Origin of the sequence: Paenibacillus silvae (genome assembly GCF_014639235.1) — a bacterium.
Taxonomy (GTDB): domain Bacteria; phylum Bacillota; class Bacilli; order Paenibacillales; family Paenibacillaceae; genus Paenibacillus; species Paenibacillus silvae.
Genome location: NZ_BMFU01000006.1, coordinates 57,672 through 173,014, shown reverse-complemented (window position 1 = coordinate 173,014; position 115,343 = coordinate 57,672). Strand labels below are relative to the sequence as shown.

Genomic DNA, 115,343 nt, shown 5'->3' with positions numbered 1-115,343 from the left:
TCCAGGCAAAATCAATATCCCGTTTGACCGCTGTGAAAAAGTCCGCGTCGCCCATATTAATATTTTTGACTTTGGATACGTCAGCACCTTCGCCCTCCATAATGGATTGCATCACAGCCTCCTCAACCGGCGAGCCCCAACCGCCATACGTTTTGCCTTCAAAATCCTTCGGCGATTTAATCTTGCGGTCTACAGGAGCGGCAAACCCAGATGTATTATGCTGAATCACGGCTGCAATGGATACGAGAGGTACGTCCTGTGTGCGCGCCTGAGTGACACTCTCCTGGTAACTGACACCAAACGGTACTTCGTTAGAAGCGACCATTGTATCTGCACCGCCAGCTCCTGGCTGCACAATCTCGACATTCAGACCTGCTGCTTTATAGAATCCCTGATCTACGGCTGCATATAGACCCGTATGGTTTGTATTTGGAGTCCAGTCGAGCACAACCTTGACATCTTTCAGTGCCGCGCTGCTGCCTTCACTTTTGCTGTCTGTGCTGGTGCCGCCGTTCTGATCGGCTGGTGCGGCCTCTTTACCACCACATGCTGCAACGGTAACCAATAGTACACACATGAATAACATTCCCAACATTTTACGCCAGTTCATTCGTTTCTCTCTCCTTCGTTCTGTCCGGCCGGGTGGCACGGGGTACTCCTTGGCTTCATATCCAATCCCTTTGCATAAATCGGCTGATTTATACCTCGCGGGTTATCCAGATGACGACATTTTTCTGTTTCTGCTTGTCAAAAGAAAACAAAAAAAGCGCCCCGTAATCCGGGACGCGTGCAGGTGTGAGAGAAGGGCGTTCAGCCTATAGCTGTGCCTCTTGCAATATACTCCGATTCCTACGCTGGCATGATCCAGATCAGGTCTAAGGGTTAGTATCTTGATGGGATACACTCTCAGCCGGCCAATTCCGACTCCCCTGGGAAACTATGAAGTTACGGGCATTACTAGGTGTAATTATAGGCCAGTGACGAGTATGTGTCTAGGGTGTGTCTTGAAAACTGCTGGAGATGCATCTTTTACCGCCTTTTCAACCCCTGCTGCGTCAATTTCCCTTGATGTGTCCCGGCACGCCTGAGGAAAACGTTCAGTTTGGAAGGGGAATTCAGCGAAGTGGGCTTCCTTCCGTGTTCCAGATATACTCTATTCGCCAAACGTTCACATAATGTTCACTTATGAGAGGGGAGTGCAATTGTCTATAATGATCCAAGTTACAGAAAGGATGAGTGTAATGCCAGTAAGCAAGAAAGAACAAGTTATTTTTGGAATTATGATGTGTACAGGAATGGTTCTCGTGATGATGACCTTTAATCTGTGGCACACGGGAATGTTAGACCAGATGTCTATGATGCAGATCCTGCTTCAATTCGTGATCTGCTTTATTATCGCATTTTTGGTGGAATCCTTCATTGTTGGTCCTGCTGCGAAAAAAATTGCCTTTTCCCTGCCATTTGCCAAGTCAGGTAAAGTAAAAGGCATCATTACCATGTCATTGTTTATGGTCATCGGTATGGTTCTGATCATGTCTCTGTATGGAATTGTGACTGCCTATATTGCCGATCAATTAAATGGTGTATCTGTATTTGGGGCGTATTTGCATACCATAGCACGTAACTTTAGTCTGGCTCTGCCACTGCAGCTGCTTGTTTTAGGACCGCTTGTGCGATATTTGTTCAGCAGATTGTTCAAGGGAGGGAAAACAGCTGTATCTGCTTGAATCCATCGTTGAATAGAGTGGTTATCTCTCAGGAGAAGAGTGGATTATCAGTATTTCCTGGGCAATTTATATTGACCCGTTTCGTTTGAAAATCAGATTAATTTTTGTTATTAGGCGAATGACTCAGGAAGTTCTGATATAAGCAATCCAATAAAATAGGCCAATCAAAATTACAGCAATAACGATTGTGGTCAGGATGCCACCAGTCCATGTACTGCGTTTAGCTTGTTGGACGAGTTCATCTGCTCTTTGTTTGGCAGCCTCGGCCTCTGATGAATTCAGGTTGTTTGGATTCATGTTCATCGAGAAACAGCTCCATTCTATAACATATACTCTATTGTATAGAGGAATATTTTGAATTCAGACCTATTACCGTTGATTTCCTCCTGAAGGCAAACAATTGTTGGATGGAAAATTAGTCATTTAATTACTTTATATGATTATAGCTGTATCTGATTTAACAATGCAAAGCTGCGTAAGAGGAGCCTGTGTTAACAGGGATCAACGAGCATAAGAACTCATTTTTCTGGTTTTCACTAAAATCGGGCTTGAGAAGTTGCAATTTTAATCTGTCTTCGTATATACTGGTAAACACAATTACAGATCGGATCATGCCGTTGAAGAGAATCCAACTCGGAGGCGTTTTCGCCAGGGAGCGAATTGAAACTTTCCCAAGTTAACCGGAACCGCCCGTTATCGCGGACCAAGAGGCTGAATCAGAACAATTTGAATGATTCGGCAAGTTGGGTGGCACCGCGAGCAGAGCGCTCCTCGTCCCAAGGGATGAGGGCGCTCTTTGTATTTTTTTAGCCAAAGGAGACGGTGACGATGTTAGATATGAAGTGGGTTCGGGCACATGCAGAAGAGGTCCAGGCGGCAGCTGACGGGAAAAAAATCAAAGTGGATATCGCGGTGTTAATCCAGCGGGATAATGAACGCAAAGCACTCCTGCAGCAAACGGAGGAAGGGCGGCGTCTGCGTAACACATTGTCGGCAGAGATCGGGAAGCTGATGCAGACGGGAGAGCGGGAGCAAGCAGAGACAATGCGGGCACAGGTGAAACAGCTTAATGATGAGTTGGAGCAGAAAGAGGCAGAGCTGGCGTTGATTCAGGAGGAGGTAACCAGACTGCAATGGCTGGTGCCGAATGTAGTATCACCGGATACACCTGCAGGTCTGTCGGATGAAGATAATGTGGAGCTGCGGCGAGTGGGTGAGCTGCCCGAGTTTGACTATGCAGCAAAGGATCATGTCGAGCTTGGGGAGCTGCATGAGCTGATTGATATTCCGCGCGGCGTGAAGATTGGCGGAACGCGAAGTTATGTGCTGAAGGGCGCTGGTTTGCTGCTGCACCGTGCAGTACAGCAGCTTGCGCTGGATCTGCTGCTGAAGCACGGATTCACATTGCTCGAGGTTCCGCTTATGGTCAGAGAGGATGCTTTGGTGAATACCGGATTTTTCCCGACAGGCCGGGATCAGGTGTATGAGCTGCAGGGTGAGAACAAGTGGCTGGTAGGTACATCCGAGGTGCCGCTGGTTTCGTATTATGCGGATGAAGTCATTGATGTGAAGGAGCCGGTAAAACTGGCAGCCGTATCGACCTGTTTCCGCAGTGAAGTAGGCTCAGGTGGACGGGATGTGCGAGGATTGTACCGTGTGCATCAGTTTGCCAAGGTGGAGCAGGTGATTCTGTGTGCACCGGACGCAGCGGAATCGGAGCGTATGCTGCAGGAGATTACGGGACATGCGGAGGAGTTGCTGCAGCAGTTGGAGCTGCCGTACCGTGTGGTAGCTGTATGTACAGGCGATATGTCGCAGAAAACGTACAAACAGTATGACATCGAAACGTGGATGCCAAGCCGCGGCGCTTACGGCGAAACTCATTCGTCGTCGAATCTGCATGATTTCCAGGCTCGCCGTTCGAATATTCGCTGCCTGGATGAGCAGGGCAAGCTGGTTTACTGCCATACGCTCAACAATACAGCCGTGGCATCACCGCGTATTCTCATTCCACTGCTGGAAAACCATCAGCAGACCGATGGCAGCATTCATATTCCGAAAGCGCTGCGACCATACATGGGCGGACTCGACCGTTTGGTGTTGCCAGTGTGTGAGCAGGGTGAGGAACAAAAAGAAGAGATATGACGATGAGGATGCAGCTTCCATTCGCGCTCGTTAATAATTTCAATCTGGCCCGATTGCAGTGCTTTTTCGAAACGGTTGCGGGCGGTTTTCATCAATAAGATCATCTCATCTTCCGGGCGAATCTTGGTAGACGTTGAGGTGGTGATAGCCTTCATACGTTTCCTGGTGTTTTTAACAGCAACCATGTCCAGCAAATTTTTCTCAATCATACAAGCCTCACCCTCTTATATGGTTTGTATTACAACAGTATTTCGTCACTTTTGTATATTATACAATGAAAATCAGAAAACGGGCCTATCCCTCTTTCCGATCCTGTCATTTAACTTTAACCACCTCTTGTCCGATATAAGGTATAGTTGTAGTAAAATATTGGATGTAATAGAAGGCAAAATAAAGATGACAGGAGAGAGAGACTGGACATGAGTAGAATGAAATGGGCTTTACGAGGTATGCTTGCACTGATTCTTGCGCTCACCGTTACAGTGCCATCGTCTGCCTGGGCAGCGACGGGTGATGTAATCTCGATTGAAATTACCGGCGGCAGTTCACAGAAGATGAGTGTAGGTGAGACTGTATCATATCAGGTGATGGCGACGGTTGAAGGTTTGGATAACAAACAGGATGTTACGGGAGGAGTGACCTGGTCTACCAGCAATGCGAAGGTTGTAACGGTGACGAAGGGCAAAATCAAGGCGATCGCGGCAGGTGAAGCAACCATCATTGCTCAAGTGAGCGGAGTCAAAGCGCAGGTCACTGTTCAGGTGCAGGATAAGATCAAAAGCATCAAGGCTTCGCCCAGTTCCTATACGTTTGTAAAAGGGAATGAAGGCACGCTCCCGAAGGTAACGATTACACGTGTCAATGGCAAGGAAGAGGATGTCACCTCGGACATTGTGTGGGCTGTATCCAATAATCTGGCTGTGCTTGAAAACGGAAAAATTAAAGGCATCACGCCAGGTCGGGTGCTGCTTCAGGGGAAATACGGCTCAACCACCGTTAAAGTACCTGTCGCGGTGACCGATATTATCACCAAAGTGGAGGTTACACCGGCAACAATGGAGCTTGGACTCAAGAAATCCAAGGCACTCAAAGTGATTGGAACCTACTCCAATGGCAAGACGGTTAATCTGTCCAAATCCATCGTCTGGACTTCATCCAATCCGAGTGTAGCTGCGGTGAAAAATGGTACGGTCAAAGCACTGACTGAAGGACAAACTACCTTGACAGGTACATATCAGAACCAGACTGTAACTGCAGCAGTAAACGTAGTGCCTACGCTACAGAAACTGGTTATGGGCCAGAAGAGTCTGGTGTTGTCCCCGCAATCCAGTATAACGTTGGGTGTGATGGCTCAGTATGACACTGGCAAAACAACGATGGTAACAAGCAGCGCAGTGTGGAGCAGCTCCAAACCGGGTGTAGCCACAGTTACCAACGGCAAAATTGTCGCAGTATCCAAAGGCAAGACAAGCATCACAGCCAAGTGGGGCAATAAAAAAGTAACGATACCTGTAACGGTAAAATAATAAAAAAACAAGCAAGGCTTTGCGGCCAGCGGTGAAAGGCCTGTGGAGCGATATTGCTCTGTTTCAGAGTTGATTTTATATCGATCAAAGCGAAACGGAGCAATGATATATAATAGGAGGGAGGCGTGTATAACGCCTCCTTTTTCGAACTTAAAATACTATTTTAAGGAGCGATTATCGAGATGACGGATGAGATGAAACCGGAGAACTGGCCTGCATGGGCTACAGAATCCGTAGAGGTTGTAGAAGCCAATCCTGCTTGGAGCCAGCAGGCTCAGACAGAAGTCATGCAGTTGAGCGAGCTGTTACAAGGACTGGCTATGGGTACATTTGAGCATATTGGAAGCACATCAATTCCCGGTTTGCCAGCCAAGCCGATTATTGATCTGATGGGGAAGGTAGAGTCCTGGGATGACATGAAACTGATTGCCGAGCGGCTCAATCCATGGGGATGGAATTATGTACCTCCTGAACTGGATGGCCGGGAATATAGACGATTCTGGGTTAAAGTCAAGAATGGTAGAAGGGCGGTTCATCTGCATCTGATGCTACCAGGGGAGCAGCGCTGGGAGCGCCAAATCCGGTTTCGGGATGTGCTGAGAGCAAGCCCGGAATTAGTAAGGGCATATGCCGAATTGAAAATAAAACTTGCGCATGAAAATAAACATGATAGGGAAGCGTATACGGCGGCCAAATCGGAGTTTATTACACAGGTTCTGGATGGAAGGTTATGATGGGTAGAGCATGAACAGGGTGTTAGTTAAACAAAGATGCTTATATCTGGTTGCCGTAATCATTACGATGGCAGCTGGACTTGCTTCGAGAGCATATGGGGCCGTATTGCCGGAATTCGTTCGCGAGCATTTTGGGGATGCCCTTTGGGCAGGCATGATCTACTATGGCATACGTATGGTATGCATCCAGTGGAGTCGTGCAAGAGCCGTCTTGATCAGTGTAATATTCAGTTGGTCTATTGAATTTTCCCAGATGATTCAGGTGCCCTGGCTGACCGAATTGCGTTCAACCTTATGGGGAGCTCTCATTTTGGGTCGTGGATTTCTTGTTATGGATTTGATCAGATACCTGATCGGCATTGGATGTGTTTATCTATTAGATCGTTTTTTGCTGAGCAAGATCATGCGCCTTTAAATTCATAACAGGAGGTATTAGGAATGGATATTGACAAGCTTTTTGCCGAATCACCTGAATTTGAAACACAGCGACTGTACCTCAGACGCCTTACGATGGATGACCTCGATCAATATTATGCGTTTGCGTCCGACCCCAAGGTAAGTGAGCAAAGCTTGTGGCATTGCCATCAGACCAAGGAGGATTCCATCGGGTACCTGGAGCGAGTGCTGCGAAACTATGAGCAAAAAACGGTATATATCTGGGCCTTTGTGCTGAAAGAAACCGGCACACTGATTGGCAGAGGTGGCATTTTCGATCTGGATGAATCCATGCAGAGCTGTGAGCTGGGCTATGCCATCGGCAGTACATATTGGGGCAAAGGGCTTGCGGTGGAAGCGATGCAGCCTGTTATGAATTACTGCTTTGAGCAGCTGGACTGTAATCGGGTCCAAGGAAAGTGCAATGCGGGCAATATCGGTTCGGCACGTGTAATGGAGAAATTAGGCATGGCCCAAGAAGGATTGTTACGTAAGCAGTTGAAAATCAAAGGTGTATTTACAGACCAGAAATTGTACGCCCGCATTCGGGATGATCTATAATATTCTCATAAAAGACAGGCTGTAAGACAGCGGCGAAGGAGGCAGTAATCTATGATCTACAGCATTATTTCCCGGGCATTATGGGAGGAAGTATCCAAAGGAGACACATATGCACCCGAGAGTCTGCAGACGGACGGCTTCATTCATTGCTCCACTGCGGAGCAGATTCCATGGGTAGCCGGGCAGTATTATGCAGGCCGTACCGATCTGTTATTGCTGGGCATTGAGGAGCGCACCTTGAAGGCAGAACTGGTCTACGAAGATCTGTATGAATTGAATGAACTTTTTCCACACATCTATGGTGAATTGAATCTGGATGCTGTGAGCAAGGTTATGGTTTTTGAACCAAATGCGGATGGCACGTTTTCTTTTCCGGCATAATGCATGTTCGGTTTCTATTTCATAATTGGATAGGGGCGATACGGATGGATATGAATCAGGTTTTTCTGGAGACAGCCGAGAAGCAGTTTATGTACTACAAGCAGCTGGGTGAACGGGCCATGGAGCAGCTTGAGACAGAGCAGTTGTTTCATACGTGGAATGAAGATACCAACAGCATTGCGGTCATTGTCAAACATTTGTGGGGCAATATGCTGTCTCGCTGGACCGATGTGCTGACAACGGACGGAGAGAAGCCTTGGCGTGAACGGGATGCCGAATTTGTAGGAGATTTTCATACCCGGGAAGAGCTATTATTCAAGTGGGAAGAAGGCTGGAACTGTTTGCTGGCAGCTCTGCGTTCGTTGACTCCGGATCATCTGTCCCAGATCATATACATTCGTAACGAAGGTCATACTGTGATGGAAGCAATTATGAGACAGCTGGCTCATTATCCTTACCATGTCGGTCAGATTGTGCATACCGCTAAATTGCTGAAGGAGAGCTCCTGGAATAGTCTGTCTATCCCGCGCAACGGGTCGAACAGCTACAACGAGGGCAAATTTACGAAGCCGAAGACCCGAAAACATTTTACAGAAGACGAATTGCGATAGCGAAAGACATTCAAAATGAATAGAGATCTAATAAGGAAAAGAGGGAACAGCAACAATGACTGAGATTGCATTGATACGTCACGGAAGCACGGCGTGGAATAAAGAAAAACGTTCGCAGGGACAGACAGATAATCCGCTCGATCAGGAGGGCAGAGAACAGGCAGTTTTGCTGGCCGCAAGACTGGCCGAGGAACAGTGGGATGCCATCTATGCCAGTGATCTGCAGCGAGCAAGTGAGACAGCTCGTATCATCGGGGAGCGGCTGGGCATTCAGGAGATTCATCTGGACCCGAGGTTGCGCGAGATGGGCGGAGGACAGGTGGAAGGAACGACAGAAGAGGAACGCATTGCGAAATGGGGCTCGGACTGGAGTGCTCTCGATTTGGGAAAAGAGCTTCCAGATGCAGGTGCTGCGCGTGGAACAGAGATACTTGAAGAAATTATTCGTCAGCACCCGAATGCACGAGTCATTGTAGTGAGTCACGGGGCGGTGCTTCGAAATACGCTGCGGGCATTGGTGCCAGAGCAGGACATCAGCGTGAAGCTGGGCAATACCTCCATTACGCGAATGGTACATCGCGATCAGACGTGGCAATGTGAATTGTATAACTGCAGCACACATCTGGAGCAGGGGGAAGGTAACCTGTAAATGGACGCTCTCACATTAAAACATAAGCTGCAGCAGCTTCAGTCAGCGAATCTGTCAGCAGATGGGGTTGAGCAGCCGTATGACCTCGCGCTGTATATGATGCAGCATATTGGCAGCCCGGACCCTGTTCTACGGGATGAGTTGATTTATATGACGATGGCCACATGGATTGGTCAGCAAGTCTTTTCGGATGAACAGCTCAAGGCTCTGTTACGATTAGCACTGGATGAGGAGCATCTTTTCTATCGAATCGGAGAGCAGGAAACGGATAGTGTATTTACTCGAAGTTTTTCTGTTTTAATTCTGCCGCCTATTCTGGGGGTGGACCGTCAGCGTTCGTTTTTACATGAAGAGGATATCCTTAGGGTTAAAGAACGTTTGGTCACCTATCTGGGAAGTGAGAAGGATGCTCGTGGTTATGTAGAGGGCAAAGGGTGGGCACACGCACCGGCCCATGCAGCAGATGCAGTCGAGGATTTGGCTCAGTCCCCCTATCTTGAACGCGCAGATCTGCTGGAACTTTTGCATGCACTGACCATTAAAGTCATGGAGTCTAATCAAACGTACATCTATGATGAGGATCAGCGGATGGCTCAGGCGGCTGTGACCATTTTGGGCCGTAATCTGCTGGAGCAAGCCGAACTGGAGGCCTGGGTGAAGCTGCTTCAGGACAAGCGAAGCGGAGATACGGAGGAAGGAAAGACAATACAGCAGATCAGCCTAGTAAGCTTGAATATCAGAATGTTTATGCAGTCCCTTTATTTCAGTATACGAGACCAGAAGGCTGAGCCGTTTCCGCTGGTTCGCTCGTTATTGCTGAGAGCATTGGATGGCAGAGAAGATTAAAGGAAAGGCAAGAAGAGGGGGAGGAGGCCGTGACGGCAAACATCTATACATGGACCGAAGACATGCTAACTCCACTTGGAGAGCAGGCCATCGTCATTCGCTGTGGTGATGTGCTATCGGAAGAAGTGCATCAGAGAGTGATGGCAGTTTGTGCCTTATTGGAAAATAGAGCACTGACATCACGGGTAGAATGGGTTCCCTCTTATTTGTCTGTCACACTGTTTTACGATCCGTCGAGATTGTCTTACGAGGAAACATGCAGGAGGTTGCTGCAGCTTCTGCATCAATCAAATCACTTACATCAACAGAGTCAGCCCAACAGGGATAGTCAACCTGGCAAGTCTGAAGACATGGAAACGGGCGGTACTCCGTCTGCCTCCAGAATCGTGACTATTCCGGTATGTTACGGTGGAGCGTTTGGGCCCGATCTGGAGCATGTGGCTGAAGAAAATCAATTAACGATAGAGGAAGTCATTGTGATACATACCTCTGTAGACTACCTCGTACATATGATCGGATTTGCTCCGGGATTTCCGTATCTGGGTGGATTATGCGAGCGGATTGCTACAGCCAGAAGGGCCACCCCGCGGCTTCGAGTGGAGGCGGGAACGGTGGGGATTGGCGGATCACAGACGGGCATCTATCCAGTCACCTCGCCTGGAGGCTGGCAGTGTATCGGTCGTACACCTGTCCGTCTGTTTCGCCCGGAAGAGAATCCGCCGAGTCTGCTTGGAGCGGGAGACGTTGTTCGGTTTCAATCAATCACGATGCAGCAATACACGGAACTTGCGGGAAAGGGGGAGAATGATGGGTTTTGAAGTCATTCGTCCCGGCTTGTTAACAACGGTGCAGGATGAAGGCCGAATCGGATATCGCCGTTACGGTGTGCCCGTGGGCGGGGTTATGGACGCTTTTGCCTCCAGAGCAGCCAACATGCTTGTCGGCAATGCCCGACATTCGGCTGTCCTTGAGATCACAATGTCAGGGCCGGAGCTTCACATGCTGAAAGACCAGTTGATCTCAATCTGTGGTGCCGATCTAAGCGTGACTGTTAATCAGCAGCCTGTGCCGATGTGGCGCCCTGTGCTGCTGCGGGCCGGCAGTGTATTGAGATTCGGTACAAGTCGACATGGTTTACGTGCTTATCTGGCACTGGCGGGCGGAATTGATGTGCCTCAAGTGATGGGCAGTCGAAGTACAGATCTCAAAACCGGACTAGGCGGCTATCTCGGAAGAGCCCTGCGTACTTCGGATGTGCTCGGAACAGGAGTGATTACTGGCGAAGTGCAGCAGTGGATACAACGGATGACAATGCAGCTAGGTCCAAACGAATGTATGGCTGCCCCGGCATGGCTCATATCGGAACGAGAGCGGCCCGATTATTACGGTAAACCTGTCATTCGGGTCATGCATGGTCAAGATATCTCCTGTTTCCGCTCGGAGAGTGTGGAGCAATTCTATACCGGATCGTATGTGGTCTCTCCTCAATCGGATCGCATGGGTTATCGCCTGCAGGGGCCGCGGCTGGAACTGGAGAAGCCGATGAATCGCTTATCCGAAGCGGTTACTTATGGCACTGTGCAGGTCCCCCCGGATGGACAACCGATTGTACTGATGGCAGATCATCAGACCATTGGGGGATATCCTGTCATTGCACAGGCTGCAGCGGTGGATTTGCCGATTCTGGCCCAGGTGAGGCCAGGGGCACGGATTTCTTTTGTACAGATCACGAATGAAGAAGCCCGCCGCCTCTATGTAAAAAGGGAACGGGAATTTCACCTGCTGGAGAAGCTGATTCACAGAAAAATGGCAGAAAGAGAGGGCACATGATGCATGGTTATACATTAGATATCAATTGTGATCTTGGTGAGAGCTACGGGGCTTACCGTAACATGATGAAATCCGATGAAGCGATCCTGCCCCTAATCACCTCAGCCAATATTGCCTGTGGTTTCCATGCGGGTGATCCGGCAACGATGCGGCTTACTGTAGAGCGAGCCATGAAGCATCAGGTCGCTATCGGTGCTCACCCCGGATTGCCGGATTTGCAGGGGTTCGGGCGAAGAACGATGGAGATTACAGCGCGGGAAGCCTATGATATGGTGGTGTACCAGATTGGTGCACTGGAAGCTTTTGTTCGTGCTAATGGGGGACGATTGCATCATGTGAAGCCGCATGGAGCTCTTTACAATATGGCGGCAGCCGACATCAAGCTTGCGGAGGCTATTGCCGAAGCGGTCTATCAAGTGCAGCCGGAGCTGTATCTGTACGGTCTGGCAGGAAGCGAGCTGATCATGGCGGCAAACCGAATCGGTGTGCGTGGTGTGAGTGAGGTTTTCGCGGATCGTACCTATCGTTCAGATGGCAGGTTAACACCTCGCAGTCAGGATGGGGCGCTGATTGAACAGCCGGAAGCGGCGCTGGCGCAGGTGCTGCGAATGGTTAAGTACGACAAGGTTATCACTTTGGACGGTGCTGAAGTGCCTATCCAGGCAGATACCGTGTGTATCCATGGGGATGGTGAGCATGCTTTGACATTTGCTCAAACGATCCGTGAAATGCTGGAAGCTGAGGGTGTAGACGTAACTGCGTATCAGGCAGATTAAGTTTGGACAGCAATTGGAAGGTTATTCTGTCATCGGAGTGGATTGTGTGAAATCTTTAGTTCAACTTTATATAGATGTGAAATGAGGGATGATATACGATGAAACCCATACGAAATTCGGCCAAAGCGGTGATTGTTCAGGAAGGCCGATTGTTACTGATTCGTCTGAAAGATCAGTATGGCGATGCTTATGTTTTTCCTGGAGGCGGGCAGGAGAAAGGCGAGGAGCTGAAGGATGCGGTTGCCCGGGAATGCCTGGAAGAAATCGGACAGGCCGTGGATGTGGGAGAGCTGCTGCATATTCGCGAATACATCGGTGCCAATCATGAATTTGCTGAGTGGGATGCGGATATCCATCAGGTGGAATTTTATTTTGCATGCAGCCTGGTTGATCCGAAGGCTTCTGTCTTTGAAGGCTCGAACCCGGATGACCATCAGGTGGCGGTAGAATGGGTTGCGCTTGAAGCATTAAAGGACATCCGCCTGTACCCCAAAACGATCGGTGAATTGTTGTTAAAAAAGGGAGAACCGCGTATTTACCTTGGGGATCTAAACTAGAAGTTCCTTTTATGAAAAATAAATCTTCATCATGTTTATGCATACATTCGGGTTCAGGGATTCAACATAGGTGAGGCGGGTACACTATAAGTACAGCTGTTTGTACATCAAACAGGCAACTGTGAACTCTAAACAAATAGTCTATGTCTGATTAAAAGACGTAAATCTACTACAAGATTAAACCTAAGATGTTTAAAGGGCTTTTGGGCTTTGAATTGCTTGTACCATTGGAAGCAATGCAGAAGTAGTGGAAGAGACGAAATCGATTCTGAAGAAGCGAAGCGTTCGCCTTTATCACCGGATTATGCCCCACTGAAAAATATTCAATAATAATCCGGGGATAACAGCGATCGAAAGAACGATTCGGCACTGTAACGGTTACCCTGCATAAGTTTTTGGTTCTGAGCCTCAAAGCCAAGCTTGCAAACATCCCCCCAAACCGAAAGGAGCATCTCCCATGAACCAGAATGAATTGGAACAAAACATTGTGAAGGCTTTGGAACATAACCCGTTTTGCAGCTTCTCGACCGTTGAGAATGGAAAACCGAAATCCCGCTATATGGCTCTTTTCAACGATGGTCTGAATATTCACCTGGCAACCAACCGCCGTACACACAAGGTGGAGGAATTGGAAAACAATCCGAATGTCAGCCTGCTGCTTGGTTACGAGGCAGGAGGCTCCAAGGAAGTTGTGGAGATCGAGGGAACCTGTGAAGTGACCAAAAATGAAGGCCTGCGTGAGCAAGTATGGAATGATGAGCTGAAAGCTTGGTTTGATGGACCGAATGATCCCAACTATGTCATTCTGGACATTACGCCTTCACGAATTGAATATACAGGCAAAGACCACGAGCATCATGTGTGGGAGCAATAAATCACAGCCACGTATTCATAATTCAATGATTGCACGGACTTGTTGTCAGACGATGAATAACATCAATCCGATCAGCCGTGATCCCTTTATGGGTTCGCGGTTCTTTGGTATGCAGAGTATGACCAATCTGTGAGTGGTGTTATAATGATGTAACATTTGAAATTTGAATAAAATATTGCCTATATTTTGGCTGAAAAACCGAGAGAATTGTCGAAATTACGCATGAAAATATAAAGTCGCTCAACTATGTACGGATATTGTAAAAATTAATGCTTTTCAACTGTTTAACATTACGTTATGATTTGAGATGTAAATAACGCGCACAGATATGAATAGATGTTCATGTGAGATAAACTAACCTGATAATTACAGATGAATGCTCATCCGATTATCAGCATGCACAACGCATGAAATCTATTATTTTCTGTGCCTGTTGTTGCTAATATGGCATGATTCGATGTACATAACCGGGAGGGGTTATTTTGAAGAAGAGTAAAAAAGTATTATCAAGCCTGACTGCCGCTTTCGTTGCATTAAACGTGCTTGCGGTATTTCCGGTACCTGTGTCGGCTGCAGATGCGGCCAAAGTCAAATTGCGGATCATGGAAACAACGGACATTCATGACAATCTGATCAACTACGATTACTATTCAGACAAAGCAACAGATCAGTATGGTCTCGCGAAAACAGCCACGTTGATCAAGAAAGCCCGTGCAGAAGCAAAGAACAGCCTGCTGTTCGACAATGGTGACCTGATTCAGGGGAACCCGATGGGTGATTTTGTAGCGAAGATTGATCCTCTGAAAAAGGGTGAAACTCACCCTGTATATAGAGCGATGAATCTGCTTGATTATGATGCAGGCAATATCGGTAACCATGAATTCAACTATGGTCTCGATTTTCTTGATATGACACTGGAGGGAGCCAACTTCCCTTACATCAATGCCAATGTCTATGTAGACGATGGTGATCAAGATGAAACAAACGATAAAAACTATTTTACACCATACAAAATTCTGGACAAAAAAGTAACGGATGAAAGTGGCAAGGAGCATACGATCAAAGTAGGTGTGATCGGCTTTGTACCGCCGCAAGTCATGCAATGGGACAGCGCTAACCTGCAAGGCAAGGTCATTGCCAAGGATATTATCGCTACCGCGAAAAAATTCATTCCAAAAATGAAGGCCGAAGGTGCGGACATTATCGTTGCTATTCCTCACTCCGGCTTTGAGGATATTCCTCAAACCGATCTGATGGAGAACTCTGTGCTATACCTGAGCCAAGTGGAAGGCATTAACGCCATTTTGTTTGGACATGCCCACAAAGTATTCCCTAGTGCAGACTTCAAAGACAAAAAAGGTGTAGACCTGGAGAAGGGTACAATTAACGGCGTTCCTGCGGTGGAGCCAGGTTTCTGGGGTGATCATCTCGGGATCATTGACCTGGATCTGGAGCAAGTGGATGGCAAGTGGAAAGTTGTTGATTCCAAAACAGAAGCTCGCCCCATTTATGACACAGAGAACAAAAAGGCATTGGTAGATGCTGACCAGGCAATTGTGGATGCGGTTCATGATGAGCATGAAGGTACGCTGGAATATGTACGTGGTCCTGTTGGCGAAACAACAGCACCCATTAATAGCTTCTTTGCTTTGGTGCAGGATGACCCATCGATCCAGATTGTAACCAATGCACAGAAATGGTACGTGGAGAAGAAGCTGCAAGGTACGGATTATGAAAATATTCCGGTATTGTCAGCAGGGGCTCCGTTCAAAGCAGGTGGACGTTCCGGTGCATCGTATTATACCAACATTCCTAAAGGTACAATTGCCATCAAAAACGTAGCAGACCTGTACGTATATCCCAATACAGTACATGCTGTGATGGTTAATGGTGCTGAACTGAAAGAGTGGCTGGAATGGTCAGCAGGCCAGTTCAACCAGATCGACCCGGCTAAAGGTGGTCAGCAGCAGTTGATCAATATGGATTTCCCGACATATAACTTCGATGTTATCGATGGGGTAACCTACCAGATTGATGTCACACAGCCAGCTAAATACGACAGCAAGGCAACGGTTGTCAACGCTTCAGCAAGTCGTATCAAAAACCTGAGCTTTGAAGGCAAACCGGTTGATCCAGAGCAAAAATTCATCGTTGCTACGAATAACTATCGTGCGTCTTCATCCAAACTGGCTAACCCGGACGGCAAACGCATCGTTCTGGCTGCACCGGATGAGAACCGTCAAGTCATTATTGACTATATTCGTGAGAACAAAACGATTAATCCTGCAGCAGATGGCAACTGGTCACTGGCACCAATTAAACCTTCTGCAGGTGTAACCGCTGCAGCACTGAATGATCTTGAAGTGGTATTTGCTTCTTCTCCAGATGCCAAAGAACTGGTGGAAGCGAATCCGGCAATGTCCTTTATCGGTACGAATAAAGACGGGTTTGCGGAATACGGATTGAAGCTGACAGGGGAGGCTGCAACTACGCCAAAACCAGAAACCAATCCGGCGCCAACACCGAAGCCAGAACCATCACCTGCACCAACACCTAAACCGCAGCCGGAGAAACCGGCAGTGAATTCAAAAGTGGTTTATGTTGTGAAAAAAGGAGACAACCTGTACCGCATCGGCTTGAAATATGGTGTGGACTGGCGTGTACTTGCTAAAGCCAACAAAATTACAAATGTGCATAACCTGAAGGTTGGACAAAAAATTGTCATTCCTGCTTCATAGAGTCTAATAAAGGGTACAGATGAAGACTGGCAGTCATCAGACTGCTGGTCTTTTTTGTGAAATAAGTGCATACATCTGTTTCTATAACCGTCATATAGGAAGTCATGAAAACATTAGAGATTAATTTCAAGACCCATGATATACTATTTACAAACTTTGGGTATAAACTTGGTAACATTAATGATACAGCTCGATAAACTGGCAAGGGGGTTCTACATGAATTGCAGTGGCTGCAGTCCAATCTATCCGATAGAGGGTCAAGGTACGCTGTACCTGCGTCCCGTCTCCCCTGCTTTGCTGGAAGCGCTGCAAACCAAGGGAAGGCGTGTTGAATATTCTGAGAAAGTGCTCTGGTTCGATTTTTCCGACACACAAGAGCTGCTGAAGCGGCTGGAAGAGATTATGGGAATGGAGAAAACGTTATCAATTGCTTTGACCGTTCAGTTAAAGTCTGCTGCGGAAGGACTATTCAGTGATGCTGAGGGGGATTGGATTAGTTTATCCATGCAGCATTCCAGAATCAAACATGCAGATATTGTTTCTACTATTTTGGAACGGCAATTCAGCAGCTATATGCAGCCGATCGTAAATGCCTCAGAGCATATTATCGGATTTGAATTTTTGCTCCGTCCGGGTGAACGTGGCAGATCCTTTAGCTCATATGAACTGTTTGAAGCGGCACGAGAAACGGGACTACATTCCTATCTGGATCGAACTGCTCGTATTACAGCAATAGAAACCAGTGCCAGACACCTGCCTCAAGGTGTTAAACGTTTTGTTAATTTTCTGCCTTCCTCTATTTACAATCCTGAATATTGTTTAACACATACATTCGAAGCCATTGAGCGCCTTTCGTTAGACCCAAAGGATTTTGTTTTCGAAGTTGTCGAGACCGAACAGATCCAGCATCTGTCGACACTGCAGCATATTTTTCAAGTATATCGTTCTAACGGCATGTCCGTAGCATTGGATGATGTCGGTGCAGGATATTCCACGATTGATTTAATGAGCCGTTTAGAGCCGGATTTTGTCAAAATTGACCGCAGTCTGATTGATCATTGTGATCAGGATCGGGCAAAACAGCAGAAGATTCTTAATATAGTGCAGGTATCGAGCCAATTTGGTGGTAGAGTACTTGCCGAGGGGATTGAACGAATTGAAGAGTTTGATTTCTGCCGTTCCGTAGGAATTGAGCTGGCTCAAGGCTATTATTTTGGTAAACCTGCAGCCCATCCGCCGGATGGTCCTTACCTGGGACCGTCCTACAGAGCGGCAAAATAAATATTCGTTACATTCCGTAACGTCAAGCTGGTCGCTTTCTTGTGGAAGTGGCCTGCTTGGCGTGTACTTTTTTTTATCAAATAAATCTCGTTGTTAGCCGATATATAACATAAGCCATAAGATACTTCATACATAGATAGAAAAATTGGCTTGGAAATTATAAGGGGGATATGCAAATGAATGAAATCCAGAATCATCCGGTAGGGAAAGCCGGAAAAAAATCCAAACCAGTACCAGCTAAAAATAAAAAGAGTAAGAAAAAAGCATTTGTCTGGAATATTCGAAACAAAATGCTGCTTTCCTTTCTAATCGTCTTGATTCTGCCGAGTTTGGCAATCAGCTTCGTGACATTAACGATCTCGGAGGACACGGTACAAGAGCAGTTAAACGATAGTGCGACGCAGAGCGTGAAAACCGTGAATAAAATTATAGAGAGTCAGGTGAATAGCAAAATTTATGATATCAATTATTTCTCGGACTCTCTCGATCCGGCTTTGATTAAAGGAGAAAATGATAGTACAGAGCTTCAGACCAAGCTTGCTCAGTATTTGGGATTACATCCTGATGCTTTGAATATTTTTGTAGGCACGACAGAAGGTGTCATGGTTCGGGGAAAACCTACAGAGAGCAGCCAGCGCGGAGAAGCTTTTGATCCCAGAGAACGAGAGTGGTATACACTCGCGATGAACCAGCCGGGCACTGTTGCAGTCTCCCCGGTCACCAAAAATACCGACGGAGCAGCAGTTGTGTTTATTTCCAAAACGTTAAAGGATCAATCTGCTGTCATTGGTCTGTCACTTGACTTAACAGATCTTCGTGAACAGGCCAACATGAAGGTAGGGAATGAAGGATATGTCATTATTCTTGATGCAAATCAGAACTATGTCGTCTCTCCTGTACAGGAAGTTGGCACGAAGGATACCAGCGGCGTAATGGATCAAATGTATCAAAGTAAAGAAGGTCAGTTCGAATACATATTTGATCAACGCGCCAAGATGATGATTTTCTCTACCAATGAAGCAACGGGCTGGAAAATTGCGGGAACGATGTTCAAAAGTGAAGTAACGGACGCTAGCAAGGAGATTCGTTTGGCTACGCTTATTGTTTTGCTTGCTTCTGTACTTCTGGCGATCATTTATATTATCTGGTTCACTGGTTCGATGATCCGTCCGATCAAACGGCTTCAGGAAAATGCACGTGCAGTCAGCAAAGGTGATCTGACGGTGAAGATGGACAGTAAACGCAAGGATGAAGTCGGTGAGCTGGCAAAGTACTTTGAACGCATGGTGGATAATTTGCGAATGATGATTCTGGGTGTACAGGAGACGGCAGAGCAGGTATCTGCATCCTCAGAAGAGTTGTCGGCAAGTGCAGACCAAACGACGAAAGCGATTGAGCATTCAACGATGGCGATTCAGGAGCTTGCCGAGGGAGCAGAGCAGCAGGTAAGCAGTGTGAAGGAAGGCTCTGAAGAGATAAATCGTATGGCAGAAGATGTGAGGCTGATGTCAGAGCGAGTACAGTCGATCACAACGTCGATGCGAGATACATCCGGGGCAGCTTCATCAGGGAATGAAGCTGCGGGACAAGCTGTGGAACAGATGAATATCATTCAGGAGACGGTCGAACAATTAGGTCATGTAGTACAGTCCCTTCATATTCGTACCACTGAAATTGGCGGTATGGTTGATGTCATTGCATCGATCTCGAAGCAAACCAACCTGCTGGCATTGAATGCTTCCATTGAAGCAGCCAGAGCAGGAGATGCGGGGCGCGGATTTGCTGTGGTTGCTGGCGAAGTTCGTAAGCTGGCCGAAGAATCAGGCAGCTCTGCAGGGCAGATTGGCGAGCTTGTACACAATATACGCCAGGATATGGATTCAGCTCTGATAGCGATGAATGCGGCTCAAAGCCGGGTAGATGAAGGTCTCCAGGCTGTGAATACGTCCGGACAATCCTTTGCTCAAATTCGTGAAGCGGTTGAGGATGCGGTTCACACACTTGATGAGCTGTCAGAGACGACAAAACAATTGGAGATGGGTGCCTCCCATGTGGTGCAAACGATGAACGACATATCAAATGTCACTCAGGAATCAGCAGCAAGTACCGAGTCCGTCTCGGCATCATCACAGGAGCAGCTTGCTTCCGTGGAAGAGATCGCCTCTTCTTCTGCACATTTAAATAGCATGGCAGAGCAACTGCAAGGCCTGCTGGGGATGTTCAAGATGAATGATGATAATGCCAAAGACAGCGATAAGTCCTGATAAATTCAGGCTAAGTACATTTTTTCATAAGCTTACAGAAAATAAAGATAGACATTCCTCCTGCGGACCTGTATAAATATATCGTCTGGTTCTTACAAGCCAGTGTACGGTGTACCTTTATTAATAGAACGATACGCATATCAAGTCAGGATAGCAGCAGGAGGAACTATGGTATATGTAGCGATACTGATTTTTGTTTTGACAATTACAATGGTTATCTGGCAGCCGCGTGGAATCGGGATAGGCTGGAGTGCCTCAGGAGGCGCTCTTCTTGCTCTGGCCGCTGGTGTTGTTAGTTTAAATGATGCTTCGGATGTGGCTTCCATTGTGTGGAATGCTACGCTTGCCTTTGTCGGCATTATTATGATTTCTTTGATTTTGGACGAAACCGGGTTCTTCGAGTGGGCCGCTCTTCATATGGCCCGGCTGGCAGGAGGGAACGGACGCAGGCTGTTCCTGTACTCTATTTTACTTGGAGCAGCTGTGTCTGCCTTGTTTGCGAATGATGGAGCAGCGCTTATTCTGACACCGATCGTACTGGCAATGGTGCGTGCATTGAAATTTGATGAGCGTATGGTACTGGCTTTTGTAATGGCGAGTGGTTTCATCGCAGATACAACTTCGCTGCCGCTGGTGGTCAGCAATCTGGTGAACATTGTCTCTGCCGATTTCTTCGGCATTACATTTGTAGAATATGCCGTACGTATGATCGTGCCCAATCTGTTCTCCATTGCGGCGAGTACGGCGATGCTGTTTTTATTTTATCGCAAAAGCATTCCGCTTACGTATGACGTCACAGCTGCTCGTGATCCAAAGGAAGCAATCCGTGATCCGAGGGTGTTCAAAATCGCCTGGTTTATGCTGGGACTGCTACTGGTGGCGTATGCCTCCAGTGAGTTTCTGCCGATTCCTGTCTCCGTGATTGTAGGCGCAGTAGCGCTGCTGTTCGGTATTCTTGCACGTAAAAGCGAAGCGGTTGATCTCAAGCGTGTGATCAAGGAAGCACCATGGTCAATTGTTGTATTCTCGGTGGGAATGTATATCGTCGTGTATGGTCTGCGTAATGCCGGATTAACCGATTATTTAAGCAGTTGGCTGGATGCTATAGCCGATTACGGCCTGCTGGCGGCATCATTGGGCATGGGTGTAATCGCTGCTGTATTGTCATCGGTGATGAATAATCTGCCAACCGTATTGATTAATTTGCTCGCCATTCAAGGAGCACATACCGAGGGTATCATACGTGAAGCGATGATCTATGCCAATGTCATCGGTTCCGATCTGGGACCGAAGATGACACCAATTGGTTCGCTGGCAACCTTGCTCTGGCTGCATGTATTGTCCCGCAAAGGTGTGAAGATTACGTGGGGATACTATTTCAAGGCAGGCATCATCCTGACCGTTCCAACGCTGCTGATCACTTTGGCAGGTCTGGCACTGTGGCTTTGGATTTTGGGGTAAAAGAGATGTGTTGATCATATCAAACATTAAAAGTGAACATATGATTCTGTAAAAAAGGCTGTTTGACCAGATGTGCCATGCACATTCGGGTGAGACAGTCTTTTTTGCTGTTTCTTGAACTATTTTTTCGTTCTTATCTGCCTGAAATAGAAGACTTTTATATAGAAGAAGCCAATCATCTCGATAAGTGTCAAAAGAGCCGGGCAGCCGCTTCGGGAACGGACGTTGTTACAATCGCTGTTATCCCCGGATATATTGGATTCCATTCTTCCAAGGAATATATCCGTTGATAAAGGCGACCGCCTCGCTTTTCCACAATCGTTCCGTTCCCTTCGCTACACCGGCGCTAACTGGCTCAGAACGCTAGATGAAACACACAGCTTTCGAAATTATCTTGAGTCCAGCCTTGTATGAGGCGGGACTTTTATTACATCCCCACCACGCTGGGGATGAATGCTTTTGGAATAGCGAACAAAATAAGTAGTGGAGGGGAGGGAATCGATTCTGAAGAAGCGAAGCGGTCGCCTTTGTCTCCGAATGTTTACATTTAGAAAATAAAATCAATAAAAATTTGGAGACAACAGCGATCGGAAGAACGATCTGTAGCCGGAACGACTGCACAGAGTTCTATTTTAAACGCTTTATACTAGGCCAACTTCATTCATACACAGCCTGAATTTTTAACATTGCGTTTACAAAACAATGATTTTCGGATGACATACCAAAACTACAATGATTAAAGAGTTGATGGTGATCAAACAAATTCACAAAACGCCATCACTACATTGGGGGAGGAAAACAAAACTATGTTTAAAAAGTTGCCGTTTATTTTGATGACCTTAACGTTCGTACTGGTGCTTGCAGCATGTGGATCGAAAAACGACGCTGGTACTACAAATGGTGCCGCAAGCAATGGATCAGGAGAAGGTACTGCTGCAGCTGAGCTCAGCGGTAACATTCTGGCTGTTGGATCAACAGCACTGCAGCCACTGGTAGATCAAGCTGGACAAAAATTTATGGCAGTTGACCAATATAAGAACATCACTGTGCAAGTACAAGGCGGCGGTAGTGGTACTGGTCTGACTCAAGTATCCGACGGACAAGCTACAATTGGTAACTCTGACGTATTTGCAGAAGAAAAAATCGATGACGCTGCTAAAGTAAGTGAACTGAAAGATCATCAGGTTGCTGTAGTTGCGATTGCTCCTGTAAGCAATAAAGATGCAGGTGTGACGGATCTGACCAAACAACAACTGATCGACATTTTCTCTGGTAAAGTGAAAAACTGGAAAGAAGTTGGCGGTAAAGATCAAGCAATCGTTATCGTAAACCGTCCAGGCAGCTCCGGTACACGTGCAACATTCGAAAAATTTGCGCTGGGTACGAAAGTTGAAGATATCCAAGGTTCAATTCAAGAGGATTCCTCCGGTACAGTTAAGAAGCTTGTAGCTGAGACTCCAGGTGCAATTGGTTACCTGGCCCTGTCCTACCTGGACGACAGCCTGCAAGTTCTGAAATATGAAGGTGTGGAAGCAACTGTAGAAAACGTAGAATCCGGTGCTTATCCAGTGTGGGCATACGAGCATATGTACACAAAAGGTGAGCCGGATGCTGCAACCAAAGCGTTCCTTGACTACATCCTGAGTGATGAAATTCAACAAAAAGACGTAACAGAGCTGGGCTACATCCCGGTGTCTGGTATGAAAGTTAAACGCGATGCAGCAGGTAACGTGACGAAATAATCTTTAACTTGCGCATACAGCGAGAGAGGCGGACTCAGGTCCTGCCTCTTTACGCAGTTTGCTCTGAAAATATCCCATATTTTGCATCAATTCCACTATAGAAGGATGGTTGTTATGGAACAGACCGGAGGGGGAACGGCAATGAATAGCAAAGTGAAGTCACGCCGACCCTTGAGAGAGAAGCACTACTGGGAAGAGTGGACGGGACGAATCTATACGTCGATTTGTGTCGTTTTCCTGATCGTTGTCATGTTTTCCATCGTATATTTTGTAGCCTCCAAAGGGCTGTCGACATTTTTCCAGAACGGCATAAGCATGAGTGATTTTTTAACAGGAAAAACATGGAATCCAACAGGAGAACCTGCGGCCTATGGCGCGTTGCCTTTTATAACAGGTTCATTTATTACAACTTTTCTGGCAGCGCTGATTGCAAGTCCGCTCAGCCTGTGTGCAGCACTCTTTATGACAGAGATCGTACCAGGCAAAGGTAAAAAAATACTGCAGCCTGCGATCGAGCTTTTGTCAGGTATTCCTTCGGTTGTTTACGGTTTTATCGGTCTTAGTGTCATTGTACCTTTGCTGCGCAGCATGTTCGGCGGTGCGGGTGTCGGGATTGCAGCCGGATGCCTCGTTTTGTCTGTCATGATCCTGCCAACAGTAACCAGCATTATGGCAGATGCACTGTCCGCGCTTCCTAAAGGGCTGCGTGAATCCTCCTATGCACTGGGTGCAACACGCTGGCAAACGATCTATCGGGTCATTATTCCGACTGTTCTGCCTGCGCTGCTTACCGGGGTTGTTCTGGGCATGGCGCGTGCCTTCGGTGAGGCACTTGCGGTACAAATGGTTATCGGTAATGCACCGCATGTACCAACATCTCTGCTTGAATCGGCGTCCACATTAACCAGTGTAATTACACTGAGTATGGGTAACACCACGATGGGCTCTGTTCATAACAATGCACTTTGGAGTATGGCGCTTGTGCTGCTGGTAATGACCTTTGTCTTTGTCATTCTGGTTCGCCTGCTTGAAAGGAGAAACCGGGTATGAAATTAAAGGCAAAAACAGTAGATAAAATTGCAACAGGTGTCATTGTTGTACTGGCTCTTTTCATCGTTGTGCTTCTGCTCGGGCTGCTCGGATTCATTCTTTTCCGGGGAATCGGCCAGATCAACTGGCATTTCCTGACGAGTGCTCCGCAATTGCTCAAAGGCGGCGGCGGTATTGGACCGCAATTGTTTAACTCTATATTTTTGCTTGTGCTCACGTTAATTATTACGATCCCGCTCGGCTGGGGCGGTGGAATTTATATGGCGGAATACGCCAAACCGGGACGGATCACAAGTTTCATTCGTCTGGTTGTTGAAGTGCTGTCGTCCTTCCCATCCATCGTTATTGGTTTGTTCGGACTATTATTGATTGTTAATACGTTCGGTCTTGGTTTCTCTCTCTTATCGGGTGCTATGGCGCTGGCTATTTTCAACCTGCCGCTGATGGTGCGTACGACGGAGCAAGCCTTCCGTGCTGTTCCGAAGGAGCAGAAGGAAGCGGGGCTCGCTCTTGGTTTGTCCAAATGGAAAATCATCACTTCAATTCTGCTGCCTGTGGCACTGCCAAGTTTGATTACAGGAACGATTCTGGCCTCTGGCCGGATTTTCGGTGAAGCTGCTGCCCTGATGTTCACCGCCGGAATGAGCAGCCCGCCGCTGGACTTTACGGATTGGAATCCGACAAGTCCGAGATCGCCAATTAATCCGCTGCGTCCTGCTGAAACATTGGCTGTGCACATCTGGAAAGTCAACAGCGAGGGCATTGGACCGGATTCCAAGGAAATCGCGGCAGGTGCATCGGCCGTATTGGTTATTCTGGTGCTTGCGTTTAATCTGAGTGCACGCTGGATCGGCCGTGTTGTATACCGCCGGATGACAGCTTCGAAATAAGGAGGAACCGACATGGCCATACCTTTCGGTACGGAACAGTTAAGCATATATTATGGGCATTTCCAGGCGGTTAAACAGATCAGCCTTACCTTCCCGGAGTCCAGTGTAACAGCTCTGATCGGGCCTTCGGGCTGCGGCAAATCCACCTTTCTCCGCTCATTGAACCGGATGAATGATGAGATTGCCGGTTCTCGCACGGAGGGACATATCTGGATGGATGGCAACGACCTGAATGAACCGGGCACTGATGTAATCAAGCTTCGGCAGAAGATTGGTATGGTGTGGCAGAAGCCTAACCCTTTTCATAAATCCATCTACAACAATATCGCGTTTGGCCCCCGCTACCGTGGTACAAAAAACAAGAAAGCACTGGATGAGATTGTGGAAAAAAGCTTGCGTCGCGCCGCTCTGTGGGATGAGGTAAAAGACAGGCTGCATGACTCGGCTCTGGCACTGTCGGGGGGGCAGCAGCAGCGTCTCTGTATCGCACGGGCGTTATCCGTAGATCCGCAGATTCTGCTGCTCGATGAGCCGGCATCTGCGCTTGACCCGGTATCAACAGGCAAGGTAGAAGAATTAATTTCCGAGCTGAAGCAAGAGCTGCGCATTGTCATTGTTACGCATAATATGCAGCAGGCAGCGCGCATCTCGGACTATACCGCTTATTTTTACCTGGGCAGTCTGGTTGAGCATGGGGATACGGAGCATATCTTTACCAATCCGGACAACCGTTTGACACAGGAATATATTATGGGTCGTTTTGGTTAATGATTGCTGGATTGGTGTATGAAAATTTCACAGTAAACACCTTAAACAGTACCTTATAGAGCAGACACTTGATACGTCTCTCTATGGGGTATTTTTTTATGATGCAGTCATTTGTTGTGATATGGTCCCAGCTGTTTGTCGGAGAAATGAAAGGGTGAATGGATATCCTTCAGCCACATATTTCCTTTAATAATGAGGAGATACACAGCGATGACAAAGTACAACAATCCGATGATCCAGTCGGCGGTGCTTGCCAGCTTGTGCTCTGTAATGTAATACAGATACCATCCACCAATTGGAAAATGGAAAACCAGCACGGCGAACAGGCCGGGATTGTACCATGTTTTGGCTTTGATATTGGCGAATAGACCGTGCCAGACAAACTGGAAAAAACCCATAAAGATCGGGGCCAGTGCCAGCCAGATGAAGGTTGGGAAAAAGACGGGCAGAAGATAAAAAACATAGGCGATAACCAGGTTAATAACCATGGCCGACTGCGGGTTCAGCGGATAACGTGTGGGTTGTTCACTTTTGAATATAACGATGTTGAATAAACCGCCGAAATAGCCGGGCCAGCGATACTCTTCGAATTGATGCACCAGAATGGCGATGAAGCTAAGCCACAAGATCATACTCAGTTCGGACATGGAACGAAGATTCATAACGATGCCGATTGCGGTTACTGCCGTGACAAGCATGCCCAGATCAGGCCAGTATTTACGCAGCATATTCATGAGCAATCTCTCCTCACATCTTATTTTCTGAAAAATAACGTTCCAGCAGCAGGTCAATCTGACGCTCGGCAGGCTTCATTTCGATGCCTGAGCCAGCCTCCAGAGTCTGTCTCATCAGTGCAGGCATGAACACGGCTCCGAAGACTTGCATCACCATCATCATTAGAATGTCTTGATCCTGTTCGTTGGTCAGCTCTTTAAGCAGACTCTTGATTTTGTCGAATCCAATCATCCGCATAAACTTTCCATACTCCTGCTGTGACGCAAATAAATTGGCGCCCATGGTAATGACTCGTGACAGCAGTTCAGGGTACTGCTCTATTCCTTGTACATAATGCAGCAAAAAACGTTTCAAGCGTTGCTCGGGTGGCAAAGTAAAGTCATCCAGTACCTCGAAAGATTCCTGAAAACCAGAAAGCAGAATCTGTATCACCTCGCTAATCAGCTTATCCTTGGAGCCAAAGTAATAATTCACCAGTGATACGTTTGTATTCGAACGTTGGGCAATGCTGCGAATGGTGATCTTCTCGAATCCCTCCTGTTTGATCATCTCCAGTGCAGTTTGAAGAATAATTTCTTTGGTTTCATTGTTCTTGTCCACAGCTTCTTGTTCCCTTCTCGCAATATTTAAACATTGTTTAAAACGTTGTTTAATTTATTTTAACACCCTATTTGTCTAAATTCAATAAACTCTTTCCAACATTTGGGGTAACATCTATAGTGAGGTTTGACCTGAAATAACAAAAATGCAAGGCATGAAGCATGTAACGGGGTTATTTTCCTTCTAAAACTGTGCGTAATTGGCATTTATAAAGAAAGTATTAACTTTACAGAATCTTATGGATTCTTCGCTACACTTTAGGCATGGGAGGATGAAAGCGCAATGACAGACAAGGATAACATACTGCTGGTAGAGGATGACCCGGAAATTGCCCGTATTCTGCTGGATCATCTGCGCCGTGAAGGATATGCCGTAACCTGGGCATCAAGTGGACTGGAGAGCTGGGAGGATTTCAGGAAGGGGGAGTATCAGCTTGTTTTGCTTGATCTGATGCTGCCGGAGATGGACGGATTTACCGTATGCAAACATGTCAGACTAATCAGTGATGTTCCCGTATTAATCATGAGTGCACGTCACCAGGAGGAAAGCAAACTGAAGGGGCTCGGCCTGGGTGCCGATGATTATATCACGAAACCTTTCAGCCTGGCCGAGCTTACAGCCCGGATTGAGGCCCACCTGAGCAGATATCGCAGATATCAGGGGAGGCAGTCAGGTTCTTCATCCAGTTCTGTTCTTCAGCAGTACAATGACGGATTATCCATCCACCCGCTGAATCAGCAGGTGATGCTTAATGGTACCGAGCTGCAGCTGACGGGAAAAGAAGGAGCGCTGCTTATGCTGCTGGCTTCGCATCAAGGCCGGGCATTCACGAAAACGGAGATTTATGAACATGTGTGGGGCCAGCCGGCAGAGGCAAGCTCAAGCACAGTCACTGTACACGTTAAAAGTCTGCGAGCAAAGCTGGGAGATGAGCCGCATCAGCCGCGCTGGATTCAAACCGTATGGGGCAGCGGTTACCGCTTTATTGGGGAGCGGATCGAATGAAGCTGAAATATTGGCTGATGCTTGCGTTCCTGATTGTCATGTTATTGCCTGTGGCTGCAGGCTGGGCATTGTTTTCCTTGTATAACTATTATGAAAGTCAGCGCGCAGTAGCTGAATACGTGGAGTTATCCGGACATTTCGCTCCCATAGAGAAGGCGCTGGATAATCCAGAGCTCTACCAGCTGCAGTCTCTCGAGCATCATCAAATTCTCCCTGAGCTTGCCAGTGAACAGGTGAGCTTCAATCTGTATTTGCCCTCTGGCATTCGGGTGTACAGTTCTGGCGGGGATGCGCGGTCATCAGGTGGATACACGGTAAGAAGCTCTGAATTATACCGGAACCTGTACAACCTGCAGATGCGTCACCGTACATTTTCGGTGAAGAAACCGGTCTGGAATCATGGAGAACTGGCGGGCATTTATGAGATAACGATGCTGCGACAGGATTGGCTTGAAGGCATATCAATTCGAACAACCTGGGTTGTCAGTGGAGCCGTTTTATTCTTTGTACTGTTATATGGGACGGTGTTGTGGCTGCTATCCCGAAAGCTATTCTTTCCCATGAGAGTTTTGATGGACAGGATGCATGCGTTTGCCCGTGGAGAAAAACCGAATGTTGTGCGGGCAAACATTCGGAACGATGAGATGGGTACGCTGCTGCAGCAGTTCGATGCGATGCAGCAAACGGTCAGGCAGACGCAGGCAGAGGTGGAGAAGCAGCAAAAAGAAAAAGAGATGATTGTGGCGTCCCTGTCTCATGACCTGAAAACACCGTTGATGTCCATCAGTGCTTATGCGGAGGCAATCAGCATGGACACCCGTTCTGAACGATTGGAGAAACAGGAGTATAGAGATGTTATTGCGAGAAATGTGGAACGTATGAAACAGATGATCGGTGAGCTTGAGATGTATACAGCGCTTGGCTCCAGTGATTCGGAACTTGCTATGGTTGAGGTGGAAGGGGAAGAGTTTTTCGAGATGCTGCTGGGCAGTTACGGAGGACTTGCGGAACGTGATCATTACAACATGCAGGTGTCTGTACGCACGAATCATCTCTACCGGATTCATCCTGAATCACTGATGCGCCTGACCGATAATCTGGTGCATAATGCGCTTCGTTATACGCCTCCCGAAGGTAGAATCGGACTCGCCGTAATTGATTCAGTGGAGGAACTCCCCGAATGGATGAATCCGTTACTCGGAGCGGAGCTTGACCCTTACAGAACCGGGGCAACGATCATGGTGGTTCAAAATGAAGGTCCTGCGATTCCGCCAGAACAGCTGGAGCGAATTTTCGAGCCGTATGTTCAATATCACAAGCAGGAGAGACACGGCTTCGCAGGAGGCTCGGGCTTGGGATTAAGCATAGCCAGAAGGATTGCATTAAAGCATGGAGGGGATATGCGCATGTGGTCCTCGGAACAATACGGGACTGCGGCTGTGTGCCGATTGCCGGAACTGTAACGATACACAGAAATTAAAGAAGGAGGATGATCGTTATGATGAAGAAAGGGTGGAAGCTGCTCGGAGTTGCCTTGATTGCCACTTCAATGTTAGCAGGATGTTCGGAAAAGGAGGTGCTTGGCATGTCGGGGGATGACATGATTGAGAAGATTATTGCTGCCGAGTCAGAGCCGGCTTCCTACTATGCGGAAGGTCTTTTGAAGATGTGGACGGATGGGGAAATCACGAATACCGTACAGGTGAAGGAGTGGGTAGACGGGAATACCGGACAGCAGCGGATTGAGACAGAGGAAGATGGAAATGTAAGTTATGCGGTTCATAACGGATCAGAGATTCTGATTTATGAGAAAGAGGCCAAGACCGCTTTTTCGATGGACTCCTCCTCGTTTCAGCAAGAGCCTAACCAAACCCAAAAGCAGATGCTGGTGGATCAACTGGAACGGATGCGTGATTCCCACAACGTGAAGACGCTGGGCCAGGAAACGCTTCAAGGCCATGAAGTAATTCACATTGAACTAACACCCAAGGATGAAAATTCCCTGTCGATGTCGTCCCAATTTTGGATAGACCCCAAGAAGTGGATGGTAATTAAAGCGACCAGTACGTACGGGGATAACCAATCGGAGGTGCTGTATGACCTGATTGAATACAATCCTGAATTCACGGACAAGACATTTACGCTGGACATTCCTGCAGATGTTGAGATCAAAAAGATGAATGATGTGATGGACAACAAGGAGATAACACTGGAAGAAGCAGAGAAGGCAGTGGGCCAGCCGTTCCTGCAATATGCAGGGAAGGAACTGGAATTGTCGAGAATCGAGATGACTTCGTCCGTGAGTGAAAGCCGGGATGAGGTAACGTTATATTATGTGAAGGATAACAAGCCCGAGATCAGTATAACCGTATTCCAGGCACCTGAGGAAAATGTAGATGAAAACCTGCTGCCAGAGGAAAAGAAAGTAACAATCCGTGATACCGATGGTTCGTACATGTCCGTGATTCGCAATTTGTCATGGAGTGAGGCAGGTCTGAGATATTCGATCATGGGAGAAAATGATTCCTGGACACAGGAGAAGCTGCAGTCGTGGGCGGATGAACTCCAGCTTGCAAAGCCAAACAAATAATATCTGTGAATAGTGAGCCTTGAACAAGATCAGTGAACAATGCATATTATTATAGAAACGAAGGAATCCTTACTTTCTGACAGTCAGGGATTCCTTTTTATTACAACAGGCATGTTGCGTCACTTTAGTTGACATAAATTGAGCGGCATATTAATCTGTATATGATTGAATGAATGCCACAAGCGTGATTCGTAATGAAATAACAGAATAAAGCGAATGATAACGAGCGGGAGAGACCTGAGCGGACTGCACGTAATGTACAGGCCGGGTTCAGGCACCGAAGGAGCAAGCTGTTATGCACCCGGCATAGCGGTTAATCTCTCAGGTAAATGTACCATCGTTGGACGCAGCTCTGGAGAGTGCGCAGAAGAAGCGCCACCCAAGGGGTATATGATTGATCAGCTCGGTAATAGGCGGGTACTGGAACGTACTTGACTTTGTTCTGACGCTGCTGCGATCATGAAACTCTCAGGTATCAAGGACAGAGAGAGGGCTAACGGCCTTCTTCTGTCCTTTTTTGATGTCATCATTCAGTAAATCAGGAACATTATGGCGGTCTTGTCTGATTAACGATGACGAAACCAATTGGAGGGTTACAACGTGCGATTTAAAGATGTTTTCTCAATAATCGGTCCGTCAATGACAGGACCATCCAGTTCACATACAGCGGGTGCTGCAAGGCTGGGCCGTATTGCCCGCCAATGGCTGGGATGCACACCGGAACGTGCGCGGCTCACGCTATACGGATCATTTGCGGATACGTACCAGGGACACGGGACAGATCTGGCACTCATTGGCGGCCTGCTCGATTATGTTACGGATGATCCGCGGATACCGGATGCAGAACAGTATGCAGCCGAAGCGGGCATGGAGGTTGAGTTTTATACGAGCGGTCTACCTGCTCCCCACCCTAACACGGTTAAAATTGAACTTTGGCATGGTGAACGCCAGTGCTCATTAATGGGGGCTTCCATTGGCGGCGGCAGTGTGTCGGTGCATGCGCTGAATGATTTTCGCGTGCAGATCAGTGGGGAATTTCCGACATTAGTGTTAAGGCATGCGGACAAAGCAGGCGTGCTTGCCTTGGTCACTTCAACGATTAGCTCATCTGGAGTGAACATCGGGTATATGCAGGTGGATCGAAAGGCGCGTGATGGAGAGGCGCTGACGGCGATGGAGATGGATGCTCCTCCGAGTGAAGAGGTTCTGAAAAAGCTGCGTTTGCTGGATCATGTGCTGGACATTCGTGTGATTGATCTGAAGAGAGGGGGTGACCCGAATGCGATTTAAGCATTTGCATGAATTAAACGCGATCTGCACTGCGGAGTCCAAAACAATCGCGCAGCTGATGATTGAGGAGCAGGTGCAGGAGACGAACACACCGGAGGCAGACGTGGTGAAGCAGATGTCGGAATATTATCAGGTCATGAAGGAAGCCGTGCGCAAGGGGCTCACTGAGGATACAACTTCCCGCAGCGGACTGACGGGTGGAGACGGGAAAAAGATGGCCGAATACATTCGCCACGGGGAGACCTGCTCCGGTGACGCTTCTGCACTTGCTATGGCCTATGCTTTGTGTGTATCGGAAGTGAATGCTTCCATGGGACGTATCGTGGCTACACCAACAGCGGGCTCCTGCGGTATTATTCCGGGTGTGTTCATCAGCTCTCAGGAACGCTTTGGCTGGACGGATGAACATCTGGTGAACGGACTGTTCTGTGCTGGGGCTATCGGGTACGTTATTGCCAACAACTCCTTTATCTCCGGTGCGGAGGGCGGCTGTCAGGCCGAGGTGGGGTCTGCGATCGGTATGGCTGCGGGTGCGATGGTGGAGCTGCGCGGCGGCACGCCGGAGCAGGTCGTGCATGCGGTCGGGCTGGCTTTGAAAAATACACTGGGCCTCATCTGTGATCCGGTGGCCGGCCTGGTAGAGATTCCATGCATCGTGCGTAACGGACTCGGTGCCGTTACTGCACTGGCTGCGGCGGATATGGCTCTGGCAGGCGTACGCAGCGCCATTCCTTCCGATGAAGTGATTGATGTCATGCTGGAGGTGGGCAGTGCGATGCCTAGCCGTCATCGTGAGACAGCGCAGGGTGGGCTGGCCCAGACCCCTACAGGCCGCAAAATGATGGAGAAGCTGGCGAAACCCAAGGCGAAGCGGGCAGAGCCGGAAAGTACACCTGAAATCCCGGGTACGGATTAAGGTAAAACAAGACTACAACGAACACAAAAACACATGAAAAAAAGTGTCCATCCACCTGTGTAACAGATCAGGTTATGATGGACGCTTTTTTTATATGAACTGTCTGCCCCGTTGGTGGATCTGAGCTTTTGCTTGAACATATACTCAATCCATGCCAGGCGATAATCTGGCTATTAATATTGCTCCGCCAGTTCCGTACGCATCACGGCATAGCCATAGGCAGGCAGTTCAATGGCGAGAACCCCTTGGTCTATAGCAGTGCGGTGATTGCCTTCAAACAGCTCGGTCCAGGGCTGATCGCCTGCCTCCAGTTCAACGATGGCGGTTTCCTGCGAGCGGTTGAACAGCACCAGAATGCGCTCGGTATCACTCTTGCGTTCCATCACAAGCTGACTGCCGCCCGCACGGGCTTGCAAAAAGCGAACCGTGCCTTCGGCTCGCAAAGCTGGATGTGAATGACGCAGGGCGATCAGCTTCTGATAATAGCTGAGCAGTTCCCTGTCCTGCTTCGCCTCATCCCACTCCATGCATTTGCGGCACCACGGATCATGTTCCCCGTCAAGACCAATCTCGTCACCATAATAGATGCATGGTGCTCCCATATAGCTGAACTGGAACAATGCGGCCAGCTTCATCTTGCGCTGATCTCCCTCGCACAACGTAAGCAGGCGCGGGGTGTCATGGCTGTCCAGCAAGTTGAAGGCTACCTCACTCGCCTGAAGCGGGTATCGGGACAGCTGGCGACCGATAGCATGGGCGAATTGTTCAGCATGCATCTTATCTTCAACAAAGAAAGCATTCACAGCTGCCGTAAAAGGGTAGTTCATTGCGGCATCAAACTGGTCACCCTGCAGCCAGGAAGAGGACTCATTCCATATTTCGCCCAGAATGTATGCGTCGGGGTTGGCTGCTTTCACGACTCGGCGGAAATCACGCCAGAAAGCATTGTCCACCTCATCGGCTACATCCAGACGCCACCCGTCCGTACCGATCTCCTTGATCCAATACTCGGCTACTTCAAGCAAGTAGGCTTTGACATCGGGGTTTTCGGTATTCAGCTTGGGCATATGGGGCTCGAAGCCAAACGTCTCATAGGTTGGAATGCCATCCTTCACGGTCAGCGGAAATTCATGAATGTGAAACCAGTGCTTGTATTTGGATGCCGCACCGTGCTTCTGCACGTCGAGGAATGGGGCAAATGTTTTGCCAGAGTGGTTAAATACCGCATCCAGCAGCACACGAATGCCTCGTTCGTGACAGAGCTTGACCAGACGTTTCACCGTATCTGCATCACCAAAATGGCGGTCCACGCGCAGATAGTCCTCAGTATCGTATTTATGGTTTGTCGTAGCCTCAAAGATGGGAGTAAAGTAGATTGCATTAATCCCCAGTTCACTAAGGTAATCGAGATGGTCCATCACCCCTTGAAGATCACCGCCAAAAAAATTAAACGGTGTAGGCTCACCGCCCCAAGGCTCAACCTTCTCGGGATTGATGGCAGGATTGCCATTCGCGAACCGCTCGGGGAAAATCTGATAAAATACCGCATCCTTCACCCAAGCCGGGGGTGTAAATACAGCTCCTGCATGAATATAAGGGAACTGAAACATTCGGCCCGGATCATTCGGCTCCTCTTCCTGGAAGTCCGTTTCGGTCATCCAGATCTGTTCATCTCCGCTTTTGAGCAAGAAAGCGTACTTCAATCGACGATATGGAGGTTTCACTTCCCCCTCGTAATAATCAAACATGGAATCTGACGTGAATTTGGTCAACGGCACGATATCTCGTGTTTCCTCCCACGCATATTTATCCCCGGTCAGGGCATAAACCTCGGTCAAGTCATTCTTTTTGGCACGCAGGCGCAGGCGAATGGTATCCTCGTCATAGGCATAGGCCCAGTTCCGTTTGGGTTGGTGAAAGATGGCTTCGAGCAGCATGTGAAATTCCTCCCGTCAGATGTGTATAGGATATGCAGAAGCGAGTATGGCATATGTAATTCTTCTCGGACTATTTTGAAGCTGAATGATTCGGATAATATTACGTCAACACAGATTGCGTTATAATAACCCTGAAGGCAGTTCATCTGTGATGAAGAAGTGATGCGGATATGAGAATTCGCCCAGATATATCATTAACCCAAAGGGTAGTGAAAGGAAACGAGTACATATATGAAAAACAAATTGTTATACATTGAGGACGATACCGAAATTGCGACGTGGGTAAGAGAGGATCTGGAGGACCGCGGTTATGAGGTCACGTGGCTCGGCAGCGGAGAGGGTGCTGTTGAGGCGGCAGCGGGCTGTTCTCTGGTGATACTGGACGTTATGTTGCCAGGGCTGGATGGATTTACAATCGGTCAGCGTTTGAAAAAAGAGTACCCTGCTGTGCCAATCGTCATGCTCTCGGCCAGAACGTCGATTGACGACAAGCTGCATGGGCTTGATTTTGCCGATGATTATGTGACCAAGCCATTTCATCCAGACGAGCTTGCTGCCCGCATTGAGGTGCAGCTGCGCAAGGCAGGTGCGGCTGTATCCAGCAATAATGTCTTGAAGCTGGATCATCTGGCGATCTATGAGAAGGATAACCGGATCGTTAACGAGCAGACGGGAGAGGAAATTATTTTATCCGGCAAACAGTTTCACATCTTCGCGTATCTGCTCAGACATATGGGGATGATTCGCACCAAAGAGCAGATCTATGAGGCGGTATGGAACGAATCTTATTTGGATGGAGACAAGACACTGATGGTACATATCCGGCATCTGCGGGAGAAGCTGGAGCTTGATCCAGCGAACCCGGTCATTATTCAGACGGTGCGTGGTGTAGGATATCGCGTGAAGAAGCCATGATCAGCTGGCTCCGGCAACGAAAAGCAAGGAGATTGGAACGGAACGCGATTTCACAGCCCGCCGTACGCCTCAAAATGAAGTTCGGGCGCTCTTTGATGACAAGATATATGCTTCTCATTTTGGCGGCTGTGTTGTTTGTGCCTGTTGTGGTTCCTTTGGTAGCATCGGTTTTCATTGTGGTCATCAGCAACACCAGTGATAGTACAGACGCTCCTTACGGAAACGCTGATAACATTACCAATCTGTGGGCTAGTGAATCCAAGAAGCTGGATGGGGCATCGGATCAGATGATTAATACACGAATGAAGCAGCTGCAGGTGAAGTACCCCAGATCGGCCATGTATCGTGTGAATGCAGAAGGCAGAACGGTGCTGATTCTTGGTGGCGAAGAAGCCCGGGTGTTGGAGTCAAAGTCATCTGATGCTTCACAGGTCATGCCCGGGACCTTGGATACCGATGTCACACTGAAGTGGCCTTCCGCCATTGGAGAGGACGAAGAGACCCTAATTCCTGCAGCATGGACGGCGAATTATGCAATACAGTTCATGAAGAAGGCGCCCTATCGCGATCCACTAACCGTTGTTGCTTATATTGGAGGTGGAAATGAAAACAAAGGACAAGGATTCATGGTGATCGAGGTCCCTCGAAAATTCATTCAAAAAACGTCCAGTAGCGGGGTAGTAGAATTCATTTATTTTGGCGTAGTTATGCTGCTTGTTTTTGTTTTATTCATCGTGCTGTCTATTCTGTTTTTCGCTCAAATCCGCAAGCGGCTCGTTCACCTTCAGACGGCGATGGCTGCCCCGGATCTTGAGGGTATTCCGAATCCCGTCCATATCCGAAGATCGGATGAAATCGGGCATTTGGAGGAATCCTTTAATCAGATGGTGTATCGGTTGACGGACAGCATTCAGCGGGAGCGGGAGGAGGAGCAGCTTCGCAAACGGCTGGTTGCCGGACTCTCTCATGATCTGCGCACCCCCCTGACGGTTATTCGCGGACATATGCATGCATTGCACAAAGAAAATCTCAGCGAGCAGGGCATTCATGCACTGGTTCGTATGGAAAAGAAGATGCAGGATCTCAGTGAGCTTATAGACAATATGCTTTCCTATAATCTGCTGACGAGTGGAAGGTACACGCTGAAGCTGGAGCAGAAGGATGTGCTGCGTATGGTCAGAGAAGCCGTGGCTTCATGGTATCCCGTGTGGGAGAAGGAGAACTTTGAGATTGATATTGATCTGCCGGAAGCACCATTGATGTGGGATGTGGATGAGCAGGGAATGAGGCGTGTGCTGGATAATCTGTTTCAAAATGTAGTTCGTCACGCGGCAAGCGGCAAATATATCCGCATATCGACCGAGCAGGTGCAGGGAAAAACCGCCGTGGTCATTGAGGATCATGGGCCGGGGATTCAGCCGGATTCAGGAACGAAGGGTACAGGGCTTGGTCTGTCGATCGTCGATTTGTTAATTCGCGAGATGGGTCTGCGCAAACGGGTAGACAGTTCCGAGACAGGTGTCCGTACCTATCTATATAGCGGAGAGAAGGATAGGCAGTTGGGAGAATAGACGATTGTTCTATCATTTATGTCTAGCCGCTATACCGAGCCTCTTTTTAAACCAATCTTAAACTTGCACGCAGGCTTGCCTTAACCTTGGAGGGTTACGATAGTTCCGAGGTGATTAATAGTGAGTGAAAATATTATTCAAACGGCAAATTTATGGAAAACATACAAGGACCGTGCAGCGGTCCGTGAACTTGATCTGCATATTAAAAAGGGAGATATCTACGGCTTCCTCGGTCCGAATGGTGCCGGTAAAACAACAACCATCCGCATGCTGCTCGGCTTGATCAAACCAACCAAAGGTGTCATCCGTGTCTTTGACAAGGATATTCGCAAGGAACGGATGGACATTTTGCGCCGTGTAGGTTCTCTGGTGGAGTACCCATCCTATTATGGACATCTGAATGCGGTGGAGAATCTTGAAGTGCTGCGCCGTATTATCAACGTGCCCAAGTCCAGAATTGACGAGGTATTGTCTATTGTTGATCTGACCAAAGATGCCAAACGGGCCGTCAAAGGATACTCCCTGGGTATGAAGCAGCGTCTGGGTATTGCCAGTGCACTGCTGGGTGATCCCGAATTGCTCATACTGGACGAGCCGACCAACGGACTCGATCCGGCAGGTATTCAGGAAATTCGTGAGCTCATCAAACGTATGCCGCTCGAGCATGGCATCACCGTACTGGTCTCCAGTCACTTGCTGAGTGAAGTGGAGCAGATGGCAAGCCGTGTCGGCATCATTCGGGAAGGCAAAATGGTGCTGCAGGATACCATCGCAAGTCTGCAAAGCCAGACTGGAAGCACCATTAGACTTATGGTATCAGCGCCGGAGCAAGCGATTAAACTGGCTCGTGAACAGGGCCAATTCGGTCAGCAGCAGGGCGCAGTGCTAACGTTCCCTTATATGGATAACACTGCAGTCGCCCTTCTCATTCGCCGCCTGATTGAACAGGAGCATGATGTGTATCGGGTGGAAGAACAGCGCCAGTCTCTTGAGGATCTGTTTCTGCGTGTTATTGGTGAGGGGGCGTCTGTATGACCGGGCGTGCATTATCTTCGGATTGGCTCAAGATACGTGGGAAAGGCATCTGGTTTCTGGTATTTCTGGCTCCAATCGGATTAACGGCCATGCAGGCCTTGAATTTCGGTTTACGGCTGGATTATTTGAAAGAGCAGTACGCAGGTAACCTGTGGGGTGGTTTGCTGGGCAACGTCTTTATTTTCGTACCGCTTGCATTAATGCTGGGTGCGACAATCCTTAGTTCCATGATTGCCGGAATCGAGCATGAGCAGGGCTCGTGGAAGCAGCTGCTCGCACTGCCCATCTCCAGACCTGCGGTCTATCTGGCAAAGTTCCTGCTGGCTTGCGTGCTGCTGATCATCTCCAGTCTGCTGCTGACGGCTGGTGTTATTGGATTAGGACTGGTGCTTGGCTTCGATGCCAAAGAAATACCTTGGGCACAGGCACTGAAGCTCGGACTAATGCCTCTGGCCGGTGCGCTTCCGGTATTGTCCATTGAATTGTGGTTTACGCTGGTATCCAAAAATCAGGCGCTGCCGGTTACATTCGGCATTATTCTTGCCATTACCGGCATGTTCTCCTTAACCATCTCCCCACACTTTCCACTGGCTTGGGCGCAAATGGCATGGAGTTCACCGACTCCCTACTTGTACGCGGGCATGGGCGCAGGCTTGGGAATTCTGATTATGCTGACGGGTATGATGCACTTCAGCAGAAAGGATGTGGCCTGACATGAGCTTTACGACGACTTATTTTCGTATTCTTTCTGCTGAACGATTGAAAATGGCCAAATCGCCGGTTTGGCTCCTTGTACTGATCAGTCCGCTCATTTCCTTGCTTATCGGTCTGTTGTCCTCTACGGGGGATTGGAATGCTTTGATGTCAGTTATGGTAATGCTTCATGGGATGCTGCTGCTGCCGATGTTGACAGGTGTCTTCACTTCGTTTGTATGCCGATTCGAGCATGCAGGCGGCGGCTGGAAGCAGTTATTGGTTCTACCACTCACACGAGCAGGTGTATATTGGGGCAAATTCACCATCGTAATGGCTCTGGTGGCTGGCACACAGCTGCTGCTGCTCGGCAGTATTATACTAACAGGTATGATCCAGGGCATGGCAGATCCTATCCCATGGAGTCTGATTTTGGGCAGATTGCTGCTCGGTTTTCTGGCTTGTGTACCGCTGGCTGCATTGCAGATGTTTGTTTCTCTGATCTGGAGCAGCTTCGCCGCACCATTGGCTTTAAATTTTGCACTAACCATTCCGAATATTCTGGTTGCGAATTCAGCTACGTATGGACCCTATTATCCATGGGCTCAGCCGATGATTCTGATGGTTCCGATCGATGGAGCAGGATTCGGGGCATTCAATGTTCCGCTAAGTACACTTCTGTCGGTAGTAGGAGGCAGTGCTGTCCTGTTTATCGCCATTGGCATGATCTATTTTTCCAAAAAGGAAGTATAAAGGGCTTGTCACAACGGTTGTGCCAAATTCAATATCTCTCTTGGGAATGCCGCATCGTTATTCGTATGCGGGCAATCTCAGGAGATTTTTTTATTGTTAGCTTCCACATGAGTTCCATTTTTTTCATCAGGATAGCTGTGAATTTTATCATAGGATATAGGCAAAATGAGACGGGAATCTGGTAAAATAAAAAAAGCTGTTTCTAGTCGGTCATACATGGTTATTCGAGGGTAAGCCTTGTTACAGCCAAGAGTGGGGTATTTTGAACAAAGGTGAAAAGAAGATTTGGCTGAGAAAAGAGGGGTAGGCCTTTGGAATTTAATAAAACGGAAACCCTGAAACGAATTATTTCTGAGGGAAGCTCTTACCGGTCATTGTTTTTTAACCACCCGGATGCCATCTATGTCATGGACATTGAAGGAAACCATATCGATGCAAACCCTTCATTCGAACGGTTATCCGGCTACAAGGTTGAAGAGCTTGCAGGGGTGAGTCGGGATCGCATCAGCCCGCCTGAAAGTGAGACAAGACGAGAGCAATTCATTGAAGAGGTGCTGGCTGGACGTTCAGTCAGTGAATCCATGGCATTTTATCATAAAGACGGTTCTGTGAAGCATGCACAGGTTACTTATATACCCATTACCGAAGGTACAGAGGTTGTCGGCATTTACGGCATTGCCAAGGATGTGACGGACAAGGTGAAAATCGAGCGGGAACTGCAGGAGACACAAGAGAAATATCAGGTGCTGGCTGAACATGCACAAGACCTGATAACTACCTGTACTACGGATGGCACGTTGTTATATGTTTCTCCATCGGTATATACGCTGCTGGGGTACGAGCCGGACGAGGTTACGGGTAAATCGTTCAAGTCCTACTGTTACCCGGGAGACTATCCTGATCCAATGGAGCTTTCGAATATTGGAAATGGATGCAAGATGAGAGTGCTGCATAAGGCGGGGCATTATATCTGGATGGAGACACTGGCGAAGCCCGTAGCTGGAGAGCAAGGGGAGGTTAGCCAGATTGTCAGCATCAGCCGGGATATTACTCAGCATAAGGATGCAGATCGGCGTCTTCGCGAAAGCCGCCAGAGGTACAAGTCATTGTTCGAATATAATCCGGCTGCCGTATACTCCTTGAACCTGGAAGGCAAGTATAGTGCGGTGAACAGCAATATGGTGCAGATGCTGGACATTCCGCGCAGCAAGCTGATCGGACGATCATTCTTGTCGAACCTGGAGAAGAGTGAAAAGAACAAAGGAGAGGCCTTCTTTGAGCTTGTGAAGCAAGGAGAGCCTCAATATTACGAGACACGTGTCGTTAGTTCAAGCGGCCGCAAGATAGAAGTATCGGTAACAAATGTTCCGATTATTGTAGATAAGGAAATGGTCGGTGTCTACGGCATCGTATCCGACATTACGGAGCGCAAGGAGTATACGGAGAGGATTCAGGAGCTGAGCAAACAGCATGAGTTGATTCTGAATACCGTAACGGAAGGCATTTACGGCTTGGATACAGACGGCGTTACGATGTTTATGAATCCGGCTGCAGCTTCAATGTTTGGATATGAAGCCGATGAATTTATCGGCAAAAGCTCACATCCCATTATCCATCACTCCCGAGCCGATGGCAGCTATTTTCCTAAAGAGGAGTGCCCAATCCATATGACAGTAATGGATGGACATGCCCGGTCGGTGATGGAGGATGTGTTCTGGCGCAAAGACGGCAGCAGCTTCCTGGTCCAATATCAGGTGACTCCGATCATTGATGAGGGACAGATTCGGGGTGCAGTTATTGTATTCAACGATGTTACCGGAGAGCGCGAGATTGTTCGTGCCAAGGAGACGGCCGAGCTGGCTGCCCAGGCAAAATCGGAATTCCTGTCGCTTGTGAGTCATGAGATTCGCACACCGATGAACGGCATCGTGGGTATGACCGAGCTGCTGGTAGGCACGGACTTGTCTGAGGAGCAGCGCGAGTATGCACAGATCATTCAGGAGAGTGGCGATGCATTGCTGAATATTCTGAATGATATTCTCGACTTCAGTAAGCTGGAATCAGGTAAAATGGCACTGGCCTATGAGCCGTTCTCGCTGCGCAAGATGCTGGAGCAGGTCGCGGAGCTGTTCAAGCCGCGCGCGGATGAGAAACATCTGGAGATTCGCTTCCGTCTGAATCCAAGCATTCCTGACTACATGGCAGGGGATGCGATGCGAATCCGCCAGATTCTGGTGAACCTTGTTGGCAATGCGCTCAAGTTCACCGATCAGGGAAGCATTGAAGTGACGGTTGATATGATCAAGGGCGGCAGACCGGAAGATACGGTACTGGATTTTGCTGTAGAGGATACAGGGATCGGGATTCCTGCGGATAAGCTGGATCAGCTGTTCCAGTCGTTCTCCCAGCTGCATCCAGTCATTAACCGCAAGTACGGCGGTACAGGGCTGGGGCTGGTGATTTCCAAAAGGCTTGTGGAGATTATGGGTGGATCGATCAGTGTAGAGAGTACGGAGGGTAAAGGTTCCATTTTCCGATTCGCGATACCCGCCGCACGGGTGGAAGCGTCAGGAGAGAAATCGGCGAGTGAGTTCCAGCATGACCGTACACGTCAAAGTGACAAGGTTGCCATGCGCATTCTTGTGGCGGAGGATCATCCGGTCAATCGAAAGATTCTGCAGGAATATCTGGAGAAGCTGGGTTATCAGGCCGATGTGTGCACCAACGGTGTGGAAGCCATTGATGCAATCTCGCAGAATGCTTATGATATTGTGCTGATGGACATTCACATGCCTGTCATGGATGGGCTCAAGGCCACCGATTTGTTACACAGGCTTATCCCCGAGGATCGAATTCCTCCGATTATCGCCGTAACGGGCAATACGAAACGAGAAGACAAGGAAGCTTGTCTGGAAATCGGTATGCGAGACTTTATCAGCAAACCGGTGATGCTGAGTGAGTTAAAGCGTGTCTTGCAGCAATGGGGCCCTTCCGATGAACCACGGCTTGCTCCGAATTAATGCATACAATTAAACAACCTCAATATCCACAGACGGTGTGGTGGATATTGAGGTTGTTTTGCTTGTTTTGATTGTACGTCTGGCATCAGGGTGGCTGCCTTTACCCAGCATTCCTATTCAATACTAAGGATTCAGGCGATGGTCAGACGGTTGATATTGCCTGATAAAATTTCGCAGGAGCGATTAAACTTGTCATATTCCGCTCCGTCAAGATTCAGTTCGATAATCTCCTGAATGCCGCCTTCGCCAATGATGGCAGGGACACCTGCACAGACATTATGTTGTCCATACTCTCCCTCCAGAATCGCGGAGACGGCAATGATTTTATGCTCATCGTTCAGGATGGAGCGGGTAATATGGGCGAGGGCGTTACCGATGCCGAACTGGGTTGAGCCCTTGCGGGTAAAAATCTCCCAGCCGGCATCCTTTGTTTTTTTGGCGATATCGTCCAGATCAAGATGTTTGAAGCGCTCCTTGTGCTGCTCCAGAATGTGCAGGATCGGTTTGCCGCCGATTGTCACATGAGACCAGGCAACAAATTGGGATTCCCCGTGTTCGCCCAGTGCGTAACCGTGCACACTGCGCGGGTCGATGGAGAACACCTCGGACAGCAGCGTTTTGAGCCGTGACGAGTCAATGGAGGTTCCGGTTCCAATGACACGCTCGCGCGGCAGCCCGGATAGCTTCCATACCATATACGTAACGATGTCTACAGGATTGGCGGCAACCACAAAGATACCGTTGAAACCACTGTTCATAATGGGAACGACGATGTCTTTGGCAATGGACTCCGCTTCCTCCAGTACATCCAGTCTCGTCTGTCCAGGCTTCGGATTAGCCCCTGCGGTCAGAATGATCACGTCCATGCTGCCGCAATCAGCATACGTACCTGCGTACACCTTGGTCCGATTATGCGTGAAGTCCATACAATGGGAAAAGTCCAACGCCTGTGCAACAGCCCGATCATACGTCCGATCCACCATCATAATTTCCCGGCAGATCGATTGATTAATCATTGAATATGCACAGCTTGAACCGACCAGACCTGCTCCGATCACCGCTACTTTACCTGATTTGCCTAACACTGCCTTCAGCCTCCGTTTACATTGGATTTCATCCGTTACTTGATCATTATTATGTTAAGTATAGTCCTTTATTTTATGCTAAAATTCAATTCCACGTTACATAAGATAACACATGGAAAAGCAATACAGCAATGAATCCCTCTGTCGCGGGAGCGTATTGGAGTAATGGAGTTAACAATATTGACATCAAATACATACACCAAAATTTAGACGGCATTTGCATATCCCCTCTTCGACATGACAGCATTCCCGCAGCTTGTCGGATGAAGGGATTTTTGTACGAAATATATACCTGACAAAAGTTCTTACCAATCCGCAGAAATAGAACTAAACCGTCAAAGGGATCTGCAGACCGATGAACGAATACATATCGACAAGCAAGAGAGGTGCACGGATGGATGATGGGCAGATAGATCTGACTCCAGGTCTACTCGTGTGCAGGAGCAAGGTCACCCGATCCGACGACAGTTTGTTGCAGAGACGTTGAAGCCAAAAGACTTCATATCATGGAAGCGTACCGAAAACACTTTGTTACGGGAGGGAATTAACAATGATTGAAGAAGCAGGAGCAACAACGGAAACGGCCAAGAGCCTGGGAATAGGCGCCAGTACTCTTCGAAAATATGCAGCAGCATTGGAAGAGCAGGGATATCGGTTCGAACGGTCTGCGAATAAATCCAGATTGTTCAAATCCGATGATATCGAGTGCATTGAACGTCTGATGACAGAGCTCAGGGAGCATAATATGCCGCTGGTGGATGCGGTGGTCACTGTGCTGTCCCCGGCAGGAGGCAAGAACGGAGGTGTATCTGAGCAAGTCCTGGAGGGAAGCTCGGAGCAGGAGTGTGCAGCCGCCAGTGATCTGCCACCTGCGGCAGCATCTTCGCAGGACTCTGCGTTGGAACAGTCAGAAACCATGTCGCCTGATTCGTTAGCTCCGTCAGGACTGGAGCAGCATGCACAGCTTCGATCCTACGAAGGGCTCGGCCAGCTTGTAAGTGAAGTTACTTATGGTGCTGTAGAGCCTAAACAGGATGATCGTGTGCAGCTGCTCCAGCACCGGGTGGATGAGCTTGAGCTGACACTTCAGCATCTTGCGGAGACCCATCTTGCGCTTCAGGAGCAGATGGAGAAGCAGCGCCAATGGATGAATGACAAGCTGGAGGAGGAACGGGACCGCGAGCTGGTGACGAATCTGCGCAGTTATCAGGGCCGGAAGCGCAAGTCCAAAATCTCTTCCCTTCGCATGTTGTTTGGCTTGCTGCCCAAAAAACATAAGGAAGCATAAGCTTCTCAATCGTTGATCGTGATTTCACCCGCCCAGCCTGATATAATGGCTCCAATACAACATGAAGTCCAGCCGCTGATCTGTCTGTTTGCCAATATAGAAAAGGGGACAGAGATCGGAAGCTGGCGTAGGAGGCAATGTGGAGCTGCGTCGAGTCTGGCAAAGGTGGATTGGCCTATGGACAGACCGTCCTGGTCGTCAGGGAACGATATTAGGGAGTCGTTATGTTATACGGGAGCTGCTTGGTATGGGGAGTTACGGGTTGACCTATCTGTGTACGGATATGCAGACGGGAGAGGAAGTGGCTCTGAAGGAAGCGAAACCCAGCAAGGGGAAACTTGCTGTACAGCTGTTACACCGGGAGTCGGATGTGCTTCAGCACCTGCAGCATCCGGCGATTCCCGAGCTGCTGCACACGTTTACGGTGCGTAGAAGGCACTATATGGTGACGGAGTATGTCCGTGGACAGACGCTGGAGCAGTTGATTTTTGAGCAGGGGCAGCAATATACAGAACGGGAATGTGTAGAGCTTGCCCTTCAGCTGCTGGCCCCTGTAGCCCATGTGCATGAGCAGGGATATATTCACGGGGATGTACGGATTCCTAACGTTATTTTACGGGAGGGGCAGGTACATCTGATCGACTTTGGCTTGGCAAGACGCTTGGGGGAGCCGTTGTTGCCGGAGCTGAAACGTCGGTTGAAGGATGTTCTTGAGCCTGAAGACGAGCAAGCCGTACCGGATCAGGACCTGCAGGATATCGGTCATTTTCTGCTTTTCTTGTTATATTCATCGTATGAACCGCAAAAAGGCCATGAACCTGCCAGCTGGCAGGAGGAGCTTCGGCTTACGCCTGCTTTACATGAGATGCTGGAGCGGCTTCTCGGGCTGCGGCCTGCGTACGAGGACGGAGCAGCAGAGCTGCAGCGCGAAATGAATCGTTTGAGACTGCTGCTGTAGGTGAATAGTAACACAGAGAAGGGGCTAAACTTGGCCAAACGCGATTATACAGCGAAGCCGTTTGCTTGGAGTCGAGTTCTGAGTGGGGGAATGCGAACTGCATACGATACAACCATGCACGGTACAAATTACGTGCGGTGTTTATAATAAAGGAGTGTTTCGCTGACCGTGTAGAGTACGGTGCAGGGAACACTCCTTTGTTGTGTCTGAATGTGAGTGACAGGATCACGAGCGGAGGGTGTTTTTTTCAGAGGAGCATGTCTTGATTTTTGTTTAACTTGAACTGAATTTTCTGCTCTTGTAATAACCGGAACCGTGGCGTTGATCCCTGTATTTCATGTCTGAGGAGGAGTAGCGCCTGTAGGAGCGTTTGCCTGAGGAGCTGCTGTATTTTTTGTAAGAGCGTCTGTCTGAGGAACTGTAGCGTTTATGGTGAGAAGAGGATTTGGAGTCCATAAGTTTGCCTATGATCTTCTTGAACATGAGCGTTCATCCTTTCGTCTTCAGCTGTTTTAGGCTAATACGCAGGTTGTCTTGATGGGGTTTCGTGTTTTTATGAGAAAAAAGTATTCATTCACGGGCAGCTTGGCGTATAATAGGATGCTTGCTTTATCATCGGAATTTTTTATTTTCAGTGTTTCGCGTTACAATAGAAGACAGGATACGATCATAACGGACAAGGAGTAGTTGGAATGATTATTATAAAGACGAACGAACAGATTGAACATATGAGAAAAGCTGGCGAGATTCTGGCTGCGTGCCATCGGGAGATTGCCAAAATGATTCGTCCGGGGATCACAACACAGGAAATCGATCAGTTTGCCGAAGCATTTATGAAGAAACATGGCGCCACGCCGGAGCAAAAGGGGTATAACGGGTATCCTTATGCGACATGTGCGTCGGTTAATGACGTGATCTGTCATGGCTTCCCGGGAAAATACGTGCTGAAAGACGGCGATATCGTTACCATCGATATGGTCGTTAATCTGAACGGCTGGCTGGCTGACTCGGCTTGGTCGTATGCTGTAGGTAATGTAAGTCCTGAAGCGCAGCATCTGCTGGATGTGACCAAAAACTCTCTGTATAAAGGCATTGAGCTTGCGGTTGTGGGCAACCGGATCGGAGATATCTCCAATGCTATTCAGGTGTATGCGGAAGGGGAAGGACTGTCTGTTGTTCGGGAATTTATCGGGCACGGGATCGGAGAGAAGATGCATGAAGAGCCGCAGGTGCCTCATTACGGCCCGCCGCATCGTGGACCACGTCTCAAGGAGGGCATGGTTATTACAATCGAGCCGATGCTGAACATCGGAACGTTCCGCAGCAAGCTGGATTCGGACGGTTGGACTGCGCGTACGCTGGATGGAAGTCTGTCGGCTCAGTATGAACATACCATTGCCATTACGGCAGAGGGGCCCGTTATCCTGACTGCACAATAAAATCGGGTTGTTTGACACAAGTGTATTCTGAACTGCACAACATATTTGCATATTTCCAGGCGGCCCACGTTTGTGATCCGCCTGTTTCGGTTTAAACTATTATGAAGGTTTGAAGCTTGTGCAATGAAGGGTTTGAAGCCTTAGCAATAAAGCTTTGAACAATACAGGTTAGACATAGAACCAGCGGTACGTCGTTTCATGGCGGCTAGATCGAGCTGACTTAGAGCCGCTGGGTAATCAGGAGGTTGTTTTTGATGACAGTAAACAAACAGATCGTGCTGGCGTCCCGCCCGGAAGGTGCTCCTGTCCGAGAGAACTTTAATTTCGTAGAAGCACCGCTTCCTGAGCCGGAAGCCGGACAAGTGCTGGTACGTACATTATATTTGTCTGTTGATCCGTACATGCGGGGACGAATGAAGGATACCAAATCGTATGCACCGCCATATGCGTTGAATGAAGTAATCAAAGGCGGAACGATCGGACAGGTGGTGGAGTCATCCGAGCCCAACCTGCGTAAAGGCGATCTGGTCACCGGGATGTGGGGCTGGCAGCAGTATGCTGCCGTGAATACAGGTGATCTGGCGTTGATTGATACAGACGAGGCTCCGATTACGGCTTATCTGGGTGCACTGGGTCTGACGGGACTTACTGCATATTTTGGCATGGAGGATATCGGCAAGCCCAAAGACGGCGAGACGGTTGTAGTCTCCGGTGCTGCAGGTGCTGTGGGCATGATTGCGGGGCAGATCGGTAAAATTGTCGGAGCACATGTAGTCGGTATTGCAGGATCTGACGAAAAATGTGCTTATCTGAAAGATAAGCTGGGCTTCGACGTTGTACTCAACTACAAGACGGAGCAGGATATGTCGGCAGCCATTGAAAAAGCTTGTCCAAACGGAGTTGACGTGTATTTCGACAACGTTGGCGGTGACATCTCGGATGCGGTGCTGCGCCATATTAATCGTAATGCGCGTATTCCGCTATGCGGACAAATTTCGTCTTACAATTTGGAAAAGCCGGATATCGGCATGCGTCCGCAAACGCTCCTGTTAACCAATACAGCGCTGATGAAAGGTTTTCTGCTGGGAGATTACACAAAGTCCTTCAAGGAAGGCCGGGCGAAGCTGGCGAAATGGATCAAGGAAGGCAAGCTGCAATATGAGGAAAATATTGTGGAAGGCTTCGAACGTACCCCGGAAGCATTCATGGGTCTTTTCTCAGGCGACAATCTGGGCAAGCAGCTGGTGAAGGTTGCCGATCCTGAGTAGAGGCTAGCAGTCAAGGAGAGTCTGAGACTGTAAGGCATCCAACCTTAGCTGTAAACCGAAACCATAGAATTATGGACGATCGAACACAAACCGTAAAACACAAACCATAAAACACAAACCGTAAAACAGTAAACTCTTATAAGAACAATCTCAGAGTATATAACCGAAACAGCAAAAAGACACGTTCTATGCGCACGGCGGGTGCGGCGGACGTGTCTTTATTTGTAGTTCTTGCTGTATGCAACCGAAGCTTCACGCATCTGTCAGTCGTTTGGAGAGCACATGTATGTGTATCTAGGGCTGAACAGCCAGAACTTCCTTGTAATGCTTGTACATATATACGCGCCAGCGCACAATCATGCCAAAGGCCAGCAGGAAGAACAAACCACCCGTTTGCGGAATGGTGACATATTGCTGGATTACTTCATGCAGGATGAGCCGTACAGCCAGCAGCCCCAGCAAAATAAAGGCAAAGCTGCGGGAGCGTGTGGCAAAAATCTCCTCGCCTACGCGTTCAAACCGGGTGCTGCGAATGAGCGGATACGAGAAAATAAACCAGCCCACCAGCAGTGCGATGAGCGCCCATAATAGCGGAACATGGGTCTCGGGTACAACAAACATAAAAAAGCCTGTGCTCATGCCGAGCGGTGGAATCAATATTTTACGGATCGTGACCGGCCTGTGGCTGGCTTTCATACGGATGAAGATGGCCAGCAGAGCCATAACAAGCATGCCAACGGTCGCCCCGATTTGCAAATAAAACGGAGAGATTTGAGCCACGTAAACGCCCTCTTTCTGGAATAAGATGTTTATTCGGGAATCTGGAATTCTCGAAGCGTGGTGTAACCGGATTTTTCAGTTCCTATTATAGCACAAACCGAAGTGCCCGCTAGAATGTATGTCTTTGGATCGGCGAGCCTTTAAATGAGCATTGCTGCAATTTGAAAAATATGTATTATTGTTCCCGCGTAGCGAGGGTTTATTCGATAATTCAGAGATAAAAAGGGAGAATGGATGCAGAGGTAAAAAGGGAGACTCCATGAGGGAGGAGACAGTGAGGCAACAGTGAAAGTAGCGGTGAAGGTAACAGTGAGTCAACAACGAGTCAACAGTGAGGTAACAGTGAAGGTAACAGTGAAGGTAAATGCCGACTCACAAGATGCTTCATGTCGCTAACGATTCCCAGAAAGCTTATTTGCCCTATTTTCCACCTATTTGAAATGTAACGAATCGCAGAAAGCTTATTGCTTGGATTATCGGCTTATTTCAGCACTTCCAGCCTATTTTTGATGGAATAGCGTTTGTGGGAATCGTTAGATTTTCAAAACGCTTAATATCGGGCATATAACGTTTCTGGGGAGCGTTAGAATTCTGCCCGTTAGTTATAAAATGGGCTCAGCCATACGTCGAAAAAGAATAAAATCACACTTTACAAAAAAAGCGTTTTCAAATTCCGATTTACCGATTATAATAATCACGTAAGCCCTTTCATATGTCTATCTTATTGGAGCCCTTCGCGCAGCGGAAGGCTCACTTTTTTGTGCAAAGAGTTTTCGAGCGCCGTGATTTGGAGCGAGTTCTCAGCAGTTCTGAGAAGATCGCAAGGAGGCTGTAAGTATTGATATATCAGGAAAATTCATCCCTGGAGCATATCAGGATACAGGTGTTGACAAACATAACTGTTATTCCTATAATGACAGTTATACTTACCTTGGATTGAAGTTCAACGGTGCATTAGGCCGGGAAGGGAGTAAGTTATGAACAGCGAATTTACCATTGCGGTACATTGTCTTGTTTTTCTATCCATGAGAAGCGAGTGCATGGCCAACAGTGAAGACCTGTCCCAGAGTGTGGGTACACATCCGGCCAGAGTCCGCAAGGTACTTAGTGTTCTGCGTAAGCATGGTTACCTGACCACAAAGGAAGGTGCTCATGGTGGATATTTGCTCAGCCGTCCGAGCGAGGAGATCAAGCTGGGTGAGTTGTACAGGCTCGTAGCCGGAGGTTCTCTTGGCCCAAGCTGGTGTTCGGGTGAATCGGGTTCACCGTGTAAAGTATCCTCCAACATGCAGGGGGTAATGGGTGCCATATACGATGGAGGAGAAGAGGCGCTGAGTGCTTATTTCGACCGCATATCGATTCTTGACGTGCAGCAAAGCATTGAGCGTGGCGAAAGTCCGTTATCCATGAAGGCATGTTCAGAGTCAAGGCAAGAGCAAGAGAAGTCCTGACGGAGTGCGGCGCTAGGCCGGGCTTACATTTAACTTTTTTCAATAATAGGATGCTGATCCTGCCCAAGATCATTTCTATAAGTGACTTGCAGGACAGGCGTATGCTCGGTGTAAGGTGAATTTGAATGACGGTCATTCCGGGCATAACGTGAACACAGATCGGATGCGTTCGTCTGCGCTGATGTTATTTTCGGAAGGCCTGTGCTTGGGGCGGATTGGCTTTCAAGGCGTGCTTTGCGAACGTAAAAAATAGATAATCCAAACAGAACTAAGGAGTGGAACACATGTCGGCTACTGAAAAAAATGAAACACTTCGCGTCATTAGCGAACGTCACGCGGTTAAAAAGTATGAAAAAGGTTTTGCAATGCCTGAGGCAGACCTGAATGCCATTCTGACGGCAGCTTCCGAAGCACCGTCTTCCTGGAACCTGCAGCACTGGAGATTCCTTGTGATTGAATCCGAAGCGGACAAAGCCAAATTGCTTCCGATTGCTTACGGTCAAACACAAGTTGTTGACAGCTCTGTAACGATTGCTGTTCTGGGTGACCTGGAAGCAAACCGCAATACATTCATCTATGATCAGGCTGTTGAAGCTGGTGCACTGCCTGCTGAAGTTCGTGACGCATTGGTGGGTCAAATTAACGGTGCTTACCAAAACCCGCAAATTGCTCGTGATGAAGCGATTCGCAACGCATCCTTTGCTTCCCAGAACATTATGCTCGCGGCACGCTCCCTCGGTTACGACACTTGCCCAATGGGTGGATACAATCCGCAGCAGTTGATCGAAGCGTTCAACATTCCTGCACGTTTTGTGCCAACATTGCTGATTACTGTAGGTAAAGCTGCTGAGCCGGCTCGTCCGTCAGGCCGTTTCCCACTGTCCGAAGTGGTTGTAAAAGGTTCTTTCTAAGGTCCAACTTTGTGCGGACATTATAGATGCTTATTCCCAGCGAGTACATTACTCTTAACGAGGTGTACTCGCTTTTTCTTTTTGACTTGGCTGCCGCAGGAAGATAGATAGTCTGTCGGTGGTATTGATGCAATTTCTAGCAGATCATGAGCTGATTACGATAGAACCTTTTCAGGAGGATGGCTCGCTCAAAGAAGGCTTGATCGTGGTGGAGATATTCAGAAGACGATCATGCTGTTAAAGGGACTGGACAAACTGAAACTGGCCACAGTCAGCAGAGAAGAAAACGAGACAGGTTCTATACGTTGATCAAGACTCGAAAGGCATAAAAAAATAACAAAGCCTGCAACCTTTCTCCGCAGAAAAGTGCAGGTTTTGTTGATTTGTACGCATTTGCATGGAGAAAACTATTTCTCCGGCGTTTCTGGAATCTGCGGTGTCGTGAAGGAGTTCATGTGCTCAATCGCGTTATACATCATTACCGCAGCTTCAGCGCGGGTGATGGCTTGTTGCGGATGGAATTGACCGTTCGCATCCAGTGTGCTGATTTTTAGTACAAGGGAACGCTGTACTGCTCCCTGGGCATCAGGGGTAAGATCGCTCTCATCCGTGATATCCACTGGCTGGATTTTGATCATCGGCAGTCCGCCTTTAGCCTCGATCGCCTGCATCAGGAATACGGTGTACTGTTCACGAGTCATCGGTTTGGACGGATCGATATCCTGCGGCAGTTTGATGCTGTTGTACTGTGCACGGATAAAAGCATCACTGTACCAGACGCCGTCTTTGACAGCCTTGAAATAGTCGCTAGGCACTGGCATTTTGATAAAACGAATCGCATTCAGGTTAAGGTCCAGTCCGTCCACAATCAGTTGGACCCCTTGAGCTGTATTCAGCTGTTCTTCCGGCTTGAACAAATGATCACTGACCCCCTTGATCAATCCTTCCTGATGGAGGGATTCGATTTTATCTGCTCCAGGTACGCCCTGAATATCGGTAAACTTGGCTGGCGCAGCATGGAGAGGACCTGCACTTAATGTGAGCGTGAGCAGAGCTCCTGCGGTGAAAGCAGCAATGATATTTTTCTTCATCTCGGTGTCGCCTCGCTTTTCCAGGGAAGTTCTTTTCCCTTTATCTTAAAGTGATTTGCCCCTATAGACGACCCTTCTGCTCAAAAGGTTGCTGCAATTTTCCTTAACATTATCCTTTGGATTGGTTTCGGTAATCGGTTGGTGATCGTCCCATGATTTTGCTGAACAGTCTTGAAAAATAGTATGGGTCATTGAACCCCAGCTCGGAGCTGATCTGCTTGACGGTCCAATCGGTAAAATCGAGATATCGGCAGGAATGCTGGATCTTCAGCCGCAAAAAATAATCGATTGGTGAATGCCCTGTCACTTGTTTGAACAATTGAGAGTAATGCGGAACGGACAAGCGGGCATGTGCTGCAAGCTCTTTGAGTGTCACTCCGCTCTCCAGATGCTCCAGCATATATTGCACGGAATGCTCTGCTGCCTGTTTACTGCTCATCACACCGTTGTCTGCTCCAGGAGCATAAGGACCGTAAGCGAGCAGGCCGAGCATATACCCGACAATCTGGGAAGCAAAGGTCATGGTCTGTAAGGAATATCCGGTCTCCAGTACACCATAGCATTCATGAAAAAGCTCGAGCCATCGCTGCGCCTTCGCCGGCGGCATCGTGGATATCTGCTCCTGCTGTGTTAACAAGGGGGCGATGTATGTGTGGGCATGATTTCCGCGCAGGTGAAGCCAGAAAATACTCCACGGGGCCTCTGTATTCGCCCCATAGACGTGAGGAACGTGTGCCGGCAGAATAATCAGGTTACCGGGCTGTACGTTATATGTTTTGCCGTCACCAGTGGAGTACCACCCGGAGCCTTCCGTGCAATACATCAGAATGTGTGAATCACATCCTTCCGGGCGGTCGCGGTAATGATGCTCGGCTTCATGAAAATAACCGATGTCTGTCACATATAAACTTGATGTGATTGGAGAATCGGCAGCTTCCTGCAACAGTAATTCGGGGAGCACAATTAATTTTTGCCGACGAAATCCGTCAGATTTACGTAATAAAGGGGGCCTGTGTGTAGGTCTCATATTTAGTATTATGGTGAGCGTGGGTACAGGAGTCAACGTTAATATGAAAGCGTTATTATGACTTAGTATCCGCAGAGATTAGAAAAGGGTTTGAATGAGGGGGGAGTGGAGGAGCTGGATGGAAGTGCCGGATGGAGGGTTGGATGAAGGAACTGGATGAAAGGTGCTTGATGGAGGAAGCTGGACGAAAGGTGCTTGATGAAAGTGTCGGATGGAGGAGCTGGACGAAAGGTGCTTGATGAAAGATATTGATGGAGGGCTTGGTGAAAGTCTTGCTGAAAGTACTGGACGGAGGGCTTGATGAAGGAGATGAGTCTGCTACTAGTTTTAACGATTCCAGATGAGCTTATTTAAGCGAAATAGGGTTCTCTGGAATTGTAACGATCCCCAGAAACCTTATTTCGCTGAAAACACGAGTTGAACGCCTGTTTTTGTACTGATTCGCCAGAATAAGCTTTCCTCGATTCGTTAGAAAATAAAATTGGGTGATATCACCCAAATAGCGTTTCCTGGATTCGTTAGAAAGTGGTTTCGGTGTGTTCATCTGCATCGTGGAACTTCCGTTCGTCCTAAATTTGGCGCTTTCGTTGAAAAGGTTTATTCTTTCCTGCCGAGCTGGTAAGTAGACTTCCACCTCCAGTGCTCAGTCAATAAAATCTTTAAATCATTAAAATTACTAAGGTGTATTTACTAAATAAGACCTATAGATGGAATTTTATGAATAATTTATAATTAAGAAATTAAAGCGCTTACATAAATCTTATATAAGGTATATTGCGATATTACTCATTCTAGATGCGCTACAGGGCATTGGGCTTACCAATTCAATTGGGGAGGCAATGAAATATGGGACAATCATCGTTATGGAAGCGCACATGGCGCACGATTGGCATGACACTTCTCGGTTCGGCGATGCTTGTGACTTCGCCTGGTTTGAATCACATGCCTGAAGCACATGCAGCGGGTCCGAGGCAGATGGAATTTCTGGATCGCGGCGTAGTCGCGGTAAAAACAGGGAATGGTGTATTTGTCAGCTGGCGACTGCTCGGAACGGAGGGTTCCAATGTGGCCTTCAATGTGTATCGGGATGGTGTGAAAGTGAATGCATCACCCATCACAGGCAGCACCAATCTTCAGGATACGGGCGGGACCAACAATTCGAAATATACGGTTCGTGCCGTCGTTGGCGGAACGGAGCAGGCTGCGTCTGCAGCTGCAAGTGTGTGGGGCAGCAATTATTTGACTGTGCCGCTGCAAATTCCTGCTGGTGGAACGACACCGGATGGCGTGGCCTACACTTACAGTGCTAACGATGCGAGTGCAGGTGATCTGGATGGTGATGGTCAGTATGAGTTGATTGTGAAGTGGGACCCTTCCAACTCCAAGGACAATTCACAGAGCGGTTATACTGGCGAAGTATTCATTGATGCCTACAAATTAAACGGTACTCGCCTGTGGCGGATCAGTCTGGGCAAAAACATTCGTGCAGGCGCTCATTATACTCAGTTTATGGTGTACGATCTCGATGGAGACGGCAAGGCTGAGGTTGCGATGAAAACAGCGGATGGCACCCGCGATGGCACAGGCACGGTGATTGGAGATGCCAGCAAGGACTACCGGAATTCGAGCGGATATGTGTTATCCGGGCCGGAGTTCCTGACCGTCTTCAACGGACAGACGGGAAAAGCGATGTCCACGGTAAACTATGAGCCGGCACGCGGCAATGTCTCGGATTGGGGAGATAATTACGGCAATCGGGTCGATCGTTTTCTCGCAGCCATTGCTTATCTGGACGGTGAACGTCCGAGTCTGGTTATGGCCCGTGGATATTACACGCGAACGGTGCTGGTCGCTTACAACTGGCGGAATGGACAGCTGTCCAAGCTGTGGACCTTCGACTCGAACACCTCCGGCAATTCCGGGTATGCCGGACAAGGGAATCATAATCTGAGTGTGGCTGATGTGGACGGGGATGGCAGAGACGAGATTGTATACGGCGCGATGGCTGTTGACGATAACGGGAGAGGATTGTATACGACCGGATTAAAACATGGAGATGCGATGCATCTGAGTGATCTGGACCCGGACCGTCCGGGGCTGGAGGTATTTCAGGTTCATGAGACTCCATCCAACGCAGGCATATCGTTCCGCGATGCAGGCACAGGTCAGCTCATCTGGGGGATCAAAACGACAAAGGATATTGGACGAGGTATGGCAGCGGATATTGATCCAAGGTACAAAGGTGCTGAAGTGTGGGCAGACGGCAGTCTGTACACAGCCAAAGGTCAGAAGCTGGGTTCAACGCTTCCTTCTTCCACGAACTTTGGCATCTGGTGGGATGGTGATCTGCTGCGCGAACTGCTGGATAGCAATCGGATCGACAAATGGGATTATGCCAACGGCAAAACCATAAACCTGCTGACCGCTTCTGGCGTATCCTCTAATAATGGCACCAAATCTACACCAAGCTTGCAGGCCGATCTCTTTGGAGACTGGCGCGAGGAGGTCGTATGGCGTACGAATGACAGCTCGGCTCTACGAATCTACACCACAACGGCCCTCACAGACAAACGCATCTATACCCTGATGCATGATCCGGTATACCGCCTTGGCATCGCCTGGCAAAATGTAGCCTACAATCAGCCGCCGCACACCGGCTTTTATCTGGGTGAAGGCATGAACCCGCCGCCGGTGCCCAATATCCGGTACGCGGGCAGATAAGGAAAGGCGGGGGAATGGCGCCCGCTTCCAGTCTTTAAATATGAACAGCGAAGTTATGAGCTTCGCTGGAGAGAACAACGAGCGTTGGTTCGTTGTTCTTCTTTTTTTCAAATGGTGAATTCTCTAAAAACTTCTAACTAAAATTCTCTAAAAATGATTCTAAATAAAATTCGGTAAAAAGCGGAAAAAAGGTTTGACAGTCCCATAGACTGCCTTTATTATACGTATATAACTTACTAAACAGGTAGGAATAATTAAAAATGGCTGAGTTTTTGCATAATCGGTCATGACAGACAGATGGCGAATTTAAACATTTGAACAGCATAACGTTCTCACCGTATGGACGGAGGAACACCGCAGCGCATTTTACCGGATGAAGCATACACGGCCTTGGGGTCGGCGTGACTTGATGAAGGAGGGAGCGTGCAGGGGTTCCTCTGTCCTTTTGCTTTTTTTCGGGGCGTTCTGTTGTTCTGCCGACCTGTAGTTGATCACGCAAATATATATCGGGGGGAGTGTACGTTGATGAAAAAGAGAGTTCACAAGGGTATTCTGGTTGGATTGGCACTGGTGTTAACAGGGGTGCTGGCGGCTTGCGGATCGGACAGCGGAGGATCAAGTACAACAGGTGCGGCGACGGGAACAGGTACAGACGGAACGAAGGAAGGCGGCAAAGCGATTGAACTGCTCAACGTCTCCTATGACCCGACACGGGAACTTTATGAGGAATATAACAAGGCATTTGCGGCGCATTGGCTGAAAGAGAAAGGTCAGGAAGTGACCATTAAACAATCTCATGGAGGTTCGGGCAAACAGAGCCGTTCCGTCATTGACGGACTGGATGCAGATGTGGTGACGCTGGCACTCGGCTATGATATTGATGCGATTGAAGATAAAGGTTTGATTAACGCAGGCTGGCAGGAAAAATACGAGCATAACAGCTCACCGTACACGTCCACAATTGTGTTCCTGGTGCGCAAGGGCAATCCGAAGGGCATCAAGGACTGGGACGATCTGATCAAAGGAGACACCCAGGTCATTACACCAAACCCGAAGACATCGGGCGGAGCGCGGTGGAACTATCTGGCGGCGTGGGGTTACGCCTTGAAGCATAACAACAACGATGAAGAGAAGGCAAAGCAGTTCGTGGCAGAGCTGTTCAAGCATGCGCCTGTGCTGGATTCGGGAGCACGCGGGGCAACGACAACATTTGTGGAACGAGGTATTGGTGATGTGCTGCTGGCTTGGGAGAACGAGGCATTCCTGTCGGTAAAGGAGCTTGGGCCGGATAAATTCGACATTGTTCTGCCTTCGATCAGCATTCTGGCAGAACCCCCTGTAGCGATTGTTGATAAAAATGCAGACAAAAAAGGGACACGGGACGTGGCGGATGCCTATTTGAAGTACCTTTACAGTGAGGAAGGGCAGACGATTGCAGCGAAAAACTACTACCGTCCTACACTGGACAGCGTGAAGGATCAATTCAAGGATCAGTTTCCGCAGCTGGAGCTGTTTACGTTAAAAGATGTATTTGGAACGTGGCGGGATACCCAGGCCAAACATTTCAATGACGGAGGCATCTTCGACCAGATTTATGTTCCGGGCAGCTAAGGCAAACCAATAAAAGCACTAATTGCGCTGTACGCGGCCAACCAGCCCTACCGGCTGACGGCAGAGAGGATGAATAGGCATGAGCAAGGGAATTGCGGTCCGGTCAGCAGGACGTACATTACCGGGATTCGGGTTGTCGATGGGGTACAGCGTGCTGTATCTGAGTTTGGTCGTATTGATACCGCTGACCGCATTGCTTTTTAACTCTACGGGATTGACCTGGGGAACCATGCTGGAGGTGGCCTCCAATCCAAGGGTGCTGGCCTCGTTTCGGGTCAGCTTTCTGACAGCGGGCATAGCGGCTTTGATTGATCTTTTTCTGGGCCTGTTGCTGGCCTGGGTACTGGTTCGGTATCATTTTCCGGGCAAAAGGTTATTCGATGCCGTTATTGATCTGCCCTTTGCGCTGCCGACAGCGGTTGCCGGGGTAGCTTTAACGGCAATCTATGCCGGAAATGGCTGGATCGGGCAGATTTTCGAGCCGCTGGGCATCAAGCTGGCATATTCTCAGGCGGGTATAACTTTAGCACTGATGTTCATCGGAATCCCGTTTGTAGTACGGACGGTGCAGCCCGTTCTGGAGGAGCTTGAGGCTGAAGTTGAGGAGGCTGCGGCTACGCTCGGTGCAGGGAGATGGAGAATATTTCGTACGATTCTGCTGCCTGATCTGATCCCGCCGCTGTTGACCGGCTTTGCACTGGCTTTTGCCAGGGGTATAGGCGAGTATGGATCGGTTGTTTTTATTTCGGGCAATATGCCGATGAAAACAGAAATTGCCCCGCTGCTCATCATGTCCAAGCTGGAGCAGTTTGATTATGCAGGTGCTACAGCTGTTGCTTTACTGCTCTTGCTGATCTCATTTATCTTGCTGCTGATCATCAACACACTGCAGCGCTGGAGCCGGAAGGCAGGTAGAGTGTGATTGTGATTAAGGCAGGGGAGAGAAGATGAGAAGATGAGATGAAAGAGAAGAAAAGTGATGAGATAAACAGAAAGAAAAAGATCAGAGTAGAGTAGGGCAGAAAATAAAGCATTTCATAATGACCTCACATCCTGTTGTGCGGCTTGCCTGCTCAGAGCAGCCCCAACGGGATATACTGCCGCTTCGCGGCAAACTCATCTAAACTGAAGGAGGCTATTACATGGCAGGGTCTGTCCCTCTAAGTCCGAGTCCTGTTCCACCTGTAACAAGGAGCCATGGTACAAACCGTGCAACCACAGAAGCGCCATGGGTAAAATGGTCACTCATTGGACTGGCAAGTCTCGTCCTGTTATGGCTGCTGATTCTTCCGCTCGTCATTGTGCTTATGGAAGCTTTGAAACAGGGCTGGGGTGTCTATATCGCTGCGTTAACTGAGCCTGATGCGTGGTCTGCACTGAGGCTGACCCTGCTCGTCGCTGCGATCACCGTTCCATTGAATACGATCTTTGGTGTGGCAGCCGCGTGGCTGATTACTAAATTTCAGTTTAAAGGCAAAGGCCTGTTGATTACACTGATCGACCTGCCCTTTTCCATCTCGCCTGTTGTAGGCGGTCTGATCTTTGTTCTGGTGTTTGGTTCAAATGGATGGTTTGGCCCATGGCTGTCCGAGCATGATATCAAAATTATTTTCGCGCTGCCCGGCATTGTGATTGCAACGTTGTTTATTACATTCCCTTTCGTGGCCAGAGAGCTGATCCCGCTAATGGAGGATCAAGGCACCCGGGAAGAGGAAGCGGCCGTAACGCTGGGAGCCTCCGGGTGGCGCATCTTCTGGAGTGTAACACTGCCTAATATTAAATGGGGCTTGTTATATGGTATTATTCTGTGCAACGCTCGTGCTATGGGGGAGTTTGGAGCCGTGTCAGTGGTGTCCGGTCATATCCGTGGGGAAACAAACACACTACCGCTGCACGTTGAAATTTTGTACAACGAATATCAGTTTTCGGCTTCCTTTGCTGTGGCATCGCTGCTGTTGATCCTGGCCTTGGCCACCCTGCTGCTCAAAAGCTGGCTTGGACATAAAGCCATTTCGGAAAAGGGATAGTGTGGAACGAGAGCTCGGGAAAACAGCTTCAAAAGAAAGCCGCTGTTTGGGATCAAAATATCAATTGACAGCAGCTGGAAGCCCTGATAATGTATAAACCAAGTATATAGGTTGGATAAGAATGAATTATAAATCTTTGATCGAAACGATACCAATTATTGCGGGTAATGACCCGAGAAGGGGAGGCGGCTCTATGGCTAAGCCGTTAAAAGTGGATGAGGTATGGCTGGATCGCATTGCTGGGCAGCTGAATGACATGGAGTTTGGCTCGCTGCACATCGTTGTGCACGAAGGACAGATTGTGCAGATGGAACGAACCGAGCGCAAGCGTTTTGAGAACACATCCTCAAGCGGCGTCTCCAAATCGGGCAATGCTGCCCGAAGCAGCTCCGCGCGTTCTTCGCTTCGTGGGTCAAACGCAAGTGCCAAGGGGGAGAGAAGCAGAAACTAAAGAATAAGATTCGAATGAATCGAACCCAATGCAGTAAGCCAAGGAAGTAAATCGAATGAAATGAACTCAATGTAGCAAACCAAATGAAACAAATCAAGGAAGCAAACCAAATGAAACAAACCTGGAAAGCAAAGCAAAAACCAAAACCAAAACCAAATGAAACCAAGCAAGAAACTCCATTCAGCAAACCAGATGAGCCTAACTGGATGAATTGAACTAAATGCCTTAACTAAATGCATCGACTGAATGCATTAAGGCAAGTGATCATACTGGATGCACCAAACCAAATCAGCCTAAACGAATGTGGCAGATATATTTAACGCTGAAAAAATAACAGGCAGGAATATATGACAGATGATGATAAAAGGCCGGACTTCAAGTCACTGACGTGACCAGAGGACTGCCTTTTTTTATTGTGAGGACGCCATATATTTACTGCTGTATGCTCGAATGGTTGCGTTTATGGATGCATTTCTTGCTGCCCCACATAGCACTTTGAATCATCATTAAGCTAACGAATCCCAGAGACGTTAAATGGACGAAAAACAGCCCTGAAAAAATCTAACGATTCACAGTAACACTATTGAACCATAATATGGTAATTTGGGGCACTTTTCTGTTCAGATTGCCCAAATAACGTTACTAGGAATCGTTAAAATGGATCAGGCCTGATTTATCGCAAAATAAGGTCTGTGGGAATCGTTAGCGCTTATGAAGAGGCGATAGCTCGATCACAACCTCAAGCACAACCTCGAGCTAAAGCAACCTAATCATCTAGAACTAATGAAGCTGCTAAAGCTACCTCGAAAGTTAGGACGAGGCTAAAAAGTAGTGAAAATAGCCACCAAAGTTCGGGCCAAGCTAAAGTAGAGAAAGCTACCCCGAAGGTAGGGCTGAGCTAAAAAGTAGTGAAATCCACCGCGAAAGTTAGGGTGAAGCTAGAAGCAGTGAAAGCCGCACGAGAGTTAGGGACAAGCTAAAGTTAAGAAGGCTACCGTCAAGATAGGGTCGAGCTAAAAAGTAGTGAAAGCTACCGTCAAGATTAGGGCGAGGCTAAAAGTAGAGAAATCCACCGCGAAAGTTAGGGACAAGCCCGAAGTAGCAAAAACCACCACCAAGGCTAGAGCAGAGCTAAAGCAGCGAACCCCCTCAGTCACAGTTACTTTTAGTGGTGAAGGAGTCAAATTCCCAGACTAAAGCAACTGTCGTGCCAAGGCTGCAAGCTTTGGTTAAAACTACTGCACAGCTACTTTCGATGCCAAAGCCGAGCCCCGATTTTTAAAGCTCCAGCTAAGTCGTGGCCCTCTGTACTAGCACTTTCACTCCCGCTACCTGAAATCCCGTTCTTGGGTGTCCGTTTCCCTTCATCTACTACTGTGACCACTATATCATTGTAATAGGCATAGTCACTCTCTCGAATCAAAGGTGCTCCAGCTCTAGAAATACCCTACTGCAATCAATCGTCTTTACGCAGCAAAACGCCGTGCACTTTGAGCAGCACACGGCGTAAAGGATAAAGCGAGTTACTTGTCGGAACCTGATATGGCTCTGCGAGGAATGGTTGGGTAAATGTTCTCCTCTACCACAGGATCGATTGTTGATGCGACTTCATGAACGTTGCTGATATCTTCGCTGTTGGTATGTCCGGCATAGGGACGTTCACTGCGGGAACGTGACCCGGTTAACCCGAAGCCAGAGGCAAACAGAATTAGCTGCAATGCAAGAGCATAAGGGGCTGCCTCAAGTCCGATCAGGTGAAGTAGTGAGCACAGCGCAATTAGCAGCGACAGCCATTTGATTATTGTGCCGGATGTTCCCCGTCTTGGACTGGCCCAGAGCAGATAGCCGTATACGATCGTAAGCATGAGGGAGACGGATTGCATCCAGGGTAAAAGTCCTTCCCAGGAATCCAGATGTATACCTTCTCTCTGAAGCTTGTTGAAGAAACTTCCGAGCAGCAGTGCAGTGGCTGCGAGTGCAGCAGGTTCAGCAGCCGGGCGAATAATGGTCCAGAGTGATCTGCCCCAGTGTACGGAGTGGGTATTCCGGCTAAGTTCCTCTGACAGAGCAGTACATTCACGTTCCAGCGCTTTATGCATAAGAGCAAGTCTGGCAGTATCGTGGTCTTTGACGCAGTCCCGAATCTGGTCCTGAAGCTGCGGGGAGAGGCATGAAGCCGATTTGCAGGCCAGCATTGCTTTTAACAGCTCGTGATGTTCGTGTTCGGATGCTTCATATTTTCGCTGTTCCCAGAGGGTGAGTTGTCCCAAAAGTTCTGTGCTTATGTATAATGTATCTCGTACCTGGTGTATTCGTCGTTCCTGTCCTCTGCGGACCTCACTGGCCGACCACAGGTAAGCTGCCAGAAGCAGGGCAATCATTCCGATCAGTGCCGCTTCGGCACCCGGATATGGCGACAGGTTATCCAACCAATGTTGAAACACAACTTTTCCTCCTTTGTACCAACTTGACGTATTAAACACGTTCCACGCAAGCTTTCTCTCACTATTACACAGGAAGTCAATGAATTCAAGCAGATGGTGCTGCACTTGAAAAATTGAATGTAACAAAGGACAAGAATATTCTATGACGACGCCCGTGATCTCGTAGAAAAGGGAGAAGACACCATGGCTGGCGGTCCGTGAAAGATGCTACTGAACAAGCATGGACAATTTGTACAGGGTGAGTTGCTGAAAAAGATTTCTTGTATCAGAGGATGATCCGGCTTACATTCCACCGATGTTACGGTTGCAGTCCTGGCATAAGGTTAAGAGATCAGAAATTTAATTTGTTTTGAAGGCTGAAGATGAGAGGTTTGAGACGTAATATTGCTTTAATAACAAATATAAATCTCCTGAGTGATTAAAGACCAGAGGATTTTCTTGTATAATGGAAAACTATACAGGCGTATGAATGGAACGATATAACATTTTAACATTGTATCAAAAGACATTTCAGGAGAAAGGGGACCAATGAATGGATGAGGTGAAAATTGAACATGCACCGCCTGCTGCGGTGGAATATTTAGCGCTGCGACAGATGGCCGGTCTTAGTCCGATGAGCAGGGAGGGAGCAGAGATCGGGCTGCCGCGCAGTTTATTTGCGGTATGTCTGCGAGAGGAAGATGTTCTAATCGGTATGGGGAGAGTTATTGGCGATGGCGGCTGTTTTTTTCAGGTGGTAGATATAGCGGTGCATCCTGATCTGCAAGGCAAGGGCTACGGAAAACTCATCATGATCGAAATTATGGATTATTTGCGTAAAGCCGTACCTCCGCGGGGGTTGGTCAGTTTGTTGGCGGATGTGCCTGCGGATCGTTTGTATGCTCAATTTGGTTTTGAATATACGAGTCCCAAGTCAGAGGGCATGTGGTGGAGACAGGGTGACTAGAGACACAAGGAACGTGCAGCAATTGCAATGTCAAACAAAGATTAGCCGCTGATGCGGCTTTTTTGGCGTGGAAAAGATTTGATATGGTGTAAAAGGGAAAAGCAGGTGGATAGATATCCCGAGTGTTGGCTGGAATAGGGAAGGTGAACTTGCAGTTTACAAGTGAGCACAGACGGTTTAAGATGGCGTGAGCCGTTTAAGGTATATAACAACTGGATTAAGTATTAGAATAACGGTATGAATCAGATGAGATGACATCTATAGAAGAGAGGGAATGAATATGAAGGTAGCGATTTTTGGAGCAACTGGAGAGATTGGCAAGACGATTCTGTGGGAATTGATGGACCGTGGGCATGAGGTCACGGCCGTGGTACGTAACCCTTCCAAAGTCGAGATGGTGCATGAGCGCCTGCGTGTAGAGCAGGGAGATGTGCTGAATCCGGATCAGGTAGCTGATTTTTCAGCCGGGCAAGAGGCGGTTGTGAGCGCTTATGGGCCTAAGTTTGGCGAGGAAGAGGAACTGCTGGAGGTGACGCGTTCCCTGATTGAAGGTGTACGCCGTGCAAACGCGGGGCGTCTGGTTGTGGTGGGCGGAGCAGGAAGCCTGCTGACCGATTCGGGCGAGATGCTGATGAATACACCAGGATTCCCGGAGGAAGTGAAGCCGCTTGCGCAAGCTCATGCGGATGCTTACGCGCTGCTGGAAGAGTCCAACATCCACTGGACCTACATGAGTCCGGCTGCAACGATTACGACAGGTCGGAGAACAGGTCAATTCCGAATCGGCATGAACCGTGTGATCACAGATGATCTGGGAGAGAGCACGATTTCGGTTGGAGATTTTGCCGCAGCATTGGTCGATGAGCTGGATGATCCGCAGTTTGTTCAGGCTCGTTTTACGGTGGGATATTAGGTATTAGGGGGAGGCCGTTTGGTTGAAGCCCCGGTATGTGTGAGCTGGTCGTGAGAGTGGAATCAGTAATTGTAAGAGTGAAACGTGTGTAAACGCGTGTATGAAGAGGATCATACAAATAAGCTGGCAGGACGTAAGACCGAAATGCAGGTCGATATATAAGAGACGTGTAATAGTGGTCAAGGTAAGGTGGGCGTTTGCAGGGGAGGTTAAGGAAGCTTGAAAGGGTACGATCTTTTCTTACTTTTCATGATCCAATCCTTGAGCTTACTGGGTACTGGGTATAGCCTTCCGTTTATCTGCTGTCATAACGCCACTTTCAAACCTGCATTCATTCCCTTACTCTCTTCCTTAGAGGCATGGCAAGTAAGTACAAACTATGTAATGGGGAGCAAGATGAGAATAATGGAATTGCAAGTTTAGAGTAGGGGATGTAAGGACGAGTAGAGAGGCGGGTTGTTGGGTGCACGGATGTTGTGACAGTGGAGTAAAATAACCTCGTTCTGGTCAGATTACCCATTCGTATGATTTGGGGAAGGACTGCAAGTCAAATGCGGTTATTGAGGAGGGAACAGTGTTGTATATCGTAACGGCGGAGCAGATGAGGGCAGTGGACGAGCATACGATTCAACAGTTGGGTATTCCTGCGGTCAGCCTGATGGAGAATGCCGGAAGGGCGATAGCTGAAGAGGTAATCCGGCTGTGCCGGGAGAGTCAGCACGGAGGCAGTGACGGATCATATCGCCGACCTGATCGCGGCGATGACATGGAGACGGGCCGGGCACACACAGGGCCTGGCGAACGTGTGGGCAGCGGGAGCGACATCCTCGCCGATCCGGCGCTGATGATGTCGCATCCCGGTGATCAGCATTGGTACATGCTGATCGGCAAGGGCAACAATGGCGGTGACGGGCTGGTTGCGGCGCGCCATTTGGTTGAAGCGGGGCTGGGCGTAACGCTTGTTTACGCCGATGCCCCTGAGGCGCTGCGGGGCGAAGCCGCTGTGCAAAGGGATGCCGCTGCGAAGCTCGGCATGCCTGCCGTTGTCCACGGGCGTGAAGCCGTGGACTTCAGCCGGTGCACAGGCATCGTGGATGCGCTGCTGGGCACCGGCTCGCGGGGGGCGCCGCGCGGAGCGTACGCGGCGCTGATTCGGGCGGCGAACGACAGCGGTAAGCCAGTCGTGTCCGCCGATGTTCCGAGCGGGCTGAACGCCGACACAGGGGAGGTGTACGAGCCCTGCATTCGAGCCCGGGTCACCGTGTGCCTCGCGCTGCTCAAGCGCGGGCTGGTGCAATACCCGGGCGCAGCTGCCGCAGGGCGCACTGTGGTGCGCGCCATCGGCATTCCTGCGCGGCTCGCGCCGGAGCATGGCCCCTCGGTTCGTCTGCTGACGGACGAGGTGCTGCGTGATGCGCTGCGCGTGGACACGGGCCGTCTCCGGGACCCGGACGGTCATAAAGGCACCTACGGCCACGTATTGGTGGCCGCAGGCAGTATGCCAATGAGCGGCGCAGGACTGCTCTCGGCCAAGGCCGCGCTCCGCGCGGGGTGCGGGCTCGCCACATGGGCGCTGCCCGCGGCGCTGCTGCCGCATGTCATCGGCACCGTGCCCGAGCTTATGCTTGCCGCCGCAGCCGATGGCAACAGCGGCGAATGGAACGCGGCCTCCGCCGCAGCTGTGCTGCGCCTTGCGGAGAGCCGCGACGTGCTCGCGACCGGCCCGGGGCTCGGTCGCTTCCAGAGCGACACCGACTGGCTGCGCAGTCTGTGGCAGCACACGGATCGCCCGCTCGTCATTGACGCGGACGCCCTCAACATGCTGGCAGACGCAGGCCCGGATGGGCCACGCGCCTGGGGCCAGCGCAGTGCGGCGACGATCCTTACGCCGCACCCCGGCGAGATGAGTCGACTGCTGGGCATGTCGACCCTCGAGGTGCAGCGTGACCGGATCGGGCACGCAGCACGGTACGCCCGCGAGCAGGGCGTGACCCTTGTGCTCAAAGGAGCACGAACGGTCATCGCAACGCCTTCCGGCGAGGCGTACATCAACACCACCGGCCACGCCGGCATGGCAACGGGTGGCGCGGGGGACGTATTGACCGGAATTATCGCCGGTCTGCTCGCCCAAGGGCTGAACGCAGAGCAGGCTGCCGCATTCGGCGTATACCTGCATGGGCAGGCCTCCGAACGGGCAGCCCTGCTGCGCGGCCATCCTTCATCGTTGCTGGCTGGAGATATCCTCGACGCATTGTGAGGCACATGGGGTAACTTGTTTGCCAACCACATGAAAGTGTGTCACACGTCATTATGGCACCCCTACCATAAACATATCAAAAGGAGCTTGCCATGATGTGATGGGCGGGCTCCTTTTTGATGCTGTAAATGAAGTTACTGTTAAAATACCGATTCTGTTGCCTGCCTTAAGCAGCCTCAAACAGAGCCAAGCAGCATCTAACAGCCTCAACAGCCCTCAACAGCACCAAACATTATACTCTTCACTGCCGAAGTAGAAACCGAAGCTCTAGCATTGCTCGTCTAACCAGTACAAGTCCGTCTCAATCAAGTTACTCGAACCCAGCGCAGTACAAGTCCCACCGTAGTCACACTATTCGAAACTAACCTTTATCCTTCCGCAGCTAAGACCTGAAAATGAAAACAATTCCGCTGCAGCTCAGAGATGTGTCTTCTACAAATCCTCATTTTTCAGCTTGCAAAAATTCTAACGATTCGTAGAAACCTTATATGGAGTATTTTTGCTACTTTTAATTTCTAACGATCTCAGGAAACCTTATTTCAAGTATTTCACATGAAAACAGGTCAGTTTCTTTGATTTTAGGGGGAATAAGCTCTCTGGGAATCGTTAGAATTCCAGAAAGCCCAAAATCTCACAAATAAGGTCATCTGAGATCGTTACACTTACATTCACACTCACACTCAAATATACCCGGAACTTTGTTGTGTCACGAATATGTGCCCACCAGCGTCTGTATGACTGGAGCTCAACCAATATGTTTAATATGTGCCCACCAGCGTTTGTATGACTGGAGCTCAACCAATATGTTTAATATGTGCCCACCAGCGTTTGTATGACTGGAGCTCAACCAATATGTTTAATATATGCCCACCAACATCTGCATAACTGTCACATTGTGCTTGCGATGATTGCATTATCACTGTGATATTTGCATCATCCCTTCGATATTTGCACCATGTCAGCGATATTTGCACCATGTCAGCGATATTTGCACCATGTTAGCGATATTTTTATCATTCCTACGGTGTGATTGGTTCTACCAGGCCGCGATAGAGCCATCTGTCCGGCTCTCTGTACCTCCGCACAGTACGCCTGTATCCGGGTTGCGCCAGATGATCTGTCCACGTCCAAACTGGGAGGTGTCCAGCTCGGTGCGGATGTCGTGTCCTTTGCGGGCGAGCGCTTGGGCAATATGCTGCGGGAAGCCCTGCTCTACGAGCACCGTTTTATCCTTCATCCACTGCCAGCGCGGCGAATCGAGGGCTGCTTGTGGATTCAGGTGGTAATCGATCGTATTCATCACGACCTGCACATGACCTTGGGGCTGCATGAAACCGCCCATGACTCCGAATGGACCAACAGCCACATCGCCGCGTGTCAGGAATCCGGGGATAATTGTATGATACGTGCGTTTACCTGGCTCCAGAGCGTTCGCATGCAGAGGGTTGAGTGAGAAGTTATGTCCGCGGTTCTGGAGTGAGATGCCTGTGTCCGGCACCACCAGTCCTGACCCAAAGCCCATATAATTACTCTGGATAAAAGAAACCATGTTGCCTTCGCCATCTGCGGCTGCCAAATAAACAGTCCCGCTTGCGCGCGGATCACCAGCTTCTGGTGCCTGTGCCGTGTAGACAATAAGCTTGCGCCGTTCTGCGGCGTAGGCCTCGGATAACAGCTCTTCCACGGAAATACCCATCTTGCGTTCTTCCGTAATGTATTTTTCCCCATCGGCAAAAGCCAGCTTCATCGCCTCCAGCTGCCGATGATAACTGATGACAGTTTCCTTCTCGGCAAAGTCGAAGCCCTTCAGCAGATTGAGTGCGGAGAGGGCAATCAGCCCTTGCCCGTTCGGCGGAATCTCCCACACATCGAAGCCGCGATAAGATACCGAGATCGGATCAACCCATTCCGGCCGGAAAGCCTTCAGGTCATCACGAGTCAGGTAACCGCCGTGCTCGGCCAGAAAAGCGTGAATGCGCTCCGCCAGTTCTCCTTCGTAAAAGTCTCGCGCTTCGCTCTCGCCAATCCGGCGCAACGTGGCCGCATGGCCCGGCGAGCGCCACAGCTCCCCCGCAGCGGGCACGCGCCCGCCAGGGGTAAACGTCTCAAACCACGCACGCCCTGCATCCGCATCGCCCTGGCGTGCATAGACCTCGGCCGCCCGCGCCCAGTGGCGGGCCAGCCCCGGCGCAAGCGGATAACCTTCCTCCGCATAGCGGATGGCCGGTTCCAGCACTTGCGCCAGCGTGAGCCGTCCAAAACGACGGCTCAGCTCCGCCCACCCCGCCGGTGCGCCAGGCACCGTCACCGGCACAACCCCCAGCTTCGGCATCTCCGTATAGCCTGCCGCATGCAGCGCCTCAATCGAAATGCTCTGAGGCGCAGGCCCACTGGCATTCAGGCCATGCAGCTTGCCCTCCGTCCAGACGAGGGCAAAAGCATCGCCACCAATGCCATTGGACGTTGGCTCCAGCACGGTGAGTGCTGCCGCAGTAGCAATGGCGGCATCGATGGCATTGCCGCCTTGCTTCAAAATATCCAGCCCCGCTTGTGCCGCCAGCGGCTGTGAAGTAGCAACCATACCTTGCTTGGCATAGACGGGTACCCGGTAGGAGGGATAGGGTTGGTAGAGAGAATCAAAGTTCATGGTGGGTCAGCTCCTTGTCGCGAGATGTCAGATTTTGTTTTAACCGAAGCGATAGCTCCTAAACCCTTTTCGCAACCAGACCGCCAAACTCCTGCTAAACGCTCCAAATCCAACCTATCCTCCGTATCTATGTGTTTCATTGGCAATCAAACGTATATAGAATCAGCTGCAGCTGCATAAGCTTACGTAGTTACCATATCGCCGCCGTTCACATGAATGCATTCACCCGTAACATAGGAGGAATCACGCGATGCCAGATAGACGTATGCTGCTGCAAGTTCATAGGGCTGGCCTGCCCGGCCCATTGGCGTATCTGTGCCAAACACCTGCACATCCTCAGCCGAGAAGCTGGACGGAATAAGCGGAGTCCAGATTGGACCCGGAGCGACAGCATTTACCCGAATACCTTTATCTGCCAGAGATTGGGAAAGTACACGCGTGAGCGATACGACCGCTCCCTTGGTTGAGGAATAATCAATGAGTCGCACATCACCTTTGTAGGCCGTAATGGAAGCCGTGTTGATGATGGATGCTCCTTTGCACAGATGCGGAAGGGCGCTCTGGATCAGGAAAAAATACGAGAACACATTGGTCTGAAACGTATGATAGAGCTGCTCCTCCGAGATGTCGACAATGCTCTGCTGCACGTATTGCACGGCGTGGTTGTTGACCAGCACATCCATTTTGCCGAACGTTTCCATTGTCTTGCGAATGACCTGTTCACAATTGGGCTTCAGCCGCAGATCGGTTTCAATCAACATACAGCGCTGACCCAGCTCCTCGATCCGGCTGCGTGTCCATTCAGCGTCTTCCCGTTCGTATAAATAAGCAATAACAACGTCTGCCCCTTCCTTGGCAAAAGCGATCGCTGCCGCCCGTCCAATGCCGCTGTCGCCGCCAGTAATAATCGCAACTTTGCCTTGAAGCTTGCAGCTGCCAATATAAGCAGGGTCCTCGCTGATTGGCTCGGGAACCATTAACGTCTCCAGACCGGGCTGTTGATCCTGATGCTGGGGCGGAAAAGCCAGCTTTTGCGGTTTACACACCGTTTTCTCACCGTAAAATGGATAGACCGGGTTCATCGTTTGCATAACCTCCTAGAACATTTCTTGATAAGCCTACCCTATGCATTCGCCTAGAGGAAGGTGCGGTGTGAACCGATGAGAATGCTTGTTTTCTTCAGGAAACATATACCATAATAAGGATGTATCTCTTTAAAATAACCGGAGGTGTCAGGAGCCATATGAATATTCAGGGAATCAACCATTTATGCTTTTCCGTATCCAATCTGGAGCAATCCATTACATTCTTTGAGCAGGCTCTAGGTGCCCGAATACAGGTTAAAGGGCGCAAGCTGGCTTACTTTGAACTGGCCGGGCTTTGGATTGCTTTGAATCAGGAGGATGTTCTTCGTAATTATACGGAACGTACCTATACCCATATCGCCTTTACTGTAAAAGAAGAGGAGTTTGAAGCATCGGTAGAGCAGCTGCGAGCAGCCGGAGCCGATATTATTCCCGGAAGACCAAGAGATGCGAAGGATGGGAAATCAGTTTATTTTACAGACCCGGACGGTCATTTATTTGAACTGCACACAGGCAGTTTGCAGCAGCGGCTGAAATATTATCGTGAGGAAAAACCACATATGACGTTTTATTCGTGAAATTTGCAGGAAAATGGAGGTAAATGGCAATTAACGTATTTTAAGTCACTGAAAATGTCCGTAAGATATAGTATAGGTCACCTTGATACGATGACCGGTCTGATGTTGATTAAAACATGAGGAGAGATAAATATGGAGAAAAGAGGTACGAAATGGCTTGCTGCTGCAACGCAGCTCGGTTTTGTTATTATCATGCTTGTACCCTTCATTTCGGGACAGCTTCATATCTACGGGCTCCGTGGAGGACTGGTCCAAACTTACGGACAGCATATTTTGGTGCCAAACCAACCAATGAACGTTTCGTTGGAACTGAACGATCCGGTTCCTACTCGCTGAGCACAGCACAGGATGTATTCTGGAAGCTGGGTTCATTCATGTGAAGGGGCTCTGCAAGGAGCCCCTTCATTTAATTCGCTCACCCGATTCTCCCTAGTTGTTAGGTGAAGATCGTTTACCTGATATAAGATTTGTAGTCCTCATAGCTCATTTTAGGTTCCTGCAAACTCAACCGAATAAGCTGCTGGCTGATATCTGCCTCGCGACTGGCGGCGATTCGTTTAAGCAGATCATGACTCATTCTTAGAAAATAGTAGCTTTGATCACGGTTATTTTTCTCATGAAATACGATGCCCAGCAGGCGGTATAACTTGGCACGAAGCATGCCTTCATCCTGGAGCTCCAGCAGCTGAAGGGCTTCTTTTATAATCGATTCTGCTTGCTCGGGGTTATTCTCCTCCAGATACACTTTACTGATTTCCTCCAGTATGGAAGCCTTCTTGTGAGGAAGCTTGCGCTGGTCATAGATTACTGCACATTCATTGAGCAGCCCAAGGGCTTCTTTTTTGTGTCCCATGTGAAGTTGAATGACAGCGAGATTGTGAAGTGCCAGAACATAGGAGTCGCTGTTTGCCTGTTTATAGGCTTCTACGGATTTTTTAGTCCAATCCTGACTTAACAGCATATGATCTTCATGATTCGACATATAATAGGCTTTACCCAGACCCATCGTGATTTCTCCGTATAATTCCGCTTGTCCCGTCATACGGGCTTCCTTCTCCGCTTTGATATAATATCCCAGACCCTCGTCCACATTGCCCAGACGTAAATGGGTTGTGCCAAGATAAGTTAATGCGCAGATGTATTCATGATGCAGATGTTTGAGTCGGCTGCTGTAAGTATGTGCCTGCTCATAATATTTCCGGGCATCATGATATAGTTCTGCATGAAACGCGGCTCGTCCCATTTCCAGATAATACGCTACAATATGCTCCCGATCTCCCGTCTGGATAATTGTAAAAGATGCCAGATCCCCCTCATCCAAAGTGCGCCGATATTCCCCAAGCCGATTGTAACTCCGCAGAATGAGCAGATAGGCCTCAGATTGATCCGAGATATCCTCTGTTAGTGTCAGCACTTTATGTGCTATACGTATGCAATCAGAGTCGTTTTGCGCAGCATAGCAGGCTTTGGCCTTGTCCAGAACAGCCTGAGCAATATCATTGTCTGCCTGCGCGCTTCCCCCTACAAAAAACTCCACGGGTGTATGAAGTCTTCTGGCGATGATTTTCAACACGCGGTGAGAAGGAACGGCCCTGCCTTTTTCGATAAGGCTTATGTAGGAACGTGTCATATCCTCACCTGCAAGTTGTTTCTGGGACAGTCCCAGCTGCTCACGGATTTTTTTGATTTTGGGTCCGATCATCCTCATTCACCATCCCTTGCATATAGTTTTAAGCGTTGAAAATGGATGGGTATACTGCATCCACAGAGTGAGCAAAAGCCGGGGTAAGTAAGGTTGAGGTTCATTTACCTCCATTTACAGTTTAAATGTGATTTGGAAGATTATAGAATGATAGTATCCAAGATGAAAGGAGGAAAAATGAATGGTGATTAAAGCGACTCCCATTACACTGGAGCAATTGAAGCGCAAAGAAATTGAAGCTTCACAATTGGAAGTAAATGGGCTGGGCGAGGCACGTGAAGTGAGTGCTCGTGCAGCCGAAGCCCGTGCGCTTGAAGCTCGCGCAGTAGAAGCCCGAGCGGTGGAAGCTCGTGCACTTGAAGCCCGTGCTTTGGAAGCTCGTGCACTTGAAGCTCGCGCTTTGGAAGCACGCGCAGCAGAAGCTCGTGCTTTGGAAGCCCGTGCAGCCGAAGCTCGCGCTTTGGAAGCCCGTGCAGTCCTGGCTCGTGCCTAATGTTCTACTTACTTAAAAGATACGATAGTTTCATAGATGAGAGCTTCTGCGGAAGCTCTTTCTCTCCCTTCATTTTAAAGAGCTTCATACGTTTTGTATAAAGGGAGATCCATACGTTTGTATAACGAGGTGTCTGATACTGATGCATATAAAGCAGATATGGTCTCACATTCCGGAGCACATTGTCCCGATCAGGGAACTGAACGAGCATCTTGGACTTAACCATGCCCAGACCAAAGTGCTGGAGAAAATTCATGGTTTGAAGCAGGTTCGGCACGACAGGGATGGGGATTTATCTTCGTTACTTGGACAGGTTCTTGCCCAGGTGACAGGTCATCCTGACGTTGCTCCCACCTCGATTAAGTATATCATTTATTGCCACACAATTCAGGAAAATTTCCCCTTTCCTATGAAAGTTTTGCAAGCTCTAAAGAGGGTTTACGGATTGCAGCATGCCATCGCGTTTTCGCTTACGCAGCAGAACTGTGCATCAGGGCTGATTGCCCTTCATGTGGCGGAGACATTGCTGCCTTCATTGGAAGCGGATGACCATATTTTAATTTTGACGGGCGAGAAAACCTTTAGCCCCGTAGTGCAGCTGATCCCTAATACAACGGTAATGGGAGAGGCGTCGGCAGCCGTTCTGGTAGGAAGCAGGGGAGCGGGAAGCCATGTCGTTGGACTCACCAGTATAACTTTGGGGCAATTCTGCAACGTATTGACGGGTTCTCCCCAAATCCTCAGGGAATTTCAAGAGATATACATTCCTCGGTTGTGTGAAGTGATTGTCACGGCTGTGGAGCAAGCGGGCCTGACTTTACAACAGATTCAATATATTGTTCCTCACAATGTAAATCTGTCCTCCTGGAAGAAGGTCGCTGCCGGTTTATCTTATCCGTATGAACGCATCTACACATCGAATGTACAGGAGATCGGACACTGTTTTTGTTCAGACCCGTACATTAATCTCCAGGCTATTCTGGAGCAGAAACTGATGCAGCCAGGGGATTATTATTTGCTTGTCACCGTTGGACTTGGCGTTACATTCAGTGTAGCAGTGATGCAATATGCAGAAACAGGGGGTGATGGCGATGTCCACGGTGTTAACCGATTTCTCAAGCCGACTGAAGTTGGCGTTAACGGGCCGGCATGATGTTACCTTTGTCTATTTGAATAATTTTGAAGTGGAGCAGTACTGGGAGGACCCGGAAATCCTTAAGCTGCCCTCATTAAGCATAGGATCGGCAGCGGATGTCGTACACCGGATGGAGGAGCTGGGGGTTTTTCTTGCCGGAGATCAAGATATTGTGCTGCTCAAAAGTTTGCCGAGCCCGGATTTTATAAGTGCTGCACAAGCGCTGGGGTTTGGCAGGTCACGGTATATTGCGCCCGTACACAACAATCCGGGACTTAACATAACGGCAAGTCTGCTGCAGTGCTCTGCCACGATGGACAAGCTGAGAGAACTGGCACAGACAGCAGAATCACCTGTGTTTCTGGTTCCTTTTGGCACATCAGAGCGGGAAGAAGAGCTATCGCATCTTACAGGAATTCCCTTGGCGGTTCCTTCCTCTATGATCTTTCGTCAGGTGAATGACAAAGGATATTCGAGACGTCTGAACAAGCGGCTTGATATTCGCCAAATCCCTGGTGTTGAGTGTGCGTCTCTAGAAGAGCTGGCCTCTGGTTTTGAACAGTTAAAATTCGTATTGGAGCAGGGCGGCCGTCTGGTCTTGAAGGATTCCATGGGGGTGTCCGGCAAAGGCATTACCGTAATCCCGGATGAAGCCAGATTTCAAAAGTGCATGAGCATGCTGGAGAAGCAGGCAGGCAAAAAAGGCATTCGCAAGATCAATTACGTGCTGGAGCAGTGGATTGACAAAATTTGCGATCTGAATTACCAGATTCTTATTGACCAATCCGGCGGAGTTGAGTTTCTTGGTGTAAAGGAGTCCTTGGTAGAGCAGGGTGTACATCAAGGACATCTTATGCCATCCAGGCTGAGTGAAGCTCAACTTGGAGTGATTCGCGAAGCCGCAATACGCATCGGCGAAGCACTGTATCAAGATGGGTATTATGGCATTGCCGGTATGGATGCAATTCTGGATGAGGATGGTACGATCTGGCCCAACCTGGAGATCAATGCAAGGTTTAACATGTCTACCTACCAGCTCAATATTCAGCAGCAGTACCTGCCTGATGGTTATTATGGATTGGCCAAAAAATACACTCTGCGGCTTCATCGCCTGCTGGAGTATAAGGAACTTCATGCCATGCTGGGTGAATGGATGTTCAGACCAGAGAATGGAGAGGGTTTGCTGATCAATAATTTTGCCACAGTAAATGCAGCATTCAAAAGTGAGGGAACGATTTTCTCCGGGCGGCTGTACGGTATCATTATCGGTTCTTCTCCTGAACGGCTGGCAGTTCTTGACGAGGCAGTAGAAGCCGCCCTGTCTTCCATTAACGAGGTGAGGTGAGTGTCTGTGGAATACGAGATTCAAGGGCTTCCTATTTCTAGTATAGCTCAGAGGTTTGGGACTCCGCTGTACGTGTATGACGGTGAAGTGCTTCGGCAGGTGTATCAGGAGCTTCGGGGGCTGCTTACACCCCAAGTGGAGCTGTTCTATTCCCTTAAAGCCAACCCGAATATTTCAATTGTGAACATGCTGCGGGAGATGGGGGCTCGGGCTGAGGTTTGTTCCTTGGCAGAACTTCATACCGCTGTAGAGGCAGGCGTTGATCCGCAACATATTATTTTTCTTGGACCAGGGAAAAGTGATGCCGAGATTACAGCGTGCATCCGTTACGGGATATATGCCATTGTGACTGAGTCCTTTCAGGAGCTTGAGCTTATTGAAGAGATTGCTGCCCATGAAGGGCGAATGATGTCTGTTGCATTGCGTGTGAATCCTTCCTTTTCTGTCAAAGGGTCGCGGCTAACCATGGGAGGTAAACCACGTCAGTTCGGTATTGACGAACAAAGTGTGCTGCAGGGCAAAGAGCAGTTTGAGAAGTACACCCATATAGAGATTATGGGTCTTCATGTGTATATGGGCACCCGAATGTTAGAGATTGAGCCAATCGTTGAGAACACACGTCATATTCTGGAGCTTGCGGAGCGTATCGAAAACGAACTGGATATTACGTTGCGAATGGTTGACGTCGGCGGGGGGCTGGGTGTTCCTTATCATGAGGGTGAACAGTTCCTTGACATAAGCGAACTGACAGAACAGCTGAATCCAATGTTCGAATCATTTCAGCGAAGCCACAAGAACACCAGACTGTTTATGGAGCTTGGCCGGTATTTGGTGGGAACCTGCGGCATGCTGGTTAGTAGGGCATTATACGTCAAGCCATCATATGGAGAGAATTTTGTTGTTACGGATGGAGGAACAAACTGTCATATGGCAGCTGTAGGTACAGGCTCTTATGTGAAACGGAACTTCCCGATCGCATCCCTGACAAGATACGGCGAGACTCCTGAGGCTGAATACAATATCACAGGTCCATTATGCACACCTAACGATGTTGTGGGCAAACGTGTAACGCTGCCTCCGGTGGAGCAGGGTGATTTGCTTGGTGTATTCCATTCAGGCGCGTATGGTCCAACCGCGTCTCCTACACACTTTTTGAGCCATGGAAGTCCGGCTGAAGTGCTGATTGTGGGGGGAGAAGCCTTTTTGATCCGGGAACGAGATACCCCTGAAGATTTGCTGGGCAAACAACGTCTTGTACAAGTATCGCCTACACCAATAACGAATGGATAAGGAGAGAAGATATCATGACAACAGCCGTTTTGCTTGAAGAGATCAAAGGTGCCCTTGCTGAGGTATTGAATACAGAAGCGAGACAAGATATCCAACTGAGCACGTCCTTGTTTGATGAGTTATATCTGGATTCAACTTCGGTGCTGGAATTGCTGATGACACTTGAAGACCGGATTGAAGGTTTGGAGATTGACCCGGATGAGCTTGAACCCGATGTATTTGATACGGTTGGTTCTCTCGCAGCTTATATTGAAAAGCAGCTTCTTGCAGCCTGATGGTATCGTCTGTTTTCATTCGGGATATGCAGGTCAGGCTGTTTGAGGGAAGGAAGGCTCCGCTTGACCTTCCTGACTTGATCCGTTTTCACAAGGACCTGCTTGCAGGTACATCAATCCAGTATGATGCGGAACTTTTGCAGGCAAGCTGCAACAATGCCTATCATGAGATGAGTGTTGAAATTCTGGAGGAGACCGGGCTTTATCGAATGATACCGGAAGTCGATGTGCTCCTGCTGGCCCACAATTTTCCCAACAGCCGCCCGGATATCTCTGTGGTGAACTACCTGATGAATCGTTATCAGGGACAGTTTATCAGTTTTGCCGTTAATGATCTTGGGTTTGGGGCACCATTTGCAGCGCTGCATATGCTGCAACATTACCTGAACAGAGAAGGTTATACCCAAGGGATGCTGCTTGTCATGGATCAGACGTCTTTTCCCTATAAAATCGACGAGCTTGACTCAACAGCAGGACCTGATACTGCTGCGGCTATTTACCTTGACCGGACGACAGGTAGCGGCCCCGCCTTACTAGGTGTCGATATGCAGTATGCGGAGAACTCCATCATGGATACAGCAGGTCTGGTATTTGACAGATTAGTCGGCGCAGCGGATGTTCATCGGAGTCGGATCAGTCTGCTCATACATCCCGATCTGAAAGAGCTCTGCCAGGATGCGCAGTGGTACAGGGAATGTCAATCGGAGAACTGTTACGATCCTTCACACTGGAGTGCCGCGCCATTTTTTAGTCTACAGCAGATGCTCGGGGAGACGGACAGCGGCGAGTACATATGTCTCATGCATCTGGAGAAGACAGACTCCTTTATCCATGGTTTAATGATCCGAACATAAGCATATCCAATATGCGAGCTAACGGAGGAAGGAGGCCAAACATTGGCATTTGGCATTGTGGACATTGGAGTGTATCTGCCTGAGCAGATTCAACAGCCGGAAGAAGTGCTCAGTGCATTGGAGCTGGGCACTGGCGAGCTTCAGTTTCTGCGTAAGTACCACCATCTGGAGGGGGTGCCCGTAACGGATAGTGAGCAGATGCTCGATGATACGATTATTTATGCTGTGGAGCAGCTCCAGAAGGGATATCCCTTTTGCGAGATTGACCTTGTTCTTTATGTGCATTCCTTTCAGGTGCAGACTCCGGGCGACTATCGGCTTATGCAGCGCATTCTAAGCCGCCTGCGGTTAGAGCATGTACCATTCTACGGCTTGTCCCAGATGAATTGTGCTACCTCTATTGCTGCACTGCAATGGCTCGATCGTCTCTCGCAAACCCAGCCTCATATCCGAAACGTGCTGCTGATCTGCGCAGATCAGTTTAACTTTTTGCCTCCAGAATGGAGGTATTTGCGAAAATCAGCAATTCTGGGTGATTCTGCCGTGGCGGTTTTACTAAGCAGAGAGAGTTGTCAGCATGTCGTACAGGCTGCTCATGTCCTGCGGGATAACCGGTTTCATGCAGGTTACCATGCAGCTCCAGAAGAGATATCAGCATTTAATCAAATATATATTGATCATATTATCCAGGGAATGCAGGAACTGCTGGCGTCACAAGGCTTAGGTTTCGAAGATATTAATCATATCCTTCCTCACAATGTGAACTGGACCACCTGGAAGGAATTTTCCCGGCGTACGGGCGTAGGGCTCGAACGGATCTATCTGGATAACATTTCGCGAATTGGACATACCTTCTCCACGGACCCGTTTATTAATTTGAGCTCAGGATTGAAAGAGGGTTGGGTATGCCCGAAGGGACGATCCGTTATGGTCAGTATCGGACTGGGTAGTTTTTTTGGTTTTGCACTGGTTGAACATGGAGGCTGTGAAGAATGAACAGGAGGGGTAGCGATGCATGTTATTGATTTCCAAAGCGCGGATGCAAAACCTGTTGGAGAGAGGGCTGCTGGTCGTCCGGTTGCTCCAATTTCGCATATTCTGGAGAGTACAGCGTTACGTATAAACAGTCATCCCGTGCTTTTGGCTGCAGGTTCATATGTGTGTGCAACCGCTGATCTGTTGGACCAGGCCCCCCTGGTATGGCATGAACAGGCAGGCGGAATGTACCGCTGGGAGCAGCTGCATGTTGTTCAGGTACAGGACCGGATGCTGGAGCCTTCCGGTCTATTGTTAGTTCAAGCGCAGCCGCACAGCGGTGAGCAGGCCGGGGTAATTAGTGATGAGGTGAACCCGGCAAGGCTGAGAGATCACCTGCTGGAGTTCCGAATAGAGCTATGCAAGGCTGGTCTTGAATATGTACGCAAACATTTGTCGGTACGTATGTCGGGAGGGCAGTCCACATTTCAGCATCAGCTTGTCAAAGGAATGGTTGCTGATATTTTGACAACGTTTTATATGGCAGAAACGCTACATGAAGATCGTCTCCTTTCCCGAAGTTCTGACATTGCGTCCTTCCGTACTCATGCGTGGCTCCATGAGGAATTGGACGAGGCTTTCAGGCAGATTCAGCGCCTTGGGGGCGGTTACGGTTATCTGAGACATGGAGTATCCGCATATACATATGCAGGTCAATTGGTCAAAAACTTGCTGTTACCAGACAGGGAGGGTTATTGATGATTACACCATCCACAATTGCTGTTTTTGAACAGGTCATGAAGCAGTATGCGGCCGAGCTTCGTCAGATTGGGCTGACCATTGACCAGGAACCAGACCGAATCACTGAGTTTTTGCACACCTCTGCATTACAGGCCATTAATCATATGATGATTCCACCTGAATACGGAGGTCAGCCTATTGTCACGATAGGCAACGAGCGTTATTACGGACTTACTTCTCTGGAGAGAGTGATTACGATTGAACAGCTGGCTACAGGAGATGCCGGCGTATTTCTGGGAGGGCCTGGGCCTTCCATGTCCAGCATTGTCATGATGGATCTGGGGGATGAGGAACAGAAGGAGCGCTTCTACAGCCAATTTATGAAGGGACCAGCCTGGGCTGTCTTTGCTTTGTCGGAGCCTGAGAAGGGTTCGGACGCAACGGAAATCAGCACACGGATTACGCGCCATCCGGATCATACAATGGAGCTGACGGGGCATAAATTTTATATTGGCAACGGACATCGCGCCAGCATCGGTCTGGTATTTGCCCAGACCAACCGTACGCCTCTGGGCATTCAGGCCGCTATTATTGATCCTTCGAGGCCGGGATTCACCGCAACACCACTGGATACGATGGGGCTGCGTGGACTTCGTCTCAGTCATCTGCAATTCCAGTCATATCCACTGGAGGAGCAGGATATTTTGGGACGTCACTTAAGTCCGACCAAGCGCGGACTATGGGGGGCTCTACGTACGTTCCACCGGATGCGTCCCAGTGTTGCAGCGCTTGCGCTCGGTGTTGCACAGGCTGCCTATGATTATGTAACGGAACACAGAACGGTCTTCACAGAACGTGAAAAGACCGGGCTGGAACGACTGGAAATACGTCTGCACTCACTGCGTAACATGATTCGGCATGCAGCAGCAGAGATCGACCATGATGCAAACAAGGGTTATTTGGCCTCTCTTAGTAAAATAAGAGCAGCTTCGCTGGCAGAAGAGGCTACAGATTGGGCGCTGGATATGATGGGACCCGGCTCTATGCTGGAGCATCCGCTTTTGAACAAGTGGTATCGTGATGCGAGAGCTTTTGAGTTTATGGAAGGAACCACCTCCATTCAGAAAATCAACGTATTCCAGGCTTATGCCAATGGGAAAATGCAGCATGTCTAATTCTGTTTATGCTGAACATGGCACACCGATCTATGTGGATCACATAAGCTGGCTTACAGCTGAGGATCACCTGTATTCGTTGGATTGGCCAACGCCTGACGATTATTTTTATGTTTTGCCGCACATATACATGGAGGATCATTACTATGGCCGTGCAGGGTCGGTGTCCCGATCTTTGCTTTGGGGAGAGAGGCGTCTTACAGCAGGCGATCTGGCACTTATGGTGCTGGAAAAGCTGGGCACACATGCATCCTGGGACTGGATGATTCTGGCTCAAACGTACCCTGAACGTCATGCGCTAACCGCTCCGCTTGCCCGAATGCTTGAAAGCGCATCATGGCAGGTTAAGCATCCCCTTGGTGTAACCCATATGGGTGCACTGGCTGGCACAGAGGCTATCCAGGTTGCTCTCTGGAGTAAGCTCCCAAGGGAAAAAGCAGTGATTGTGCTGGTTGAGCAGCGTATTCTTCAAGATGACGGACCGGATGCATATCGACATCGTTCCGCTTCTCAAGGTGAACTGTCCGACATGGCCGTGGCGCTTGAATCGGGAGGTGATCAGGGGGCTTTGCAAATTCATTATGCAGGAAAGAGAGTGATCACTTCTGCAGAGAGTGATTTTGCAGCCGAGATACTCGGGAGCATACAACATTTGATGTCTGATTACGCAGCTGAGCAGGTTATTCTGCAATCCAGTCTGGGATGGCATATCGGCGGGCATCTGCTTTCACAGATTCAAGCTCCCTATAGCTGTAGTGTATCTACGGTGGATTATCAGAGCGGCGATGTATGGATACAACTGGCTGACAGACTGCAAAAGGGAAGCATCCAGCCCGGTGCTCGTGTGCTGCTGATCTCATGGGATGATGCCCGAACCATATCTGCCTGCTGTGTACATGTTTTGCATAAGCCGCTGTTAAGCAGAATTACATTGAATCAGGAAATCAAGACTTCATGATTGTGGAGGTGGCCCAATGAAAGGGATCCATTATACGACGGGTTCGATCCACCGGTTGTTATTTCGTACGGCCATTCCGATGCTGCTTGCTTCTATGGTTAATGTGATTACCCAGTTAGCCAATGTATTTTTTCTGGGTCATACGAATCAGAGTGTACTGTACGTCTTGTCGCTTTACATTCCCGTTTCGTTTGTGATGATTTCCATCATTGAAGCGATGCAGCTATCTGTTCAGGTTGCGGTGGCTCGCAGCCGTGCAGGCGGTTCCAAAGCATTTACCCAGTTGTTCATGCATATGCTCGGCATTGCCCTGCTGCTTGCCGTGGCGACAGGGGGAATGGTTCTGCTTCTGACGCCTGTGCTCTCATGGTTCTATCATGTGCCTGCCGACATTGAACCGATGTTTACCAGGTATGTGGCGGGAATGATGGCAGTATCCGTCCCGGCAGTACTGGCAGCAGTGAGCAGCGCTGCACTAAGAGGATTAGGCCGGGCGCAGGCAGCTTCCTGGAACGCAGTAGGCACGGCAGTGCTGAACATTGCTCTTGTGTACACATTTGTCTCGATACTTAGGATGGATTTGCAGGGTATCATCTATGCCAATCTGATTACTTCTGTCTCTTCCTTAGCCCTATCGCTGCTGGTGCTGTTGATTCGTAAAGAGACGGTTAAGGAAAGATTTGTTTTTGCTAAGAGACATTTAATCACACTTCGACATGTGGGTATTCCTGTGTTTTTCTCGTATTGCATGATATTTCTAAGCACTTTTTTCTTTAATAAAATTGTCAGCTACTTTGGTGAAGGAGCAGTTGCGGGATTTGGCGTAGGATACCGAATCCAGACCATGGCTATCCTGCCGGGTATTGTGCTCGGATCAGCGATCGGTATTATTATCAATCATAATTTGCAGGCTCCTCATCGTGAAAGAGCTTATGCAAGCTATCGCCAGGGGCTTATCCACGCTTTTGCTTTGTACGTGGTTATTGCTATTGTCGTCTGGATCTGCAGAGATCCACTGGTCTCATTTCTTATTGAAGATGCAGCAACTCGTGCTGAAGCAGCAAGGTATCTTTCCATTGTTGCCCTATCCTATATTGGCATGGGGCCGATGATGACTACGCTGCTTACGATGGAACAGAGCGGTCGCGGATATCAGGCTTTACTTTTGAATGCTGTATATTTCCTGATCATTATCGCTCTGGGCTGGGTCTTGACCCGTACCTTCAATCAGGTCATCTATTTTTATGGAGTGATTGCTGGCATGAATGTGATTGGCATGTGTTTCTTTCTGCCTTTCATGCGTTTGTTAAAGCGGGAATACGTGGGTGGTGCAGCAGAGCAGGGACGTATTACAGAGGGGGAAGCGGAGTTGTCTCAGCAAGGATATTCGACACAAGCGTGAATTCAGTGATCTACAGGAGGAGTCGGCATGAAAACATCAGAACCTGCTTATTTGATACGACGCATTGCAGATACTTGGATTGCTGCGGATGAAACGTTTAGCCAGTTTTATGAGCTGGAGCATGCTGAGGAACTGGAGCCGCGCTGTCCCCCGGAGCTGCCGGGGGTTGAGTCTGCGCAAGCGCCTTTTTTTTTGTACAGACCCCTTTCCGGTCATGAGGTTCCTCGCCTGGCGCTCTTGGGCATTCCCTACTCTGGCGGGACAAGCATTCGTCACTCCTCCGTGGGAGAATTTGTACATGCCTTGCGAGAAGAATCATGGAAAAAGGTCATTTATCCTTCGTTAAGCCAAGGCGGCAATTCCAGCTTATATGATATTGGGAATGGGAAAAAATTGCTGCACACAGCTTCTATACAAGATTGGGGCACCTGCATGATGGGTGAGCAACCATTGGACGGACATCTCCCGATTGAAGGAGAGACGGTACATCCTTATCAACGGGGGCTGGAGGCTGCGCTGCATCAAGCGATGCACCAGCAGACACGATTATGCTGTATCGGTGGAGATCATTCCATTACGTATGAAGTGCTTAGGCGGATGTCGGAAATATCGGGCAACCGGACCATGCTGGTACAGTTTGACGCTCATCATGACTGTGGTATAGATGCCATCTATCAAGAAAATCCGAGCCACTCCAATTTTGTCAGACATCTGCTGGAGCAGGGAACGGTTGCTGCAGTTGTACAAATTGGACTGCGCGGTCTTCGTTCAGCAGAGCAGATGTATCGTCATCCCGGATTAATACAAATCCCAGCTGAACAGATAAATCCGGATAGGGTGAGCCAGGTCTTGAATGAAGTCAGACAGCGTTATGGAGCAGATTCGGCCTATCTAACCTTCGATCTGGATTCCCTTGACCCGGGCAGCTTCCCTTATGTTGACTTTCCTATTGCCGGGGGGCCGACCTGGCAGAATATACGGGATTGTGTTACAGCAGCGCTGGAAGTCCCGATTTTGTATCAGGGTATGGATATGGTGGAAGGGCAGGGTGTTCAGGCAGATCATCGGATTCCCGGTCACTACGAGATGGCTCTTCGGATGCTGGTTTATATGCTGGATGGCATGGATCGGAATCAGCGTCAGCATTCGATGCTCGCCTGCCCGGATACACAGGATGAGGGAGTGCTATCCGAAGCGGGCGTTTCCGGCAATTCACACAGGAGAGAGGTGTAGCGATGCAGGATTTTCGAACCTTATACATGACACATCAGGAACAGGTCAGGGAAGAGATGCAGCGGGAACAAAAAAGCGGGATTAAGCTAGGTTTTTTCTACGCATTAATGAATATTGTGAAGGAGCTTTCTCCCCTTCAGCAGAAGACATCGCTGGAATCGATCTGGATGGATTATCTGGCTTTTTTGCGTACGGTTGATGAGCTTAAACAGCAGCCCTACAGGTTTATGGACTGGGATGAGGTGGAGGGTCGTGAGCATCTGCAAACTACGCTGAAGGAAGGCGGGGCTTTGCTGACCTGGCACTATGGTTTCGTCAGACATAATATGATCACGATTGGACAAGAGATTCGTGCAGGCTGCATGAAGGCCGGACTGCCCTTCTATCTGGTGGCTGAGCAAGGAACCGTGGAGCAGGAACTGAAGCTGTCATCCTGGAACGCCCTTCGGCAGTACTCGGGTGCCGAGCTGTTAAACGCGGAGGATGAGATGATTGGTATTCGGCTGTACTCCCATTTACGCAAAGGGGGATCCTTCAATCTTTTCGTTGATGGACAGACAGGCTACAATTCGGACAATCGGGCATTGGAGCTTCCATTTCTCAGCTCACGCATTCAGACGAGGAGCGGTATTTTTCGCATTTTGGCCAAGGCGCGTAAGCCGGTATGTCCCTATTTCATGATGTTAACAGATGATTTTCGAACTAAAATTGTATTCCTTCCACCCTTCATATTAGAAGAGGATATTCAGAAATCTGCCGAATTTGTGTACGAGCCGTTTCGTAAACAGCTGCTCGCAAAGCCCGAACAATGGAGATTCTGGGATCGCCATCATCAGCAGGTCATTCACTGGCAAGACAATGATTCTGAAATTCCCGCCAATGAAACGGAGGGGCACGTAGATTGGTTCTCCAGGCCTCTGGAGGGATTTGGTCAGCTGGGACTGAATACGGAGAATGGCATGGTTTACAATTTGAATTAACGTTCTTTTCGAACAGGAGGACGGCAAGCATGGAGTCTTTTGTTACAGAGCAGCGCAATCATGTATCCGTTCATGTACTGCCCACGCGCAGGTACATTAATCGTTATATTCATCTAAGCATCGTGAACGTGCAGGGACGAATTCCACCGATGGTGTTTGCCGTAATTATGCGGATGCTGTTCAAGGTGAGCTCGGTTGCTGCGGGAAAAAGAGAGCTTCATCACCAGCTATGGTCTATTGGCGTGAATGAGATCAAATTCGATCTGGAGCACAAAGGAGACATGCAGGTGGCTTCCATTCGTATGCATATGCCTGCGGATGTACTTCCTCGCACTCAGGAACGAATGCAGATGGCAATGAATCTGCTTGCTGAACTGTTATATGGCTCAAGCCTCGCTGGTGGTTCGAATAGCAAGCTGCATAGAAAAGTTGGGGCAGAAGAGGCTCAGATTCAGGAAGAGCTCATCTGGGCAGAACACTATGCGGGATATAACAGCTCTGCATGGGATGAAGTGGTGCGGGGGCGCTGTATGGAGAGTCTGGGATACATTGGGCGTCCCACTGCTCAGGATTTGAAGCTGCTGCGGACATGTGTGCAGGAGGGGGAACTGAAAAAATGGTATAGCGAAGTGCTTCGCAGCCCGTTTCATGTCCATATTATCGGAGATGTCCAGCCGGACACGATGATAAGGCAGGTCCTGGACACATTTATGCCTGCATTTATTATGGCAGACAACGAGCATAGCTCGCCGGTTATCTTGAATTCACGATCTGCGGAACAGCAGAAGCTTGGGGAGATGATGCTGGAGCTGGCCGATATCCAGCAATGCAAGCTCAATGTAGCTTTTACTACCGGAGTGACCTATGGATCATCTGATTATGCAGCTCTCTTTTTATTTCATTCCCTGTTTGGCGCATCACCTGCCTCCAGGCTTAACCTGGAACTCCGTGAACGAAAGCAGTGGGTTTACCAGATATACAGCACATTGGATGACTATAGGGGAACACTTCATGTGACAACAGGAACCAGCAGCAGTTATGTAACAGATGTTTTGGAAGCCATTGATGCGCAGTGGATGAGGCTGTGCGGTGGGGATATCAATGAAGCAGAGATGAACCGGGCTGTCCAGAATATGATGCATTATGTGCAGGTGGGTTTAGACCTTCCGGAGCAGATGGTAAAGCTTCATTTAGACCGTTTGCTCCATCAAGTGGAGATGACAACACAGCAATTTCTGGATGCCGTCTCGTGTGTAACTTCAGAAGAGATAGCCGTGGTGGCTTCCCGTATGAACAAGGCACTAACCTGGATTTTATATCCTGAGAGTGAGTACACAGGAACTGCTTAGGAGGTGAAACATGAATCGCGCATTGAGTGTTGTTCCAGTACGCAGGCAATTAACGAATGGCCTGTCTGTGCATATTTTCCCGGAGAGCGAATTTCATCATACGTTTGTGTCCTGTACAGTGCCTTATGGTTCCATTCACGATTCAGGATTGCCCGGGAGGGCACACTTTCTGGAACATATGATGTTTGCCAATCCGGATCAGCAGCCCGTCAAGCCGATATTGCATGCCCTTGGAGCTTCCACCTCGGCATTAACACGTTATGACGTAACAACATATCAGCTGGCCTGTACAGGTGAACTCCAAAAAAGTATCGATGTATTTATGCGCATGCTGGCGTCTCCGTATTTCACCCCAATGCATATTGAAGAGGAACGTGCTGCTATTCTTCAGGAATTGTCCATGTTCGCAGATCAGCCTTCCTGGCAGTCTCTGCAGCAGCTTACCCGAATGATGTATGGGGAGCAGCACCCTATTACACTTGATGTAGCAGGGACACAGGACAGTGTGCACCTTGTAACACCGGATGTGTTATACGAAGCTTACAATACGCACTACGTTACCAGCCAAATGTCAGTGACTGTGATTGGACCTGTCAACACAGAGAACATCATCGATATTCTGGAGCAGTTTCCGGCAAGGGGAAAATATATGGCGGACGACAAGTATGCATCGAAGTTCAACCCGGCGAAAGCATCAGAGCCTAAAAAACAACGCTACGCAGAGCTTGAGATGGATTCGCCGCTGCCGCTGATTCGTTTGGGATTTCGCGCCGATACGGGCATGTCCTTAACGGAACAGGTTGCTTGCATGATTGGTTTAGAGGCATTGCTGGGCGACACCTCCGATTTTCAGACAAATGGTTTGAAGTCGGGTCTTCTTCATTCTGGGGGAACATGGGATCATTATTACCGCAGGGAGTTTGCATTCAGCACCATGTGCAGTTATTCCTCCGATCCTGCTTCTCTGTATAACGAGCTTGAGGATGTATGTGAAGATATTCAGACGGGAACGTTCACTCCAGTCCATATGGAATATGCACGAATGAGATGGCTCAGTAAATATTATACTAGCTGGGACTCGTTAAAACAGCGCTGTATGCACATCTCCGAGCATGATGTAATCGGATTGGATTATACAGAGCTTGGTGCAATAGCACACAGCTTAACGGAGGAAGATATTTCGAGAGCAATAACCAAGATAGCTGTACCGGCACGTCTGCACATGGTAGTGATACGATAGAAGACTTGCAAGCGGGAGGGAATACAGGATGGAGCTTACTGTGGGAATGGAATCCATGATACCAGCGGTGCAGCAGCCTGACGAAGTCCATATTTGGATTCAGGAATTGCCCATAAGTGAAGCTCAGCTTCATGAAACAGATTTCGTTTGTTCCAAGGTCCTGAGTCTGGATGAGCATACACGCATGGAACGAATGAAGACAAATTCGCCCCTCGGGGCTTACTGCTGGATGCAATCGAGAATTTTCCTTAGAAAAGTGCTGGCTGCGTACATGCAATCCGATGCAAGAGATATTGCCCTGCAATACGGTACAGCCGGAAAACCCTATGTTCTGTCTGGTCCACAGTTCAGCCTTTCACATACCAGAGGGCGCTGTATACTAGCCGTTACATGGAACAGCAATCCCATTGGCATCGATATGGAGCTGGTTCGTCCGCTGCTGCGGCAAGAAGCCATCGTGCGGCGATTTCTGACGGAAGCAGAACGAGAATATTTCATGGAAGGGCCCCTTTCAGAGGATGAATCATCACCCTATGGTTCATCCCTGCTGCTGTGGAAATTTCTCACTGGAAAAGAGGCCTGGATCAAGGCGGCTGGTCAATCTTTATGCGGTCAGTGGAGAGAACTGGATACAGCACTGGCTGTGCGGAATGATCAGCATGTATTAGAACGGAACGGCCAGAATTATGTGCTGCAGTCGCTGAACATGGGCAGCAATTACGTTATATCGTTATGTGTATCAGGCAGGACCAGACTCTCTGTACGCTGGATGAATGGGAAAGCACAGAAAGTTTAAGAAAATGAAAAACATAATATACCTTACATACATATTGTTAAAATGATGGAATAAACGATAAACTGGACGAATAGAACCTTAATTTACCAATATCAGAATCATTGGTCCATTCCAAGGAGGTTTGTTATGATCCAGTTTCCGAAGCCCGATGTGGAGCAGTATTTTCAGACGTATCGTATATCACACTTTGCCGTATCAGCAGATGAGAAGCGGCTGTATATGGACAGCAATTTGAACGGCCAACCGAATATCTGGGCCATGGACCTGCCGGGTGGTTATCCGTTTCCATTGACTTACTTGAACCAGAGCAGCCAATTTATCAAAGCCGATCCTGAGGGTCGTCACCTGCTCACTGCCTTTGACCGGGATGGTAACGAGAATTATCATCTCTATGCCTTGCCGCCAGAGGGGGGCGCACCGCTGCCTATCGTACCGGCAGAGCCGAGTGACCGCTGTTATTATGCTCATTTATCCGAGGATGGGAAACGTTTGTATTATAACACCAGTGCTGGCAATCCGAATTATATGAATGCACGCCGTCGCAACCTGGAGACAGGGGAGGATGAGCTGCTGTATCAGGGGCAAGAGGTGACCAGCAGTATAGTTGCCGTAAGTCCGAATGAAAAAGCCTATGTGATCATGAAGATGTACTCCAATACGTATCAAACTGCCCATCTGTGCCGGAACGGAGAACAGGTTTCTATTTTACCCGTGACCGAGCGCCAGAGTCAGATTCCGAATGTGCTGTTTGCGGGAAATGACCGCCTGCTACTGATCACCAATGACAATGCGGCGTATTCTTACGTGGCGGAGTATGTTATGGATACAGGGGAGTTCCGTGCGTTATGCCACATTGAAGACGAGGATGTAGATGATATCCGCTGGCATGAGGCATCCGAAACGCTGTATATCTGGACACTGACAGGGCCGGAGCATCGCATGTATGTGCTGGAAAAGGGTGCTCATGAACCTCGCCGTATAGACATGCCGCTTGATACGATTGAACAGATGAACGTAACCAAAGCCGGTAACGTGTACATTCTTGGACGCGGTGCCGTGCAGCCGCATAATATCTACCGCCTTATTGCAGGCCATGAGTCATGGGAAGCGTTAACCGCCAATCGGGTAACGGGTCTGAAGCCGGATGATCTCGTATATCCTGATGTGGTGCGTTACAACTCCTATGACGGGCTGGAGATTGAAGCACTGTTATTCAAAGCCAAGCCGGATCAAGCGAATGGATATACCGTATTCTGGCCGCATGGCGGGCCGCAGGCGTCGGAGGGCAAGTTCTTTCGGCCGATGTTTCAGCTGCTGCTGGCGCAGGGATATCATATCTTTGCCCCTAACTTCCGGGGCAGTACCGGATATGGTGCTGAATTCGTCAAGCTGGTTGAACGGGATTGGGGCGAAGGGCCGAGACTGGACTGTGTTGCAGGTATCCAGTGGCTGTTTGATCAAGGCATCAGCTCACCAGAGCGGCTGTTTGTAGTAGGCGGCAGTTATGGGGGATATATGACTCTGCTGCTCGCGGGCCGTCATGCTGAGCTGTTCCGGGCTGCCGTGGATATTTTTGGGCCGAGCAACCTGTTCACCTTTCTGGAATCTGTACCGGAGGACTGGAAGCCGATGATGGACAAATGGCTGGGTGATCCCGTGCGTGACCGTGAACGTCTGACGAAGGATTCACCAATTACGTATCTGGATCAGATGGTGAAGCCGATGCTGGTTATTCAAGGGGCTAACGATCCAAGGGTAGTCAAGGCAGAATCGGACCAGATCGTAGCTGCGCTGGAGGAAAAAGGCGTAGACGTAGAATATATCGTTTTGCATGATGAAGGCCACGGCTTCTCCAGAAAAACGAATGAAATACTGGTTTATCGCAGAATGGTGGAGTTTCTGCAGAAACATCAGGAGACTCCTGTTGCACAGGTATAAGTCGGTTCAGTCTGGATTTTTAACATGCTCGGGGCTGGAGGGGCTATGAATGTACAGTGCATGATGTGTAACGCAGAGTGAGCTATCACGTATACGATGTATTAGGGGTTGTCCCAAAAGTCATTTTATGATTTTTCAGCCCCCACTTCAGACAGGATTCCAAGCAATAGAGAAGCCTTCAAACCCACTTTAGCAGTGGTTTTGAAGGCTTTTTCGTTCAACGTTTGGGACTGGCTTATCCGTCGGTACCCTTTGGGACAGCCCCTTCATGTTTTCACATTATACAGCCAGATTCATTGTTGTGATAGCTTCATTTAGCAATCAGGCCGTTTTTTCCATAGTGCTTAATCCAGCAAAGAGAGTACCCTCTCGATGTACTGCTCAGCCCACGTTGCAAAAGGCAGATCGTCCTCCCAGGTCACCTGTCCGGTAGCTTTGGCTTCACCCCACCACAGAATACGCTGATACAGCAAGTGGATGCGAAGGCGTGAACGAAAATGTGCACACTTCTCTGGATCATCTGCACAGATCAGCTGCCGGTAGTGGCGTAGAAATCGGGCAGCCAGATCGGGCTGACCCTCCCGCAAATATCTTGCGGTCATTTTGGTCAGATCGGCTGTGCCGTCTCCGAAATAAGCGGTTGTAAAATCAAATAATCCACTGAGCTTCCACGGTGATGCAGGCTGAGCCCCTTTCTGGATAAGAAAGTTCTCGACCTTGAAATCACCCATCACAAATTCATGAACTGCCGAAGCCAAAAAAGCGGATTCGGATCGCTTCAATTGCTCATCTACCCAGCGTATGTCAGCATCCGTGATAACAGAGTACTTCTCTGCATCATGCAGCCAGTGGCGAATGCTGCCATACAGCCAGTCCAGATAAGAGCCGGCAAAAGGCATGATTTTGTCTGCAACAGGGTCGTATTCCCCGGCATCCGGAACTTTCCAATGGTGCAGATGGGTTAACGTTTCAGCGAGCAAATCGGCAATGTCTTCATGGTCTTGAGAAGTCATAGCCGCTTGAAAATCCGGCTCATACAAGTGACACCCGGGCAGCTTGGGCATGATCGCGTAGCTCCAACCGAGCGGTTGTGCGTCTTTATGGATATGATAAGGCAAGGGTACAGGGATGGACGTGCGCACAGCCAGTTGCTCTACAAAAAACTGCTCCTCCAGGAACTGTCCATTGTATAATGGATTTCCTTTCAAAATAAACTCACCTTGCGTCGTTTGCACTAACAGCGTTTGCCCCATGACACCTTGGGCTGTCCGTTGATAGTGAACTAATGTTCCGAGAGTGAAATGATCAAGAGCCTGTTGCAGATCATGTTCGGTGATATGACCGAGTCCATTGGCAGCAAAGTATATACGAGTAGTCATAGAAGGCTCCTTATCTCTGCTTAATCAAGCTCAGCTCTGGAAAACAGGTCAATAATAAGATCGTGCTGCTCACACGCCTGCTTGAATCCAAGAATAAAGGTAATAAGTGCTTCTTTATCATTTGTATACGCACAGAACATGTCAGCTTCGGGATCGAAACGAATAACTGAAGTCAGATGCGGCATCTTTTCTTCAAGAAACACAGCTGCAAGAGAGGCCCAGTCATACCCGCCGCCTTCGAATCCTTCATCTGCGCGTGTATCAAAGACATCCTGTAAATAGGAGCCTGCATTTAAAATGACAGAATAGGAACCACTGCCTGAATCAATGAACTTAAACGGGGTAATGGCTTCTTTGGAGAACGCTGTCGTGCTCTGGTTTTCTGTGAATACAGCGGTAATTGCTTCTTCTTCGTCCAGTAGCTCAAAATCCTCTTCATCCAGCAGCCCGCGGATAAACACTTCGAAATTGGGCGACAGATAAGTAATCTCGTAATCGCTCTCCTGATCCACATGAACGACACAAGGCTCGCCCTGGGGGCCGCAGAAGCGATAGTCGAGCATAACCACGTCATGACCCGCGGAAGGGCAGTCACAGATGACAACTCCGAGGTCAGGGTATCCCCAATCTTCGATCATAAAGCGACTACCGAACTCTCCACCAAGGGAATACATCTTATCCCGTCCAATACCCATGATGCTTGAAATGGCGATATGATTCTCAGCCCAACTTGTACCCTCTTGAGTCGGGAACGTTGTGCGTGCGGGTACACCGCCATTCTGTGCGGTCATCAGCTGAATATAGGAAGTTGGAAGCTTGTAGCCGAGCTCCTCTTCAATCGATTGAACCATTGCTTCGTCAAAAGGTGCAGACACGTGATTGTCACGTGCATAATCGCTCTGCTGCCAGAAGACAGCCGGATCGTATGTACCTGAAGCAGTCTGGAGTTGGTTTAGTGTTCCGCTTTGCTCCCACTCAGCCTGTTCTTCCTGCCAGCGAAGGCGATCGCGATCCATTTTAGCTGCTCTGGGGCGAATCCAGTTCAGGAATTCCAGGGTGGACTCATCGTTGGGCTCAAGTCGATCAGCTTCTTCAAAAGCTGTCTGTGCAAGCTTGTATTCAGCAATATGATAATAAGCATAGCCCAAACGGTACTGCCATAAAGGGTCTGATTGACCATGATCCTTGATATCAAATAACAGCTTGATTGCCTTTCGATAATCTCCCAGATTGTTATACGCTCTCGCCAGTTGACCGATTGTTTCATAATCCTTCTCGGATTCAGGCAACTCTTCAAGACGCTTAACAATGAGAGCATAGTTTTCTTCTGCATGCCAGGTATTGACTTGTTCCAACAATTCTTTTTCCATGATTAGACCTCATTTCATATTGAAAGAATATGAAGCTCTTCCAACTATTTTACAAGGTTTAGAGACAAAAAAACACTCTCCATGCTGGCAGACGTTAAGCCTCCAGCATGAGAGAGTGTTTAAATAGCAGACAGTGGTTCTCAAGATCAGCAGGGTACTCACAAAGATCCTGTGTATGGATGCGAGCAGTACACCATTTTCTCGATCAGGACCTGTCCGCTCGAATACTTTTACAGATCGTCAAATCCGTTATCGTCGCCCACTTTACCGTAGTTACGGGATTTGGCTTCGAAGAAGTCGGTTTTCGTTGCGTTCAGCGCTTCGTCGGAGAATGGTTTGATCCAAGGCATGCAGTTCACGTCAACGCCTTCATACGCTTTTTCCATACCCATCAGACGCAGGCGTTTGTTCGCTGTGTATTTAATGTAATCTTCCAGCTCATTAAGGTCGATGCCGCGAACGTTGCTGAGCGTGTAGTGTGCCCAGTTGGTTTCAAGCTCAACGGCACGGTCAATCGTTTTGTACACGTAATCCATGTTCTCCGGTGTGTTGAGCTCAGGGAAGTCTACAAGCAGTTGCTTGAACACTTCAGCGAAGAAGTAGCAGTGCTGGTTCTCATCCCGCTGGATGTACGAGATCATTTGGCTGGTTGCCATCATTTTCTGGTCACGAGCCAGGTTATAGAAGAACGCAAACGTACTATAGAAGAAGATACCCTCCAGAATCAGGTCAGCTACCATAGCTTGGAAGAACGTTTGTGGAGACGGGTTGTCCCGGAAGCTTTGGTAGATGTCTGCGATGAAACGGTTGCGGTCCAGCAGCACCGGATCATGCTTCCAATATTCAAAAATCTCTTTTTGCTCCTGATCGGATACGATGGAAGACAGCACGTAGGAGTAGGATTGGTTATGCACAACTTCCTGTTGTCCGATAATCGCGGAGATCGCTTCAAGCGAAGAATCCGTAAAGTAACGTTTCACGTCACCAACAAACATCGTCTGCATGGAATCCAGTACAGCCAGCAGGGAGATGTTGATTTTGAACGTACGTTTCTCCTCGTCGTCCAGCTGAGCAAATTGGGAAGCATCCTTGGACATTGGAATCTCGTCAGCGATCCAGTGGTTGAGCAGCAGTACTTTGTACAATTTATACATATGAGGCATACGAATGTCGTTCCAGTTCAGGATACCCGAGCATTCACCTTCAATAATACGGGTCGATTGGTTAGGGGCTTCGGTATTGAAAATTTTCTGTACTTGCATAATCCGTTCACTCCTTGAAAGAATTTACACTATAAAAAACGATGACAGAACAAGCCTGTACTGTCTTGGCATATGTTTAACATCTTGCGATGCTGTGGTCAGGTTTTGGGCAAAAAAGAACCAGGGCAACACTATTTTGCATTCAAAACAGGATGCCCCGGTGGTCATCATGGTCAGCGTGGCGGGATGGGGCTACCCATTCCTATCACGATGTTACAATCCTTATGCCGATCAGCTAGCGCAGGAATCACATTCCTCGATCGTTAACGCACGGCTTCGAACGTAATACGTGGATTTCATGCCGGCTCTCCAGGCGTGCAGATGCAGCTCCAGGAACTCGGTTGCTTTGATATCCGGACGAACATACAGGTTGAAGCTTTGGCCCTGATCAACGTGACGCTGACGGGCAGCCGCCATATTGATGGAAGCATGCTGATCGACCATAAATGCTGTCTTGTAGTACCAGATCGTTTTTTCGGATAGATCCGGTGCCGGGTTGGCAATTTTGTATGTTGTTTTTTCTTCATAAGACAACAGCTCGTAGAGCGGGTCGATGCTTGCTGTTGAACCAGCAATGATGGATGTAGAACCGTTCGGTGCGATAGCAAACATCCAGGCGTTACGCACGCCGTTTTGCTTCACTTCAGCCTGCAGCTCTTTCCACTGCTCTGTAGTTACATATTTACCTACGCGCTCACCTGTTGTGTACTCGCGTTGGTCAAAGTAATGACCGCTCTCCCAGTCCGAGCCTTTGAACTTCGGATAATGTCCTTTTTCCTTGGACAGCTCCATGCTGGCTTGTACGAGCAGGTAGTTGATTTTTTCGTACAGATTATCGTTATAAGTGACAGCTTCCTCAGACTCCCAGCGAATGCCTTCCAGCGCAAGCAGGTGATGCAGTCCGAAGGTTCCCAGACCAACCGCGCGGTACTGGCTGTTGGTGTACTGAGCTTGAAGCACCTCGATGTTGTTAATGTCGATGACGTTGTCCAGCATACGAACCTGAATCGGAATCAGGCGCTCCAGTACGTTATGAGGTACGGCGCGAGCCAGGTGGATCGAGTTCAGGTTGCAGACCACGAAGTCGCCAGGCACTTTGGAGATCACGATGCGAGTTTGTCCATCCTTGGTCACCAGCTCTTCTTTTTCCACGACAGTAGCGGATTGGTTCTGCATAATTTCTGTACACAGGTTGGACGAGTACACCATGCCATGTGCGCGGTTAGGGTTCGCACGGTTGACAGTATCACGGTAGAACATGTACGGCGTACCTGTTTCCAGCTGTGATTTCATCACACGTTTCATGATGTCAATCGCTTGTACCGTAATACGGGACAGCAGTGGGTGATTCACGGCTTCCTCATATTTTTCGCGGAATGTTCCTGCACCGAAGGACTCATCGTAGAAATCCTCCAGACCCAGTGCGCGGCCGTTCTCGTCTTTCCAGCCCATGACTTTTTTCGTTTCATGCGGACAGAACAGGCTCCATTCACCACGGCTTGCGACACGCTCCATGAACAGGTCAGGCAGGCAGACACCGTGGAAAACGTCATGTGCGCGCATCCGCTCGTCACCGTTATTCAGCTTCAGGTCGAGGAATGCCAGAATGTCTTTGTGGAAAACATCCAGGTATACCGCGATTGCGCCTTTACGCGTTCCGAGCTGGTCTACGCTTACTGCTGTGTTGTTCAACTGGCGAATCCATGGGATAACGCCCGAGCTTGTGTTTTTGTGACCGCGGATGTCTGAACCGCGCGCTCTGACCTTACCAAGATAAACGCCGATACCACCGCCCATTTTACTCAAACGGGCTACGTCTGTATTGGAATCAAAGATGCCTTCCAGAGAATCGTCTACCGTGTCGATGAAGCAGCTGGAGAGCTGCCCGGCTACCTTTTTACCCGCATTGGACATTGTCGGTGTAGCTGCCGTCATGTACATGTTGCTCATTGCCCAGTACGCTTCTTTGACCAGGTCCATACGTTTCTCCGCAGGCTCCTGATGCATCAGGTACATCGCAATGATCATGTAGCGCTCCTGCGGCAGTTCCATCACTTTTCCATCAAAATCATTGGCGAGGTAACGTTCTGCCAGGGTGAGCAGGCCGATGTAATCGAAGAGCAGATCGTTGCGATAGTCGATGCACTCCGCAAGCTCGTCAATCTGTTCCTTGGTGTAACATTCCAGCAGTTCTTCGCGATAGATGCCTTTTTTGACAAGGTCAACAATCAACGGGTGGAATGCACCATAAGGCTCGTCCGGGTAGGATTTGTATCTGCGGTTGGTTGCCGCTTTTTTGTAAAGGGAAGTAAGCAGGGATCTCGCTGCTGCAAATTTCCAGTTCGGCTCTTCTTTTGTTACCAGCTCCAGAGCGCTCATCATAAAAGCATTGCTGATCTCGTCTCCGGTAACTTCGTCACGACGAAGCTTGCTGGTTACTCCGCGTACCAGACGTTCCTTGTCGAGCATGTCCAGTCCTTCCAGGATACGATCGGCATACACCGAGATACGCATCTCGTCAAAAGCAAGCTGGCGATTGTTCGGCTTGGTCACAACTTGTGGCATGAATATTCCTCGCTTTCACATGATAAAAAAATAAATTGAACCATTCTTGAATTAAGAATAGGGTGGTGTACTCTCAAATGAAGTCAAAATAAGGTCTGCAATGCGGCTATTTATGCGGTGACAGACTCATCCTGGAATCACATTAACAAAGGTGTATACACAGAGCGTGCCCATACAAAAAGCATTCTCCCTGCCTTCCGGCTGAAAATGCCCGTTCATGTTGCGGCTTCTTGATTGTCATCGCCGTTCAGGTGTCCGACAGAACAAGGTGCAGTATGTAAGCTTTTGTCTGATCAAGTCGTGTCTGCTAAAAAAGGATACCGGGTGCAGTCCAAACAGCCCCGTTAACCTCCGTGTCAGTTCTGTTTCGAGAAAGCGATTTACACCTACAGGGGCGTGCCTTTTGAGGTGATTTCATCCTGTTTTTCGCGAGATTCCAGAGGTTGACCCATAGAAGCGGGGTAAAGCGGCATTACTACATTTTGTTGCTGTTAGAATACTGTAACCCAACATATAGTGTTTGTAAACAGGGGTGAAGCAGTAAAACGTAATTCCGAGTATACCATTTAAGCTGCGAATCCGCAAAGGAAAAGGATTGGAAGATTTGAAGTTTATGCGAAAAAAAAATTATAAAAAATTGAATGACGTCATCACGTCAGTTTGAATTCGCGTGCTTTTAACTGGTAAAATAAAATGAGTCAAAACTCGACTAAAACTTGAGCGGCAACGGTTAATCGGGGCCCAGAGGAGGCAGAGCGAAGTGGCAATCGCAGAAGTAACGGTTATTCCGATTGGAACAGGAACCACCAGTCTGAGCAGCTATGTAGCGGATATGCAAAAAATATTGGAGAGGCAGCGCGGCATTACATACCAGCTGACCTCGATGAGCACCATTATTGAAGGTCCGCTGAACGAAGTGTTCACCGCCATCGCGGCTCTGCATGAAGCTCCATTTCTGTCAGGAGCCCAGCGTGTCTCCACATCTGTCAAAATTGATGATCGGCGTGACAAGCCGGATGCCTCCAGCATACAGAAGCTGCAATCCGTACAGGACAAGCTGACCTCGCTGCATAACAGACCAAATTGATATTTTATTTTTGTCCCTATAGTAAACATTATTGATTTTCATTATAAAAACACCCCTACATGTTATGGGGAAGATTAGTTCTTCTCCAATGAGCATTTAGGGGTGGCTGATGAAAAAAAAGTTTGTTTTAATTATTTAATTAATCCGGTTTGTTTCAGATCTGCACGATTCAGAACGAGTGAGCCCTGTAATTTTTTGTAACGTATTGTTTTACCCGAAGGATCTGCTACAGTTTTTTCCTCACCTTCTTTTAGGCCATTAGCGTTAACTGTAAGGAGAGTATCCAAATTTTTTGAAATGATGTACACGTCAGCTGAATCTCCTTTAAGAGTAACTTTATAACCGTTGGATTCTGATAGATCAATCAAAGTGATCCAATCTGCTTGAAGCTGACTTTTTGCAGAAAACTCAATAGATTTGCTCGCGTTTTTGTAATTCACCTCATAACCAAGAATTTTAGCAGCCTCACGGAGCTGCAAATATGTATTTCCCTTGTAGAGCAATTGATTAGATGTGACATTTTTGGTCTGCCCGTTAACAATGACTTTAAAGTTGGCCAACGTTGCTTGAACCTTTTGTGAGGTAGCTGCCACAGCCATTGAGGATGAACCAACTAACATACCTATGGATAAAGCGAGGACAACTTTCTTAAATTTCATATTCTCAACTCCTATGTGAATTGTATTCTTCTTGAAAAGAATACCCCATTAAAGCTTGATTGACACAGGAAGAAATCATTATTTTCTTCGTCCTAATGAACTAAAATTCCAAGAATACAACATAGGTAAAAGTATCGATAAATACATCAATTCATTATTTGTTAAATCACTGTAACAACGAGGGACATCTAGACTTCAACAACAATACAGTAGGCGAACATTCAGGAAGACTTTTAACTTTAGAAGATAAAAATGCGAAGTCTAAAGCGGGTAGTACCGAATATTGGAGCGCTTTAGTTATTTGTGTGGGCGCACTGAAGGTACAGCACGTACTTGAAAATGTGTTATAACCGATATTAACTAACTCAATGAGGGCAAAGGAAAGATAACTCGTTGTCCACCTGAAAAATCAACCCCTGAATGTTGGCTTATCACGTATCAGAACGAACCATTTCGAACATGGCGACACACATCCTACGCTTCTTATAGAAAATCAAAGTTAAGACGCCTTCATTTATTCCGAGCAAAAGGATCAACCACGCTCATCCTGATATTCAAAAGAATAGTTGGCAATCGGTACTCCAATTACAATAGCACAGTCTACCTCAAGTAAGTCTCCAATTTATAATTATCATTATATTCCTTAAAGAACTATAGAAAGGGTGTTTACTCCTCCATCGTCTGTTTTTTTCTTAACTGTAGAGATTATAACTCATCAAGTACGCTTAATCAGAATTTCTTTGTTATCAATGTTAGAAATCTACTCCAATTTGTATACGTAAAACTACAGTTTTTGAAATGGAAATATGAACAGTCAGCCTGTAAATCTTATAAATTAACACTGGGCAGTTTTTTATAAGTAAATAAATCCATATGAATTTAAATGAATATTTAAATTTTGGTTTTTATAGTGGGATATTGTGTTCACTAGCCTATTTTTATAAAGAGCCCGGTCCGCTGTGTGTCTCATGCATATAGTGAATTGTACCTCAAATTGAAGGAGGGGTTTACATGAGTGGAGTTGTAGGTGGAGTAGGTTACGGTGTTGGCGGAGCATGGACTTCGACTGGTGCAATTCTGGTTCTCTTTATCCTGCTGGTTATCATTTCTAAAGCATTCCTGGTTTAATAAACCATTTCGACTCTAATGATTATGCAAAGGAGGGATAAACATGAGCGAAGTAAGAGGCACAGGCTACGGATACGGTGGCTGGACTTCGACTGGAGCGATTCTGGTGCTGTTCATTCTGCTGGTTATCATCACAAAATCCTTCTGGGTATAATCGTTTGGGCTCTGCCGGGTGACCGGCAGGGTTTGTTCTGGTTTGTGTGGACAAGCTGGATTGGATGTGGTGACGTCTGGAAGGCAGCAGGCAGAGCGAGAGGGCAGAGGGTGGAGTTAGAGTAGGTGGAGATGGGAAGGGTAGCAGAAAAAGCAGGAGGGCAGATGGTAAATATTGCAGGCGAGGGTAGAGAGCGATGAAGATTGCAAGGAGAGAATGGTGAAGATTGAAGGTAGAGGGCAATGATGGATTGAAGGGAGAGCAGCAAGGATAAGCATTGAAGGGGTAAATAGCGAGAATAAAGGTTATATGGCGAAATAGCGAGGATGAACACTGAAGGGAAAAATAGCTCGGGTACAGATTGTAGAGCAAAGTAGTGGTTGGTGAAGAGAGCTGGATGGAGCAGCGCGTGATAAAGCTGTGGAACAAAGAAGTCGTGGCGAGCGTTTCTGGATAAGGTAGTGGGTGATACAAGATTGAGCAGAGGAGTGGGGAATATACGAGTGAGAAAGGAAGAGGATAGGGGATGAGAGGAGATAAAACGAAATAAAAAGGAAATAAAAAAAGGAATAAAGGACTGGATCTGGATAGTGGCTAAACGCCTATTTTAGCCTGATGAGGGCCATAGCCCGGTCCGTGCATAGGGCAAATACATAGCTTAGGGGTGTAGGCAAATGTTAAGGAGGAATGAACGATGAGCGAAGTTAAACCTAACTCACCGAACGGACAGGGGCATGTATACGGACACAAAGGAGGACATGAGCAGATGTATGGTTATCAACAATACACAGGTCATGAGATGTACAGTTACGGATGCGGCACAATGCCGATGGGGTATGGTTATGGATATGGTTATGGCTACCAGCCGAATCAGGCGCCAATGATGCACGGATATAACCATGGATGTGCACCTGCCTATGGATACGGCGGAGGAAGCTGGAGCTCTATGGGAACTATTCTGGTGTTGTTCATTCTGCTCGTCATTATTTCCAAAACGATGTTTATCTAAGTCCTCTGTTGAGAGGCGGCAGTCCAGACGTGGACTGCACCATCGGGCCGATCGGAAAGCCCCAGCGATCACCGGATCGCGAGATTATGTGTTTCACAGCATCGTTTGTATAGAGTGGAAAAAGTGGAAGCAACATAGAGGATAATTCCGGCAGTAAAGCCGGGGTTATCTTTTTTCTATATGTTCTCCTATCCTGCGTTCATCCTTTCTTCGTTGCTTGTTAAACAGGCAATATAAAGTAGTTCAGCAGTCAATACAACGAAAGCTGTCTGTAAGGGTGGCTGGAATAATTGAACGTATCCTCGATATACCTGCCAGAAGAGTTGGACGGTTAACGTAGCTATCGTTACTCAACTAAGACATAATTTCTCAGAGAACCAGAGAACCAGAGAACCAAGTAGCCAAGTAAGTGAATAAGTAAGCAATTAAGTAAGTAACCAACCAACCAGATGGTTGAACAAACAAGCAGATTACCCACCAATCGTGAATCCAGTAATCGAACAACGAAGCAATCCAACAATTCAGGACTTAGGAACGCTACAGCCTGCGCTCAAACAAGCCGGTACCCCGTAGCCACCCGTAACCCTGCAGACGTAGCTCCTAACACGAATCCGCAACTTGTATCCCGTATCTCGTAATCCGTGACCTCGTGGTCCATAGCCCGAGCAGTAACTTGTAATTCACAACCTGTACTCCGTACGTCGTGCCCCAGTAAGTACCAGTACCCCTGCAACCCGTAGCTCCTAACTCAAATCCGCAACTTGATCCTATACCTCGTAACCCGCGGCCTCGTAGTCCATAGCCCGTAAACAGTAACTTGTAATTTACAACCCGTATAGGTGCCCGTACCTCGTAGTGTACTCTAAACCTCCCGTCACGCCAATCCACAAATGTTTAACGATCGTGAGAAGCCTTATTTGCTGTTTTTTAACACTTTAAAAATCCTAACGATTCGTAGGAATGCTATTTGCCTGATTTCCCTTCAAAAACGGGGGATTTTGGATCGGAGACGTGAAATAAGGCTTCTGGGAATCGTTAGAATTTGTACAGGATCAAAATAGGTGAAATAGGGCTTGTAGGATTCGTTACATTTTGTGGAGCTTGGAGAGTTGTGATTTGCTATGGTGTGAATGGGCGTTGTAATGGCTTTGCTCTAGTTTTTGAAAGAGGCGGTGTCATTACTTAATGAAGTAAAGGAGGGCGGGTGTCACGAAAAAAGGAATGTGGACATGGAAAAGCACCCGGAACCCAATTCCGGGTGCTTGATGTATGTTTTCAATCTTCTCAAGAATAAGTGATATCCAAAACAACAAAAGCCCTACCTCTCTTTTGTCCTTGCGGCTCCGATGACCGCGCCAGTGTGAATGGGAACATCTTGTAAACCCTTTGTCTACCGGGTTATTGTGATTCAGGTTCGTCAATCTCCATAGGTTAGTTGAGCTTATTCGCTGCGGTCGCAGCATGAAGAAAATATTCCGGGGTTAAATAGAAGACGGAAAATCATATGTGGTTGTTAATACAACTTTTATATCATACCACAGTCTGTAATTTATTGCAATAAAAAGGAAGGCGGCCTTAGAAAGCATGAGTCAGGTTGTATTTTAAAAAAGTATGTTACATTAGTCTCACGACCTGAAGGTTTTTCCAAGAAAGCTGTATTGGAAGCATTCACAATGAGAATGATACGTTGAATCATATCCTGTTTGGTTCACAGCCGTATGGCGGCGATTACCCCGAACCATTCAGCAATATTTTTTATTTACAGGACGCCGTTGGTTATTTATTCGTGAAGCCATATGCGGATTGGATAGAGCAAACAACGGATGCAGGTCTCTTTTTCGTGCAATGTACATAGAGAAGGCTTGAAATGAAAAGCTGAAGAAAGATTTTCATTTTTTCAAAAAAAATGTTCACAGGGGTAATCCTCTTCAAACGTTTCTGCGTAGGTTATAATATGAGGGAAGATACAGAAAGGGGCCCTCGGATGACTCAATCTATGGAGGACAGTAGGTTAATGCAGCGGATTGCAGAACGTGACGCTTCTGCGCTGGAGCTGTTATATGACCGATATGAACGGGCCGTGTATTCTTTTGCCTATCGCATTGTTGGTGATCCTATGACGGCAGAGGAGACTGTGCAGGAGCTTTTCCTGCGGATCTGGAATCATGCGGAGCGTTTTGATGCCTCACAGGGGAAGCTGACCACATGGATGTTTGCGATCACACGCAACATCGCGGTGGACATGCTGAGGCGAAGATCGAAAGGGGCAGCAGCCACTTCGGTTGAAAACGAGACACTGGCGGCTTTTGCCGATGAGCATACAAATACTGAAGAAGAGGTTCAACGGAAATGGGAGGGCACGCGCATCAAAGAGGCGCTCTCTCAACTGAACGGGGACCAGAAGCAAGTGATTGAATCGATATATTTTGCTGGTTTAACGCAGCAGGAGGTATCCAGCCGATTCGGGATTCCGCTGGGTACGGTCAAAAGCCGTGTCAGGCTTGCCATGCGGCAGCTTCAAAAGCTGCTTGCTGATGCCGAATTGCATCCGGACGCGGGAAGGGAGGGCATACATCCATGATAGAACGACATGAGGAGTGGTCTGATCTGGCACCGATGTATGTGCTGGGCGGACTGGACGCAGAGGAAGTGGCGGCATTTGAAGCGCATATGTCCAATTGTGAAGTGTGTCGCCAGGAGGTAAAGGAACTGCAGGAAGTAACGGGCTTCCTGCCACTTGCGGCGGACCCTGTGGCACCGCCGCAAGGCATGCGAGCACGTGTGCTGGGCAACGTGCTCGGTCAGGCACAGGAGAGCACCGGCGCGAAGCCGGCAGCCGCTCCTGCGCAGCAGCCCGAAGCACCCGCATCCGCGGTGCTTCGGGAAGACCTTGCGCCGCAGCAGAAGCATGCGGCGCAGCCCGGGCCTGGCCTGCCGCCGAAGGCGGTGCCAGCGGCCCGGGCCGAAGAGGCTGCCCCAGCTGTGCCTGGGCAGCCACAAGCGCGCGCGCGTGCGCGCGGCGGCCGCGCCTGGCGCGCAGCCAGTGCGGGCCTCGCGGCAGCGGCGCTGGTGCTCGGCGTGTACGCGGCGCAGCTGCAGAGCCGCATTGACTCGCTGACGCAGCAGGCTGCAGGCTCGTCGGCCGCACAGGAGCAGCTTGCCCAGGCGCAGGAGCAAAATGCACAGCTGCAAGAGCAGCTTGCTTCAGCACTGGCTCCAGCGCAAGGCATGAAAATGGGCGAGGCTGTCAAACTGAGCCCTGCAACGAAAAATATCGTTGCACAGGGTCTGGCAACCATCGTGATCGACAGCAAAGGCACCCACCTGGTCGTGCAGGCAGAGAATCTGCCCGCGCTGGAAGGCAATCAGGCATTTCAAGTATGGCTGATCAAAGGCGATACCCCTAAAAATGCGGGGACCTTCCTCAGTCATGATGGAACGGGGGCAGTCTATTACACCTTGGATTCCGCGAACGACTATGATACGGTAGCGATTACGCTTGAACCGGATGCGATGGGAGAGCAACCGCGTGGCACGATGATTCTGGCCGCTAAAATTAAAACGACGTGAATTCTCCGCAGGAGATGACCTGGTTTTATAGGTGAAAAATGTAAATGATATCGTGTATTGCGAATTAGACGAGAAGGCTGTCCATTCATGGACGGCCTTTTTCTATGGTGTCAGCCCCGAAGCCATCAGAAAATTACACATAACATCGAGGGAGATGACGATCATATCGTCGGAGACAAGCCGTGGTTGAAGATGCAGTATGAATCACATGACTTTATTAATTTTTTTGACCTGAGCAACCGATAAATAAATGGAGTGAGCATCCTATAATCTCCCTTTTTTATCAGGGCAGAACTGGTTAGACATAGAGAGCGAGGGATTAGATTGGAAGTATACCGTGCATTTATCTTCCGTCTGCTGCGCAACTATCTGATTGGTTCATTAACAGCCATCTTTGTTGTGGGCACAGTAATCATGGTTTCAACCTTGCAAGTACCCCATATCCAATATGTTCGACTAGTTGTCATCGTACTCATCTCCATTCTGTTCATGCTGGTTGCAGAGCTGATTACGCTGTGGTTTCAGCTGGGCCCGATCAGGCATTTTTTTGCCGCAGAGCACCATGAGAAGGCTGAATTAGAGCAAATGTACGAGAGAATTCACCGCTTTCCGGGACAGACCATATATCGTATTATCGGACCGCATATGTTAGGCTTTTCCCTGCCTGCAGCCGGTTTTACACTTTGGATGATCAGCACAGGCTGGTTAGAAATTCCGTATGGCTTTGTTGGGGTTGCAGCTGCGTGTGCATTCCTGATCGGCATTATGCATGCACTAATTGAGTATTATCTTGCAGTAAGGGCAGTGAGACCTCTGTTACTTGAGGTGCGTCGCAGGGGCAAGATATTGTACGGCGTTGAACCTTCATTAGGTGGACGAGTACTTGTTTCGATGAGACGAAAATTTCAGATCAGTACGGCACTTATCGGTTTATTTCCGCTATGTTTATTTTTTCTGGCTACGTATATAAGGCTTCAATACATAGATCAGCAGTTTGCCAAGGAATATACCTTTTGGGGTGTGCTTATCGTTATTCTGGGAGCGGGATTTGCTCTAGTGGGCAGCTGGCTGTTAATTCGGGATGTCCGTGATCCGGTGACGGAGCTGACCCAGGAGATGATTCGCATACAGGGGGGGGAATTTGGCAGAAGAACACCGGATCTGTATGCAGATGAGTTTTCGGCCTTGATCTCCGGCTTCAACATGATGATTAACCGACTGGAGATGAGACAGGAGCGCAATCGACAGCTGCTGCAAAGTTATTTCTCGCTGCTGGCTGCTGCCCTCGATGCCCGGGATAAATATACAGCAGGGCACTCCATGCGTGTGGCGGAGTATTCCATTCTGATCGGAAGACTAAGCGGAATGAACGAGGAACAGGCCGATTTGTTATACAAGTCTGCACTGCTTCACGACATCGGCAAAATTGGTATACCAGACGAGGTATTGTTAAAAGACGGCAAGCTCAGCGATGAGGAATTTGCTATTATTCGCAAACACCCTGTGTTAGGTGAAAGTATTTTGCTTCAGATTGAGCCTGTAGATGCCATGGCTGACTTTTTACCAGGCGTACGATCCCACCACGAAAGATATGATGGTAAAGGATATCCGGATGGTATGGTAGGCGAGGATATACCGCTATTCGGACGAATTATTGCGGTGGCTGATGCTTTCGATGCGATGACGTCAGATCGTCCATACCGGAATGGCATGAGTGATGAGAAAGCGTTGATGATTCTGGAAGAAGGAAAAGGGACCCAGTGGGACCCCTATTTTGCAGGATTGTTTATTGACGAGTGGAGAAGACAGAAACATCTGGAAACCAAGTCGAAAGAGGGGATTAGCTGATCCCCTCCGTCCATTTGGATTCTTTTCTGCGCCGACGATGAAGGGCGAGTCCCGTAATGATGGTGAAGATGCATTCACCCAGAACAATTGCGCCGAGTGCATCGTAAATGACATGCTGTTTGATAAGCAGTGTTGATATAATAATCAGGGCTGCCCCGGCAGAGACCAGAACCTTGATGTATCTGCGAATATTGGAGACGGACAGGACAGCACGCATAACGAGATAAGAGTGCAGGGCATGAATGCTGGGAAAACAATTGAATGGACGATCCTGACTGTAGAGCCAGCTAATCATGGCCGAGCCTGGACCAGCAGCGGTCAGTTCAGGACGAGGAACCATAGTCTGGAAGTTGAAATAGATCAGGTAACAGATCCAGACACAGATGTTCATGGACAACAGGACACGATAATACATCAGTCGATCCTTCGCACAGAGATAAGCAAGCACACCGAATACAAACGGATACCATCCCAAATAAGGGATCGACATCGCAGGTATAAATGGAAGCATCTGATCAATCGGAGAGTTCAGGACAACATATCCACGATCCGGACTGTTCAGAATATCATAAAACATGCCCATGACAGCCAGTGATAACATCAGACTTAATGATAACCAATAGGATTTGCTTTTTAACACGTGCATAGCCAAACTTCTCCTTTCATCATGCTTTAGAAACAAACATGAGTACAGCGGTAAAAGATAAAAATTAAACAACAATATATTTTACTACGTCCTGCACACATTTTAAATGTTGAATTTGTGCCTTTTTTTGTTTCTTTTTAATGGAGATTTCATGCCGTGGTGATTTTAGCATGATATGATATAACCAAATACAAAATACAAAAAAGCAAGCACTTGGGTTTAAACGTCGGACAACAGGAGTGAATCAATGCAATTTTCGAAGATGTTCGTACTCAATATGGGCATGCTTATTACGATTGCTTATCTGGCAAGTGTATTCTACAAATATATCGTAATACGTGCCTCGTCCCGAGTGAAACAGATCAGTTCCGTGTTCGCGCTTATTTTTGCCGGCTGGATCAGTACCGTATTTGGATTTCAGCTTACAGATGAAGTTGTGTTTGATCTACGTTATGTACCTTTAATCGTCGCCGTATTGACGTACAGACAACCCTACAGTGTCATTATTGTAGGTGTGGGCATAGGTTTATCCAGGTTAACCTTCGGCATTACGGATGCAACGATTGCCGCGGTTTATAATATGACCATTCTTGGAGTGCTGTGCGCGGGCTTGAACATCTGGATGAGACGAAGCAGCTATAGACTGATTGTCAAAGGCATTGTGGTTACCGTTATCGTCAACGTTGTAAATAGTGTGAATATTGCTTTTCTGGGCGTCATTCCGCCCGCGTATTTCTTTTCCCATATTATGCCGTATACACTTCCGATCGGCATCGTGCTCAGCCTGATATTTGCGTTTATTTTGCGGGATTTTCAGAACGAGCAGAATCGGATTCTGCTGATTCAGAGTACGAATCGGCTTTTGTCCTTGCAGAAGGAGGAGCTTCAGAAGGCGCAGATTGTACTGGAGGACCGGGCAAAGCAGCTCATGATTGCTTCCCAGTACAAGTCCGAGTTCCTGGCGAATATGTCCCATGAATTGCGGACACCGCTGAACAGTGTAATCAACTTTGCCCAGATGATTAGTGAAAATGCCGATACGATGGAGCAGGAGGAGATTATCCGTTTTGCAGACATGATTGATCAATCCGGGCAGGAGCTGCTCAGGCTGATTAATGATATTCTCGATTTGTCCAAAGTCGAGGCAGGCCGGCTGGATATTGTACTGGAGGATATCAGCCTTAGCCAGCTAGTTGAGGATGCGATGAATCATTTTCAGCTGGTTGCTGACAAAAAGGGGATCGAGCTCGTTCTGGATAAGAAAGCCGGGCTGCCGGATACACTCTGGTCTGATCCGCAGCGGGTGCAGCAGATTTTACGCAATCTGATGTCCAATGCGATCAAGTTTACTCCTCGCGGAAAGGTTACCCTTACGGTAAGCACCACGCAGACGAAGCAAGCGAATGATGTTAGCGACTGGCTCGTTTTCTCTGTACAGGACACCGGCATTGGCATTCCGGAGGACAAGCATCATTCCATATTTGAGGCATTTCAACAGGCGGATGGCTCCATAAGCCGGAAATTCGGGGGCACCGGGCTCGGTCTTTCCATCAGCAGGGATTTGGCCAGATTGCTCGGCGGTTCTATTGAACTTGAGAGTGCAGCAGGTAAAGGAAGCATCTTCCATCTTCAGCTTCCGTTGACCGTGAAAAAATGAGTTGACAACCTTCGTGCCGTGAGTAGAATTTGGGGTGACAACTAGCATCGGCCGGCAAAGCATAACCCGGTCTAAGGAGTGTATCCCCATACAGAAGATGGTCAAGATGAACCCCTCTTCGTTCATGAGCAAGCCACGGCGCAAGGGTTCGACACAACGCACGAATTTATCGATTGCAACATGGGAGGGCGTGCCGGCAATTATTTTGCAAACGCTGCTTGGCGGCCCATTTCTAACCGGGTTTTTGCTGTATCTTGGGGCGGGATCAAGGCATATCGGCTTTGTGCTCGCCATTACGACCTTTGTTAACATCGCTCAGATCGGTGCTGCATACTGGATGCAGCGTATTCGCAGCCGGAAGCGCATGCTTCTGCTGTTCGTCGGGGCTCACCGTATCTTGTGGAGTGCAACGGGATTGATTCCGTTCATGTTCCCCAAGGAATGGTGGGTCAGTGTTTATATTGGCTTATATACTGTAGCTTTTATATGTAATACCATCGGCGGTATGATCTGGACCTCCCTCATCGGGGATATCGTGCCTGCCAAGGTAAGAGGACGTTATTTCGGGATACGAAATACGATTCTGAATGCACTTGGAAGCGTATGCTTGTTTGGCGGTGGCATTCTGCTGGACCGTTATCCGGGGGAAACGGGTTTTCTGATCCTGTTCATTCCCGTATGGATATGTGCCATTGCCAATACGGTAATCTATTTCTTTTACCCCGATATGCCGTTTGAGCGCTCGACAGAAAAGTCATTTTCCCGTATGTTCATCAAGCCGTTTCAGGATCGGGCCTTCTTGAAGGCGACTGTTTTTCTGGCGCTGTGGCTGTTGATTCAGACATTAATTGTTCCGCTGTATTCCTACGTCATGCTGGACCTGTTGAAGGTCAGCTATCAGATGGTTTCCCTGATTACGGTGGTTCAGACTCTGGTGATGATGGCCGGGTTCTATATCTGGGGCAATCTGAATGCAAGATACAGCAATAAAACGCTGTTATTCTGGACGCTGCCCGTTATAGCGTTGTCCTGTCTATCCTGGGGTTTGATGTCCTTTGCTCCGATATTGGTTGCATTGTTTCTGTCCCACATTTTCCTCGGCATCGGTGTTGGCGGCTTTAACCAGCTCGCATTTAATTTTACGATTGGAGATACACCGAAAAGTGAAAGACCGATGTTTGTCGCCGTATATTCGGCACTGACGGGGGTAACCTCGTTCATTGGTCCGCTGATTGGCGGTTGGCTCTATGAGAAGATGGAAACACTCTCGGAAGCGACGCTCTGGATTTCTACTTACGGATTCCAGGTAGTGGTTGGTGCTGTCATGCTGCTGCTTACATTTACGTTGGGACGTCGGGTTCTTTTAAAATAGAAACGGAAATGCTGATCACGACAATCATCGATAAGATTTTCAGCTTTATATATGAACAGATAGGGGTGGTTGGAGAGATGCATCATCCTGAGCGTAAAGCGATGGTGATCGGGGCTACCGGGCTGGTGGGTGGGATTTTGGTTCACAGCCTGCTCGAGCACCCCGGATACAGTGAGGTTCGCATTCTGGTCAGACGCAGGCTTGATCTGGAAAACCCTAGACTGAAGCAATACGTTGTGGACTTCGAACAGCTTAAAGTTCAGGGGCACCTGTTTGAAGGCATCAACGACCTCTACTGCTGTCTGGGCACCACAATCAAAAAAGCGGGCAGTCAGGAGCAATTCCGCGAAGTTGATTTCCATTATCCGGTTCGTGCAGCTGTCCTGGCAAAGCAGCATGGTGTAGAACAGATGCTCGCTATTTCCGCTATGGGAGCCAATGCGAGTTCACGTGTGTTTTACAGCCGAACCAAGGGAGAGATGGAGGATGCGCTCTACGATATCGGCTTCCGTTCCCTGCACATCTTCCGCCCGTCACTTATTCTGGGTAACCGCGGAGAGAAGCGCTTTGGTGAGGAGCTTGCTGCCCATGCAATGAAATGGCTGGATCGCTGGACACCAGCCAAGTACCGTGCTGTACAAGCGTCAACGATTGCTCAAGCGATGAGGAATATCGCCATCGTTCAGACCGCAGGCATTCACGTGTATCCTAATGATGTGATTCATGTTGTTGGAGTGCAGGGGAATTAAGGCTTGTGTGATACAGGAAAACAAGCGTTTCTCCCCTGAATTGCAGCATGATATAATAGGTTTTAAAAACAATAGCACGTCTTGTACACCTCATGGGTGGCAGGGCAGCGAACACAAAGGAGAAGCTGTCGAATGAAAAAAGCAATCTCGACCGAGCAGGCACCAGGTGCTATCGGTCCATACAGTCAGGCGGTAGATGCAGGTGATTTCATCTATACGTCAGGTCAGCTTGGTCTGAATCCGCAAACGGGTGAATTCGGAGCAGATGTTCAGGAGCAGACTCGTTTGTCTCTGAGCAACGTGAAAGCCATCCTGGAAGCGGCAGGCACTAGCATGGATAAAGTGGTCAAAACAACGGTGTTTCTCAAAGACATGAATGACTTTGTCCCGGTCAATGAAGTATACAGCAGCTTCTTCACCCAGCCTTACCCTGCACGTAGTGCTGTAGAGGTTGCACGTCTGCCCAAAGATGCATTGGTGGAGATTGAAGTTATCGCATTGAAATAGCATGCGGATCGCCCTGTTACGGGCGTGCCATCCTGTTCTGCATAATGTTACAGCAAAGAGCCGATTCAAGGGTACATTGACCCGCGATCGGCTTTTTGCTGTCGTTTTGTTTTATAATGGAAGGCGTTATTTAATCCCGGTCTTTATTACGGGCGAAGAACAGCCATACAGCATACACAGCGAGAACAATGGCCAGGATGATTCCTGTGTAATAGACCGAGGTGACGTCCTTTTGTTTTAGTGCAATGGCGATATAAGCCCAGGTAAATACGAGCGGGTACACACTGTCGCGGTATCGGAAGCTGACCAGCACAGCCAATATGGAACCAACAATCAGCATAATGATTGTCCATGCGATTTCACTGATGCCGAATCCATTCCAACCGATTTTATATAGAAAGACCGCCGCGTTAACGATCGTAGCTACACTGACCCATCCGAGATATACGCTGAATGGCAGTTTGACAAGCCATATTTCAGCAGTGGTGGGCATGGTGATCTCACGTGTTCTTACATACAATACAATTAAGCTCAGCAGAAGCAGTATGATAATGATCAGCGCGAGTCCGATGTACAGATTTTGAAATGCAAAGATCCAGGCCACGTTAAAGGCACAGCTGATAAGAAACCAGTAGCCAAGACGGGTAATTGAATCATTTTTCCAGGATGCAGGAACAAATTGATAGATCACGAAACCTGCCAGAAGCAGGTAAATCAGGCCCCAGATCGCAAAAGCATAACCGGAAGGGGTCAGCAGTACAGGGTACATGTCCGATACTTCCTTGTTGGTCCTGCCCCCAATCGGCAGCGCATTTGAGAGATAGTTCACAATAATAACAGCTATAAAACCGAGTGCGTTTAACCATTTGTACGGATTGTTGCGGGACATGGCGTTTCCTCCTTAGTTTAATGATTTTAAATGAACCGCGGGTCAGTCTACAAAGGATTTACCCACGAATGGTGTGTTTTAATAATGGATGCATCAAAAGTATGAGATACTTGTTATTATCGGGGCGACGGGTTTGAAGTAGTGTCACGGGAACGAAGCTGCCGTCTGTCCCAATATACTCCATAAATGGATTTAATATTCCTAAAGATGTCGGTCCACACGAAGGGGGAGCCAATGTTTACTAGAGAGATGATGGAGAAGCAGCAGACCTGGCTGTATGTGGCAGCCCTGCTTGCGGGAGCATGGATAGGTCTCTCCGCTCCGGAATCGGGAAACATTATTCATCAAGCAGTGTCTCCCATTCTGGCGGTGCTGTTATACAGCATGTTTGTCCAGATTCCTTTTCTGGAGCTCAAAGCGTCCTGGATGAATCTGCGTTTTATGTCTGCACTGCTCGTGGTTAATTTTATCGTTGTACCTGTTGTTGTTTGGCTGCTGACCTTTCTGTTTCCCCAATCACCAGCCGTTCTGATCGGCGTATATCTTGTACTTCTAACCCCATGTATTGATTATGTTATCGTATTTACACAGTTGGGACGGGGGAATGAGAGATTGGTGCTGGCAGCAACCCCGGTGCTGTTCGTGATACAGATGCTCCTGCTTCCTGTGTATCTCTGGTTTTTCCTGGGCACAGATGCAGCTCGTATGATGCAGGCCGGGCCGTTTGCAGAGGCTTTCCTATTCCTGATCATGATTCCGCTGCTGCTGGCGGTGCTTACTCAGATTCTCTCCAAAAGAACTGTGACTGGACAACGAGTGCTTAATGTTACAGCATGGCTGCCAGTGCCAATGATGGCTCTTGCTTTAACCGCAGTCGTTGCCTCGCAGATCGGTAAGGTTTATCACGATTTGGGGACCGTTCTGGAGGTTATACCGCTCTATGTTGCTTTTCTAATCATTATGCCCCTGATATCCCGGATTATTGCAAAGCTCTTCCAATTGGATACGGGTGCAGGCCGGGCACTGATCTTCAGTGCTGCCACCCGTAATTCATTGGTTGTTCTGCCGCTGGCTTTGTCGCTATCCCCGGAGTGGGCTTCCATCGCCGCGGCGGTCATTGTCACTCAGACAATGGTGGAGCTTGCGGGAGAACTGATTTATATCCGTCTAGTACCTAACGTAGTCCTGCGGGATCAGAAAGCCGAAGGAGGGTGAAACAATCGATCGATTGGTATTACGTGAAGAGGACTTCCTGACAAATCATGTCGGGAAGTCCTCTTTTCAATGCAAACAGGTTTGTTATGTACCTGTGTGTATTACCGTTTTGCGATATTCGGCAGGGGTAATGCCTTCGATCTTTTTGAACACCTTGCTGAAATATTTCTCATCCTGAAAACCAACCATCTCCGAGATCGCAGCAACTCGAAGTGACGGATTATGCAGCAGCAGCTTGGCGTTGTTAATTCGCAGCTTACCCAGATATTCCGACCAGTTCAGCCCGAACTGCTGTTTGAATTTGCGGGAGATGTACTCTCTGCTCAGGTAGAAACGTGCGGCGATCTGCTGTAATGACAAGTCCTCCTGATAATGAGCGTCCATGTAGCGCGCAATTTCAGTCATCGGATCAGGATCGGTGTGATGCTGAGCGGTAATTGCTTTCCCGGCTGCGAGCAGACGGTGCTCCAGCAAAGATCGAAGCAGAGAAAAGGAGAGCAATCCTTCAGAAT

102 protein-coding genes and 3 riboswitches (2 of these 105 cut by a window edge) are annotated in these 115,343 nt (G+C 48.6%); of the genes, 81 read left to right on the top strand and 21 right to left on the bottom strand.

Annotation, left to right across the window (positions count from 1 at the left end; translation table 11 throughout):
- Positions 1-610: the 5' portion of an ABC transporter substrate-binding protein gene (locus IEW26_RS20125; protein ID WP_188593623.1), read on the bottom strand. Its footprint begins 431 nt before the window's first position; the window shows 610 of its 1,041 coding nt (coding positions 1-610); it begins with the start codon at positions 608-610; the stop codon falls past the left edge of the window.
- A 218-nt stretch (positions 611-828) separates the two neighbouring features.
- Positions 829-941: riboswitch (TPP riboswitch) on the bottom strand.
- Between the two features lie 300 nt (positions 942-1,241).
- Between IEW26_RS20125 and IEW26_RS20120 the strand changes: the two genes are divergently transcribed.
- Complete coding sequence (locus tag IEW26_RS20120; protein ID WP_188593622.1) at positions 1,242-1,727, top strand: DUF2798 domain-containing protein; 486 nt, start codon at positions 1,242-1,244, stop codon at positions 1,725-1,727.
- Between the two features lie 123 nt (positions 1,728-1,850).
- Here the strand turns inward: IEW26_RS20120 and IEW26_RS20115 are convergent, their stop codons facing one another.
- On the bottom strand, positions 1,851-2,030 hold the full coding sequence (locus IEW26_RS20115) for a hypothetical protein (protein WP_229729941.1): 180 nt from the start codon (positions 2,028-2,030) through the stop codon (positions 1,851-1,853).
- A 525-nt stretch (positions 2,031-2,555) separates the two neighbouring features.
- Here IEW26_RS20115 and serS point away from each other — a divergent pair.
- The 22 genes from serS to pstB all read left to right on the top strand — a co-directional run bounded on the left by serS (position 2,556) and on the right by pstB (position 25,846).
- Positions 2,556-3,872, top strand: coding sequence for a serine--tRNA ligase (serS, locus tag IEW26_RS20110; RefSeq protein WP_188593620.1), 1,317 nt, complete (start codon positions 2,556-2,558; stop codon positions 3,870-3,872).
- A 419-nt stretch (positions 3,873-4,291) separates the two neighbouring features.
- On the top strand, positions 4,292-5,398 hold the full coding sequence (locus IEW26_RS20105; protein WP_188593619.1) for an Ig-like domain-containing protein: 1,107 nt from the start codon (positions 4,292-4,294) through the stop codon (positions 5,396-5,398).
- Positions 5,399-5,580: 182 nt separating this feature from the next.
- Positions 5,581-6,132 carry a GrpB family protein gene (locus IEW26_RS20100; protein WP_188593618.1) on the top strand — a complete coding sequence of 184 codons (552 nt, stop codon included), beginning with the start codon at positions 5,581-5,583 and terminating at the stop codon, positions 6,130-6,132.
- A 10-nt stretch (positions 6,133-6,142) separates the two neighbouring features.
- The gene (locus IEW26_RS20095; RefSeq protein WP_188593617.1) at positions 6,143-6,547 is read left to right on the top strand and encodes a ribosomal maturation YjgA family protein; all 405 of its coding nucleotides are present in this window, start codon (positions 6,143-6,145) and stop codon (positions 6,545-6,547) included.
- Between the two features lie 23 nt (positions 6,548-6,570).
- Positions 6,571-7,128 carry a GNAT family N-acetyltransferase gene (locus tag IEW26_RS20090; protein WP_188593616.1) on the top strand — a complete coding sequence of 186 codons (558 nt, stop codon included), beginning with the start codon at positions 6,571-6,573 and terminating at the stop codon, positions 7,126-7,128.
- 51 nt (positions 7,129-7,179) lie between these two features.
- Positions 7,180-7,509 carry a DUF952 domain-containing protein gene (locus tag IEW26_RS20085; RefSeq protein ID WP_111269294.1) on the top strand — a complete coding sequence of 110 codons (330 nt, stop codon included), beginning with the start codon at positions 7,180-7,182 and terminating at the stop codon, positions 7,507-7,509.
- 44 nt (positions 7,510-7,553) lie between these two features.
- Positions 7,554-8,120: a DUF1572 family protein gene (locus IEW26_RS20080; RefSeq protein WP_145405632.1), complete on the top strand. Its 567-nt coding sequence runs from the start codon at positions 7,554-7,556 to the stop codon at positions 8,118-8,120.
- A gap of 55 nt (positions 8,121-8,175) precedes the next feature.
- Complete coding sequence (locus IEW26_RS20075) at positions 8,176-8,769, top strand: histidine phosphatase family protein (protein ID WP_188593615.1); 594 nt, start codon at positions 8,176-8,178, stop codon at positions 8,767-8,769.
- Positions 8,770-9,615: a DUF2785 domain-containing protein gene (locus IEW26_RS20070; protein ID WP_188593614.1), complete on the top strand. Its 846-nt coding sequence runs from the start codon at positions 8,770-8,772 to the stop codon at positions 9,613-9,615.
- A gap of 29 nt (positions 9,616-9,644) precedes the next feature.
- Positions 9,645-10,433 carry a 5-oxoprolinase subunit PxpB gene (gene pxpB, locus IEW26_RS20065; RefSeq protein ID WP_229729940.1) on the top strand — a complete coding sequence of 263 codons (789 nt, stop codon included), beginning with the start codon at positions 9,645-9,647 and terminating at the stop codon, positions 10,431-10,433.
- The gene (locus IEW26_RS20060; RefSeq protein ID WP_308423532.1) at positions 10,420-11,445 is read left to right on the top strand and encodes a 5-oxoprolinase subunit C family protein; all 1,026 of its coding nucleotides are present in this window, start codon (positions 10,420-10,422) and stop codon (positions 11,443-11,445) included. The genes pxpB and IEW26_RS20060 overlap by 14 nt, the downstream gene beginning before the upstream one ends.
- Positions 11,442-12,221 carry a LamB/YcsF family protein gene (locus tag IEW26_RS20055; RefSeq protein WP_308423531.1) on the top strand — a complete coding sequence of 260 codons (780 nt, stop codon included), beginning with the start codon at positions 11,442-11,444 and terminating at the stop codon, positions 12,219-12,221. The genes IEW26_RS20060 and IEW26_RS20055 overlap by 4 nt, the downstream gene beginning before the upstream one ends.
- A 98-nt stretch (positions 12,222-12,319) precedes the next feature.
- Positions 12,320-12,778, top strand: coding sequence for an NUDIX domain-containing protein (locus tag IEW26_RS20050; RefSeq protein ID WP_188593612.1), 459 nt, complete (start codon positions 12,320-12,322; stop codon positions 12,776-12,778).
- 457 nt (positions 12,779-13,235) lie between these two features.
- Complete coding sequence (locus tag IEW26_RS20045; RefSeq protein WP_145405636.1) at positions 13,236-13,652, top strand: pyridoxamine 5'-phosphate oxidase family protein; 417 nt, start codon at positions 13,236-13,238, stop codon at positions 13,650-13,652.
- 482 nt (positions 13,653-14,134) lie between these two features.
- Positions 14,135-16,390: a bifunctional 2',3'-cyclic-nucleotide 2'-phosphodiesterase/3'-nucleotidase gene (locus IEW26_RS20040; RefSeq protein ID WP_188593611.1), complete on the top strand. Its 2,256-nt coding sequence runs from the start codon at positions 14,135-14,137 to the stop codon at positions 16,388-16,390.
- A gap of 216 nt (positions 16,391-16,606) precedes the next feature.
- The gene (locus tag IEW26_RS20035; RefSeq protein WP_188593610.1) at positions 16,607-17,671 is read left to right on the top strand and encodes an EAL domain-containing protein; all 1,065 of its coding nucleotides are present in this window, start codon (positions 16,607-16,609) and stop codon (positions 17,669-17,671) included.
- A gap of 176 nt (positions 17,672-17,847) precedes the next feature.
- A complete protein-coding gene (locus tag IEW26_RS20030) occupies positions 17,848-19,935 on the top strand; it encodes a methyl-accepting chemotaxis protein (protein ID WP_188593609.1) in 2,088 nt (695 codons plus the stop codon).
- A gap of 168 nt (positions 19,936-20,103) precedes the next feature.
- Positions 20,104-21,396, top strand: a complete 1,293-nt coding sequence (locus IEW26_RS20025; RefSeq protein WP_145405640.1) for an arsenic transporter — start codon at positions 20,104-20,106, stop codon at positions 21,394-21,396.
- A gap of 806 nt (positions 21,397-22,202) precedes the next feature.
- The gene (locus IEW26_RS20020; RefSeq protein WP_111269282.1) at positions 22,203-23,138 is read left to right on the top strand and encodes a phosphate ABC transporter substrate-binding protein; all 936 of its coding nucleotides are present in this window, start codon (positions 22,203-22,205) and stop codon (positions 23,136-23,138) included.
- A 141-nt stretch (positions 23,139-23,279) separates the two neighbouring features.
- Entirely contained in the window at positions 23,280-24,188 is a 909-nt protein-coding gene (gene pstC / locus IEW26_RS20015; protein WP_184189150.1) for a phosphate ABC transporter permease subunit PstC, read from the top strand.
- The gene (gene pstA / locus IEW26_RS20010; protein ID WP_111269280.1) at positions 24,185-25,078 is read left to right on the top strand and encodes a phosphate ABC transporter permease PstA; all 894 of its coding nucleotides are present in this window, start codon (positions 24,185-24,187) and stop codon (positions 25,076-25,078) included. The genes pstC and pstA overlap by 4 nt, the downstream gene beginning before the upstream one ends.
- Positions 25,079-25,090: 12 nt before the next feature.
- Positions 25,091-25,846, top strand: coding sequence for a phosphate ABC transporter ATP-binding protein PstB (gene pstB / locus IEW26_RS20005; RefSeq protein ID WP_145405643.1), 756 nt, complete (start codon positions 25,091-25,093; stop codon positions 25,844-25,846).
- Between the two features lie 107 nt (positions 25,847-25,953).
- Here the strand turns inward: pstB and IEW26_RS20000 are convergent, their stop codons facing one another.
- Together IEW26_RS20000 and IEW26_RS19995 are read right to left on the bottom strand one after the other, a co-directional pair.
- Positions 25,954-26,580: an HXXEE domain-containing protein gene (locus IEW26_RS20000; RefSeq protein WP_188593608.1), complete on the bottom strand. Its 627-nt coding sequence runs from the start codon at positions 26,578-26,580 to the stop codon at positions 25,954-25,956.
- A 13-nt stretch (positions 26,581-26,593) separates the two neighbouring features.
- Positions 26,594-27,181, bottom strand: coding sequence for a TetR/AcrR family transcriptional regulator (locus IEW26_RS19995; protein WP_268237066.1), 588 nt, complete (start codon positions 27,179-27,181; stop codon positions 26,594-26,596).
- Positions 27,182-27,463: 282 nt separating this feature from the next.
- Between IEW26_RS19995 and IEW26_RS19990 the strand changes: the two genes are divergently transcribed.
- From IEW26_RS19990 to sdaAA, 5 genes are all read left to right on the top strand, one after another.
- A complete protein-coding gene (locus IEW26_RS19990; RefSeq protein WP_188593607.1) occupies positions 27,464-28,186 on the top strand; it encodes a response regulator transcription factor in 723 nt (240 codons plus the stop codon).
- A complete protein-coding gene (locus IEW26_RS19985) occupies positions 28,183-29,649 on the top strand; it encodes a HAMP domain-containing sensor histidine kinase (RefSeq protein ID WP_188593606.1) in 1,467 nt (488 codons plus the stop codon). Before IEW26_RS19990 ends, IEW26_RS19985 begins: the two co-directional genes overlap by 4 nt.
- A 35-nt stretch (positions 29,650-29,684) precedes the next feature.
- Complete coding sequence (locus IEW26_RS19980; RefSeq protein WP_188593605.1) at positions 29,685-30,776, top strand: LolA family protein; 1,092 nt, start codon at positions 29,685-29,687, stop codon at positions 30,774-30,776.
- 217 nt (positions 30,777-30,993) lie between these two features.
- Positions 30,994-31,122: riboswitch (glycine riboswitch) on the top strand.
- Between the two features lie 4 nt (positions 31,123-31,126).
- A riboswitch (glycine riboswitch) is annotated at positions 31,127-31,263 on the top strand.
- Positions 31,264-31,376: 113 nt separating this feature from the next.
- Positions 31,377-32,066, top strand: coding sequence for an L-serine ammonia-lyase, iron-sulfur-dependent subunit beta (gene sdaAB, locus IEW26_RS19975; protein ID WP_188593604.1), 690 nt, complete (start codon positions 31,377-31,379; stop codon positions 32,064-32,066).
- Entirely contained in the window at positions 32,056-32,982 is a 927-nt protein-coding gene (sdaAA, locus tag IEW26_RS19970; RefSeq protein ID WP_188593603.1) for an L-serine ammonia-lyase, iron-sulfur-dependent, subunit alpha, read from the top strand. Before sdaAB ends, sdaAA begins: the two co-directional genes overlap by 11 nt.
- A 173-nt stretch (positions 32,983-33,155) precedes the next feature.
- On the opposite strand, the gene IEW26_RS19965 is transcribed toward sdaAA, so the two are convergent.
- Positions 33,156-34,919: an alpha-glycosidase gene (locus tag IEW26_RS19965; protein WP_188593602.1), complete on the bottom strand. Its 1,764-nt coding sequence runs from the start codon at positions 34,917-34,919 to the stop codon at positions 33,156-33,158.
- Positions 34,920-35,150: 231 nt separating this feature from the next.
- On the opposite strand from IEW26_RS19965, the gene IEW26_RS19960 reads away from it, so the two are divergent.
- From IEW26_RS19960 to IEW26_RS19935, 6 genes are all read left to right on the top strand, one after another.
- The gene (locus IEW26_RS19960) at positions 35,151-35,834 is read left to right on the top strand and encodes a response regulator transcription factor (RefSeq protein ID WP_188593601.1); all 684 of its coding nucleotides are present in this window, start codon (positions 35,151-35,153) and stop codon (positions 35,832-35,834) included.
- 95 nt (positions 35,835-35,929) lie between these two features.
- Positions 35,930-37,405: a HAMP domain-containing sensor histidine kinase gene (locus IEW26_RS19955; RefSeq protein WP_229729939.1), complete on the top strand. Its 1,476-nt coding sequence runs from the start codon at positions 35,930-35,932 to the stop codon at positions 37,403-37,405.
- 120 nt (positions 37,406-37,525) lie between these two features.
- Positions 37,526-38,440, top strand: a complete 915-nt coding sequence (locus tag IEW26_RS19950) for an ABC transporter ATP-binding protein (RefSeq protein ID WP_111269269.1) — start codon at positions 37,526-37,528, stop codon at positions 38,438-38,440.
- Positions 38,437-39,153, top strand: a complete 717-nt coding sequence (locus IEW26_RS19945; protein WP_145405653.1) for an ABC transporter permease — start codon at positions 38,437-38,439, stop codon at positions 39,151-39,153. The genes IEW26_RS19950 and IEW26_RS19945 overlap by 4 nt, the downstream gene beginning before the upstream one ends.
- Before the next feature lies 1 nt (position 39,154).
- The gene (locus IEW26_RS19940) at positions 39,155-39,886 is read left to right on the top strand and encodes an ABC transporter permease (protein WP_188593599.1); all 732 of its coding nucleotides are present in this window, start codon (positions 39,155-39,157) and stop codon (positions 39,884-39,886) included.
- Between the two features lie 311 nt (positions 39,887-40,197).
- A complete protein-coding gene (locus tag IEW26_RS19935) occupies positions 40,198-42,906 on the top strand; it encodes a PAS domain-containing hybrid sensor histidine kinase/response regulator (protein ID WP_188593598.1) in 2,709 nt (902 codons plus the stop codon).
- 131 nt (positions 42,907-43,037) lie between these two features.
- Here the strand turns inward: IEW26_RS19935 and IEW26_RS19930 are convergent, their stop codons facing one another.
- Entirely contained in the window at positions 43,038-43,991 is a 954-nt protein-coding gene (locus tag IEW26_RS19930) for an L-lactate dehydrogenase (RefSeq protein ID WP_145405656.1), read from the bottom strand.
- Between the two features lie 550 nt (positions 43,992-44,541).
- Between IEW26_RS19930 and IEW26_RS19925 the strand changes: the two genes are divergently transcribed.
- The 4 genes from IEW26_RS19925 (at position 44,542) to IEW26_RS19910 (ending at position 48,944) form a co-directional block, all read left to right on the top strand.
- Positions 44,542-45,279 carry a MerR family transcriptional regulator gene (locus IEW26_RS19925; protein WP_188593597.1) on the top strand — a complete coding sequence of 246 codons (738 nt, stop codon included), beginning with the start codon at positions 44,542-44,544 and terminating at the stop codon, positions 45,277-45,279.
- Between the two features lie 139 nt (positions 45,280-45,418).
- Positions 45,419-46,237 carry a serine/threonine-protein kinase gene (locus IEW26_RS19920; RefSeq protein WP_188593596.1) on the top strand — a complete coding sequence of 273 codons (819 nt, stop codon included), beginning with the start codon at positions 45,419-45,421 and terminating at the stop codon, positions 46,235-46,237.
- A gap of 692 nt (positions 46,238-46,929) precedes the next feature.
- Complete coding sequence (map, locus tag IEW26_RS19915; RefSeq protein WP_188593595.1) at positions 46,930-47,676, top strand: type I methionyl aminopeptidase; 747 nt, start codon at positions 46,930-46,932, stop codon at positions 47,674-47,676.
- 254 nt (positions 47,677-47,930) lie between these two features.
- Positions 47,931-48,944 carry an NADP-dependent oxidoreductase gene (locus tag IEW26_RS19910; protein ID WP_188593594.1) on the top strand — a complete coding sequence of 338 codons (1,014 nt, stop codon included), beginning with the start codon at positions 47,931-47,933 and terminating at the stop codon, positions 48,942-48,944.
- Positions 48,945-49,238: 294 nt separating this feature from the next.
- Here IEW26_RS19910 and IEW26_RS19905 read toward each other — a convergent pair whose 3' ends face one another.
- Complete coding sequence (locus tag IEW26_RS19905) at positions 49,239-49,724, bottom strand: CcdC family protein (protein WP_184189123.1); 486 nt, start codon at positions 49,722-49,724, stop codon at positions 49,239-49,241.
- Positions 49,725-50,701: 977 nt separating this feature from the next.
- Between IEW26_RS19905 and IEW26_RS19900 the strand changes: the two genes are divergently transcribed.
- Entirely contained in the window at positions 50,702-51,175 is a 474-nt protein-coding gene (locus IEW26_RS19900; protein ID WP_145405661.1) for an RrF2 family transcriptional regulator, read from the top strand.
- A 284-nt stretch (positions 51,176-51,459) separates the two neighbouring features.
- Complete coding sequence (locus IEW26_RS19890; RefSeq protein ID WP_111269259.1) at positions 51,460-52,086, top strand: nitroreductase family protein; 627 nt, start codon at positions 51,460-51,462, stop codon at positions 52,084-52,086.
- A 407-nt stretch (positions 52,087-52,493) separates the two neighbouring features.
- On the opposite strand, the gene IEW26_RS19880 is transcribed toward IEW26_RS19890, so the two are convergent.
- Both IEW26_RS19880 and IEW26_RS19875 read right to left on the bottom strand, forming a co-directional pair.
- On the bottom strand, positions 52,494-53,177 hold the full coding sequence (locus IEW26_RS19880) for an S-layer homology domain-containing protein (RefSeq protein ID WP_111269258.1): 684 nt from the start codon (positions 53,175-53,177) through the stop codon (positions 52,494-52,496).
- A 109-nt stretch (positions 53,178-53,286) separates the two neighbouring features.
- The gene (locus IEW26_RS19875) at positions 53,287-54,138 is read right to left on the bottom strand and encodes an AraC family transcriptional regulator (RefSeq protein ID WP_188593593.1); all 852 of its coding nucleotides are present in this window, start codon (positions 54,136-54,138) and stop codon (positions 53,287-53,289) included.
- 978 nt (positions 54,139-55,116) lie between these two features.
- On the opposite strand from IEW26_RS19875, the gene IEW26_RS19870 reads away from it, so the two are divergent.
- From IEW26_RS19870 to IEW26_RS19850, 5 genes are all read left to right on the top strand, one after another.
- The gene (locus tag IEW26_RS19870) at positions 55,117-56,925 is read left to right on the top strand and encodes a rhamnogalacturonan lyase (protein ID WP_229729956.1); all 1,809 of its coding nucleotides are present in this window, start codon (positions 55,117-55,119) and stop codon (positions 56,923-56,925) included.
- Between the two features lie 525 nt (positions 56,926-57,450).
- Positions 57,451-58,536 carry a sulfate ABC transporter substrate-binding protein gene (locus IEW26_RS19865; RefSeq protein WP_188593592.1) on the top strand — a complete coding sequence of 362 codons (1,086 nt, stop codon included), beginning with the start codon at positions 57,451-57,453 and terminating at the stop codon, positions 58,534-58,536.
- Positions 58,537-58,615: 79 nt separating this feature from the next.
- Positions 58,616-59,458 (top strand): sulfate ABC transporter permease subunit CysT, encoded by an 843-nt coding sequence (gene cysT / locus IEW26_RS19860; protein ID WP_188593591.1) that lies wholly within the window; start codon positions 58,616-58,618, stop codon positions 59,456-59,458.
- 220 nt (positions 59,459-59,678) lie between these two features.
- Entirely contained in the window at positions 59,679-60,563 is an 885-nt protein-coding gene (gene cysW / locus IEW26_RS19855; protein ID WP_145405667.1) for a sulfate ABC transporter permease subunit CysW, read from the top strand.
- A 193-nt stretch (positions 60,564-60,756) separates the two neighbouring features.
- Entirely contained in the window at positions 60,757-61,014 is a 258-nt protein-coding gene (locus tag IEW26_RS19850; protein WP_188593590.1) for a YezD family protein, read from the top strand.
- A 1,523-nt stretch (positions 61,015-62,537) separates the two neighbouring features.
- Here IEW26_RS19850 and IEW26_RS19845 read toward each other — a convergent pair.
- Positions 62,538-63,458: a hypothetical protein gene (locus IEW26_RS19845; protein ID WP_188593589.1), complete on the bottom strand. Its 921-nt coding sequence runs from the start codon at positions 63,456-63,458 to the stop codon at positions 62,538-62,540.
- A 532-nt stretch (positions 63,459-63,990) separates the two neighbouring features.
- Between IEW26_RS19845 and IEW26_RS19840 the strand changes: the two genes are divergently transcribed.
- From IEW26_RS19840 to IEW26_RS19830, 3 genes are all read left to right on the top strand, one after another.
- Positions 63,991-64,404 (top strand): GNAT family N-acetyltransferase, encoded by a 414-nt coding sequence (locus tag IEW26_RS19840; protein WP_184191623.1) that lies wholly within the window; start codon positions 63,991-63,993, stop codon positions 64,402-64,404.
- 280 nt (positions 64,405-64,684) lie between these two features.
- Positions 64,685-65,317 carry an NAD(P)-dependent oxidoreductase gene (locus tag IEW26_RS19835; RefSeq protein ID WP_111269247.1) on the top strand — a complete coding sequence of 211 codons (633 nt, stop codon included), beginning with the start codon at positions 64,685-64,687 and terminating at the stop codon, positions 65,315-65,317.
- 577 nt (positions 65,318-65,894) lie between these two features.
- A complete protein-coding gene (locus tag IEW26_RS19830; protein ID WP_188593588.1) occupies positions 65,895-67,574 on the top strand; it encodes an NAD(P)H-hydrate dehydratase in 1,680 nt (559 codons plus the stop codon).
- A gap of 1,036 nt (positions 67,575-68,610) precedes the next feature.
- Here the strand turns inward: IEW26_RS19830 and IEW26_RS19825 are convergent.
- Positions 68,611-70,221: a gamma-glutamyltransferase family protein gene (locus IEW26_RS19825; protein ID WP_188593587.1), complete on the bottom strand. Its 1,611-nt coding sequence runs from the start codon at positions 70,219-70,221 to the stop codon at positions 68,611-68,613.
- A gap of 182 nt (positions 70,222-70,403) precedes the next feature.
- Positions 70,404-71,303: an SDR family oxidoreductase gene (locus IEW26_RS19820; protein WP_145405673.1), complete on the bottom strand. Its 900-nt coding sequence runs from the start codon at positions 71,301-71,303 to the stop codon at positions 70,404-70,406.
- A 161-nt stretch (positions 71,304-71,464) separates the two neighbouring features.
- Between IEW26_RS19820 and fosB the strand changes: the two genes are divergently transcribed.
- Both fosB and IEW26_RS19810 read left to right on the top strand, forming a co-directional pair.
- A complete protein-coding gene (gene fosB / locus IEW26_RS19815) occupies positions 71,465-71,884 on the top strand; it encodes a metallothiol transferase FosB (protein ID WP_145405674.1) in 420 nt (139 codons plus the stop codon).
- A gap of 132 nt (positions 71,885-72,016) precedes the next feature.
- On the top strand, positions 72,017-72,220 hold the full coding sequence (locus tag IEW26_RS19810; protein ID WP_111269242.1) for a hypothetical protein: 204 nt from the start codon (positions 72,017-72,019) through the stop codon (positions 72,218-72,220).
- Positions 72,221-72,335: 115 nt separating this feature from the next.
- Here IEW26_RS19810 and IEW26_RS19805 read toward each other — a convergent pair whose 3' ends face one another.
- Positions 72,336-73,586 carry a helix-turn-helix domain-containing protein gene (locus IEW26_RS19805; RefSeq protein WP_188593586.1) on the bottom strand — a complete coding sequence of 417 codons (1,251 nt, stop codon included), beginning with the start codon at positions 73,584-73,586 and terminating at the stop codon, positions 72,336-72,338.
- Between the two features lie 181 nt (positions 73,587-73,767).
- On the opposite strand from IEW26_RS19805, the gene IEW26_RS19800 reads away from it, so the two are divergent.
- From IEW26_RS19800 to IEW26_RS19720, 17 genes are all read left to right on the top strand, one after another.
- Entirely contained in the window at positions 73,768-74,079 is a 312-nt protein-coding gene (locus tag IEW26_RS19800) for a hypothetical protein (RefSeq protein WP_111269240.1), read from the top strand.
- Positions 74,080-74,221: 142 nt separating this feature from the next.
- Entirely contained in the window at positions 74,222-75,232 is a 1,011-nt protein-coding gene (locus IEW26_RS19795; RefSeq protein ID WP_188593585.1) for a 3-oxoacyl-[acyl-carrier-protein] synthase III C-terminal domain-containing protein, read from the top strand.
- Positions 75,171-76,559 carry an ATP-binding protein gene (locus IEW26_RS19790; RefSeq protein WP_188593584.1) on the top strand — a complete coding sequence of 463 codons (1,389 nt, stop codon included), beginning with the start codon at positions 75,171-75,173 and terminating at the stop codon, positions 76,557-76,559. Before IEW26_RS19795 ends, IEW26_RS19790 begins: the two co-directional genes overlap by 62 nt.
- Positions 76,560-77,849, top strand: a complete 1,290-nt coding sequence (gene lysA, locus IEW26_RS19785; RefSeq protein ID WP_188593583.1) for a diaminopimelate decarboxylase — start codon at positions 76,560-76,562, stop codon at positions 77,847-77,849. It begins immediately after the preceding gene.
- A 14-nt stretch (positions 77,850-77,863) separates the two neighbouring features.
- Positions 77,864-78,124, top strand: coding sequence for an acyl carrier protein (locus IEW26_RS19780; RefSeq protein ID WP_111269236.1), 261 nt, complete (start codon positions 77,864-77,866; stop codon positions 78,122-78,124).
- Positions 78,124-78,978 (top strand): hypothetical protein, encoded by an 855-nt coding sequence (locus IEW26_RS19775; RefSeq protein ID WP_188593582.1) that lies wholly within the window; start codon positions 78,124-78,126, stop codon positions 78,976-78,978. The genes IEW26_RS19780 and IEW26_RS19775 overlap by 1 nt, the downstream gene beginning before the upstream one ends.
- Before the next feature lie 42 nt (positions 78,979-79,020).
- On the top strand, positions 79,021-79,974 hold the full coding sequence (locus IEW26_RS19770; protein WP_188593581.1) for a 3-oxoacyl-[acyl-carrier-protein] synthase III C-terminal domain-containing protein: 954 nt from the start codon (positions 79,021-79,023) through the stop codon (positions 79,972-79,974).
- Positions 79,975-79,989: 15 nt separating this feature from the next.
- Positions 79,990-80,712, top strand: coding sequence for a hypothetical protein (locus tag IEW26_RS19765; protein WP_188593580.1), 723 nt, complete (start codon positions 79,990-79,992; stop codon positions 80,710-80,712).
- Positions 80,712-81,869 carry an acyl-CoA dehydrogenase family protein gene (locus IEW26_RS19760; protein ID WP_188593579.1) on the top strand — a complete coding sequence of 386 codons (1,158 nt, stop codon included), beginning with the start codon at positions 80,712-80,714 and terminating at the stop codon, positions 81,867-81,869. Before IEW26_RS19765 ends, IEW26_RS19760 begins: the two co-directional genes overlap by 1 nt.
- Positions 81,862-82,827: a hypothetical protein gene (locus tag IEW26_RS19755; RefSeq protein WP_188593578.1), complete on the top strand. Its 966-nt coding sequence runs from the start codon at positions 81,862-81,864 to the stop codon at positions 82,825-82,827. The genes IEW26_RS19760 and IEW26_RS19755 overlap by 8 nt, the downstream gene beginning before the upstream one ends.
- A 16-nt stretch (positions 82,828-82,843) precedes the next feature.
- Positions 82,844-84,229 carry an MATE family efflux transporter gene (locus IEW26_RS19750; RefSeq protein WP_188593577.1) on the top strand — a complete coding sequence of 462 codons (1,386 nt, stop codon included), beginning with the start codon at positions 82,844-82,846 and terminating at the stop codon, positions 84,227-84,229.
- A 27-nt stretch (positions 84,230-84,256) separates the two neighbouring features.
- The gene (locus IEW26_RS19745; RefSeq protein ID WP_188593576.1) at positions 84,257-85,462 is read left to right on the top strand and encodes an arginase family protein; all 1,206 of its coding nucleotides are present in this window, start codon (positions 84,257-84,259) and stop codon (positions 85,460-85,462) included.
- A gap of 2 nt (positions 85,463-85,464) precedes the next feature.
- On the top strand, positions 85,465-86,442 hold the full coding sequence (locus tag IEW26_RS19740) for an LpxL/LpxP family acyltransferase (RefSeq protein WP_188593575.1): 978 nt from the start codon (positions 85,465-85,467) through the stop codon (positions 86,440-86,442).
- 29 nt (positions 86,443-86,471) lie between these two features.
- On the top strand, positions 86,472-87,791 hold the full coding sequence (locus IEW26_RS19735) for a M16 family metallopeptidase (protein ID WP_188593574.1): 1,320 nt from the start codon (positions 86,472-86,474) through the stop codon (positions 87,789-87,791).
- A gap of 10 nt (positions 87,792-87,801) precedes the next feature.
- On the top strand, positions 87,802-89,031 hold the full coding sequence (locus tag IEW26_RS19730; protein ID WP_188593573.1) for a M16 family metallopeptidase: 1,230 nt from the start codon (positions 87,802-87,804) through the stop codon (positions 89,029-89,031).
- A 28-nt stretch (positions 89,032-89,059) separates the two neighbouring features.
- Entirely contained in the window at positions 89,060-89,827 is a 768-nt protein-coding gene (locus IEW26_RS19725) for a 4'-phosphopantetheinyl transferase family protein (protein ID WP_188593572.1), read from the top strand.
- A gap of 126 nt (positions 89,828-89,953) precedes the next feature.
- Positions 89,954-91,765 carry a S9 family peptidase gene (locus IEW26_RS19720; RefSeq protein WP_188593571.1) on the top strand — a complete coding sequence of 604 codons (1,812 nt, stop codon included), beginning with the start codon at positions 89,954-89,956 and terminating at the stop codon, positions 91,763-91,765.
- Between the two features lie 344 nt (positions 91,766-92,109).
- Here IEW26_RS19720 and IEW26_RS19715 read toward each other — a convergent pair whose 3' ends face one another.
- From IEW26_RS19715 to IEW26_RS19700, 4 genes are all read right to left on the bottom strand, one after another.
- Positions 92,110-93,144: a phosphotransferase family protein gene (locus tag IEW26_RS19715; RefSeq protein ID WP_145405692.1), complete on the bottom strand. Its 1,035-nt coding sequence runs from the start codon at positions 93,142-93,144 to the stop codon at positions 92,110-92,112.
- 20 nt (positions 93,145-93,164) lie between these two features.
- Positions 93,165-94,514 carry an Imm51 family immunity protein gene (locus IEW26_RS19710; protein WP_188593570.1) on the bottom strand — a complete coding sequence of 450 codons (1,350 nt, stop codon included), beginning with the start codon at positions 94,512-94,514 and terminating at the stop codon, positions 93,165-93,167.
- 230 nt (positions 94,515-94,744) lie between these two features.
- Positions 94,745-95,776: a ribonucleotide-diphosphate reductase subunit beta gene (locus IEW26_RS19705; protein WP_188593569.1), complete on the bottom strand. Its 1,032-nt coding sequence runs from the start codon at positions 95,774-95,776 to the stop codon at positions 94,745-94,747.
- Positions 95,777-96,007: 231 nt separating this feature from the next.
- Positions 96,008-98,341 carry a ribonucleoside-diphosphate reductase subunit alpha gene (locus IEW26_RS19700; protein WP_111269220.1) on the bottom strand — a complete coding sequence of 778 codons (2,334 nt, stop codon included), beginning with the start codon at positions 98,339-98,341 and terminating at the stop codon, positions 96,008-96,010.
- Positions 98,342-99,101: 760 nt separating this feature from the next.
- Here IEW26_RS19700 and IEW26_RS19695 point away from each other — a divergent pair.
- Positions 99,102-99,428, top strand: coding sequence for an MTH1187 family thiamine-binding protein (locus IEW26_RS19695; RefSeq protein WP_188593568.1), 327 nt, complete (start codon positions 99,102-99,104; stop codon positions 99,426-99,428).
- 131 nt (positions 99,429-99,559) lie between these two features.
- Here IEW26_RS19695 and IEW26_RS19690 read toward each other — a convergent pair whose 3' ends face one another.
- Entirely contained in the window at positions 99,560-100,087 is a 528-nt protein-coding gene (locus IEW26_RS19690) for a stalk domain-containing protein (RefSeq protein ID WP_188593567.1), read from the bottom strand.
- Between the two features lie 1,011 nt (positions 100,088-101,098).
- Here IEW26_RS19690 and IEW26_RS30415 point away from each other — a divergent pair.
- From IEW26_RS30415 to IEW26_RS19655, 8 genes are all read left to right on the top strand, one after another.
- Positions 101,099-101,215 carry a YjcZ family sporulation protein gene (locus tag IEW26_RS30415; RefSeq protein ID WP_216520044.1) on the top strand — a complete coding sequence of 39 codons (117 nt, stop codon included), beginning with the start codon at positions 101,099-101,101 and terminating at the stop codon, positions 101,213-101,215.
- Between the two features lie 43 nt (positions 101,216-101,258).
- Complete coding sequence (locus IEW26_RS19685; RefSeq protein ID WP_188593566.1) at positions 101,259-101,369, top strand: dihydroorotate dehydrogenase; 111 nt, start codon at positions 101,259-101,261, stop codon at positions 101,367-101,369.
- A 694-nt stretch (positions 101,370-102,063) separates the two neighbouring features.
- The gene (locus IEW26_RS19680) at positions 102,064-102,378 is read left to right on the top strand and encodes a hypothetical protein (RefSeq protein WP_186323159.1); all 315 of its coding nucleotides are present in this window, start codon (positions 102,064-102,066) and stop codon (positions 102,376-102,378) included.
- Between the two features lie 1,687 nt (positions 102,379-104,065).
- Complete coding sequence (locus IEW26_RS19675; RefSeq protein ID WP_188593565.1) at positions 104,066-104,233, top strand: hypothetical protein; 168 nt, start codon at positions 104,066-104,068, stop codon at positions 104,231-104,233.
- A 159-nt stretch (positions 104,234-104,392) separates the two neighbouring features.
- The gene (locus IEW26_RS19670) at positions 104,393-104,959 is read left to right on the top strand and encodes an RNA polymerase sigma factor (RefSeq protein ID WP_229729938.1); all 567 of its coding nucleotides are present in this window, start codon (positions 104,393-104,395) and stop codon (positions 104,957-104,959) included.
- Positions 104,956-105,948, top strand: a complete 993-nt coding sequence (locus IEW26_RS19665; protein ID WP_188593564.1) for an anti-sigma factor — start codon at positions 104,956-104,958, stop codon at positions 105,946-105,948. Before IEW26_RS19670 ends, IEW26_RS19665 begins: the two co-directional genes overlap by 4 nt.
- Positions 105,949-106,035: 87 nt before the next feature.
- Positions 106,036-106,194 carry a hypothetical protein gene (locus IEW26_RS19660; protein ID WP_188593563.1) on the top strand — a complete coding sequence of 53 codons (159 nt, stop codon included), beginning with the start codon at positions 106,036-106,038 and terminating at the stop codon, positions 106,192-106,194.
- Positions 106,195-106,272: 78 nt separating this feature from the next.
- A complete protein-coding gene (locus IEW26_RS19655) occupies positions 106,273-107,796 on the top strand; it encodes an HD-GYP domain-containing protein (protein WP_188593562.1) in 1,524 nt (507 codons plus the stop codon).
- Here IEW26_RS19655 and IEW26_RS19650 read toward each other — a convergent pair.
- Positions 107,789-108,442, bottom strand: a complete 654-nt coding sequence (locus tag IEW26_RS19650; RefSeq protein ID WP_188593561.1) for a phosphatase PAP2 family protein — start codon at positions 108,440-108,442, stop codon at positions 107,789-107,791. The two genes, IEW26_RS19655 and IEW26_RS19650, sit on opposite strands and share 8 nt — an antisense overlap.
- 247 nt (positions 108,443-108,689) lie before the next feature.
- On the opposite strand from IEW26_RS19650, the gene IEW26_RS19645 reads away from it, so the two are divergent.
- From IEW26_RS19645 to IEW26_RS19630, 4 genes are all read left to right on the top strand, one after another.
- The gene (locus IEW26_RS19645) at positions 108,690-110,099 is read left to right on the top strand and encodes a sensor histidine kinase (RefSeq protein ID WP_188593560.1); all 1,410 of its coding nucleotides are present in this window, start codon (positions 108,690-108,692) and stop codon (positions 110,097-110,099) included.
- A 106-nt stretch (positions 110,100-110,205) separates the two neighbouring features.
- Positions 110,206-111,471 carry an MFS transporter gene (locus IEW26_RS19640; protein ID WP_229729937.1) on the top strand — a complete coding sequence of 422 codons (1,266 nt, stop codon included), beginning with the start codon at positions 110,206-110,208 and terminating at the stop codon, positions 111,469-111,471.
- 77 nt (positions 111,472-111,548) lie between these two features.
- Positions 111,549-112,220: an oxidoreductase gene (locus tag IEW26_RS19635; protein ID WP_188593559.1), complete on the top strand. Its 672-nt coding sequence runs from the start codon at positions 111,549-111,551 to the stop codon at positions 112,218-112,220.
- 132 nt (positions 112,221-112,352) lie between these two features.
- Positions 112,353-112,727: a RidA family protein gene (locus IEW26_RS19630; RefSeq protein WP_090918620.1), complete on the top strand. Its 375-nt coding sequence runs from the start codon at positions 112,353-112,355 to the stop codon at positions 112,725-112,727.
- A 130-nt stretch (positions 112,728-112,857) separates the two neighbouring features.
- On the opposite strand, the gene IEW26_RS19625 is transcribed toward IEW26_RS19630, so the two are convergent.
- Positions 112,858-113,616 (bottom strand): TspO-related membrane protein, encoded by a 759-nt coding sequence (locus tag IEW26_RS19625; protein ID WP_145405701.1) that lies wholly within the window; start codon positions 113,614-113,616, stop codon positions 112,858-112,860.
- A gap of 234 nt (positions 113,617-113,850) precedes the next feature.
- Between IEW26_RS19625 and IEW26_RS19620 the strand changes: the two genes are divergently transcribed.
- Positions 113,851-114,831 carry an arsenic resistance protein gene (locus IEW26_RS19620; RefSeq protein ID WP_188593558.1) on the top strand — a complete coding sequence of 327 codons (981 nt, stop codon included), beginning with the start codon at positions 113,851-113,853 and terminating at the stop codon, positions 114,829-114,831.
- Between the two features lie 84 nt (positions 114,832-114,915).
- Here the strand turns inward: IEW26_RS19620 and IEW26_RS19615 are convergent, their stop codons facing one another.
- Positions 114,916-115,343, bottom strand: partial view of a response regulator gene (locus tag IEW26_RS19615; RefSeq protein WP_188593557.1) — the 3' end only. The gene runs 1,201 nt beyond the window's last position; only the last 428 of its 1,629 coding nucleotides appear in the window; its start codon lies beyond the right edge, outside the window; its stop codon occupies positions 114,916-114,918.

Bases quoted from the DNA above. Each gene is read 5' to 3' on its own strand.
- IEW26_RS20120 (WP_188593622.1), top strand. From the start codon at position 1,242: ATGCCAGTAAGCAAGAAAGAACAAGTTATTTTTGGAATTATGATGTGT.
- IEW26_RS20115 (WP_229729941.1), bottom strand. From the start codon at position 2,030: ATGAACATGAATCCAAACAACCTGAATTCATCAGAGGCCGAGGCTGCC.
- serS (WP_188593620.1), top strand. From the start codon at position 2,556: ATGTTAGATATGAAGTGGGTTCGGGCACATGCAGAAGAGGTCCAGGCG.
- IEW26_RS20105 (WP_188593619.1), top strand. From the start codon at position 4,292: ATGAGTAGAATGAAATGGGCTTTACGAGGTATGCTTGCACTGATTCTT.
- IEW26_RS20100 (WP_188593618.1), top strand. From the start codon at position 5,581: ATGACGGATGAGATGAAACCGGAGAACTGGCCTGCATGGGCTACAGAA.
- IEW26_RS20095 (WP_188593617.1), top strand. From the start codon at position 6,143: ATGAACAGGGTGTTAGTTAAACAAAGATGCTTATATCTGGTTGCCGTA.
- IEW26_RS20090 (WP_188593616.1), top strand. From the start codon at position 6,571: ATGGATATTGACAAGCTTTTTGCCGAATCACCTGAATTTGAAACACAG.
- IEW26_RS20085 (WP_111269294.1), top strand. From the start codon at position 7,180: ATGATCTACAGCATTATTTCCCGGGCATTATGGGAGGAAGTATCCAAA.
- IEW26_RS20080 (WP_145405632.1), top strand. From the start codon at position 7,554: ATGGATATGAATCAGGTTTTTCTGGAGACAGCCGAGAAGCAGTTTATG.
- IEW26_RS20075 (WP_188593615.1), top strand. From the start codon at position 8,176: ATGACTGAGATTGCATTGATACGTCACGGAAGCACGGCGTGGAATAAA.
- IEW26_RS20070 (WP_188593614.1), top strand. From the start codon at position 8,770: ATGGACGCTCTCACATTAAAACATAAGCTGCAGCAGCTTCAGTCAGCG.
- IEW26_RS20060 (WP_308423532.1), top strand. From the start codon at position 10,420: ATGATGGGTTTTGAAGTCATTCGTCCCGGCTTGTTAACAACGGTGCAG.
- IEW26_RS20055 (WP_308423531.1), top strand. From the start codon at position 11,442: ATGATGCATGGTTATACATTAGATATCAATTGTGATCTTGGTGAGAGC.
- IEW26_RS20050 (WP_188593612.1), top strand. From the start codon at position 12,320: ATGAAACCCATACGAAATTCGGCCAAAGCGGTGATTGTTCAGGAAGGC.
- IEW26_RS20045 (WP_145405636.1), top strand. From the start codon at position 13,236: ATGAACCAGAATGAATTGGAACAAAACATTGTGAAGGCTTTGGAACAT.
- IEW26_RS20035 (WP_188593610.1), top strand. From the start codon at position 16,607: ATGAATTGCAGTGGCTGCAGTCCAATCTATCCGATAGAGGGTCAAGGT.
- IEW26_RS20030 (WP_188593609.1), top strand. From the start codon at position 17,848: ATGAATGAAATCCAGAATCATCCGGTAGGGAAAGCCGGAAAAAAATCC.
- IEW26_RS20025 (WP_145405640.1), top strand. From the start codon at position 20,104: ATGGTATATGTAGCGATACTGATTTTTGTTTTGACAATTACAATGGTT.
- IEW26_RS20020 (WP_111269282.1), top strand. From the start codon at position 22,203: ATGTTTAAAAAGTTGCCGTTTATTTTGATGACCTTAACGTTCGTACTG.
- pstC (WP_184189150.1), top strand. From the start codon at position 23,280: ATGAATAGCAAAGTGAAGTCACGCCGACCCTTGAGAGAGAAGCACTAC.
- pstA (WP_111269280.1), top strand. From the start codon at position 24,185: ATGAAATTAAAGGCAAAAACAGTAGATAAAATTGCAACAGGTGTCATT.
- pstB (WP_145405643.1), top strand. From the start codon at position 25,091: ATGGCCATACCTTTCGGTACGGAACAGTTAAGCATATATTATGGGCAT.
- IEW26_RS20000 (WP_188593608.1), bottom strand. From the start codon at position 26,580: ATGAATATGCTGCGTAAATACTGGCCTGATCTGGGCATGCTTGTCACG.
- IEW26_RS19990 (WP_188593607.1), top strand. From the start codon at position 27,464: ATGACAGACAAGGATAACATACTGCTGGTAGAGGATGACCCGGAAATT.
- IEW26_RS19985 (WP_188593606.1), top strand. From the start codon at position 28,183: ATGAAGCTGAAATATTGGCTGATGCTTGCGTTCCTGATTGTCATGTTA.
- IEW26_RS19980 (WP_188593605.1), top strand. From the start codon at position 29,685: ATGATGAAGAAAGGGTGGAAGCTGCTCGGAGTTGCCTTGATTGCCACT.
- sdaAA (WP_188593603.1), top strand. From the start codon at position 32,056: ATGCGATTTAAGCATTTGCATGAATTAAACGCGATCTGCACTGCGGAG.
- IEW26_RS19965 (WP_188593602.1), bottom strand. From the start codon at position 34,919: ATGCTGCTCGAAGCCATCTTTCACCAACCCAAACGGAACTGGGCCTAT.
- IEW26_RS19960 (WP_188593601.1), top strand. From the start codon at position 35,151: ATGAAAAACAAATTGTTATACATTGAGGACGATACCGAAATTGCGACG.
- IEW26_RS19955 (WP_229729939.1), top strand. From the start codon at position 35,930: ATGACAAGATATATGCTTCTCATTTTGGCGGCTGTGTTGTTTGTGCCT.
- IEW26_RS19945 (WP_145405653.1), top strand. From the start codon at position 38,437: ATGACCGGGCGTGCATTATCTTCGGATTGGCTCAAGATACGTGGGAAA.
- IEW26_RS19940 (WP_188593599.1), top strand. From the start codon at position 39,155: ATGAGCTTTACGACGACTTATTTTCGTATTCTTTCTGCTGAACGATTG.
- IEW26_RS19925 (WP_188593597.1), top strand. From the start codon at position 44,542: ATGATTGAAGAAGCAGGAGCAACAACGGAAACGGCCAAGAGCCTGGGA.
- map (WP_188593595.1), top strand. From the start codon at position 46,930: ATGATTATTATAAAGACGAACGAACAGATTGAACATATGAGAAAAGCT.
- IEW26_RS19910 (WP_188593594.1), top strand. From the start codon at position 47,931: ATGACAGTAAACAAACAGATCGTGCTGGCGTCCCGCCCGGAAGGTGCT.
- IEW26_RS19900 (WP_145405661.1), top strand. From the start codon at position 50,702: ATGAACAGCGAATTTACCATTGCGGTACATTGTCTTGTTTTTCTATCC.
- IEW26_RS19890 (WP_111269259.1), top strand. From the start codon at position 51,460: ATGTCGGCTACTGAAAAAAATGAAACACTTCGCGTCATTAGCGAACGT.
- IEW26_RS19880 (WP_111269258.1), bottom strand. From the start codon at position 53,177: ATGAAGAAAAATATCATTGCTGCTTTCACCGCAGGAGCTCTGCTCACG.
- IEW26_RS19870 (WP_229729956.1), top strand. From the start codon at position 55,117: ATGCTTGTGACTTCGCCTGGTTTGAATCACATGCCTGAAGCACATGCA.
- IEW26_RS19865 (WP_188593592.1), top strand. From the start codon at position 57,451: ATGAAAAAGAGAGTTCACAAGGGTATTCTGGTTGGATTGGCACTGGTG.
- cysT (WP_188593591.1), top strand. From the start codon at position 58,616: ATGAGCAAGGGAATTGCGGTCCGGTCAGCAGGACGTACATTACCGGGA.
- cysW (WP_145405667.1), top strand. From the start codon at position 59,679: ATGGCAGGGTCTGTCCCTCTAAGTCCGAGTCCTGTTCCACCTGTAACA.
- IEW26_RS19850 (WP_188593590.1), top strand. From the start codon at position 60,757: ATGGCTAAGCCGTTAAAAGTGGATGAGGTATGGCTGGATCGCATTGCT.
- IEW26_RS19840 (WP_184191623.1), top strand. From the start codon at position 63,991: ATGGATGAGGTGAAAATTGAACATGCACCGCCTGCTGCGGTGGAATAT.
- IEW26_RS19835 (WP_111269247.1), top strand. From the start codon at position 64,685: ATGAAGGTAGCGATTTTTGGAGCAACTGGAGAGATTGGCAAGACGATT.
- IEW26_RS19825 (WP_188593587.1), bottom strand. From the start codon at position 70,221: ATGAACTTTGATTCTCTCTACCAACCCTATCCCTCCTACCGGGTACCC.
- IEW26_RS19820 (WP_145405673.1), bottom strand. From the start codon at position 71,303: ATGAACCCGGTCTATCCATTTTACGGTGAGAAAACGGTGTGTAAACCG.
- fosB (WP_145405674.1), top strand. From the start codon at position 71,465: ATGAATATTCAGGGAATCAACCATTTATGCTTTTCCGTATCCAATCTG.
- IEW26_RS19810 (WP_111269242.1), top strand. From the start codon at position 72,017: ATGGAGAAAAGAGGTACGAAATGGCTTGCTGCTGCAACGCAGCTCGGT.
- IEW26_RS19805 (WP_188593586.1), bottom strand. From the start codon at position 73,586: ATGATCGGACCCAAAATCAAAAAAATCCGTGAGCAGCTGGGACTGTCC.
- IEW26_RS19800 (WP_111269240.1), top strand. From the start codon at position 73,768: ATGGTGATTAAAGCGACTCCCATTACACTGGAGCAATTGAAGCGCAAA.
- IEW26_RS19795 (WP_188593585.1), top strand. From the start codon at position 74,222: ATGCATATAAAGCAGATATGGTCTCACATTCCGGAGCACATTGTCCCG.
- IEW26_RS19790 (WP_188593584.1), top strand. From the start codon at position 75,171: ATGTCCACGGTGTTAACCGATTTCTCAAGCCGACTGAAGTTGGCGTTA.
- IEW26_RS19780 (WP_111269236.1), top strand. From the start codon at position 77,864: ATGACAACAGCCGTTTTGCTTGAAGAGATCAAAGGTGCCCTTGCTGAG.
- IEW26_RS19775 (WP_188593582.1), top strand. From the start codon at position 78,124: ATGGTATCGTCTGTTTTCATTCGGGATATGCAGGTCAGGCTGTTTGAG.
- IEW26_RS19765 (WP_188593580.1), top strand. From the start codon at position 79,990: ATGCATGTTATTGATTTCCAAAGCGCGGATGCAAAACCTGTTGGAGAG.
- IEW26_RS19760 (WP_188593579.1), top strand. From the start codon at position 80,712: ATGATTACACCATCCACAATTGCTGTTTTTGAACAGGTCATGAAGCAG.
- IEW26_RS19755 (WP_188593578.1), top strand. From the start codon at position 81,862: ATGTCTAATTCTGTTTATGCTGAACATGGCACACCGATCTATGTGGAT.
- IEW26_RS19750 (WP_188593577.1), top strand. From the start codon at position 82,844: ATGAAAGGGATCCATTATACGACGGGTTCGATCCACCGGTTGTTATTT.
- IEW26_RS19745 (WP_188593576.1), top strand. From the start codon at position 84,257: ATGAAAACATCAGAACCTGCTTATTTGATACGACGCATTGCAGATACT.
- IEW26_RS19740 (WP_188593575.1), top strand. From the start codon at position 85,465: ATGCAGGATTTTCGAACCTTATACATGACACATCAGGAACAGGTCAGG.
- IEW26_RS19735 (WP_188593574.1), top strand. From the start codon at position 86,472: ATGGAGTCTTTTGTTACAGAGCAGCGCAATCATGTATCCGTTCATGTA.
- IEW26_RS19730 (WP_188593573.1), top strand. From the start codon at position 87,802: ATGAATCGCGCATTGAGTGTTGTTCCAGTACGCAGGCAATTAACGAAT.
- IEW26_RS19725 (WP_188593572.1), top strand. From the start codon at position 89,060: ATGGAGCTTACTGTGGGAATGGAATCCATGATACCAGCGGTGCAGCAG.
- IEW26_RS19720 (WP_188593571.1), top strand. From the start codon at position 89,954: ATGATCCAGTTTCCGAAGCCCGATGTGGAGCAGTATTTTCAGACGTAT.
- IEW26_RS19715 (WP_145405692.1), bottom strand. From the start codon at position 93,144: ATGACTACTCGTATATACTTTGCTGCCAATGGACTCGGTCATATCACC.
- IEW26_RS19710 (WP_188593570.1), bottom strand. From the start codon at position 94,514: ATGGAAAAAGAATTGTTGGAACAAGTCAATACCTGGCATGCAGAAGAA.
- IEW26_RS19705 (WP_188593569.1), bottom strand. From the start codon at position 95,776: ATGCAAGTACAGAAAATTTTCAATACCGAAGCCCCTAACCAATCGACC.
- IEW26_RS19700 (WP_111269220.1), bottom strand. From the start codon at position 98,341: ATGCCACAAGTTGTGACCAAGCCGAACAATCGCCAGCTTGCTTTTGAC.
- IEW26_RS19690 (WP_188593567.1), bottom strand. From the start codon at position 100,087: ATGAAATTTAAGAAAGTTGTCCTCGCTTTATCCATAGGTATGTTAGTT.
- IEW26_RS30415 (WP_216520044.1), top strand. From the start codon at position 101,099: ATGAGTGGAGTTGTAGGTGGAGTAGGTTACGGTGTTGGCGGAGCATGG.
- IEW26_RS19685 (WP_188593566.1), top strand. From the start codon at position 101,259: ATGAGCGAAGTAAGAGGCACAGGCTACGGATACGGTGGCTGGACTTCG.
- IEW26_RS19680 (WP_186323159.1), top strand. From the start codon at position 102,064: ATGAGCGAAGTTAAACCTAACTCACCGAACGGACAGGGGCATGTATAC.
- IEW26_RS19670 (WP_229729938.1), top strand. From the start codon at position 104,393: ATGCAGCGGATTGCAGAACGTGACGCTTCTGCGCTGGAGCTGTTATAT.
- IEW26_RS19665 (WP_188593564.1), top strand. From the start codon at position 104,956: ATGATAGAACGACATGAGGAGTGGTCTGATCTGGCACCGATGTATGTG.
- IEW26_RS19660 (WP_188593563.1), top strand. From the start codon at position 106,036: ATGGACGGCCTTTTTCTATGGTGTCAGCCCCGAAGCCATCAGAAAATT.
- IEW26_RS19650 (WP_188593561.1), bottom strand. From the start codon at position 108,442: ATGCACGTGTTAAAAAGCAAATCCTATTGGTTATCATTAAGTCTGATG.
- IEW26_RS19645 (WP_188593560.1), top strand. From the start codon at position 108,690: ATGCAATTTTCGAAGATGTTCGTACTCAATATGGGCATGCTTATTACG.
- IEW26_RS19640 (WP_229729937.1), top strand. From the start codon at position 110,206: ATGAACCCCTCTTCGTTCATGAGCAAGCCACGGCGCAAGGGTTCGACA.
- IEW26_RS19635 (WP_188593559.1), top strand. From the start codon at position 111,549: ATGCATCATCCTGAGCGTAAAGCGATGGTGATCGGGGCTACCGGGCTG.
- IEW26_RS19630 (WP_090918620.1), top strand. From the start codon at position 112,353: ATGAAAAAAGCAATCTCGACCGAGCAGGCACCAGGTGCTATCGGTCCA.
- IEW26_RS19625 (WP_145405701.1), bottom strand. From the start codon at position 113,616: ATGTCCCGCAACAATCCGTACAAATGGTTAAACGCACTCGGTTTTATA.
- IEW26_RS19620 (WP_188593558.1), top strand. From the start codon at position 113,851: ATGTTTACTAGAGAGATGATGGAGAAGCAGCAGACCTGGCTGTATGTG.